Source organism: Roseateles sp. P1_C6 (genome assembly GCF_056406315.1).
In genome coordinates this window covers 164,316-270,005 of sequence record NZ_JBFUAK010000012.1, presented here as the reverse complement: position 1 = coordinate 270,005, position 105,690 = coordinate 164,316, and the positions used below count along the sequence as shown (strand labels likewise).

Sequence of the window (105,690 nt, the reverse complement as noted above, 5' to 3'; positions counted from 1 at the left end):
GGCTTCCTGGCCGAACACCCGGACCTGCGGCTGGAGATCGGCTTCAGCGACCGGCGCCAGGACGTCATCGGCGAGGGGCTGGACATCGCCTTTCGCATCGGTGACCTGCCCGACAGCGCGCTGCGTGCCAAGCCCATCTTTCGCCTGCAGCGTCAGCTGGTCGCGGCCGAATCGCTGCTCGCGCGGCAGGGCCGCCCCGAGCACCCCGGGCAGCTGGCCGACATGCCCTGGATAGGCCTGAGCATGCGCGCCAGCAGCCGGTCCTTCATCAACGCGCAGGGCGAACGCGCGGAAGTCCGCTACACGCCGCGCATCAGCACCGACAGCGTCGAGGCCAGCTACCGGCTGGCCAAGCTGGGGCTGGGCCTGGCCGCGCCGCCGGCCTACCTGTTGCACGCCGACCGGGACGATCCGCCCGTGGCCGTGCTGCCGGGCTGGCGCCTGGACCCGCTGGACGTGCATGCGGTGTGGCCGTCCAACCTGGCCAGCAACGGCATGGCCTACCGGCTCATCAACCGGCTCTACGAGGCGATGACCGAGGTCTAGCGGCCGAGCAGCGGCAGCAGTGCCGACAGCACCAGGCTGGCGCCCATCGCGACGTTGAAGGCCCGCCCACGGGCGGGCGTCGTGAGCCAGCGGGCCACCTGCCGACCGAACACGGCCCACGCGGCCAGGGACAGGTAGCAGACGCCGAAATACACGGCGATGAACAGCTGCAGCACCGCGGGTGTGTCCGGGCGCGCGAACAGCGCCGCGCCGGCGGCGCAGGCGACCCAGGCCTTGGGGTTGAGCCACTGCAGCAGCCAGCCGCGCAGGAACGTGGGCGCGGCGCCGGCCTGGATGCGGTCGCCGACCGGCGCGGTGGCGATCCGGTAGCCCATGTAGACGACGAAGGCCGTGCCCAGGCCGCCCAGCGCGGCCTTCAGCATCGCGTGGCCGTTCATCAGGTCGGCCAGCGCATGGCCCACGAGGGCCAGCAGCGCGGTGAAGCCCAGCGTCGCGCCGGACACGAAGGGCAGCGTGCGCGCGACGCCATGCTGCTGGCCGGCCGCCAGGATGAGCAGGTTGACCGGCCCCGGCGACAGGGACATGGTCAGAGAAACCAGCAGCATGGCAGCGATCACGGCACGACTCGACGTTGTAGCGACCGGCGAGGGCTCGCCCGTCATGCAGTCACCGTAACCAAGGCGTCAGGCGCCGTGAAGCGCAAAACGTCGAAAAGGCGTTTTCGAGGATCTGGGCTTCCCTCGCACGCCCCTGGCTTTGACACTTTGCAGCGGGTTGTTGTCGGGGAGCTGGCGTGTTGAAGAGGTGCAGATGGGTCGCCGGGATCGGCATGAGCGCGGTGCTGCTGGCCTGCGGTGGCGGCGGCGGCGGCGGGGCTGAGCCGGGCCCCAAGCCCGGCGGCGAAAGCCCGCCCGTGGGCGTCGCCGTGCCAGGCCGCTTCATCACCAAGCTCGTCACCGCCGACCGCAGCTGGGTCGCGCTGGCCGAGAAGGCCCAGGACTTCGAGCGCGATGTCGCGCCGGACCGGCAGCTGCTGCTGGCGCCGGACGGCGGACTGACGCCCGGCGTCGCCTACCACCCGCCGGTCGGCTGGTCGCTGATCGACTTCGCGCTGCACCCATCCGGCGAGATCAGCCTCGTGCTGGCCTCCGCCACGCAGTTGCGGCTGGTCCGCTTGCGCCACGGCGGCGAGGTGCTGCGCGACCAGCCCTTCCTCGACCCGCAGGCCGCGACCGACCCCATCATCGACGGCCCGTTCGCGCTGATGGACTCGCAGTCGCTGGTGCCCACCGCGGTCACGCACGACGCGGCAAAGCTGGCCGCGCTGGGGGAGGACGTCGTGCTGGCCTACCGCAGCGGCCGCTTCGCCGTGGTGCTGCACCGCCTGGGCCATGCCGCCGCGACCGGCTTCGTGCCGCGCTGGCGCAGCCTGGCGGAGCCGGGCGTGGAGATCGGCGAGGCGCTGGACACCTCGGCGCTGGAGGGCTTCATGCTCAGCCGCTTCAGCGACGCGGGCCAGCGGCTGTACAGCGTGCTGCACCGCACCGAGGGCCGCGCCGACGTGCAGGGGCTGCGCTGGCTGGGCGACCGCATGGCCGTCGTGGGCCGCGTGCGCACCGTCCGGTCCGCGGACGGCTGGGACGCCTACGTGGCCTTCGTCGCGGACCGCAGCCGCACGCTCAGCCACCAGGTGATCGACGTCGACCAGGGCGAGGTGCTGTTCGACATTGCCAGCCTGGCCGACGGGCAGTTGCTCGCATGCGGCGCGGCGGGCTACACGCAGAACCCGACCGGCGTCAGCATCTCCGAAACGGCCACGCCGCTGCTGATGCGGCTGGATGCCGCCGGCAAGCCAGTGCGGCGCGTGGCCCTGGCCGCCGGCCCGCGGCAGAACCAGCTGCGCAGCCTCGCGGCCTGGCAGGGCGGCTGGCTGATGGCCGGCATGGAGAACGGGCCGGGCACGCACTCCGCGGACGCCGACGCCGGCCTGCTGACGGCCGATGGCCATGTCCGGGAGCGGCGGGACCTGGGGCCGTGAGGCCCGCCGGGCCTAGACCTTGCCCACCGTCCGCTGCACCTCGCGCGCCCAGCGCGGCGCCCACTTCATCAGCGGCTCCATGGCCACCAGCAGCGCGCGCCCCTGGGCGCCGAGCCGGTAGCCGCTGCCCGCGTCGTGCTGAACCAGCAGCGCCTCGCGCAGCTCGGCCAGCCGCTGGTTCAGCACCGACGCCGACAGGTCGCCGCAGGCCGCCTGCAGCGCGCGGAAGTTCAGGCTCGCGTCGTCGGCGCGCAGCTCCCACAAGATGCGCAGCGTCCAGCGGCGCTGGAACAGATCCAGCGCCGCGTTGAGCGCGTCCTTGCCCGAGGCCGGCGCGTCCGCCGCCGCGATGGCGGCCAGGCGTTTTGTCGTCATGCTTTGATTTTAGAAGCAAGTCCAGCTAGAGTCCGCTCACCGCAACGCTTCTGATTTCGAAGCATGAACAACATCCCCACCCCCACCCCTTCACCCTCTCCCCGCATCGCCCCTCAAGCGCTGCCACTGCCGCCCGACCTGGCCCAGCGCATGAACCGGCTGATCCCGCCCGGCTTCCCACCGCCGCAGATCTTCCTGACCGTGGCCCGCCACGGCGAGCTGTTCAAGGAGATGGTCGACAGCGGCTTGCTCGGGCCCACCGGGCTGGCGGACCGCAAACGCCTGGCGCCCGCGCTGCGCGAGGCCGTCATCCTGCGCACCTGCAGCGCGGCGCGCTGCGACTACGAGTTCAACCTGCACGAGCAGACGATCTCGCAGCGCATGGGCCTCTCGGTGGCGCAGATCGCCGACCTGCGCGAGCCGACGCTCGACGCTGCGCTGTGGACGCCCGGGTTGCTCGCCGTGCTGCGTCTGGTCGACGGCCTGGTGCAGCGGCTGGACGTGGACGATGCGACCTGGGCCGACGTACGGCTGCATTGGGACGAGGCGGCGCTGCTGGAGATCACGCAGCTCGTCGGCCACTACACCGGTGTGGCCATGCTGGCCGCGCTGGCGCGGCCGGCCTTCGACCGGTACCGCTAGGCGACGGGCACGCCGATTGCCGGCTGTCGGTGCATCGGGCTGCGTCGTGTTGATCGCGGCCCGCATCAAGGAGCTGTCATGAGTCTTGGCACCATATTGCTTGTCCTGCTGATCCTGCTGCTGGTCGGCGCCATTCCGGCCTGGCCGCACAGCCGCAGCTGGGGCTATGCGCCCACGGGCGGCATCGGCCTGGTCCTGCTGATCGTCATCGTGCTGTTGCTGATGGGCCGCCTGTAGGGGACCCCACCGGCAGGAGGTGCAGGGCGGCACCTGTTGCCGACAATGCGCGCATGGGCAATGGAATGATTGCCAGCCACGCCGGCCAGCGGCAACGCGGCCGGCGTGCTCGCGCGTTGCTGCGGGCACGCAGCACCGACATCGACATCGACATCGACAGCACACGAGAGGCCTGTTCCCGCCATGGACCAAGACGTTGACCCCTCAACCCCGCTCCAGGGCTCATGCCACTGCGGCGCGGTGCGCCTGACGCTCCCCTCGGCCCCGGAGAAGGCCACGCGATGCAATTGCTCGATGTGCCGCCGCCTGGCCGGCCTGTGGGCCTACTACGAGTTCGGCACGGTGAAGGTGGAAGGGCATCCCGAGCACACGGCCGAGTACGTCTGGGGTGACCGGACGCTGCGCACGATCCGCTGTGCCCATTGCGGCTGCGTGACGCACTGGGAGCCGTTGGTTGCGGAGGCGGGCGCCCGGCACGGCGTGAACCTGAACAACTTCGACCCGCGGCTGCTGGCGCCCGTCCAGGTGCGCCGCTTCGATGGCGCGGACACCTGGACCTTCCTGGACTGAAGCCGCGGCCTGCGCCTAGCGCTTCACGGCGGCCTGCAGCTTGCCAACGAACTCGTTCAACGCCGGCCCGTTGTCTATCCAGCGCACCACCGCGACGACGTCGTTCTCCCAGTCGATGTAGATGATGTTCTGGCCGTTGCCGCGGAAGGTCACGCTGCTTTCGGGTGCTGCCGGCAGCGGCTTGCGGCCGGTGTTCAGGAACCAGTTGCAGTAGCCGTACTCGGCATTCGCCGGCCCCGGCGCGCGGGCCTTGGCGATCCAGTCGCGCGACACGAGTTGCCGGCCGGCCCACTGCCCGTTCTGCAGGAACAGGTAGCCGAAACGCGCCATGTCCCAGGCGTCGATGAACATGCCGCCGCCCCAGTGGCCACCGCCGGAGACGGACTGCACGCGCCGGCCGTCCAGCTCGACCCAGCTGTTGTCGTAGCCGTGCCAGCGCCAGCGTGACGACGCGCCGATGGGGTCCATGACTTCCTCGCGCAGCACCTCGGGCAGCGGCCGGCGCCAGACCTGCAGCGCGGCCAGCGCCAGCAGGTTCACGCGCACGTCGTTGTACTTGTAGTGCGTGCCCGGCTCGTACACCGGCCGGTTGGGCCAGTCCTCGGGCATCTTGCCGACGGGGCGGTCGGCCCAGTCGGGCTTGCCCCACAGCGTGCCCTGCCAGTCGCTGGTCTGGCGCAGCAGGTGCTCCCAGGTGATGGGCGCGTTGTGCGGCGCGGTGAACAGGTCGACGTCGGGCGGCATCGCGTCGGCCACGCGCTCGTCGGTGCTGCGGATCAAGCCCTTCTGCCAGGCCAGCCCGACGACCGTGGACAGGAAGGTCTTGGTGATGCTGTGCGACATGTCCACGCGCCGCGTGTCGCCCCATTCGGCCACGACCTTGCCGCGGCGGATGACGACGCCGTTGGCCGCGGCGCGCTCGCGCGTCGGCCCGATCTGGCCGCCGAAATAGGGCTCGGCCTTGCCGAAGGTCTGGGCCAGCGCCAGCGCTTGGTCGCGCGGCGCCGGGTTCTCGTGCGCCCGCGCGTAGGCGACGGCCTCGGCCAGCCGGGCGGGGTCCAGGCCCATCGCGGCTGGCTCGGCGCGCTGCCAGTCGCCGCGCGGCGGGAAGTAGGCCGGCTCGGCGGCGGCGAGCGTCGAGACGAGGGCGGCGAGAAGGACAAGTCGGCGGGGCAGGCGCATCAGGCCATTGTGTCGGGACGAAAAAAAACCGGCTCAACAGAGCCGGTCATCGACAGGGGAGTCGCTGGGTTCAGTAGCGACCACCACCAAAGCCACCCGTGCCGTAGCCGACGTCGGCACGCTTGGTCGCGGTGTAGCCGGCTGCGCCGTAGCCGCTCGATTCCTTGCTGGCTTCGCGGGGGCGGGCCAGGCTGACGACGATGGAGCGGCCATCGACGGTCATGCCGTGCAGCGCGGAAATGGCCGCCTGGGCGACTTCGGCAGAAGCCATCTCCACAAAGCCGAAGCCCTTGGAGGTGCCGGTTTCGCGGTCCATCATGACCTTGGCGGAGGACACGCTGCCGAACTCGGCAAAGTTGCTTTTCAGGCTGGCGTCGGTCACGGAGTAGGGCAGGTTGCCCACATAAATCTTGCTGCTCATGGACGAGCCTTTCTGGGTAGTGGCACACCGCGGGGATGCGGGTGCGGATCTGCGGATCGGACGACCGCAGCGGTGGGTTGCGTGGACAGGATCTGGCGGGACCAGAACGTCAGCACGCAGGCTGGATCGGCATGCAGGCTTGCAGCCAACCTTGGGTGACAGCGAACAACCGAGCTGCCTCGCGTGAGGCAAACGTGGTGTCGAAGCGGAACACGCGGTGTTGCGTGTCGTTGCCCTGGGCCGGGCGAACCGAGAACGAGGCGCGAAAGCGGCCGCAGTCGGTTAGGTGTGTCGCGGGCGAAACGACGTACTGGCCCATGGCAATGGCGTTGTTTGAAATGTTGTTCAGTCAGGGTTGCGGGCGTGAAGGGCCCGGCGGCAATGCCTTCTTGGGTCGGGTGGCCACTGCTCTGCCCGCCAAAAAGTGTGGAAGGTCGCGGACGGCGACCTGAGGAGTCGGTGGGCAGCTTTTGGAAGCTTGTTCACGCGACACTTGGATTATATCTTTTTATTTATATTCGAACGAATCAATATTTCTTTGGGTTTTAATAACCGCCGCCCAGGCGCCGTGACAGCGCGCCGCCGCGCGCCAGCAGAAAGCTGCGCAGCCTTTGCGCATAACCCGACGTGACGGCCTCACGCACCGAAGGCCGGCCTGCGAGCGCCACGCGCCAGGCCTGCACGCGCGGCAGGCCGTCGAACAAGCCCTCGGGCGGGATGACGTCGAAGTAGCGGAACACCGGGCCGAACACCGCGTCGACGAGACCGAAGCGGCGGCCGGCAAACCACGGGCCTTTGCCCAACACCGCTTCGAGCCGCTCGAAGCGACCGCGCAGCGCCGCATACGCCGCGTCCATCGCCGCCTCATCCGCCGCGCTGTACAGCACGGCGATGCCGCTCAGCACCGCCGAGCCGAATTCCATCCAGGCCCGCTCACGCGCCCGCGCCAGCGCGTCCTCGGGATGCAGGCGCGGCGGCTGCGTCTCGTCCAGGTATTCGCAGATGACGGCGGACTCGAACACCGCCTCGCCGCCCACTTGCAGCACCGGCGTCTTGCCCAGCGGCGACAGGCGCAGGAACCAATCGGGCTTGTCGGCCAGATCGACGTCGATGCGCTGGAAGCCCACGCCCTTCTCCGCCAGCACGACGGCCGCGCGTTGCACGTAGGGGCACAGCGCGTGGCTGACCAGCGTCAGGCCGCTCACGCCGCGCCCCAGGTGAAGCGCGCACTGCGGCGCAACGCGCCGGCACCGTCACCCGCCAGCCACAGCACGACGGACATCGCGGCCAGGAATACCGGGTACTCCCAGCCGCCGCCGGCCGCGGTGAAGACCCAGCCGTTGGGCGCATGCACCCAGGCCGCGCCAAGCAGGATGGGCGACAGCGACAGCGCCACCTGGCGCGGGTAGACGCCCAGCAGCAGCAGGGCGCCGCCCAAGGCTTCGGCCGCGAACACGGCGTAGGCCAGCCCGCCCGGCAGGCCCTGGCCGGCAAAGAACTGCGCCGTGCCCGGCAGCGTGAAGACGAACAGCTTGAGCCCGGCATGCGCCAGGTACATCAGGCCCAGGGACAGCCGCAGCAGCAGCAGGCCCAGAGAGGTCGAGGAGGCCATGGGCATCTCCATGAAGTGGTGGACGCAGCCAATGTAGGTAGGCAAGCCACGCCACAAAATACGCAAATCCGTCAACTCAGATTGCAGCCATGCAATACGAACTCGCCCCCGCCGACCTCGCCCTGGTGCTGGCCCTGCACCGCGCCGGCACGCTGGCCGCGGCCGGCGAGCGGCTGGGCGTCAACGCGTCCACGGTGTTCCGCATGCTGCAGCGGCTGGAGCGCGGCCTGGGGCAGGCGCTGTTCGAGCGCGGCCGGCGCGGCTACACCGCCGGCGAGCTGGCGCGCACGCTCGCCGCCCAGGCCGAGCAGGTGGAAGCCGCGCTGGAGGCCGCCCGCGCCGCGGCCCAGGCCCAGCCGGGCCAGGCGGCCGGCACCGTGCGCATCACGACGACGGACACGCTGCTGCACGGCCTGCTGGCGCCGGCACTGGCCGCGTTGCATCAGGCGCAGCCGCGGCTGCAGTTCGAGCTGCACAGCGGCAACGAACTGGCCAGCCTGACGCGGCGCGATGCCGACATCGCCCTGCGCGCCACCGCCAAGCCGCCGCCGCACCTGATCGGCCGGCGCGTCGGCCCCATCCGCGTGGCCGTCTACGCGGCGCGCCACAGCCCCATCCGGCACTGGGACCAGGTCCAAGCCGGCGAGGCCGCCTGGGTGGCGCCCGACGACGGCCTGCCCGAACACCCGTCGGTGCGCTGGCGCCAGAAGCACTTTCCGGCGCAACAGCCGGCCTTCCGCACCGGCAGCGTGCAGACGGTGGCCGAGCTGGTCGCCCAGGGGCTGGGCGTGGGCGTGCTGCCGCTGTTCCTGGCCGAGCCACGCGCCGAGCTGCGCCGGCTGACCGAGCCGCTGGACGGGGCCGAGACCGACCTCTGGCTGCTGACCCACCCGGAGACCCGCCACCTGCAGCGCGTGCACACCGTCTACAGCCACCTGGCCGCGGCACTGACGCTGGATTGACCCCAATCAACCCCTTGACCTTGCCATCATGGGAAGCTTGAGCATCGCCTCATCACTGAATTCGCGAGGCTCGCAATGAACCCCTCCACCACCTTGAACGACATCACGCTGCAGGTCAGCGGCATGAGCTGCGCGTCCTGCGTCGGCCGCGTCGAGAAGGCCTTGCTGAAGGTGCCCGGCGTCACGGCCGCGTCGGTCAACCTGGCGACGGAGCGCGCCCAGGTGCAGGCGCTGGCCAATGTGCCCGCGGCCGCGCTGACGGCGGCGCTGGACAAGGCCGGCTACCCGGCCAGCGCGGTCGCGCCCGCGGGCTCGCCGGCGGCCGTGGCCAACCCGCCCGCCCTGCCCGGCTGGTGGCCCGTCGCGGCGGGGGCCGTCCTGACGCTGCCCCTGGTGACGCCGATGCTGCTGGGCCTGTTCGGCATCGCTTGGATGCTGCCCGGCTGGCTGCAACTGCTGCTGGCCACGCCCGTGCAGTTCGTGCTGGGCGCGCGCTTCTACCGCGCCGGCTGGGGCGCGCTGCGCGCCGGCAGCGGCAACATGGACCTGCTGGTCGCACTGGGCACGTCGGCGGCCTACGGGCTGTCGGTCTACCTGCTGGCGCGCCACCCGGGCCACACGCACCTGTACTTCGAGGCCTCCGCCGCCGTCATCACGCTGGTGTTGCTGGGCAAGTGGCTGGAGCAGCGCGCCAAGCGCCAGACCACCGACGCCATCCGCGCGCTGAACGCGCTGCGGCCTTCGACGGCCCGCGTGGTGGGCACCGACGGCAGCGAGATCGAGGTGCCGGTCTCGGCCGTGGTGGTGGGCGACCTGGTGGCCGTGCGGCCCGGCGACCGCATCCCGGTGGACGGCGAGATCGTCAGCGGCCGCAGCCATGTGGACGAGTCGCTGATCACCGGCGAGAGCCTGCCGGTGGCCAAGGCGCCGGGCGAGCGCGTGACCGGCGGCGCCATCAATGCCGAAGGCGCGCTGACCGTGCGCACGACGGCCATCGGCGCCGAAACGACGCTGGCCCGCATCATCCGAATGGTCGAGTCCGCCCAGGCGGCCAAGGCGCCCATCCAGCGCGTCGTCGACCGTGTCAGCGCCGTCTTCGTGCCGGTGGTGCTGGCCATCGCGGCGCTGACCTTTGTCGGCTGGCTGCTGCAGGGCGCTGGCGCCGAGCAAGCCCTCATCAACGCGGTGGCCGTGCTGGTCATCGCCTGCCCCTGCGCGCTGGGTTTGGCCACGCCGACCACGCTGATGGCCGGCACCGGCGTGGCGGCGCGGCAAGGCATCCTCATCAAGGACGCCGAGGCGCTGGAGCTGGCGCATGCGGTCACCGTCGTCGCCTTCGACAAGACCGGCACGCTGACGGTGGGCCAGCCGTCCATCGCGGCGCTCGTGCCCGCAGCGGGCATGGACCGCGCCGAGCTGCTGCAGCTGGCCGCCGCGCTGCAGCGCGCCAGCAGCCACCCGCTGGCCGTCGCCGTGCTGGCCCAGGCTCAAGCCGAGGGCCTGGCGACGCTGCCGGTCAGCGACGCCCGCGCGCTGCCGGGCCGGGGCGTGGAGGGCCGTGTGCAGGGCCGGCTGCTGTCGCTGGGCAGCGCGCGGCTGGCGCAGGAGCTGGGCGTGAATCAGGCCGGCCTCGGCGACGAAGCGCAGCGGCTGGAGGCCGAGGGCCACACCGTCTCCTGGCTGATGGCCGAGGGCCGCGCCCTGGGCCTGCTGGCCTTTGGCGACCGCGTCAAGGACACGGCCGCGCAGGCCGTCGCGCAGCTGCAGGCGCGCGGCATCCGCACCGTCATGCTGACGGGCGACAGCCGCGGCGCGGCGGCCGGCGTGGCGCGCACGCTGGGCATCACCGAGGTCCATGCGGAGGTGCTGCCCGGCGACAAGGCGGCCCTGGTGCAGCGCTTGCGCGAAGGCGGCGCGGTGGTGGCCTTCGTCGGCGACGGCCTCAACGACGGGCCGGCGCTGGCGGCCGCGTCGGTGGGCTTTGCGATGGCCGGCGGCGCCGACGTCGCCACCGAGGCGGCCGGCGTCACGCTGATGCGCGGCGACCCGCGCCTGGTGGCCGACGCGCTGGACGTGTCGCGGCGCACCTACGCCAAGATCCGCCAGGGCCTGTTCTGGGCCTTTGCCTACAACGTGGTGGGCATCCCGCTCGCCGCGCTGGGGCTGCTGAGCCCCGTCATCGCCGGCGCGGCCATGGCCTTCAGCAGCGTCAGCGTCGTCGCCAACGCGCTGACGCTCAAGCGCTGGCGCGGCGCCGCCACCGAGGTGCGGCCATGAGCGCGCGCCTGAACATCGGCGAGGCCGCGCGCGCGGCGGGCGTGTCGGCCAAGATGGCTCGCCACTACGAAAGCATCGGCCTGTTCGCGCAGCCGGTGCGCACCGACGCCGGCTACCGCACCTACGGCGAGCGCGAGGTCCACACGCTGCGCTTCATCCGCCACTCGCGCGACCTGGGCTTCTCGCTGGAACAGATCCGCGCGCTGCTGGGCCTGTGGCAAGACCGCGCCCGGCCCAGCCGCGACGTGCAGGCGCTGGCGCAGCGGCACCTGGCGGAACTGGACGCCAAGCTGGCCGAACTGCAGGCGATGAAGGCGACGCTGCAGCAGCTGGTGCACAGCTGCCATGGTGACGACCGGCCCGACTGCCCCATCCTCGACACACTGGAAAGCGGCGGCGTTAACAAAGCCTGAGCACATCCGCGCTATCGTTGGCCATCCTCTCATCACAGCGAGCCTCACGATGCGCCTCGTTCTCCTCGCCGCCCTGGCCCTGACCGCCGCCTCGGCCGGCCACGCCGCCTCCTTCGCCTCGTCCGCCGCGGGCGCCGGCTCGGCCTCGTCGGGCAGCGTGTCCGATTCCTTCAAGGCCTCGTCCGGCAGCAGCGCCGGCGATGACCGCCGCGCCGAGGGCCGCTACCGCGTCACCGAGGTCGCCCAGGCCGAGGCCGGCAAGCTGCGCCTGACGCTGGCGCGCGACGGCGCCGCCAATGCGAACGACACGGTCGAGCTGACGTTGCCGCAGCAGGCGCTGGCCGCGCGCGCCGTCAACGTCGGCGACGAGGTGCAGGCCACGCCCCAGCCCTATGGCACCGCCTTCGCGCATGCCGACACCGGACAGGCCTTCTTCCTCGTGCTGGAAGACACCTGGCACCGCGAGCTGGCCGCGCGCGTCGTCAAGCCTTGAGGCGGGCCGCCGTCGCGGCGGCGCTGCTGGCCGCCGCGGGCGCCGCGCAGGCCGGCCTGCCACCGCGCGGCTGCGACCGGGCCATTCCCATCACCGCCACGCAGCAGGACCACCTGCTGCGCTTTGCCGCCGTCATCCGCCAGGCGCTGGCCGCCTCCGGCGCCCAGGCCGCGCTGATCTCCCGCTCGGGCACGGACCTGTCACGCTTCGGCCTGCGCTACTCGCACGCCGGCGTCGCGCTGGCCGACGGCCTGGACACCCCCTGGGCCGTACGCCAGCTGTACTACGCCTGCGCCGAAGGCGCGCCGCGCCTGTTCGACCAGGGCCTGGCCGGCTTCGTGACGGGCAGCGATGACGCCGATGTGGGCTATGTCAGCGTGCTGCTGCTGCCTGCCGAGGCCGCCGCGCCACTGGCCGCCGTGACGCGCGACAACGGCGTGGCGCTGGGGTTGCTGAACGCGCGCTACAGCGCCAACGCCTACCCCTTCAGCACCAGTTACCAGAACTGCAACCAGTGGGTCGCCGAGCTGCTCGCCGCGGCCGCCACCGGCAGCACGGCGCGCGAGGACGCGCAGGCGTGGCTGAAGGCCGAAGGCTATGCGCCCGAGCCCGTGCATGCGTCGGCCTGGCTGCTGCTGGCCGGCCGCTTCGTGCCCTGGCTGCATTTCGACGACCACCCGGAAGCGCAGCTCAATGCCGGCGCCGTGCAGACCAGCCTACCCACCAGCCTGGAGGCCTTCGCGCTGCAGCGCTGGCCCGCGGCGCGGCGCATCGAGTTCTGCCACGGGCCGCAGGGCGTCGTGCAGCGCGGGGGCGGGGTGGCGCTGGCGGCCGGCTGCGTGCCGCAGCAGGGTGACCACGTGACCGCCTTGAACTGAGGCCAGCGCATGCCCGACGCCACCGCCCGCCAGGTCGCCGACTTCATCGCCCGCTACACGCCGCAGATGGCCGACGCCATCACCGCCTGCCGCCGCAAGCTCTGCGCGCGCGTGCCGCGCGGCTTCGAGTTGGTCTACGACAACGACAACGCGCTGGCCATCGGCTATGCCCATGCGGACCAGGCCGCCGCGGCGCTCGTGTCCATCGCCGGCTACCCGCGCTGGGTGACGCTGTTCTTCCTGTACGGCAAGGACTTGCCCGACCCCGAGGGGCTGCTGGAAGGCGAAGGCGCGCGCGTGCGCAGCATGCGGCTGGCGTCGCCCGACGACCTCGACACGCCGGCGGTGCGTCGGCTGCTGGAGCTGGCGTTGGCGCCACATGCCGCAGACTTTGCCGCGGCGCCGCCGCTGAAGACCGTCGTCAAAGCCCAGTCCGCCCAGCAGCGCGTGCGGCGGCCGACCTGATCGCATCACGACTCGACAGAACTGCGGATGCCAGGCGCGCCGCGCTTGCGCACAGTCCGCCCCCACAAGATCACGTTCTGGGGGCTCAGATGGACGAACTGCTGGACCGGGCCGCCGAGGCGGCCCCCGAGATGGACACCGATGGCGCCGAGCTGCGTGGCTCGTCGTTCGACTACCTGACCTGCGCGGGCACCGACCTGGCGGCCAAGGCACAGGCCTTCCACGCCTGGGCGCAGACAAGGCTGGCGCATGGTGTCTTTCCCTACGCCAAGCGCCTGGGCGGGCGGCCCGGCGCAACGGCCGAGCTGACGCTGCTGGACGGCCAGCGCCACGTGGGGCTGAACTTCTCGTCGCAGGAGTACCTGTCGCTGGCCCGCCACCCCAAGGTGTGCGCGGCCGCGCAGGCGGCGATGGAGCGCTACGGCGTGCACAGCGCCGGCTCGACGGCGCTGGCCGGTAATGTCGAGGAGGCCACGGCGCTGGAGGCCGAGCTGGGCGAGTTGCTGCGCATGCCGGAGGTGCTGCTGTTCCCCACCGGCTGGGCCGCGGGCTTCGGCGCGATCAAGGGCCTGGTGCGCGAGGCCGACCACATCGTCATCGACCAGCTGGCCCACAACTGCCTGCACGAGGGCGCCCGGGCGTCCACGCCCAACGTGCACTTGCACCGCCACCTGGACGTCGACCATGTCGAGCGCCTGCTCAAGCGCGTGCGCCAGCGCGACCCGCACAACGGCATCCTGGTCGTCACCGAGGGCTGCTTCTCGATGGACGCCGACTCGCCCGACTTGAAGCGGCTGCAGGCGCTGGCGCGCGACCACGGCGCGCTGCTGATGGTCGACGTGGCCCACGACCTGGGCTGCCTGGGCACGGGCGGCGGCGGCCAGCTGGCGTTGCAAGGCATGCTGGGCCAGGTGGACCTGGTGATGGGCTCGTTCTCCAAGACCTTCGCGTCCAACGGCGGCTTCGTCGCCAGCCATGACCGCGCGATCAAGGAATACCTGCGCTTCTACGCCGCACCCAACACCTTCTCCAACGCGTTGTCGCCAGTGCAGGTGGCCGTCGTGCGGGCCTGCCTTGCCATCGTGCGCTCCAGCGAGGGCGGCGAGCGGCGCGAGCGGCTGATGCGCGCCATCCTCGGGCTGCGCGGCGCGCTGACCGAGCAGGGCATCACCGTGCTGGGCCACCCGTCACCCATCGTGCCGGTCATGCTGGGCCCGGACGCGCTGGCCCGCGTGGCCTGCCGCGAGATGAGCCAGGCCGGGCTGCTGGCCAACCTGGTCGAGTACCCGGCCGTGTCGCTGAACAGCGCGCGGCTGCGCATGCAGGTGATGGCCGACCACACGCCGGCGCTGGCGCAGACGGCGGCGCGCATCGTGGCCGATTCGCTGCAACGGGCAAGGCTTGTGAGCCCCTCGTCCGAGGCGCAACTCGGCCGGTCCACCTAGGGGCCGGCGCTGGGCCCGTCTGTCGCCTCGGATCAGCCGCGCGACGGAATCTTGAGCCCGCGCTGCACGGCCGGCCGCGCGACGAAGGCCTTCAGCACGCGGCCCACTTCCTTGAAGTCGTCGAAGCCCACGAGGTCACCCGCGCCGTAGAAGCCGACCAGGTTGTTGATCCAGGGGAAGGTGGCGATATCAGCAATGCCGTACTCGTCGTTGACCAGCCACTCGCGGCCCTTCAGGTGGCCGTCCAGCACGCCCAGCAGCCGCTTGGATTCGGCCACGTAGCGGTCACGCGGGCGCTTGTCCTCGTAGTCCTTGCCGGCGAACTTGTGGAAGAAGCCGACCTGGCCAAACATCGGCCCCACGCCGCCCATCTGGAACATCAGCCATTGCAGTGCTTCAAAGCGCAGCGCCGTGTCGGTGGGCAGCAGCTGGCCGGTCTTGCTGGCGATGTAGACCAGGATGGCACCGCTCTCGAACAGCGCCAGCGGCTTCCCGCCCGGCCCGTTGGGGTCGATGATGGCCGGGATCTTGTTGTTCGGGTTCAGCGACAGGAACTCGGGGCTGAGCTGGTCGTTGGTGTCGAAGCGCACCAGATGCGGCTCATAGGGCAGGCCGGTCTCCTCCAGCGCGATCGACGCCTTCACCCCGTTGGGCGTGTTCAGCGAATACAGCTGCAGGCGCTCCGGGTGCTGGGCGGGCCATTTCTTCGTGATGGGGAACTGGCTGAGGTCGGTCATGACGAGGTCCGTGGGGCAGGAGCGCGGACTTTAGGCGCGGCCTGCAAGACCTGCTGCCGCCGAGGGTTTCAGCGCGAACGTGACGACCACAGGCGGCGCGCGCCCATCCACAGCGGCGCGAACAGCGCTGACGCGAGGCGGCCCAGTGCAGCGCCTGCAACGAGATGGCGCCCTGCAGCGCATGGCCGGCGCCGAAGGGCGCCAGTGGCTGGATGTCGGGGTGCACGAGGTTGCAAAGCGAATCGACGTCGATGACGACATTGGCCGCGCAGAAGGCAAGGACGCTCACCTGGCGTGGCGCCAGCGCATGCAGCGCGGCGCCGAGGCCGAAGCGCAAGGGTGTGGTGGGCATGCCGGGCAGCTGCGGTTCACCGCACCCCGGCCGGCTTGCGGGTCGCCTGGCAGAACCGGGCCGTGGCGGCTTTGTCGTCGGGCTCGACGCGCGGCTCGAAATCCGCCAGCGCCGCCGTCACGCGTGCATTGCCGCGGTATTTCTGCCTCAGCCGCGCCAGCTCGGCGTCCGTGCCTGGGCAGCTCTGGCAGACCGACCAGTCGATGTCCTTCTGGCGCTCGGCGTCGAACCCGCGTTCGCCACGCCAGTGGTCGCAGGCGCCGCGCAAATCGACGAAGGTCTGCACCTCCTTGGGCAACGGCGCCGGAGCGCTCCAGCAGGTCAACGAGGCCAGAAGAAGAAGCGCGCCGGCTGACCGGGACGTGTTCATGGCCATCAATACCGCTCGACGTGCACCGACGCCCGCGGCCCGGGCTCGTAGGGGTCGGGCCAGTAGTCCGTCACCTTGGCGATGAGTCCGTCGCGCAGGTCGAAGATCGTCAGCCCCGTCATCGCCGGCGCGCTGCTGATGAAGTTGATCTGCGTCAGCACGCTGGCATCGTCGGCGATGCACTTGAGCACCTCCACCCGCCAGGGCTGGGGCCAGGTCGCGTAGAAGTCCACGTAACCCGCCGCGCTGCGGATGCGCTCGCGGCTCTGCGGCGCCTCGTAGACGAAGTCGGCGTGCAGCAGTCGGGCAAGGCCGGCCCAGTCGCGTGCGTTGGCGAGTTGCCAGTGCTGGTGAACGAGGTCGCGCGTGGCATGGCTCATAGGACGGTCCCCAGCTTAGGCGTAGCTGCCTTCGGGGTCCAGGCGGCTGCGCAGTCGCCTGGCCTTGATGTCGCCCCGCGTGCAGAACTTGCACGGGCAAAACGGCCGCTGGCCCTTGGCCTCCGGATAGAACCGCCAACCCACCGGCGGCAGAGGTCGAACGGCGGTGATCTCAGTCGCCCGGATCGAGCGCGGGATGATGACTTCGTAGCCCAGCAGCCGCTGACTGCGCAGCTCGGCCGCGGCGGCGGCAGCGGTACACGGTCGCTTGTCGGCGTTGTAGCGCCCGGTCCAGACCAGCTCGTCGTCGGGCACGCGAAAGTACACGCCCACCGCGCTGCGGTGCCCACGGCGCGCCAGCTCCCTGACCCATTGATGCGTCAGCAGGAAATCGTCGATGACGGGCATCGCGAAGACACCGTATGTCCGCTGCTCGCTCTGCACATCCAGCAGGCGCCGCTTCGGCAAGGACAGGCCCGACCGCAAGATGGCAGCGGCGTCGCGCTCGTCGGCAACATGAACCAGGGTGACCATGGCAATGGATGGGCGAACCAGGCTGCGCACTATGCCAACAAACCACCACCCCCGCAGCGCGCGAAAATGCTCGCCATGACGACCGCCGCTCCCGCCGCCACGCCTCCGTCGCGGCTTGCGCTCTACCTGCAGCTGATCCGCTGGGACCGCCCCGCCGGCTGGCTGCTGTTGCTGTGGCCCACGCTGTCGGCCCTGTGGATCGCCGCCGACGGCTGGCCGGGCTGGCACCTGCTGGCCGTGTTCACGCTGGGCACGGTGCTGATGCGCTCGGCCGGCTGCTGCGTCAACGACGTGGCCGACCGGGAGTTCGACCGCCACGTGCAGCGCACCGCGCAGCGGCCGGTGACGACGGGCGCCGTGTCGGTGAAGGAGGCGCTGCTGCTGGGCGCCGTGCTGTCGCTGGTGTCCTTCGGTCTGGTGCTGACGACCAACCCGCCGGCGGTCCTGCTGAGCTTCGCGGCGCTGGCCGTGGCCATCGCCTACCCGTTCGCCAAACGCGTGCTGGCCATGCCGCAGGCGGTGCTGGGCATCGCCTTCTCGTTCGGCATCCCGATGGCGTTTGCCGCGGCGCTGGGTGGCACGGAGTGGAACCTGCGCTCGGTGCCGCTGTCGGCCTGGGCGCTGCTGCTGGCCAACCTGTTCTGGGTGCTGGCCTACGACACCGAATACGCGATGGTGGACCGTGACGACGACCTGCGCATCGGCGTGCGCTCGTCGGCCATCGCGCTGGGCCGCTGGGATGTCGCCGGCATCATGGTCTTCTACGCCACCTACCTGGCGATGTGGGCGGGCCTGGGGCTGCGCCTGGGGCTGGGGCGCTGGTTCCTGCTGGGCATCGCGGCCGCGGCGGCTCAGGCGCTGTGGCACTATACGCTGATCCGCCGGCGCCATCGCGCGGGCTGCTTCACGGCCTTCCGCGCCAACCACTGGCTGGGTTTCGCGGTGTTTGCCGGCACGGTGGTCGACCTGGCCTTGCGCTGATGGCCAGCAGGCGCCGCATCCTTGCCCTCGGCGCCGCGGCGCTGACACCGGCCTGGGTGCGTGCCGAGCCCGCGGCGCACACGCTGGTGCTGGCCAACGCCGTCTACCCGCCGCTGGTCAATCCGCAGGGCCATGCCAGCGGCGAAGGCATAGACATAGAGATCGCCCGGGAGGCGCTGCGCCGCGGCGGCTTCGACGGCGCCATCGACGTGCAGTACGTGCCATGGAAGCGCGTGCTCTTCATGCTGGAGCACGGCACCGCCCACTTCACGACGACGGCCAACTTCAGCACCGAGCGTGACCGCTTCCTGCGCTGGAGCACGCCCTACCGCGCCGGCGTGAACTACCACTTCTACACCCGCAAAGGCGCGGGCCTGAAGCTGCAGCAGCTCGAAGACCTGCGCGGCCACCGGCTGGCGGTGAGCGCCGGCTTCATCTACCCCAAGGCGGTGCTGGAAATGGCCGCCGGCCAGGTGGAGTACGGCCGCGACGTGGGTGGCGCCGTGCAACTGGTGGAGCGCGGCCGCGCGGAGGTCGCCATCGTCAGCGCGCTGGCCGGCACCTGGGAGATCCGCCAGCTGGGCGTGGCCGAGGCGCTGGAGCGCCAGCCGCTGGAGCACTTCAATGCCGAGCCGTCCTTCATGGCCTTCGCCAAGGTCAGCCCGCGCGGCGCGGCGGCGCTGGCGGCCATGAACGCGGGCCTGGCCAGCATGCAGCGTGACGGCAGCATCACGCGCATCGAGAAGCGCTACGTGCGCTGACGGCGCGCTACATTCCCGGCGGGCGGCGAAGATCGCCAGTCCGATCAATCAGGGAGTTTTGTCGATGTCGAACCCGATCCGCCACCGCGCCGCGTGGGCCTTGCTGCTGTTGACCCTGCTTGCCGCTTGCGGCGGCGGCGGCGGGCGGGCCGGCACACCGGTGCTGGGGGGCTCGTCGTCATCGGGGTCGTCCGGGTCTTCGGGCTCTTCGGGCTCTTCGGGCTCGTCCGGCAGCGGCTCCAGCAGCGGCAGCCTGTCGCCCGACCCGGCCGGCCCGTCGTCCAGCTTCGCGCAGCAATGTGCAGCCACCAACACGCTGGCCGCCAGCAACCTGCGCACGTCCACGCTGGACAGCGAGAAGAAGTGGCTGCGCGCCTACTTCGACGAGGCCTACCTGTGGCGCGACGAGGTGCCGCGCGTGGACCCCAATGGCGCGGGCTACAGCGTGGCCGACACCTACATCGCGATGGACACCTATTTCGAGGCGCTCAAGACGACGCAGCGCACCGACTCGGGCGCGCTGCGCGATCGCTTCAGCTTCACCTACGCGACGGACAAGTGGAAGGCGCTGGTCGAGAACGCCGTCGAGGCTGGCTACGGCATCGAGTGGAAGCTGACCAACACCACGCCGCCGCGGCAGATCCGCATCGCCTACGTGGAGCCGGGCAGCCCGGCCGATCTGGCCGGCCTGGTGCGCGGTGACCAGCTCGTCAGCGCGGACGGCACCAGCGCCGACGTGGCCGACTCGGCCGGCGTGGATGCACTGAACGCGGCAATGTTCCCGGCGGCCATCAACGCGCCGCACAGCTTCGTCTTCACGCGCACCAGCGGCGCGACGGTCACGCGCAGCCTGACGAGCGCGTCGGTGACCAAGACGCCGGTGCCCATTGCCCGCATCGTCACGACACCGCTGGGCACGCGCGCGGGCTACATGCTGTTCAACGACCACATCGCGCCGGCGGAAGGCCAGCTCATCACGGCGATGCAGGGCTTCCAGGCCCAGGGCGTGCGCGAGCTGGTGCTGGACATGCGCTACAACGGCGGCGGCTATCTCTACATCGCCAGCGAGCTGGCCACCATGATCGCCGGGAGCACGCGCACGGCCGGCCAGGCCTTCGAGACGCTGAAGTACAGCGCCAAGCGCAGCGCCGAGAACGAAGTGACGCCGTTCTACACCCAGTCCTGCATGCTGGTCGGCAACAACTGCACCAGCGTGCAGCCACTGCCGGAGCTGAACCTGACGCGTGTCTACGTGCTGGCGCAGTCGGGCACCTGCTCGGCCAGCGAAGCCGTCGTCAACGGCCTGCGCGGCGTGGGCGTGGACGTGGTGCTGATCGGCGGCAAGACCTGCGGCAAGCCCTATGGCTTCACGGCCAAGGACAACTGCGGCATCAGCTACTTCCCCATCGAGTTCGCGGGCGTCAACGCGCAGGGCTTTGGCGACTATGCGGACGGCTTCGAGCCCAGCCTCAGCGGCAGCGCCGGCACGCGCTTCGTCAAGGGCTGCAGCGTGGCCGACGACACCGGCCACGCGCTGGGCGACCCGGCCGAAGCCATGCTGGCCTCGGCGCTGGGCCACGTGGACATCGGCAGCTGCCCCGTGCTGCCGGGTGCAGCGGCCAGCGTCCGCGCGCAGAGCGCGGCATGGGGCGAAGGCGGCGCCGCGTTGACGCTGAAGCGCCACCCGGCACGCAGCAACCGGCTGCTGGTGCCGCGCTGAGCAGCGGGCGGCGGCGCGATTTTCGGGCCGAGCGCCGGGCCGCGCCCAAGCCGTCCCCTAGGAGGACTGGCCAAGGTATTCCTTGGACGAGGGGCTCAAGGGAAGCGGGCCCGGATCGCGTCCATCCAACCCAGCAGCGCCAGCGTCTCGGCGTGCGGCATGCGCGGGCTCTCGGCGAGACCCTGGCGGATGCAGGCCTGGGCCTCGGCGATCTCGCCCTCGAAGCCGTTGATGACGAACGGCGCCTCGGTGCGCGCCACCGGTGCCTTGCGGGTGACCAGCTCCACGCTTTCAGCCTGCCAGAAGTCCACCGGGAAACGCAGCGCGGCCTTGCTGCCCAGCGCCTCGAAGGCGTTCACCGAGGCCCCGTCGAAGCCGCAGCGGAACTGGGACGTGACGCCGCCGGGGAAATGCAGCGTCGCGGTCACGGCCGCGTCCACGCCGGTGGGCGCCATCTTCGCCTGCACGTCGATGGCGACGAGGTCGGGGCAGACGCCGCCGTTCATCTGCTGCAACACCCAGCGCGTCACGGCCAGGTTGTAGATGCCGATGTCCCACAGCGAACCGCCGGCCAGTGCCGGGTTCCACTGCCGGTGCAGCGGGTCGTAGGTCGACGCGAAGCAGAAGCTGGACTGCATCGCGCGCAGCTCGCCGATCGCGTCGTCGCGCAGCATGCGAGCGGCCAGGTCATAGGCGGGCAGGAAGCGCGTCCACAGCGCCTCCATCAGGAACACGCCGCGCTCACGCGCCAGCTCCACCAGCGCCTGGCCTTCGGCCTGCGTCGTCACCAGCGGCTTCTCGCACAGCACCGGCTTGCCGGCCTGCAGCGCCGCGCGGATGTATTCGCCGTGGTTGGAGTGCGGCGTGGCGATGTAGACGGCGTCGACCGAGGCGTCCGATAGCAGGTCGGCCAGGTCGGTCGTCACGCGGGCGGCCTCACCGCCCTGGGGCCACTGAGCGGCATAGGCCTGGCCCTTGGCGGCATCACGCGCGAACACGACCGCGAGGCGGGCGCCGGGCACCGCCGCCAGCGCGCCGGCAAAGCGGTTGGCGATGCCGCCGGGGCCGATGACGCCCCAGCGGAAAGTCGTTGCGTCGTCATGGGCCATGGCTGAGTGCTTTCACGAGGTCGGATTGCGTGAGGATGCCGACGAGCCGGGCCTGCTCGCCAACGATGGGGATGTGGTGGTGGCCGGTGGCCGAGAACAGTGGCACCAGCTCGGCGATGGCGCGCTCGGCGCTGGCCACGCGCACTTGGCGGCTCATGATCTGGCCGACGACCTCGGGCTTGCTGGAGTGCGTCGTCGGCGAAGGCCGCAGCAGCGTCTGCAGCCGCCCGGCCAGGCCCTCGCGCTGCTCCGCCTCGGCGGCGCGCATGAAGTCGGCGCGCGTGACGATGCCGACGATGCGCTGCACGCGGTCCACCACCGGCAGCGCCTTGATGTGGTGTTGCTGCAGCAGCGCCCAGGCCTCGGCCAGCGGCGTGCCGAACTCGGCCGTGATGACGGGCGTGGACATGATGTCCGCGCAGCGCAGGCCGCCCAGGCGGTTGCGGTAGCTCAGCAGCTCGGCCTCGTGCAGCAGGCCGGCGAGGTCGTCGCGCGGCACGTCCAGCACCTGGTTGTAGCGGGCCAGCACGGCGTCCAGCTCGGCATCACCAAAGCGCGGCGGCGCGACGGTCGCGCCCGCGGCTGCCGCGGCGGGCGGCGGCGCATGCTGGGCATGCGGATAGCGGCGGCCGGTGAGGCTGTTGTAGGCCATGCCGGCCAGCACCAGCAGCAGCGAGTTCAGCGCCACGGGCACCAGCGCGAACTGCCAGTCGTGGGTCGCCGTCAGCACCATCAGCAGGCCCGCCGCGCCGCCGGGCGGGTGCAGGCAGCGCAGCGTGAACATCATGCCGATGGCCAGCGCCACGGCGACGGCGGCCAGCGCCAGCGGCGGCAGCGGCAGCCAGTGCATGCAGGCGATGCCGACCAGCGCCGACACCGTGTTGCCGCCGACGACGGCCCACGGCTGGGCCAGCGGGCTGGCGGGCAGCCCGAACACCAGCACGGCGCTGGCGCCCAGCGGCGCGACCAGCCAGGGGCCGGCAGGGCCCATCGTCAAGCGGCTCAGCAGGCCGGCCAGCAGCACGCCCAGGCAGGCGCCCAGCACCACGCGCAGGCGCTCGCGCGCGTCGACATTCAGCGGCGCGGGCCGCAGCGCATGCAGCAAGCCCAAGGCCCGCTCAGACAGGTTGGCAGAGGACATGGTCGGCAAGGGCGCACCGGGGCAACAGGCACCCGGTGCGGGCGCCGATTGTGCGACCGCGCGCGGTACGCGCGGTTTCAGGATCGCGCTACCAGCGCGACCTCAGCCAGCCAGTCCCGGCGATCAGGCCCTGCCGAGCAACCCGCTCATCTGCACCTTCAGCACCTGGGCCTGGGCGCGGCGCTCCTTGGTCGCGGCGCGCTGGTAGGCGACCTCGGCTTTCTCGCGCAGCGCCACGGCGCGCTCCAGCGCCTCCTGGTAGCGCTCCACCGTGTAGGTGTTCTCGGTGCCGATGTAGACGCTGCGCGCCAGCGGCGTATCGCCGAAGCGCGGCAGGGTTACCGCGAAGCTGCAATCACGGACACGACTGCCGGCACGCTGGCGCACGATGGGGCCGGAGATGCCCGACGGCAGGTCGCTCTGCTTCTTGCGGCTTGGCGTGCGGCGCAGCCGCGACGGCGCCGGCAGCGTGGCAATGCGTTTGAGCAGTTCCTTGGTCGCCATCGCCAGCGCGCGCCGCGCGCCGGTGCCGTCCTGGCTGTGGTCCGAGAAGAGCTTGGTGCCGCCATAGCGCAGCTGCCAGCCATGTGTCGACAGATGGTCGATTCTTTGAATGCATTGCGGCACAACAAAGCGCTCGCCGCTGAAGATCACCACGTCTCGCGTGTTCATAACGCCCCCAGTCATCCAGCCCGCCTACGTCTTCGCGCGGTGGGTCTACTAACGCCCCTCTGATACGGACTGAGTTTATGGGGGTTTATGGGCGCGGTGCGAATTTATGACGCCATGAAAACAGTTCCATGAAAACCCGTCAGCTCAGCGACAGCTAGCGGCTTTGCCGCCCGGGACGCTGGCGGGCCAGACCCGGCGCGAACAGCTCCATCACGCGCAATTGCGCGCCGCTGCGGCTGAACACGGAGTTGCGCGACCACAGCATCTGCGGCGACACGGCCTCGCCGGTGGCCAGCTCCCATTGGCGCGCGGCATGCCGGCGCGTGTGGCCATGGCGTGAGAGCCGGCGCGGCTGCAGCTCGCTGCGGCTGATGCGGTGGTCGTCGTAGAGCAGATGCGCCAGTGGCCGCGTGCCCAGGCCTTTCAGGGCCCGCCAGGGGCCGATGGTGGCGCGCTGGTGCACGGCAGAGCGGGCCCAGACCAGCGGCTCGCCGTCGACGCGCAGGATGACCTCGCGCACCACCGTGAGGCCGCGCGGCGGCAGGCCCAGCGCCAGCCGCTCCAGCGCGCGAAACGGCGCCACGCCCTGGCCCAACACCTGCACGTCGAAGCGTTCACCCAGACGGGCCAGGCGGCGGCTCAACGAGCCCGGCGCCCGCAGCCAGTCGCGCAGGCTGTCTCTGGTCGCAATGCCCACTCAGGCGAACTCTTTGCCGAGTTCCGCGGCACGCTGTTGCGCCGCCAACACCGCGCGGTGGATGGCCGCATCGACGGCGTCCGCCTGCAGCGACGTGATGGCCGCATGCGTCGTGCCGCCCTTGCTCGTCACGCGCTCGCGCAGCACGGTGGGCGACTCGTCCGACGCCAGGCCCAGCGCAGCGGCACCGGCGCAGGTCGACAGCGCCAGACGGCGGCCCTGCTCGGGCGTCAGGCCCATGTCCACGGCCGCGGCCATCATGGCCTCGACGAAGAAGAAGAAATAGGCCGGGCCGGAGCCCGACAGCGCCGTCACCGCGTCGAGATCGTCCTCGCGCGCGACCCACAGCGTCTGGCCGGTCGGCGCGAGCAGGCGCTCGACCGTGGCGCGTTCGTCAGCGGACACGGCCGGCCGCGCGAACAGGCCGGCGATGCCCTGGCCGATCAACGCGGGCGTGTTGGGCATGGACCGCACGACGCGCTCAGCGCCGGTGGCATTGACGAGCGCGTCCGAACGGATGCCGGCCATGACGGACAGCTGCAGTGCGCCGCCCACCCAGGCCTTCAGCGGCGCGGCGGCCTCGGCGAACAGCTGCGGCTTGACGGCCCAGACGACGGTGGCGGCATCGGCCAGGCTGGCGTCGCCCGCCGCCAGTGCCGCCACGCCGAACTCGCCGACCAGCTTGCGCCGCTGCGGCTCGAAGGGCTCGACGACACGCAGCTGCGCGGGCGCTAGGCCGGCGCGCAGCAGGCCGCCGATGATGGCGCTGGCCATGTTGCCGCCGCCGATGAAGGCGATCACTTCTGCAGTCATGGGCGGAAGTCTAAGCGCCGCGTTTTGCGCAAGCTGCGGGACACAAATCAGCGACAGGCTGCGGCTATGGTTGCGCATCCGCTACTGCTGACCCGCACCATGACCACGTCGCGTCTCACCGTCGCGCTGCTTCTCAGCCTCGCCCTCGCCGCCTGCCAGACGGTGCCGCCAGCGCCTGCCGTGCAAGCCCCGCCCGGCGTCGTCTACGCAGGCAGCGACGGCAGCAGCCAGGCCAATGCCGTCGTCATCCAGACCGAGCTCAAAGGCAGCGCCGGCGTGAAGTCCGAATACGCCTGGCTGTCGCAGCGCTACCCCGGCTACAAGCGCCGGCTGCAGGCGCTGCTGCACAAGGATGGCAGAAGCTACGACAGGCTCGACATCACCACCGCCGAGGGGCGCGAGCTGTCGGTCTACTTCGATATCACCTCGTTCTTCGGCAAGTTCTGACCATGCGCCGCACCGCCTGCCTGTCCGCCCTGCTGCTCGCACTGACCCTGGCGGGCTGCGCGGGTGATCCCACGCCGCGCCCCTGGGCCGAGACAGCCGCGCGTGAGCTGAACCTGTCGGTCAGCGGCTTCGAGCTGCAGGGCCGGCGCGTGAGCGTCACGCGCAGCAGCGCCGCTGCGGGGCCGCTGCCGGTCGTTGTCTACCTGCCCGGCATCGGCCAGGGCAGCGACGCCGGCCAGCGCTGGGCGGCCGCCTGGGCGCAGGCGGGCTATGCCGTGCTGGCCGTGCAGCCGCTGGAGGACGACGCCGCGGCCTGGCGCTCGGCGCTGGCGCGCACGGGCGAGTTCCGCGCGCTGGGCGAGCTGCACTACGGCGCCGTGATGCGCACCGCCCGCTTGGCCGCGCTGCGCCGACTCGTCGCCGCGCTGCAGGCCCAGCCCACGGCTGCCGGCGTGGCGCTGGACTGGCAGCGCGCGGCCATCGCCGGCTACGAGATCGGCGCGCAGACGGCGCTGGATGTGAGCGCGGACGGCACCGGCTGGCAGCCACGGGCCATCCTGGCCATCAGCCCACCGGCCATGGACGCGCCGCCGGCCACGCCCCCCGCGCTGCTCATCACCAGCGACACCGATGGCGACGCGCTGGGCCTGGTCACGCGCCCGGCCGAGCGCCGCCGCGCCTTCGACACGCTGCGCCCCGGCGCCGGCTGGCTGCTGGCGCTGCCCGTCATGTCGCACGCGGCGCTGTCCGGCACGCTGGCGCCCGAGGGCTGGCATGCGCAGGACCAGCACCGCGGCGGAGGCCCGGGCATGATGGGCGGGCAGCGCGGCGGCATGGGCGGTGGGCAGGGCGGCCAGCACGGCCCGGCCGGCGGCACACCGCGTGGCCCGCGCAGCGGCAGCGCCACCGAGGCGGCGCAGGCCGACCTGGCCGAGGCCATGCAACTGAGCGCCGCCTTCCTGGACGCCAAGTTGCGCGGCGCGGCGATGCCCGCAAGCCCCCTGCTGACGGCGCGCTAGACGCTCCCTCCGCGCGTGCCGAGGCATGCCTACACTCGCGCGCATTCAAATTCCTGGGCGAGCAACTGCATGGGCGCGCCGACCGCCGACCTCGATGAACTGCTGCTGCGCGATGAGCAGCTCAAGGCGCTGGCACTGCCGGTCTGGATCTTGTTCGGGGTGACCGTGGCGGCCGTGGTCGGCATGCTCGGCCACAAGACGACGCTGAGCGTCGTCGGCTGGGTGGGCGGCTGGTTCGTCGGCCCATGGGTCGTCAGCCGCGCGGCGCCGCCGCTGCGCACGCCTGCCCTCGTGAAGTACCCGCTCTTCGTGGGTTGCGCCGTGCCCTTCCTGAGCCTGGCCGCGCCGGTCTATGTGTGGCTGGCCGCGCGCTCGGCCCGTGCCGCTCTGGAGGCTGACATCCGCCAGGCCGAGGTGCGCGAGCGACGCCGCGCGCCCTCGCCTGCGGGTGCTGCCGCCACGCCCCGCACGCCGCGCGCGCCCACGCTGAAGGCCTTGCCCGTGCTCCGCGCCGTCGCCAACGGTGGCTGGGCGGAGGGCGAGGAAATCAAGCTGGAGGTCTCAGGCCTGCCGCCCGGCATGACGGCCACGCCCGAGATGATGCCGCCGACGCGGGGGACGGGCGGCGTGTTCGCCGTGGGCTATCACGTCGATGCCGGGTCGCACTGGACGTCGGTGAGCCGCGACGACTTGCGCGCGGCGGGCCTGAGCCTGAACGCGCTGCACCGCCAGACGCTCTCCAACATGATGAAACTCGTCAAGGGTCAGCCGGGCCTGCGGCTGGTCGACCACCCGCCCTACTACGGGCTGCTGCTGGACGGCGACCACGAGGCCTGTCTCGTGCTGCTGGACGGGCTCTGGGACCACCTGTTCGCCGACAAAACGCCCAACGGCGCCATCGTCGCCATCCCGTCGCGCGACGTGCTCGCTTTCTGCGACGCAAACTCCGCCGAGGGCATCGCGGCCCTGCGCGCAGCCAGCGCGCGCATCGGGCCGGATGCCAAGGGCGCGCTGTTCCAGGGCCTGCTGCGCCGCCGCGACGGGCGCTGGACGGTCATGGAGAGCACTTAGTCGTCCAGCCCCAGGAAGCCACCGCTCTGGTGCGCCCACAGGCGCGCATAGATGCCGTTCTGCGCCAGCAGCTCGGCATGGGAGCCCTGCTCGACGATGCGGCCGGCGTCCATGACGACGAGGCGGTCCAGCGCCGCGATGGTGGACAGCCGGTGGGCGATGGCCACCACCGTCTTGCCTTCCATCAGCGTGTACAGCGACTGCTGGATGGCGGCCTCGACCTCGCTGTCCAGCGCGCTGGTCGCCTCGTCCAGCAGCAGGATGGGTGCGTCCTTCAGCATCACGCGGGCGATGGCGATGCGCTGGCGCTGGCCGCCCGACAGCTTGACGCCGCGCTCGCCCACATGCGCCTCGAAGCCGGTGCGGCCCTTGGGATCGGAGAGCGTCGCGATGAACTCGTCGGCGTGCGCGCGTTCGGCGGCGCGCTCCAGGTCAGAGCGGCTCGCGTCGGGCCGGCCGTAGAGGATGTTGTCGGCCACCGAGCGGTGCAGCAGCGAGGTGTCCTGGGTGACCATGCCGATGTGGCGGCGCAGCGAGTCCTGCGTGACACGGGCGATGTCCTGGCCGTCGATGGTGATGCGGCCACCGTCGGGCGCCAGGTCGTACAGGCGCAGCAACAGGTTCACCAGCGTGCTCTTGCCCGCGCCGCTGCGGCCCACCAGGCCGATCTTCTCGCCGGGCTTGATCGCCAGGTCCAGATGGTCCACGACGACCTTGCCGTTGGGGTAGGCGAAGTGCAGGTTCTCGAAGCGCACCTCACCGCGCGGCACGGTCAGCACGGTGGCGTCGTTCGCGTCGGCAATCGCCTGCGGCTTGGACAGCGTGGCCAGACCGTCCTGCACGGTGCCGATGTGCTCGAACAGCGACGCCATCTCCCACATGACCCAATGCGAGATGCCGTTCAGGCGCATCGCCATCGCAGTGGCCGCGGCGACCGCGCCGACGCCGATGGCCGACACGCCCCACAGCCACAACGCCAGCAGCGCCGTGCTGCCAACCAGCAGCGCCGACAGCAGCGAGTTGACGATCTCGAAGCCCGTCACCAGGCGCATCTGGCCATAGGCCGTCAGCATGAAGTCCTGCATCGCCGCCTTGGCGAAGCTGGCCTCGCGGCGGCCGTGGGCGAACAGCTTGACGGTGGCGATGTTGGTGTACGCGTCGGTGATGCGGCCGGTCATCAGGCTGCGTGCATCGGCCTGCGCCTGGGCCACCTTGCCCAGCCGCGGCACGAAGTAGCGCAGCGCGACCAGGTACAGCGCCAGCCAGGCGGCGAACGGCGCCATCAGCCAGGCATCGAAGCTGGCGACGATGGCCACCAGCGTGCCGAAGTAGACGGCCACGTAGACCAGGATGTCGACGACGATGAGCCACGTGTCGCGCACGGCCAGCGCCGTCTGCATGACCTTGGTGGCGATGCGGCCGGCGAACTCGTCGCCGAAGAAGGCCAGGCTCTGCGCCAGCATGCGGCGGTGGAACAGCCAGCGCAAGCGCATCGGGAAGTTGCCGAACACGCCCTGGTACTTCAGCAGTGCCTGCGCGGCCGCCAGCACGACGCTGACGCCCAGCACGGCCACCAGCGCGACGACCACGGGCTGCGGCCTGGCCCACAGCTCGCCCGGCTTGACGGTGGACAGCCAGTCCACCAGCGACGCCATCAGGCTGAACAGCAACGCCTCGGCCGCCGCGATGCCGGCCGTGAACAGCGTGACCGCCGCGAGATGCGGGCGCACGCCGTCGGCGCAGCGCCACAGGAAGGCGAAGAAGCGCGTCGGCGGCGCGTGGCCGGCGGTCTCGGGATAAGGGTCGACGAGGCGCTCGAAGCGCGCGACCAACGGTTGGAACAGCGAAGCCATCCGGCTAGTTTCGCCGGACAACGTTGCGGGTCACGACATCAGCGCCGCCCGGCCGGCCTGGCGGCGCGCCGGCTCCAGTACTGGAAGGCGTCCTCGTGAACGTCCACGTCCACCTCTGCCACGCGTGCGGTCAGCCGCTCCTGCACGTCTGCCACGGCCTGGTTGTAGACCAGCGGCGCGATCTCTTCGAGGAAGAAGCCCAGCAGCGCGCCGGCCGCGACGTTGCCCACGCGCTCGTCCAGCTCCGCCTCCAGGTAGCGCTGCAGCGAGGCCACGGCCTGCTCGCGTTCGGTGCGCGCCAGTTCGATGGCCATGCGGTTTACTGGCTGGCCGCCGAGGCCACGGCGGGCGGCGGCACCGGCACCGTGACGCCCGGCGACAGCGAGATCTCCTCGACCAGCGTGACGCCGGTGACGAAGTAGCGCGTCTCGCCGAAGCAGGAGCCCGGCAGGCCGACCTTCTCCTCGTAGTGCAGGTTCACGCGCCGGCCCATGACCTTGTTGATGGCCTGCGCCGTGGCCTCGTCGTGCACGGTGAACTGGAACTTCTCGACCGTGCTGGTGCCGGGCAGCGACACCAGCGCCTGCTCGCCCTCCCAGGTCTTGCAGACCCAGCCCTTGCGCGAGAACTTCTGCACCCAGCCGGCGCGCTCGCCGTCGGAATAGCTCCAGCGCCAGGCGAAGGCGAACCAGGCCGCGACGAGCAGCAGCAGTGCGACGACGGACAGGGCGATCTTCAGGCGCATGGCGGTGTGGGTAGAGACGGGGCGCGGCGATTGTGCGTCACACCCCGTGACCAAAGCGTTCGGCCGAGCGCGCCCTGGCCTTGGCGGCCTCGATCTCGCGATTCTTGGGCTCGGCCGTCGTCACCAGCGACGCGATCAACGTGCGCGCCTCGTCGGCGATGGCCGCCACGGCATGGTCGAACGCCGCCGCATTGGCCTGCGACGGCACGTTGAAACCGCTGAGCTTGCGCACGAACTGCAGCGCCGCGTCGCGGATCTCGACCTCGGTGGCGGGGGGCTCGAAATTGAAGAGGGTGCGGATGTTGCGGCACATGGCGGGGCCTTTCTTCACGGCGCGTCGGGATGCCGCTCACGCCAGGCTCGCAGCGCGCGGCGGTAGTCATCATTAGCCAGGTCGTAGAGGTCGAAGATGCAGGGGTCGCAGCCGTTGCCGCAGCAGGCGTCCAGGTCGGGCTCCGGCGGCGGCTGGGGCATGGGGTCGGGGTCGGGCGCTTCAGTCATCACGGCAGATTGTCTTGCCCGTCCCGGCTTTCCGGAGGAATTGTTCCGGGAGCGTCCTAACGAATTGCTAACGCCCGCCAACCTAGCATTGCGCCACCCCAGATCACAAGGAGAACAGCGTGCTGATCGTGACCACGGAAAACCTCGCCGGCCACCGCGTCGTCGAAGTCAAAGGCCAGGTGTTTGGCGTCGTCGTGCGCAGCCGCGGCTTGGCGGGCAACATCCTGGCGGGCCTGCGCTCCATCATCGGCGGCGAGATCACCGAGTACACGCAGCTGCTGGAGGAAGCCCGCCGCCATGCCATCGACCGCATGGTGAAGAACGCCAGCCTGATGGGCGGCAACGCCGTGGTCATGATGCGCTTCGACTCGTCGGAGATGGGCCAGACCATGAGCGAGATCGTCGCCTATGGCACGGCCGTCGTGGTCGAACGGCTGCCGGCCTGAGCCATGCTGCGCACCCTGCTGCTCGTCGTGGCGCTGGCGGTCGGCGTGATCGGCCTGGGCGCTCGCCTGGCCGGCCACCGCGACGCGACGCCGTTCGCCCTCTGGGGCTGCCTGATCGCCGCGGCCGTGCTGGTGGAGCGCTGGCGCTACCGCTCCCGCGCAACGCCGCCGGGTGGCGACTGGCAGCAGACCGAGGAACGCGTCGTCGACCCCGAGTCTGGGCGGACGATGCGGGTGTTCTACAACCCCGGCACCGGCGAACGCCGCTATGAACATGATCCGCAGGGCTGACCCCCCGAGCTACGCCATCAAGGCCGAGATCGCCGACACGCAGGCCGGCGCCTGGATCTTTGCCGCGCAGAAGACGATGTACGACGGCAAGCGCATCGCGGTGGGCGACGTCATCTACGTCTTCGCCAGCGAGAACGAGGGCGGGCCGGGCTTGGTCGCGCGCGGCGTCGTCACGGCGGCCGCAGCCACGCCGCGTCTGCCGGGCGTGGCGCGGCAGACACCGCGCGTCAGCATCGCGGTCAAGCGCAGCGCGCTGGTGAGGCGACGCCTCGGCCGCGCCGAGCTCAAGCCCTTTGCCCACTGGGACGACGGCCGGCCCGAGACCGAGTTGAACTTCAAGTTCTATCGTCAGGCGACGAACAAGATCGTCGGGCTCAGCGACGAAGCCGCCGCCTTCCTGAGCAGCTTCTTCTGACTCAGGCGCTGAGCGCGCGCCGCGCGCGCAGGTGCTGGATGCGCGCCTCCAGCTCGATCAGCTCGCGTTCATGCTCGGCATCCTTGATTGCCTCGATGCGCTCGTGGATGCGGCGCAGCTCCTGCAACGGCGCGGACGCTGCTTGCACATCGGCCGGCTGCCGTTCGGCCATCTCGATCAACAGCCGGGTGATCACGCCCAGCTGATCGCCGTAGCTCGCCACGTCAAAGGCGCGAGCCTCGATGCGCGCATTGCCGGCCTCGGGCTTGATGCCGGCGAAGAACCAGTCCAGGCGCGGCTCGATGTCCTGCGCCACGTCACCGCTGAAGGGCAGGCGCAGCTGCGGCGCCCAGAGCCAGAACCATGGAAACATCTCATCTCTCCCTGCACGCCGGGACAGCAGGCGTGTGGCGGGATGGTGACTCAGCCGTGCTGCAGGAGCAAGGACGCCTCAGTGAACCCCCGCCAGCAACGCCGCATTCCCCCCCGCCGCGGCTGTGTTGACCGTCAGCGTCTGCTCCGCCGTGAAGCGGTAGAGCTGGCGCACGTGGCCGGCGGCGGTGACCAGCGGCAGGATGGCGCCGGGCCGCGGGGCCAGGGCCTGCGCCAGCGTGTGCGCGGCGGCCGGGTCTGACGAGGCCAGCGCCACGCCGGCCAGTTGCGGCGCGGCGAGCAGGCCGGGCAGGGCCGAGTCGGGCAGCAGCGTCAGCGCGCTCGTGGGCAGGCCGGCGCGCAGCAGCGCCTGGCGTGCGCGTTCGTCACCGCCCAGCCAGATGGCGCTGTTGCCGGCCAGCAGCGCGCTGACGACGGCCGCCAGGCCCGCCTCAGCGCGGCCCAGCACGGCGAAGACGCCGCGGGCGTGGTGGCGCAGCGTGTTGCTCTCGCCGGTGGGGCCGGGCAGGGTCAGCTCGGCGAACAGCGTCTGCGCTGCCGTGAACAAGCCGCGCAGCGCCAGCGCCGCGGGCGCGTCCAGCGTGTCGGCCGCGCGGCGCAGCGTGGCGATGCGCTCGGCCAGTGGCGTGTCGCGCCAGGCGGCGTCGGTGCCGACGGCCAGCGCCTCGCTGCGGCCGTCCAGCGCCAGCGGCGGGGCGGGCGCATCGATGTGCGGCTCGGCGCAGAAGCGGCGCAGGTAGTCGGGGCCGCCGGCCTTGGGACCCGTGCCGGACAGGCCTTCGCCACCAAAGGGCTGCACGCCCACGACGGCGCCGATGATGTTGCGGTTCACGTAGACGTTGCCGATGCGTGCCTCGTCGGCCAGGCGCTGGGCGCGGCTGTCGATGCGGGTCTGGATGCCCAGCGTCAGGCCGTAGCCCAGCGCGTTGATGTCCTGGATGACCTCGTCGACGGACCCGTCGAAGCGAACGACATGCAGCACCGGGCCGAAGATCTCCTCGCCCAGGTGCGACACGCGCGGCAGCTCGAAGGCGACGGGGCGGATCTGGCGCGGCATGGCCTGGGCAATCGACGCCTCGGCAATGAGCTGGGCGTCGCGCTTCAGGCGTTCCACATGCTTGCTGATGTTGGCGTGCGCCTCGTCGTCGATGACGGGGCCCACGTCGGTGGCGAGGTCGGCCGGCTGGCCCACGTGCAGCTGCGAAAGCGCCCCGCGCAGCATCTCGACGACGCCGTCGGCGATGCTGGACTGCACGCACAGCAGGCGCAGCGCCGAGCAGCGCTGGCCGGCGGAGCGGAAGGCGCTCTGCACGACGGCGTCGATGACCTGCTCGGGCAGCGCGGTGGAGTCCACCACCATCGCGTTCAGGCCACCGGTCTCGGCGATCAGCGGGATGGGCGAGTTGGGCTTGGCGGCCAGCGCCTTGTTGATGATCTGCGCGACGACGGTGGAGCCGGTGAAGCAGACGCCGGCCGTGTGCGCGTGGGCCACGAGCCCCGCACCGACGGTCTCGCCCGGGCCGTGCAGCAGCGCCAGCGCATCGGCCGGCACGCCGGCCTGGTGCAGCAGCTCGACGAACTTCAGCGCCACGAAGGGGGTCTGTTCGGCCGGCTTGGCGGCAACCGCGTTGCCGGCCACCAGCGCGGCGACGACCTGGCCGGCAAAGATGGCCAGCGGGAAGTTCCACGGGCTGATGCAGACGAACACGCCGCGGCCCTGCATGAGGTCGGGCTCGGCCTCGGCTTGGTCGGCGTAATAGCGCAGGAAGTCCACCGCCTCGCGCACTTCCGCGACGCAGTCGCCCTGGGTCTTGAACGCCTCCTTGACGAGCAGCGCGCAGAACTCGGCCAGGCGCGCGTCGAGCTCGTCGGCGGCGCGGCGCAGGATGGCGGCGCGGGCCGGCACGGGCCGGGCGTTCCAGTCGGTGAAGCCGGTGTGCAGGCGCTGCATCGCGGCGTCCACCTCCGCGGCGGTGGCCTCGGGCACGGCGCGCACCGGCGTGGCCTCCAGCGCGGCCTGCAGCGGCGCGCGCTGGGCCGGGTCGGTCAGGTCGGCGCCGGTGGAATTGGCGCGGCCGCGACCTTGCTCGTCCAGGTAGAGCGCGGGCGGCAGAGGCAGCGCGCTGGCGCTGCGCACGTCCAGCAGCGGCGAGCCCAGCAGCTCGGGCACCTGCACGCTGGGGTCGGCCAGCTGGTGCACGAACGACGAGTTGGCGCCGTTCTCCAGCAGCCGGCGCACCAGGTAGGCCAGCAGGTCGCGGTGCTCGCCCACGGGGGCGTAGACGCGGCAGGGGATGGCGCCGTCCTTCAGCACCTCTCGGTAGACGCCTTCGCCCATGCCGTGCAGGCGCTGCATTTCGAACTTGGCGCCGGTGGCGCGCGCCATCTGCACGATGGCCGCGATCGTGCCGGCGTTGTGGCTGGCGAACTGCGGGTAGATGACGTCGGCATGCTGGATCAGCGCACGGGCGCAGGCCAGATAGCTCACGTCGGTGTGCTGCTTGTGCGTGAACACCGGGTAGTGCGTCAGGCCCAGCTCCTGGGCGCGCTTGATCTCGCCGTCCCAGTAGGCGCCCTTGACCAGCCGAACCATGAAGCGCAGCCCGTGCTTGCGCGCGATGGCCGCGACCTCGTCGACGACGGCCAACGCGCGCGTCTGGTAGGCCTGCACGGCCAGGCCGAAGCCGCGCCACTGCGGGTAGAGGACGGCGATCTTGGCGGCCAGCGTGTCCAGCACGTCCAGCGACAGCTCCAGGCGGTCGACCTCCTCAGCGTCTATGGTCAGGTTGATGTTGGCCTCGGCAGCCAGCTCGATGAGCTGCCACACGCGCGGCAGCAGTTCGGCAAACACGCGGTCGCGCTGCAGCACCTCGTAACGGCTGAACAGCGCGCTGAGCTTGATGGAGATGCCGTCGGAGGCCTCGGGCGAATCGGCCCGCTGGCCAGCCGCGATGGCCTTGATCGCGCCCACGTAGGCGGCCTGGTAGCGGCGCGCGTCGTTCTCGGTGCGGGCGCCTTCGCCCAGCATGTCGTAGCTGAAGCGCAGCTGCTTCTGCGCCTTGCGGGCCGCGTCGGCCTCGCTCATCGCCTCGCCGATGTTGCGGCCCAGCACGAACTGCCGGCCCAGCAGCTGGATGGCGCGCACGGTGGCCGCCACCACGGTCTGCGCGCCCAGGCGCTTGAACAGGCCGCCGTCGTCGTCAGCCCCGGGCAGGAAGCGCTTGGACATGGAGATGGCCGAAGCCGACAGCGCGGCCAGCATCTTGTGCGGGCTGCCTTCACTGGCACCGTCGAAGTCCGCGCGGCCCAGCTGGTCGGCCGTCAGCGCGATGGCCGTGGGGGCGTCCGGCACGCGCAACAGCGCTTCGGCCAGGCGCATCAGCGCCAGGCCCTCGGCGCTGGTGATGGGGTACTCGCGCAGCAGCGACTCCATCGCCCAGAACGGCGCCGGGTTCTTGCGCACCTGTTCCACCCAGGGCGCGGCCATGGCGATGACACCGGGCCAGGCCAGCGCGCCGCCGACGCGCTCGGCCAGCGCCTGCACGACGCCATGTTCAGCCCGGTAGGGGTGCGGCAGGCGGGGCTGTTCGATCGGTGCGGCGAAGGGCGTGGTCATGGCGGCTCCTGGTGAGGATTGGCACTTTATCGACGATGCTCTTGGATTAAATTCCAACGATCGACCAAACAGCCGAGATAAATCCAATGACCGACACCCTCGACAAGATCGACGAGCGCATCCTGCGCGTGCTGCAGGCCGATGGCCGGATTTCCAACCTCAAGCTGGCCGAGACCGTACACCTGTCGCCCACCGCCGTGCTGGAGCGCGTGAAGCGGCTGACGCGCGACGGCTACATCCTGGGCTACGAGGCACGGTTGAACCCGGCCAAGCTGGGCGCGGCCATGCTGGTCTTCATCGAGGTGCACCTGGACCGCACGGTGCAGGACGTGATGGACACCTTCAAGGGCGCCGTCCAGGCCCGGCCCGAGATCCTGGAATGCCACCTGGTGGCCGGCGGCTTCGACTACCTGCTGAAGACGCGGGTGCGCGACATGGGCGCATACCGGGAGTTCATCGGCAGCGTGATCTGGTCGTTGCCCGGGGTGCGGGAGACGAGGACCTATGCGGTCATGGAAGAGGTCAAGGCGACGAATGCGTTGCCGTTCTGAACGGGTGGCGGGCTTGCGGCACCGGACGGATGGGATCAGGCCGCGCTCGGTACGCGAACGATTGACCGCTCGACATCGGCAAAGATGGACTCGCAGGACCCGCAGGAGTAGTCGTGAATGGTGATTTGAATTGCGCTAGCGGTATTGCTAACGACCAACGACAAGACTCTGTAGGAGGCGTTGACGTCATACAAATCTAACGCGGACCTGTAAAGGCCACCATCAGACTGGCCTCTGCACTCAACAATTTCCCAAGTGCTTTCCTCAAGTTCGAAGAAGCTTTCCTCGTGAACTTGTTGCAGGTGGTCAGCCAGCGCCTGAGGCGACACCCTGGGCTCCGCTAGCTCTATCCACTTGACGTAGGCACCTTTTGATCCGTCGGGTGCTTCAACATAGCCATTGGCTGCATCGTCTTCTTGGGATGCCCAGCCATCGGGGAGCTTGAACTCCCAAGGACCGATGTGCGCCGTTTGCATGTTGCTTCACGCCCAGATTTGTGGGGCTTAATGTGTTGTAGCGCGACAGGCAGTGCCGATAACACCTCCCCTTGTGCCATAACCGGCTGCCCGACGCGCATTGCCAGGTGCGTCAGGTGCCGGACCGAGTGCGCGAACGCATGCGCATGATGCATTGCCGCCCTCGCAACAAATAGGCGTACGTGCACTGGACCGATGCCTTCTTCCGCCGGCGTACTAAGGCCGGGTAAACCGGGCGCAAGAGACGCCCGCCCGCCTCGGACAATGCAGTTTTTGAAGACCGCGCGCCCTCCATGATCTGCCGCACCCTGACGCTGGCCCTCTGCCTGCTCACCGCGCTGGCCTCGGTGGCGCTGGCTCAGCCAGTGCCACCCGCCCCGAGCGCGCTGGAGCCGCAATTCGCCACCGTGCCCGTGCCGCGCGACGTGGTGGGCAGCCTGGCCCAGGACCGGCAGGGCCTGATCTGGATAGGCACCAGCGACGGTCTGGCCCGCTTTGACGGCTACCGGCTGCGGCCCATCGAGCGCGAGGGCGCCACGCCCGTGCAGCGCAACCTCGGCTGGGTGCGCTCGCTGGCGGCGGCCGCCGACGGCGGCATGTGGATAGGCACCGAGGTCAACGGCCTGGCGCGCTACGACCCCGCCTTCGACCGCGTGCGCATGCTGGGCAGCGGCAGCGAGCGCCCCACGCCCATCCGCGCGCTGGCCGAGGACGGTGCCGGCCGGGTCTGGGTGGGCACGCTGGGGCAGGGCCTGCTGCGCTACGAACCCAAGACGGGCCGCTTCGGCACCGAGCCGCTGGTCGTCGACGGCCAGCCGGAGCGCCGCGTGCTGGCGCTGGCCGTGGGCCGCGACGGCGCGCTGTGGGTCGGCCACTGGCGCGGCCTGACGCGGCGCGACACGCAGGGCGGCTGGACGGCCGTGGCCCTGCCCGGCGGTGCCGTGGGCATCAGCACGCTGCTGGAGGACCGCGCCGGCCGGCTGTGGTTCGGCACGGTGGACGGCCGCGTGGGCCGCATCGAGGCCGATGGCCAGGCGGGCTGGCTTGCGGCTCATTTCAAGGGCGGCGTGCAGGCGCTGGCTCAAGGGCAGGACGGCACGGTCTGGGCCGGGCTGAACGACGGCATCGCCTGGCTGGACGGCGCCAGCGGCGCGCTGCTGCGTCAGCTGCGCCACAACCCGCACCTGCCCGGCGGCCTGGCCGGCAACGACGTCAACGTGCTGCTGCGCGACCAGACGGGCGCCATGTGGGTGGGTGGCTACGGCGTGGGCCTGCAGCGCCACCACCAGCACCCGGCGCTGGCCGTGCGCGGCCCCGACGCCGACCCGGGCAGCCCGCTGGCCGGCAGCGACCTGCGCGGCCTGCTGCCCCGCCGCGACGGCCTGCTGATGGTGGCCACGCACAGCGGCCCGGTGGCGCTGCTGGACGCGCAGCTGCGCACCGTCGGCCGCTGGCCGCGCGAGGCCGACACGCCGGTGGACAACCTCGCAGAAGGGCCGGACGGCAGCGTCTGGCTGGTGGCCAACGGCCGACTGGAGCGTCGCGAGCCGCGCGGCGCCCGCCTGCTCGCCGGTTGGGCGCTGGAGGGCGGCCGCGCGCACCGATTGCTGGTGTTGCCGAACAGCGAGGGCGGCGAAGTCTGGGTGGGCATGCAGGACGGGCTGTACCGCCTGCCCTCAACCAAGGCTGCGGGCGTGGAGCGCGTGCGCCGTGCCGACGGCGAGCCGCTGYGCGGCGGCGTGCATGCGCTGCGCGTGGAGCCCGGCAGCGGCCGGCTCTGGGTGGGCGCGCTGGCCGGCCTGTTCCGCTGGGACGGCCAGCGGCTGACAGAGGTGCAGGGCGCCCCCGGCGAGGCGCTGGGCTTCCCCGCCGTGCTGGGCCTGCTGCACACGCGCGACGGCGCCCTCTACGTGGACACCGCCGTCAGCGGCCTGCACCGGCTCAAGGACTATGACGCCGAGGGGCGCGCGCGCTTCGAGCGCATCAGCGAGCGCCTGGGCGCACCGGGCCGGCCCTTCGGCGTCAACCTGCACGAAGACGGCCAGGGCCGCGTCTGGAGCCAGCAGTCGGTCTACGACCCGGCCGCTGACCGGCTGGACGAGCTCAGCGGCGCCGAGGGCCCGCCGATGGGCACGCCGCGCTTCTTCGCCGACGCCGCACTGGCCGACGGCCGCCTGCTCTTCTGCGGCAGCCGCGGGCTGCTGGTGGTCGAGCCGCTGGCCTTCACGCCGTCGCGCTACGCGCCGCCGGTGGTCATCAGCAGCCTGCGCCGCGACGGCCAGCTCTTCCACCCCGACCAGGACCTGGCCCAGGGCCTGAAGCTGCCGGCGGGCACGCGCAGCTTCGCCGTCGAGTTCGCCGCGCTGGACTACACCGACCCGGCCAAGCTGCGCTACTCGATGCGACTGGATGGCTGGGACGCCGACTGGACGCCCACCGACGCCAGCGCCCGCTTCGCGAGCTACGGCGGCCTGCAGCCGGGCCGCTACACGCTGGAGGTGCGCGCCACCAACCACCACGGCCTGTGGAGCGACCGGCCGCTGCGGCTGGGCATCGAACTGCTGCCGGCCTGGTGGCAGACGCGCTGGGCCCAGGCCGCCGCGGTGCTGGCGCTGCTGGCCTTCAGCTGGGCGCTGCTGCGCTGGGGCGTCGCGCGGCGCACCGAGCAGCTGGGCCGCCGCGAGGCGGCGCTGCAGGCGCTGGTGGAGCAGCGCACCGCGGAGCTGCGCGAGGCCAGCACCACAGACCCATTGACCGGCCTGCGCAACCGCCGCTACCTGGACTCGCGGGTCACTTCAGACCTGCAGCTGTGCCTGCGCCACTACACGGAGCCGCGCCACCGCAACCCGGACGACGAGGCCGACCTGCTCGTCATGCTGATGGACCTGGACCACTTCAAGCGCATCAACGACCGCCACGGCCATGCCGCGGGCGACCTGGTGCTGATCGAGTTCGCCCGCCGGCTGCGGACGGTGTTCCGCGAGAGCGACGTGCTGGTGCGCTGGGGTGGCGAGGAATTCCTGGCGCTGGCCCGCGGCGGCGCGCGCACCGGCGCGGCCGACCTGGCAGCGCGCTTCACCGCCGCCGTGCGCGAGCAGCCCTTCACGCTGCCCGACGGGCGCACGCTGTGGGTCACCGTCTCCATCGGCTTCGCGGTCTTCCCGCTGGATCCCGAGGCGCCCCGCGCCTGGGGCTGGGACGCCACGCTGAGCCTGGTCGACGCCGCCCTCTATGCCGCCAAGGGCCAGGGCCGCGACAGCTACGTGGGCGTGCTGCGCGCCGACGGCCTGCGGCCCGACGAGCTGGCCCCCGACACCGAGACCTGGATGAAGGAGCCGCGCCTGCAAGTGCGGCGCAGCGAAGTCAAGGCGGCCAGCCCGCTGCCGCACTGACGGCACGGGCGCCGCCCGCCACAACAGCTCAGGCCAGGTGCTGGCCGAAGAAGCGCATGGTCCGGTCCCAGGCCTGCTGGGCCCAGACCGCGTCGTACTGCGTCTTCGCGATGCGGCCCGGCCCCTGCGCGGTCTCGTTGGCGAAGGCGTGATGGGCCAGGTAGCGATGGCCCTCGTAGCGCACGCCAGCCTCCTGCAGCTTGGCCTCCAGGCCGTCCACGCCGGCGATGGGAAAGGATTCGTCCTGCGTGGCCCAGTGGGCCTGCAGCGGGAGCTTGATCTTGCCGGCGTCCACGTACGCCAAGGGCGGCATGCCGTACCAGACCACCGCCGCGTCGGCCTCGGGTGCCATCGTGGCAGCCAGCACGGTCAGCGCGCCGCCCATGCAGTAGCCGGTCACGCCCACCTTGCCGCTGCCGAGCTTCAGGCCCTTCAGGTGCTGCACGGCGCCGCGCACGTCCTGCGATGCCGCGTCGCCGAAGTTCAGCTCTGTCATCAGGTGGCTGGCCTCTTCGGCCTCGACGGTGCTCTTGCCGCGGTACAGGTCGGGCACCAGCGCCGTGAAGCCGGCGCTCGCGAAACGCTGGGCCACGCCGCGGATCTGGTCGTTCAGGCCCCACCATTCCTGGATGACGACGACGGCGCCCAGCGGCTGGGCGGCCTCGGCGAGATAGCCCGACACGGTGGCGCCGTCGGGGCGCTGGAACTGGATCGTCTGGGCCATGCCGGGCTCCTGCAAAAACGGTTGGAGGCCGCAGCCTAACCTGCGCGACACGGGGTTTCCCCCGGGGGGCGAGAATGGCACCCTGGCTGACCGACATCATGAAGATCGAACGCATCGTTTCCACCCGCCTGCCAACGCCCTATGGCGATTTCGCCATCCATGGCTTCCGCGAGACCGAGGGTGGGCAGGAGCATGTCGTGCTGAGCATGGGTGACCTCACCGGCGACGACCCGCCGCTGGTGCGCGTGCATTCGGAATGCATGACCGGCGAGGTGTTCGGTTCGCTGCGCTGCGACTGCCGGCCGCAGCTGCAAGGCGCCATGCAGCGCATCGCCAGCCAGGGCCGCGGCGCCATCGTCTACATGCGCGGCCATGAGGGCCGCGGCATCGGCCTGGTGCAGAAGCTGCGCGCCTACGCCGAGCAGGACGCCGGTGCCGACACGATCGAGGCCAACGCGCAGCTGGGCCTGCCCATCGACGCGCGCCGCTACGACGCCGCCGCCTGCATGCTGCGCGCACTGGGCGTGCACCGCATCCGGCTGCTGACCAACAACCCGCTGAAGATGGCCGCGCTGGCCGAGTTCGGCATCGACGTCGTCGAGCGCGAGGCGTCGCTGACCGAGCCGGGCCCGGACAACGAGCGCTACCTGCGCACCAAGGCCAACGAGATGGGCCACCACGACCTGGGCCATCTGTTCGACCAGGGCTAGGCGGGCTCGACCACCACACGCGGCCAGCGCTCGGCGTAGCGCTTGCTGGCGCAACGCTGGCGATAGGTCTCGACGCTGACCCGCACCGGGTTGCGCCGCACCCGCATCGCGAACAAGTCCTCCAGCCCGTGTGGCGCGATCAGCTGCAGCCGGTCGGCCGCATCCAGCCACACGCCCACCGCCGTCGCCGTCTCGGGCCACGAGGCCACGGCCTCGTGCAGTGAACCCAGCGGCGCGACTGCATGGCCGAAGCAGGCCTCGAACCAACGATGCACGCCGGCCTGGTTCACCACCTCCCAGGGCAGACCCGGGCACAGCGCGGCAAGCCGTGCCTGCAGCGCCCGTTCACGTTCGGCCGACAGGTCGGCTGCGTCGAAGAACGCGAAGTCCACATCGGCCAGCGGCGTGGGCCGGTCGAAGGCGTGCAGCGCGTCCCACACCAGGTTGCGCAGCGCGCCGGCACCCACGCACCACTGCGCCAGCCCGAGCGCACGCCCGGCCCGCAACGCGGCCATGAAGGGCGCCGAACCCGCGACGATGCCGCACAGCCGGCCGTGCAAGTCCGTCATGGGTGCCATCACGGCGTCTTCGGCGCACGCGCGTAGCTCTGCGTCAGCGCCTCCCACGCATGGCCGTCGGGCTCGCGCCAGTAGACGATGCGCCCACCCACCGAGGTGTTGACCTGGAAGTCGTCCGGCCCGACGGGCGTGCTGCGCCAGGCGATGCCCAGCGACTGCAGCCGTGCCAGCAGCGCATCGAACTCGGCCTCGCTGACGCGGAAGGCGTAGTGCTGCAAGGGCACGGGCGCGTCGGCCGCGACCTGGTCGAAGTCCACCGTCAGCTCGTCCGACACATAGACCGCGCTGAACGGCCCCACGGCGGCCTGGGCCGACCAGGGCACGTCGAGGATGGTGGCCAGCCGCTCGGCCGCGGCACGGCGGTCGCGGGCGGGGATCAGCAGGTGGTCGAGGACGATGGGCATGGCAGCTCCTCAGGCCTTGGCGCACTTGGCGACGGTGTCCCAGGTGCGCGTCGTGATGTTCTTGCTGAAGGTCTTCTCCAGCAGATGCATGAAGACCGGCCCCTTCTCGTTGGGCACGTACACACACAGCACCTCGCCGCCGATGCGCTTCAGGATGCTGGCGTCGTGCAGCGTGATCGGCAGCGCCACCTCGTCCACCTTGTCCGGCTCGCGCAGAAAGGTCAGCACGCGCTTGCCGCCGGCCGGCAGCTTGAACTCGGCGAACGGGTCGGCGGCCAGCAGTTGCTGCAGATGCGCGGTCGAGCGCACGACGGTGGCGAAGCCGTAGCCCGCGCCGTCCTGCATGGCCTTCTCGACGCGCTTCTGCAATGCCGCCGCCGATGCGGCGCGCGCAGTGGAGAAGACGACGTTGCCGCTGCTTAGCAGCGTCTTCACGTCGGTGAAGCCGGCGTCCTCCAGGCAGCGCTTGAGTTCCGGCATCTTGCAGTTCATCGGGCTGACGCCGCGCAGCAGGGCAACGTAACGGGGCATGGGTCAGATCCTGAAGAGTTTGCCGGTGGCGGGGAACTGCCCCGACTGCAGCTGATCGTCCGTCAGCGTGGGGCCTTGCCAGATGCGCGCGCGGGCGGCGCCGGTGCCCAGCGCCATCTCACCCAGCGCCCGGATCTCCACTTGCGTCAGCCCGCCCTCGTGTTCCCCCAGCGGATGCATGATCACCTCGGGCGCCGGCATGAACCATGTCCTGCCGGCCAGGCGGCGGATGAAGGCCTTCAGCAGCTGCTCGGCGAGCGTGAAGTCGGACACCAGCGATCTCGGGTGGGCCAGCGGGTTGAACACATTGACGTGCGGCTGCGCGGCATGTGCCCGCGCCTCGGCCCCGACGCCCACGATGTTGAGCTTTTGCCCCGGCACCGACTGGAGCGCGATCTCGGGCACTTCAGCGATGGTGATGCCGGCGCGCGGATCACGAACCGACAGCTGCGCCGGCGAGAGCTGCACGTAGAGGCGGCGGGTGAACCAGTCACGGATGGATGGCATGGCAGGTCAGCGTCTTTCCGGGACCGCAACGATAGCCGGCCGGCGGCACCAGCACGCGTCATGAAGAGCGCATGAACTGCCGCGGCGACTGGCCCAGCTGGCGCCGGAAGGCCGTGCTGAAGGTGCTGGTGGACGCGTAGCCCACGCGCTCGGCGACTGCGGCAATGCCCAGGTCGCCGCGGCGCAGCAAGCCTTTGGCAATCTGCATGCGCCAACGCAGCAGGTACTCCATCGGCGCGACGCCCACCTTGCGCGTGAAGCGGTCGAAGAACGCGGAGCGTGACAGCGCCGCCGCGGCGGCGAGCTGCTCGACGGTCCAGGGCTGCTCGGGCCGGGCATGCATCTGCTGCAGCGCGACGGCCACGCGCTCGTCGCCCAGGCCGCGCAGCAGGCCCGGCGGCGCGCTGCCGGCGGTCGTCGAGCGCATGGCCTCCACCAGCATCAAGGCCACCAGCTGCGCGCGCACGAACTCGCTGCCGGGCTGCTGCTGCTCATGCTCCTCGCCCACCAGGCGCACCAGTTGGGCCAGCCGCGCGGAGCCCTGCACGTGCACCACGCCCGGCAGCAGCGATACCAGCAGGCCGGCGTCTGCCGCATCGAACAGAAAGGCCCCGCCCAGCGACAGCATGTCGGGCTCGCCACCCACGGCGCCATAGCGCACCTCGCCGCTGCCACCGATGCTGTGCGGATCGAGGTGCACAGGCATCGCCGGCTCGCTGCTGGAAATCGTGAACGCCGGTGTGGCCGGCAGCAGCACGAAGTCACCGGCCGCGAAGGTCACGGGCTCGTGGCCGTCCACGGCCAGGCGGCAGTGCCCCGCCAGCATGATGCAGAAGCTGGGCCGGCCGTACTCGGCGAAGCGCACGGCCCAGGCGCCCTTGCCGCTGATGAGGTTGGCGAACACCGCGCGCGGCTGCAGCAGCTGCACCACCTCGGTCAGCGGGTCGCTCATGGGCTGCACGTCGGGTGAAGGGCTCGCGGGTTCATCGGGCCTGGCTCCTCGCGGGTTCGCTGGCCGCATTCTGTGCGGCCGGCGGGTGCGGCGGCGCGTGGACCACGCAGGCCGACGCCAGCAGGCTCAGCAGGACGACGCCGAGGTAGAGCGCGCCGCCCGCCCTCACGGCCGCCCCAGCGCGCGGGCCAGCGCGACGGCGTCCGCGCCGGCGGCGAAGTGAAGCCGCTCGGTCGCGTCGTTCGCGGCCTGCCACACGGCCTGGGCGACATCGGCCTCGGTGGTCACCGCACCCGGGTTGGCGAACGCCGTGAAGATAGGGTCGGCAAAGGGCTGGTAGGCGTCCGGGATCAGGCCTTGCATGCGCTGGCCGCCGTTCTCGGCGAAGCGGGTGCTGGGCCCGTAGCCCGGCTGCACCAGCTTCACGCGGATGCCGAAGGCCGCCAGCTCGGGCGCGACCGAACCGGTCAGCCCCTCCACCGCCGTCTTGCTGGCCGTGTAGACACCCGCGAGCGGGAAGGACGCCAGCGTGGCGCTGGACGTCACGTTGACGATGACGCCCGCACCGCGCTCGCGGAACTGCGGGATGACGGCCTGCATGAGCGCCATGACGCCGAAAGTGTTGGTGTCGAACACTTCGCGCGCCAGCGCCGCCGACATGGCCTCGAACGCGCCCACGACGCCGATGCCGGCGTTGTTGACCAGCACGTCGATGGGACCTGCGGCCCGGACGGCTGCGGCGATGCTTTCGGCGTCGGTCACATCCAGCGCAAGGACGCGCATGCGCTCCGACCGGGGCAGCAGATCGGCGCGCGGCTGGCGCATGGTCGCGACGACCTGCCAGCCCATCGCGTGGAAGTGGCGAGCGGTCGCCAGGCCATATCCGGAAGAGCAGCCGGTGATGAGGACGGTTTTCATGGGGACTCCAGAAAGTGGGTTGCGGTGACTGAACGATAGGCAGCCCGAGCCGGACGGAATACGGGCTTCAGTCCGCACTTGTTTTGCCAAAGTCCACAACCCGCCCAACCGGACGGCTGGCCGGACAGAGCCTCCCGGCCCGTCTACGAAGCGGCGAGACCGCCGCCCGGCTGGACCGTCGCCAGCAGCGCCTGGCGGGTCAGCTCGTCGGTCGGGAACAGATGCTCGACCTTGAGCGACGCCAGCGTGATGTCCAGCGGCGTGCCAAAGCTCGTGAACGCGGAGAAGAAGCTCAGCACCCGCCCGTCCGCCGCGCGCAGGCGCAGCGCCAGCACCGGCAGGCCGCTGGCCTCGACGGCGCCCCAGGGTCGCAGCGTGGGCCGCAACTCGTCCAGCAACGCGCGCAGCCGCGGCAGGTGCTCGGCCTCGCGGCTGGCGCGGGCCCACATCTCGCCGCACAGCTCGGCCTCGTTGACGCACAGCGCACGCAGGCCCTCGGGCGCAAAGATGGCACGCAGCAGGTTCAACGGCTGGCCGAGCATGGCCTCGGCCGGCAGGCCCAGCAGCGAGAGCAGCCGCGCCAGGCCGGCATTGGCCATGACGAGGTTGTATTCACCGTCCAGCACCAGCGCGGGCGTGGGGTCGTGCGCGTGCAGCAGCTGCGCCAGCGCGGCGCGCACGGGCGCCATCTCGGGCGCGTCCAGCGCGCGCTCGGTGTGGGCCGGCGCGTAGCCGGCGGCCAGCAAGGCCTGGTTGCGCTCCTCCAGCGTCGCGCCCAGGGCGTCGAGCAGGGCGATGAGCGTCTCGCGGCCGGCGCGCGAGCGGCCGGTCTCGATGCAGCTGAGGTGGCGTTGCGACACGCCGGTGCGCAGCGACAGCTCCAGCTGGCTGACGCGACGCGACTTGCGCAGGGCGGCGAGGGTGGTCGTCATGCGGCCATTCTGCGGGCGCACCCACGCGGCGGCTATGACCTGCCAGGTCATTGCGGCCATGCGCCCGGCTGCCGACCATGACGCCACCCCAACGCTTCAACCACCCGCAAAGGAGATCACCATGCGAACCGTTCTGATCCTCGCTCTCGCCGCCTTCGGTGCCTTTTCAAGCTACGTGATGTGGGAGGTCGGCTACCTCGGCATCTGGCAGGCGGGCATGAGCAGCCTGGGCGCCTGGCAGGTGCTGCTGGACCTGGTCCTCATGTCCTTCATCGCGCTGGGCTTCATCTGGCGCGATGCCCGGCACACGGGCCGCACGGTCTGGCCGTTCGCGCTGCTGACGGTGGCCGCCGGGTCCTTCGGGCCGCTGCTGTACCTGCTGCTGGCCAAGGCCCCGGCCCCGGGCCGCGCCCGCCAGCAGGCCACGGCCTGAGCAGCCTCAGCGGCCGGGCGCCACGCCGGCAAGTGCGAGTCGCAGGTTCTGCCGAGCCGGCGCCTCCAAGCGCCGGCGCAAGGGCTCGGTGCCGTACAGCACCGGGCGGGCAAGAAAGCCCGCAAGGATGGCGCCTCGCTTCTCGTTGAACAGCGCTGGCGGCACGTGGGCGTACTCACGGCGGATCTGCGCCTCGTACTCGGCGAAGCGAGCCGGCGCCGCGCCCAGGATGGCGAGGTCGATGTCCACGAGCAGCTGCTCATCGGCGGTTTGCGGCGCGACGCTGTGGCGCGTGGCCAGCACCATCGCCTCCACGCGCGCGGCCACATCGGCCGAGGCGCCGGCCGCCAGCAGCGCGGCGCGCGCCCAGTCGGCACTCAATGCCTCGTTGTCATGGCGGTGCACGTCATAGATCGCGTCGTGGAACCACAGCGCGACCTCGATCTCGGCCGGTCGCCGGGCAAGGTGGCGCGCCTCGTCGAACAGCGCCAGGCATTCGGCCAGATGCTGTTGCGCGTGATACGCCCGGTGCGGCTCGGCATAACGGGCCAGCAGCTCGGCATGCAGCGCGTCGCCGCCGCGGGCGCCCAGCGCCTGCCAGGCCCGCTGCCAGCGCGCCGCGTCCATCAGCCCCTGGCCCTCTCTCGATCCTGCAGCGCCCGCCACATGACCTTGCCCGCGCCGCTCTTGGGCAGGGTGTCGACGAACTCGATGAGGGCCGGCACCTTGTAGACGGCCATGTTGGCGCGGCACCAGTCGCGCAGCTGGTCTTCCGTCAACGCTTCATGCCCCGCGCGCCGCACGACGACGGCCTTGACGGTCTCGCCGCGGTAGGCGTCGGGCGCGGAGATGATGCAGGCCTCGGCGATGCCCGGGTGGGCGTGCATCAGGTTCTCGACCTCGGCCGGCCAGACCTTGAAGCCGCTCGCATTGATCATGCGCTTGAGGCGGTCGGTCATGAAGAAATAACCGTCCGCGTCGACGAAGCCGATGTCGCCGGTGCGGAAGAAGCGCCGGCCTTCGAACTCGATGAAGGCGGCGCGCGTCGCGTCCGGGTGACGCCAGTAGCCGTCGAACACCATGGGCCCGCAGACGATGATTTCGCCGGGCTCGCCGACCGGCAGCTCGCGCAGCGTGTCGGGGTCGACGACGCGGGCGTCGCAGCTCAGGTAGGGCACACCCAGGCATTGCTGCTTGGGCGCGTCGTAGGGGTTGCTGTGGCTGGGCGCGGCCGTCTCGGTGAGGCCATAGCCTTCCATGTAGCGCAGGCCATAGCGCTGCCACAGCCGCTCGGCGATGGCCTGCGGCATGGCGGCGCCGCCGCCGCCGATGGTGGCCATGCTGCTCAAGTCGAAGCTGTCCACCTCGGGGCTGGCCAGCAGGTCGATGACCATGGTGGGGATGTTGGTCCAGCGCGTGACGCGGTGCGTGGCGATGAGGCGGGCGGCGTACTCGCGCTGCCAGCGCGGCATCAACACGAGGCTGGCGCCGGCGGCCAGCGTGCCGTGCATGACGACGACCATGCCGGTGATGTGGAACATGGGCACGACGCCCAGCACCACGTCCTCATGACAGACGTTGGCCCACAGGCCGCCGGCAAAGATGTTGTGCTGCAGGCTGCTGTGCTTGTGCATGCAGCCCTTGGGGTTGCCGGTGGTGCCGCTGGTGTAGGGCAGCAGCGCGAGGTCATCGGCGCCGACCTCCAGCGTGGGCGGCGTGGCCGTGCAGGCCAGGGCCTCGGCCCAGCAGGGCGTGCCGGCGGGCAGGGCGATGTCGGCGTTGAGCCAGTCGGCCCAGCTCGGCGGCAGGCCGGCACCATCGCTGCGGCCGTCGGGCAGCACCTCGGCCAAGCGGGTCACGAGCAAGTCCTTGGCCGGCATGCCGGCGGCCAGCCATTCGGCGCTGAGGTCGGCGCTGGTGATGGCGAACACGGCGCCACTGTCCTCGATCAGGTGGCGCAGCTCGGCCGCGCGGTTCATCGGGTTGACGGGCACGACGACGGCGTTGGCGCTGAGGATGGCGTAGTGGGCCACGACCAGCTGCGGGCAGTTCTGCAGGCCCACCAACACACGGTCGCCGCGCTGGATGCCGCGCGCCGCCAGCCAGGCGGCCAGGCGCTGTACCTGGGCGGCCAGCTCGGCATAGGTGGTCGTGTGGCCGAGGAAGACCAACGCCGGCCGCTGCGGAAAGCGGCGCGCGCTGACGAGCAGGTTGTCCGGCAGCGCGGTGGCCGGCGGGCTGATCGCGTGCGGCACGCGCACCGGCCAGAACTTGTGATGTGCTCGCGTCATGACAGGGTCTCCGTTTTCTTCGCGACGACCAGGTAGACGCCGAGCAGCGTCACGCCCATGCCGGCGATGGCTTGTGCGCCCAGTGTCTCGCCGAACAGCAACCACGCCATCACCGAGGTGACAGAGGGCACCAGATACATGGTGCTTGACACGGCCGTCACGCGGCCGTGGCGCAGCATGTAGAACATCAGGCTGATGCCACCCGCCGTCAGCACCAGGATGCTCCAGGCCATGGCGACGAAGACCTGCGCGTTCCATTCGATGCGCATGGGCTCCAGTGCCCAGGCCAGCGGCAGCGTCACCGCCAGCGAGGCCGCGAACTGCACCACCTGGCCGGTGCGCAGGTCGAACTGCGGCACGAAGCGCTTCTGGTACAGCGTGCCGGCCGTGATGGCCAGCAGCGCCATCAGGCACAGCAGCAATGGCGCGCCGTAGCTGCTGCCCAGGTTGAGCTTGTGCCAGATGACGAGGACCACGCCCGCCAGGCCCAGCGCCACGCCCGCCCATTGGCGCGGCGACACGCGCTCGCCGATCAGCGGCGCGAGCGCGGCCACCAGCACCGGCTGCAGGTTGACGATCAACGCCGCGGTGCCGGCCGGCAGGCCTTGCCGGATGGCGACCCAGACACCGCCCAGGTACAGCGCCTGGATGGCGATGCCGGCGAGGGCCAGGTGCAGCATGTCGCGCCGCGTGGGCCAGGGCGCGCGCGCCGCCAGCGCCAGGCCCAGCATCAGCACGACGACACCGGCGTAGCGCCAGCTCAGGAAGGTCAGCGGGTCGGCGTAGGGCGCCGCCAGCTTGGCGACGATGTAGCCGGTGGCCCAGATGAAGATGAACAGCGGCGGTGCGATGCGGTCGAGGGCGGACATCCGGCCATCATGCCTAAGCCCCCAGGACCTTGGCGCTCATCAACCGCACCAGCTCGGCGGGTTCGGGCAGCGGGCCGGGCAGCGGCAGGCCGTCGAAGGCGGCGTCCAGGCTCAGGTGCGACAGGCCATGGGCCAGGCTCCAGCCGGTCAGCGCGATCAGCGGGCCGGACGCGGCATCGAGACGCGTGGCCGCATCCAGCAGCACGCGGAACGACGCCTCGGCCGCACGGTCCAGGCCCGGGTGCTGGCGCCGCGAGGCCAGCACGGGGCCGAACATCAGCCGGAAACGCGCCGGCCGGCGGCGTGCGAACTCGACGTAGGCGGTGGCAATGGCCAGCAGCTGCTCGCGCGCATCGGCCGGGTGGGCATCGACGCCGGCCTGCATGGCCGCGCCCAGCTGCTGGAAGCTGCGCTCGGCCAACGCGGCCAGCAGCTCGGGCAGGCCGGCGAAGTGATGGTAGGGCGCCGCATGCGACACGCCGGCGCCGCGCGCGACGTCGCGCAGGCTCAAGGCCGCGGCGCCGCGCTGGGCCAGCAGCGCCTCGGCGGCGTCCAGCAAGGTCTCGCGCAAATCGCCGTGGTGATAGACGCCGGCCGGCTTGGCACGGGGGCGCGGGGCGCGGTCGGTGGCGGGCTTGGGCATGCGCGGCATCTTGCCACGCGCAAGATCGCGGCTGATACTTGCGCAATCTTGACATCGTCAAGATCAGTCAGCCTCGAGGAGCCGCCATGTACCACGCCATCGTTCGCCGCAAGCTGCTGGCCGCGTTCGCCGACCTGAACGCCGGCCGCTACGACGGCATCCCCGCGCAGTTCGCCGCCGAGCACCGCCACCGCATGGTCGGCAGCCATGCGTTGGGCGGCGAGCGCCGCGACCTGGCCGCGACCACGCGCTGGTACGGCCGGCTGCAGCGGCTGCTGCCGGGGCTGCGCTTCGAGGTGGACGGCATCTGGGTCAGCGGCTGGCCCTGGCGCACGCGCGCCGTGGTCGGCTGGCGCGACCGCTTCCAGCTGCCGGGCGGCGCCGAGGGCAGCAATGTCGGCATGCACGAGTTCGAGCTGCGCTGGGGCCGCGTCAGCGCGCTGACGGTGCACTGCGACACGGCCCGCCTGGCGGGCTACCTGGCCCAGGTGGCGGCGGCCGGTCAGCCCGAGGCGTTGGCAGAACCGATCACGGGTTGAAGCGGTTCGGCGCTGGCACTGGCCATCACGTCGCGCAGGCAGCGCATGCACAGGCAGCGGTCGGGGTAGTGCGCGGCCAGTTCGGCGCGCAACGCATCGGTCAGGCGGATGCCGAAGCAGTCGCAGTGCCCCGCATTGACGCCGCACTCGAAGCCGCCTCCACAGCGCGGGCAGCGGACGTCCAGCAGGGCGCCGCTCATGCGCGCGCCTCGCGCAGTGCGGCGACGCACAGCTGCTCCAGCACGCCCAGGTCCACATCCGCGAGGCGCTTGACGTAGACACAGCCCTTGCCCTGGCGGTGCTTGCCCAGCCGCGCGAGCAAGGCCTCGCACTCGGCGGGGAGGCAGCCGACGTTCAGGTACAGGCTGATGTCGCCCTTGCCGCCCGCGCCGCTGGCAAAGCCGATCTCGAAGATGTCGCCCTCGCGGCCACTGTCGTAGACGTAGTGGTGGTCACCAAAGCCCACCATGCGACCCCACATGCGCGGCGGATGACCGCTGACGCGCTGCATCAACGCCGCGAGCTGCCGGCAGTCCGTCGCGCGCGCCTCGGGCTGGGCATCGAAGTGCGCGTCGACATCGGTGTCGGTCGGGACGGTCTTGTTGGCGGCGGCCATGGCGATTGCGGCAGGCTAGAGCGGCGATTGTGGATCGTCGTCGGGCGGCGGCAGCGGCGTCGCGCGCGCCAGCGCCATCCAGGTTGCGAAGTCGGGCTTGCAGGCGCGCCTGGGCGCCGGGCGGGCGAGTTCGAGATGGCCGGCGTGGCCGATCAGCACGCCGTACTCGGGCGGGATCTCATCGGGCTCGGCGATGCCGGCCTTCAGCACGAACCAGCACTGGCCGCACAGCGCCCGGTAGGCGGCGGACTTGGCCGGGCGGCGCAGCTCGCCCAGCAGGTCGGCGCGGCTGACCTTGATTTCGTGGATGGCCGGTTCGAGGTAGTCCTCCACCGTGCTGTGGCGGATGGAATAGACGTCGGGCATCGCGTTGACCCACAGCATCTTGCCGTCCTCCTGCGGCAGCCCGGCGCGCAGGCTCAGGCCGCGCCAGGCGATGCGGCCGGCGCGCTGCATCTCGATGGCGACGCGCTCGACCAGGGTCTCGTGGGCGTCGCGCATGGCGCGGTTCTTCTGCAGCGACGCGGCCAGTGCGGCGACGCCGGCATCGGTCACGCGCAGGCGTTCACGGCCGTCGGGCTCCTGCAGGCGCTCGACCCAGCCGGCCGCCAGCAGCTCCACCTCGACGAGATCCTGGCTGGGCCAGCCGGCGCTGCGCCACAGCAGGCGCAGGCGCTGCAGGTGGAAGCGGGTGGGCGTGGACATGGCGCCATCTTCGCGCCAGCCGGCCATGAAAAAAGCCCCCGGCCGGTGGGCACGGGGGCTTTTGCGGAGAGCGCCGGAGCTTACGGACGCTCGCGCTTGGGCAGCGCGGTCATGCCCTGGGCCGCCGTGGCGCTGGGCACCGCGAAGAAGGTCCAGACGCTGTTGGCCGGGAAGGCCAGCGTGGCGTTGGTGTAGATGGACGTCGCCGAGGTCGGCACCGTGACGTCAACCTGCGAGGTCGTCGTCGACGAGATGCTGCCGACGGCGGAGACCGCGCCGGGCGCCACGTTGGAGGCCAGGGCGCTGAAGTCCACGTTCAGCGACGAGCTGACGGTGGGCAGCGCGTTGACGAGGCGGATCTTCACGTTGCCGCTGACAGTGGGCAGGCGGTTGTCGTCGCTGATCACGGACATCTTGGGCGCGGCCGCGTCACCCCAGACCAGCAGGGTGTAGTCGCCACCAGCGGCCAGCGTCGGGGGCGTGAAGCTGAAGCTGGCGCCGTTGACGGTGGCGGCCAGCGTGCTGGCGCCCGAGGCGGTGGTCACGTACTCGCTGATCAGCGGGCTGATCGCGGGGCTGCCGAACATGGCTTGGCCGTTGATGGACGAGCCGACGGTGCCGCCGTTGGTCAGCGCGGCGACGGTGCGCACGCGGCTTTGCGTGTTGGCGAAGTTCTTGACCGCGCCCTTCTGCACGAGCGTGATGCCGTTGACCAGCACGCCGCCGTCCGAAGCCGTCAGGACCAGCGTGTTGACGCTGGCCGAATCCAGCGTGATGGCCGGGATGTCCAGGCGCAGGTCGGTGCGCTTGTTGTAGCCGGTCACGCGGACGCGGAAGGTGCCCGAGTTGATCTGGACGTAGCCGCTGCCGGCGCCGCCCTGCAGGTTGGTGGTCAGCGCGGTGGCGGTGTTGATGTCTTCGGTGGCGGTCGTCACATAGACGTCCAGCGCGCCAGCATCCGGGGCCAGGTTCAGCACGATCAGCTTGGCCTTGTTGGCTTCGGGCACCGTCTCGCCTTCCTCCAGCAGCGACGTGCGGATGGCACCGGCGAAGCCGTAGCTGATGTAGGTGTAGTTGGTGCCGCCCTTCAGCGTGGGCGTCGTCGCCGAAATGCTGGTGCCGACACTGCTCTCCAGCACCTTGGTGGCCGTGGCGTTGGTGTCCACGGAGCCGTACTCGCCGGCGGTGGCGTAGGCCACCTTGCTGTTGATGGTCTTGTCGTTGACCGTCAGATCCAGCTGGGCGTAGGAACGCGTGGCATTGAGCAGGCGAACCTGCGTGTTGCTGCCGCCGCCGCCGCCGCCGCCGCAGGCGGTCAGGAATGCAGTGGCCGACAGGCTCAGCGTCAGGACCAGTCGCGTGGCCCAGGGGGTGAATCGCATCGAGAACTCTCCGAAAAAACCAAACCGCCGGGCACCCATTGACAAGTGCGGCCATGAACGCGGACTCGCGATTAGAACCCAAGCCGGAGATCCTGCGATTTCCACCATCTAGCAGCGGGTGAAGAACTGTTGCTGCGCGCTCACCGCTGGGGTGAGGAGAACACTCCAATTTATGCGGCCCCGCGTCGCTAGCATGCGCCGCATGAACTATCCCCACCTCCTCGCCCCCCTGGACCTCGGCTTCACGACGCTGAAGAACCGCGTGCTGATGGGCAGCATGCACACCGGGCTGGAGGACGGCCGCAAGCATTTCGAGCGCATGGCGGTGTTCTTTGCCGAGCGGGCACGCGGTGAGGTGGGGTTGATCGTGACCGGGGGCTTTGCGCCCAACATCGAGGGCTGGGCCAAGCCGTTTGCCGGCACGCTGGCCACCTCGGGCGCGGCGCGGCGCCACAAGATCATCACGGACGCCGTGCATGCCGAGGGCGGCAAGATCGCGCTGCAGATCCTGCACACGGGCCGCTACGGCTACTCGCCGCTGTGCGTGGCGCCGTCGCGCATCCAGAGCCCGATCTCGCCGTTCACGCCGCGCGAGCTGAGCGCGCGAGGCGTCGAACGCCAGATCCGCGCCTTCATCCGCTGCGCCAGGCTGGCCCGCGAGGCCGGCTACGACGGCGTGGAGGTGATGGGCTCCGAGGGTTATTTCATCAACCAGTTCCTCGTCAAGCACACCAACCAGCGCGACGACGACTGGGGCGGCGCTTATGAGAACCGCATGCGGCTGCCGCTGGAGATCCTGGCCCGCATGCGCGAGGCCGTGGGGCCGGACTTCATCATCATCTACCGCCTGTCCATGCTGGACCTGGTGCCCAACGGCAGCAGCTGGGAGGAGGTCGTGGAGCTGGGCCGGCGCGTGGCCCGGGGCGGGGCGACCCTCATCAACACCGGCATCGGCTGGCACGAGGCGCGCATCCCGACCATTGCGACCAGCGTGCCGCGCGCGGGCTTCGCGTGGGTCACCGCAAAACTCCGGGCCCAGCTGCGCGCCGAGGGCATCACGACGCCGCTGATCACCAGCAACCGCATCAACACGCCGGAGGTGGCCGAGGGCGTGCTGGCGGACGGCTCGGCCGACATGGTGTCCATGGCACGGCCGTTTCTGGCCGACTCGGAGTTCGTCAAGAAGGCCCGCCAGGGCAGGGCGGACGAGATCAACACCTGCATTGCCTGTAACCAGGCCTGCCTGGATCACACCTTCGCGCAGAAGATCTCGACTTGCCTCGTGAACCCGCGCGCGGCGTACGAGCAGGAGATCGTGCTGCGTCCTGTGAATGGCGCGAAGAAGCGCATCGCCGTCGTCGGCGCGGGCCCGGCGGGTTTGGCGGCGGCAACGACGCTGGCCGAGCGCGGCCATGCGGTGACGCTGTTCGACGGCGCCCACGAGATCGGCGGTCAGTTCAACATGGCTAGGCGCATCCCCGGCAAGGAGGAGTTCAGCGAGACGCTGCGCTACTTCCGCCGCCGCATCGAGGTCACCGGCGTGGCGCTGCGGCTGAACACGCGCGCCGATGCGGACGCGCTGAAAGGTTTCGACGAGGTGTTGCTGGCCACCGGCGTCAGCGCGCGCGACCCGAAGATCAAGGGCCAGGACGCGGGCATGGCCCGCGGCCAGGTGCTGAGCTACATCGACGTACTGCGGCACGAGAAGCCGGTGGGCGGCCGCGTGGCCATCGTCGGCGCGGGCGGCATCGGCTTTGACGTGGCCGAGTACCTGCTGGAGGCCGGCCACTCGCTGACGCTGGACCCGGCCGCGTGGCGCAAGCACTGGGGCGTGGGCGACCCGAGCGAGGTGCGCGCCGGCCTGCTGCGGCCGGCGCCGGACGCGCCCACGCGTCAGATCACGCTGCTGCAGCGCAAGGCCGGCAAACCCGGCGCGGGCCTGGGCAAGACGACCGGCTGGATCCACCGCGCGGCGCTGAAGATGAAGAACGTCGACATGCTGGCCAGCGTCAACTACGAGCAGATCACGCCCGAGGGCCTGTGGGTCAGCTATGGCGAAAAACGGGCGGACACCCAGCTGATCGAGGCCGACAGCATCGTGCTGTGCGCCGGCCAGGAACCGCTGCGCGAACTGGAGGCGCCGCTGAAGGCCGCCGGTGTCAGCGTGCACCTGATCGGCGGCGCGCTGGAGGCCGGCGAGCTGGATGCGAAGCGGGCCATCCTGCAGGGGACGACGCTGGCAGCACGGCTGTGACCGACGGAGCTTAGGTCCGTCGAGCGGTCGGACGGCCGCAAACTGGCGTACCAGCCCTACTACCGGGCGCGCTGCTGGATCAATTCAGCCCAGTTCATCCGGGCCGCGAGCAGGCGCGACCCGTCGTAGGACAAGTGGCCTTCATCCCGATATACCAGCGTGCCGTCGATCATCGTCACGCAGCTGCGCGCGCTGCACAGAAAATCCGCCAGCCGAATAACGGGAACGCCGCCGCTTTCCATGGCGTCCATCAGCTTCAGGACGGATGCGCGCCGTTTGTGATAAACATCCAGCGGGACCGCACATTCAACTTCACCGCCCAGCGTGATCAGTCCCGTGATGTGGCGCTCCAGGCACGCGCCCACATTGAAGTCGGCCGCCGGCGGGGGCGAGAAAAACACCAGCTTTTTGCCAGTGGCACGAATTTCAGCCGCTGTTCGCTTCAGAGCCGCAGCCGCCCCTTCGATCGAAGCCGGCGTTTCCGTCAATCCGTCGGGAGTTGTTGAAACGTGCGCCCATTCTTCATCGACATACTGGACCAGTGGGCTGGACAGCACCACAACCTCAATATTCTTGTATTCGCGAATGTAGTCGAGAACCGATTGATTGAATTCAATGCATTTTTGCGCCCAGGTCGTGTCGTAGACCGGGCCAGTTCCCGCATTGTTCAGACGCTTGGGCGAGAAATTCAGGAATGGTCCGCAGGCACTGCGTGTTGCCTGGACAATGCCACCCGTTTGGGCTTGACTCACCAACCCGGGGACCAAATGCATTGCGTATGAATCACCCCACACCAGTGTTTTTGGCTGTCCCTTGCTGCTGCATTCAGGTTTCAAGACAAAGGGGGTTGTGTATTCGCATGCACCACCGAATCCTAGATTGACTCGCCGGATTCCTGCGAAGTCCTGCTCCGCTTTGGTGGCCTGCACCGTGACGGGCACGATGGCCATCAACAGGACCGAAACGAGACCCGTCTTCACCAGCAGGGCTGGGGAGTAACGCAATGGCGCCTTGCGCAGCGGATCCTCGATGAAACGATTCAGCCAGTAAGCCAAAACAAGCGATAGGCCAAGCGCTGCGACGCGAAGCGAGGCCGGCAGTTCCGATCCATGTCCCACCCAGGCATGCTTGAGAAAAACGATGATCGGCCAGTGAACCAAGTACAAGGAGTAGGAGATGTCGCCGACGCGCGCAAGCACTTTGGTGGCGAGAGCTCCTTCCAGGCCGTCATGACGTCGCAGGATGACGACGAGTGTTGCGAGACAGATCAGCAATGCTGAGCTTCCGGGATGTCTTCCAATCACAGGAAACATTCCCAGCAGCAACACGCAAGCCAAGCTCGGATAGAACATTGCCCGGATCACCAGAGATCTGCCAATCTGGCGATTCAACAATCCCCCGTCCGTGCGAACGATCAACGCGCCCGCCGAGCCGATCAGTAATTCCCATGCACGTGTCGGCAGCAGATAAAAGGTGGCGACAGGCTTGAAAACCCCACCCAATAGACACAATGCAAAACTGACCAGCAACGCCGCCAATACAGCTTTAAGCCACAGACCGCGCCGCAGCAACAGCAACGCGGCCGGCAGCAACAAGTAATACTGCTCTTCCAGCGAGAGTGACCAAGTATGCAACAGCGGCTTCAAGTCGCTGGCCCCTTCGAAATAGCCCGTCTGCTGCCAGAGCACCATGTTCGCGGTGAAGGTGATGGCGCCAATCACCTGAAGCCCAAAATCCTTGAGGTCCTGCTGATTGAGAAACCACGGGGCACATGAGGCAGTTACCAGTATGGTGACATATGCCGCTGGCAGCAGTCGTTTGGCTCGCCGAAAGTAGAAGTCCGCAAGGCGAAAGTCACCGCGCTCAATACCGGCCGCCACGAGCGACGTGATCAGGTATCCGGATATGACGAAGAACATATCCACACCGAGGTAGCCCGCCGCAACGCCACCTATCTTGACGTGGTAGAAGAGAACCATAAGCACCGCCACGCCGCGCAGTGCCTGGATATCGAGTCGGAGCGTGGGGACGTGCTGCTTATTTGCAGTCATGCTTTCGGATAGCAGCGGTGTGCGGCGACCTAGTGATTCCTGATCCAATCGATGTTACGAGAAGTGCCACACCGCCTCGTGGCCGCTTCTCACGATGCGCGCCGTCCCGTTGGCGAGCTCCATGCAATTGTTCGCTGGGAGATCACGACGAGGCCGGCCCCTTTGGCACACCATCGTGCCTTGCACGCCCCGACTCAGCGCTGGGACAGCTCCCAGAGCTGATACAGCGTGTCGTTGTCCTGCTCCGAAACTTCCAGTCCGGTGGCGAGGTCGAAGCTGGAGTCGTACCAGCCACATATCTCGGGCTTCTTGCCGGCCGTCGTCGCGCCCGGCTTCGTCGGCACGGCCATCGGCAGCTTGGAGTTGGACCAGGGATGCTGTGAAGAGCTGAAGAATTGCATGGCAGGCTCCGGGTTTTGAGGGGTTCGACGTCGTGAAGAACGTCACACCCTCAGCATCGGCGCCGAGTCTTTTTTCGGACATCACCCAGAGGGTGGAGTGAGGGGGGATGCCAAGACGGCACACCCCCCGAACCACCCCCATCCCTCCCCCGAAAGGGGGATGAAAAATGGGGTCGGAGTCGATTTCCGTGGTGTGTGCGGCTGCGCTACGCTGCGGTGTCTTCGCTTCGCGCCCAGCCATGACCGCTTCCGCCACCAGCCCCGTCGACATCGCCGCCAGCCTGACCGAGCTCTGGTCGCCGCGCGTCATCGGTGCCTTCGACGACAACTACGTCAAGGTCGCCAAGGTGCAAGGGACTTTCGGTTGGCACCGCCATCCGGACGAGGACGAGCTCTTCCACATCCTGCGCGGGCGGCTGCGCATCGAGCTGCGGGATGGCCCCGTCTTGTTGGAAACCGGCCAGATGTTCGTCGTGCCCCGAGGCGTGGAGCACTGTCCGGTTGCCGAAGAGGAATGCCTGCTGATGCTGATCGAGCGCAAGACGACGCTGCACAGTGGCGACACGCCGAACGAGAAAACACGCTCCATCGAGGAGCAGCTGGGCGACTAAGACCCCACCCGGCCCAGCTCGCGCCGGGCATCGCCGCCTATCCACCGCGCCGACTTCTCCTTGCGCTCACACAGCCGCTCCGCCACAGTGAGCGCAGGCTCACGTAGCGCCTGACTGCGCTTGCCGATCTGCCGCAGCGCCCAGCTGACGGCCTTCTTGACGAAGTTGCGCTCGTCTTCTGCCGCCGCCTCGACCAGCGGCAGGCAGGCCAGGAAATCGGCGTCGGCCCGGGTCATCTGGTGCACGGCGGCGACAGCCAGCAGCGCGAAGCCGGCGCGCTTTTCAAACTCGGCCTCGCGCGCCGCCCAGCGCGGGATGAGGCCCCAAGCCAGCGGGCTTTTCACGAAGGCGTTGGTGCAAGCCTGGTCACAGACGTCCCAGGCGCGCATGCCGGCCACCCAGTGGTCCATCTGCTCGACGGTCAGCCTGGCCGGGTCGGCCACCATGCCGGCCAGGATCTGCGCATCGGGGATGCCTGTGTCCCACAGCGCCAGCGCCAGTTCGTGGTCGCGCTTGAACTCGCGGGCCAGCGCGCGCAACGTCGGCACGGCCAGGCCCAGGCGGCCGTCACCGGTCAGGCCGAAGCGGGCCATGGCTTCGAGCGCCTCCGGGCGGGCCGCGGCGCGCAGGCGTTGCAGGGCAAGGTCGAGGCGAGGGTGGCTCATGACAGGGGCGCTTGACTTCGAGTGCACTCTAGGCCGTCCAATGGCTGCATGGCACCCCGAGACGACCCTCCCCTGCTGCTGATCGGCGCGCTGGCCGTGCGCTGCGGCAAATCTGTGCACGCCATCCGCTGGTACGAGGCCCAGGGCCTGGTGCCCGGCGTGGCGCGCGACGCCGGCGGCCGGCGGCGCTACCGCGAGCAGCACGTGGCCTGGCTGGCGCTGATGGAGAGGCTGCGCATCACCGGCATGTCCATCGCCGAGATGCGCCGCTACACCGAGCTGGTCACGCAGGGCCGCAAGAGCCTGGCCCAGCGCCGCGACATGCTGGCCGCCCACCGCGCCGACGTGCTGGCGACGATCTCGCGCTGGCAGGAGGCGCTGGCGGCGCTGGACCAGAAGCTGGATTTCTATGACGACTGGATCGCCACCGGTGAGCGCCCGGCCCGCGACCCACTGGATTCATCACTGCACCCCAGGAGACCGACATGAACACCGCCGCAATCGACAACAAGGCCTTGCTGCAATCCATCTACGCCGCGCTGGCCGACGGCGATGGCCGGCCGTTCCGCGACGCGATGGCCGAGGACTTCAGCTGGACCATCGCCGGCCAGTCGGCCTGGTCGCGCCGCTGGAGCGGCCGCGAGGCCGTGCAGCGCGACCTGCTGGCGCCGCTGTTCCAACGCTTCGCGACGCGCTACCGCAATCGCGCGGAGCACTTCGTGGCCGACGGCGACACCGTCGTCGTGCAATGCCGTGGCGAGGTGCAGACGACGGGCGGCGAGGCCTATGACAACCACTACTGCATGGTCTACCGCGTCGCGGACGGACAGTTGAAGTCGGTGACCGAGTACATGGACACCGACCTGGCCTGCCGCGTGCTGGGGGAGCCGCCAGCGGCGTCATAACCTTATGAAGAGGCCGCAGGAGCGACCGAGCACAATTGAGGCTATCGCCGCTGCGAACCCAAGCTTCATGAAACTCCGCCTTCTCGCGCTCACCGCATCCGTCAGTGCGGCCCTCGCGCTGACCCTGGCCGTACCGGCCGCCCACGCCAGCACCGGCCCCGGCGTGTCCTGGCAGGCCGCCGCGGCCGATGCCGACATCGACCGCCACTTCGTGCAGGCCAAGGCCGAGAAGAAGCCCGTGCTGCTGTACTGGGGCGCCAAATGGTGCCCGCCGTGCAACCAGCTGAAGGCCACCCTCTTCAACCGCGCGGACTTCATCGAGCAGAGCAAGGCCTTCGTCGCAGTGGGCATCGACGGTGACGCGCCCGGCGCGCAAAAGCTGGGCACGCGCTTCAAGGTGCGTGGCTACCCGACGATGATTCTGTTCAGCCCCAACGGCCAGGAAATCACCCGCCTGCCCGGCGAGGCCGAGGCGGCCCAGGTCATGAAGGTGTTGCAGCTGGGCCTGTCCAGCGGCCGCCCGGTCAAGGCCGTGCTGGCGGACGCCAAGGCGGGCAAGAAGCTGGGCGCCAACGAGTGGCGGCTGCTGGGCTTCTACGGCTGGGAGACCGATGAGCAGCAACTGCTGCCGGCCGACCAGCGCGCGACCACGCTCGCTCAGCTGGCCAAGGCCAGCGAAGGCGTCGACGCCGAGACCACCACGCGGCTGTGGCTGAAGTCCATCGGCGCGATGGCCGAGGGCAAGGCGGCCGACCCGGCCCAGTTGCCGCGCCTGCGCGCCGTGCTGGCCGACCCGGCGCAGGCGCACGCGCAGATGGACGTGCTGACCAACGAGGCGCCGGACCTGGTCAAGGCCCTCGCCCCGACGCCCGGTGATGCGCGCAATGCGCTGGTCGCCGAGTTCGACGCCGCGCTGAAGCGGCTCAACGAAGACACCACGCTGTCGCGCGCCGACCGACTGAACGCGCTGCAAGGTCGCATCGACCTGGCGCGGCTGGACTCGGCCAAGGACGACCCGCATCCCACCAAGATCCCCGCCGCACTGCTGACCGAGGCGCGTGACCAGTCGAGCAAGGCCAACCGCGAGATCACCGACGGCTACGAGCGCCAGGCCGTCGTCACCGAGGCCGCCCACCTGCTGGGCCGCGCCGGGCTGTGGAAGGAAAGCGATGACTTGCTGAAGTCGGCCCTCGCGCGCAGCCACTCGCCCTATTACCTGATGAGCCAGCTGGGCGGCAACGCCAAGAAGCAGGGCAAGAAGGCCGATGCGCTGCGCTGGTATGAAGAGGCCTTCAACAAGAGCGAGGGCCCGGCCACGCGGCTGCAGTGGGGCTCAAACTATTTCGCCGCGCTGATCGAGATAAGCCCGGAAGACACGCCGCGCATCGAGAAGGCCGCGGCCCAGCTGTTCGCCGAGGCCGAGAAGGACCCCGGTGCCTTCTATGAACGCAGCGAGCGTTCGCTGAAGAAGGTGGGCAGCCTGCTCGCGGGATGGAACCAGAGCCCCACCCAGGCCGCTGCCGTCGGTCGCCTCAAGGCCCAGCTCGATGGCGTCTGCGGCAAGCTGGATGCCGGTGACGCCAAAGCGAAGTCGGCCTGCGATGGGCTGATGAAGCCCGCCGCCAAGAAGGCCTGAGCGCGTGGACGACGGATTGGTGGCCGGCCTGACCGGCAGCACGGCTGCGGCGGTGGCCTCGGCGGATCTCGCCAGCCTGGCGGCCGGGGACGGCACGCACGCTGGCGCCGGGCATGGCGCGTCGACCACCTGCCTGAACTGCGGCACGGCGCTCACGCCGCAGGCGCGGTTCTGCAGCCAGTGCGGCCAGGACACGGCCAATCACCCGCCCTCGCTGTTCGAGTTCGTGCACGAGTTCGTCAGCCACTACATCGCCGTCGAGGGCACGCTGTGGAAGAGCCTGTGGGGCCTGATGGCCAAGCCCGGCTTCCTGACCCGTGAATACCTCGCGGGCCGCAAGCAGCGCTATGTGCTGCCCTTGCGCCTGCTGCTCACGCTGGGCCTGCTGTTCTTCCTGGCGCTGAAGTTCGCGCCCGGGGGCTCCAAGGCCGCCGCGCTGGGCGAATTCTTCGACGACGAGGATGTGGTGGCGAGCGCACCCGCGGCCTCCGCAAAGCAGCGCAAGCCATCCGCGGGCGAGACGGGCGAGACGGGCGAGACGGGGCGGCCCGAGGCGGTGCAGGACCGCGTACACCGCGCCGAGACCCAATGGCGCGCCGACCCCAAGGGCACGGCCAATGCCATCGGCGCCACCATGCTCGGCCTGGCGCCCTATGCAGTGCTGTGCTCGCTGCCCTTCTTCGCCGGCCTGCTCAAGCTGCTGTTCTGGCGCCAGGCGTATGGCGCGCATTTCGTCTTCGCCATGCATCTGCACGCCGCCTGGTACGCCATGCTGCTGCTGGCCGTGCTGCTGCCCTGGGGCGTGGTCGGGTTCGCCGTGTGGGCGTGGTCCGGCATCTATCCGGTGGTGGCGCTCAAGCGGGTGCACGCGGCGGGCTGGTGGACCACGCTGCTGCGCGCCGGCCTGCTGGCCATGCTGCACTGGGTAATCCTGGGCCTGGGCCTGGCCGCCCTGGTCGCGGCCGGCGTGCTGGCAGCAGGCTAGGAATCGGACAGCAGCGGCTCGCGCCGCAGGTCGGCATCCACGTCCATCAGCACGCTGGCCAGTTCCAGCGTGCGCCACAGCCCCTCGGGCATGGCCAGGATGGCCTCGGGGGTGCGTGCCTGGCTGACCCAGGCGCCAATCTCGGCATGCTGCTCATGCGTCAGCAGGCAACGGTCACGCATCTCGTCGAGTGTCTGCACGCACAGCCTTTCATCGCGGCGGGGCCGCTGGTCGCAAGGTCGGGGTCGAACAGGTGCCAGCGGCGCCTGACGCGATTCCAACACAGGCCGCCATTCATCACGCGCCTGAGGCCATTCGCCGCGCCGGGCTGCCGGCCAGCACCGACAGCGTCGCGGCGCATGCGGCGGCCTGGATACTCGCGGCCATTCGATCCCCGGAGCCCTCGCCATGCCCCTTCCCGTCCGGCGCGCCTGTGCGCTCGCCGCCGCCTTGCTGCTCAGCGCGCCGCTGGCCCAGGCGGCCACGCCGCTGACGCCCTGCCGCATCGACGGCATTCCCAACGAGCTGCAATGCGGCAGCCTGCAGCGCCCGCTGGACCCGGCCCGCCCGGACGGCGTCAAGATCGCCGTGCACTACCTCGTCGTGCCGGCGATGGCGCGCAACAAGCAGCCCGACGCGGTGCTGATGCTGGCCGGCGGCCCCGGCCAGAGCGCCATCGGCGTGGCCCAGCGCGTGCTGCCGCGGCTGGCGCGGCTGAACAACCGGCGCGACCTGGTCTTCATCGACCAGCGTGGCACCGGCAAGTCGGCGCCGCTGGACTGCCCGGACGACAGCAAGCTGCCGATCACGGAGCAGCTGGACACCGCCGCGCAGATGCGCCGCCTGGACGCCTGCCGCGCGTCGCTGGAGACCCTGTCCTATGGCCAGGACGGCGGCCTGCGCTTCTTCACGACCACCATCGCCATGCAGGACATGGAGGCCGTGCGCCAGGCGCTGGGCGTACCGCAGTGGAACCTCATCGGCGGCAGCTACGGCACGCGCGCCGCGCTGGAGTACCTGCGCCAGTTTCCAGCCCAGGTGCGCCGCACGGTCATCGACGGCGTCGCGCCGCCGGACATGGTGCTGCCGGTCAGCTTCTCGCCCGACACGCAGGCGGCGCTGGACAAGCTCTTCGACGCCAACGCCAAGACCCACCCCGAGCTGCGCGCCGACTGGACCCGGCTGCTGGCCTCCCTGCCCCGCGCCGTGACCGTGCAGCAGCCCCTGACCGGCGTGCCCGAGACCTTCACGGTGGACCGTGAGCTGCTGCTGCGCGCCGTGCGCCCGCCGCTGTACCAGCCGGCGCTCGCCGCCGCGCTGCCGGCCGCCATCCACGCGGCCGCGGCCGAAGGCCGCTTCGGCGGCCTGTTCGGGCTGACCTCGGCCTTCGGCGGCGGCAAGGGCATGAAGCTGGCGATGGGCATGCACTTCTCGGTCATCTGCGCGGAGGACGTGCCGCGCATCGCCCAGGCCACCGATGCGCCGGGCGCCGACTTCGGCCGCGTCGACGCCGACATGTACGCCCGCGTCTGCAAGACCTGGCCCCGCGGCGACGTGGCGGCGGACTTCTACAAGATCCCGCCCGCGCCCAGCCCCGTGCTGGTCATGAGCGGCGGCGCCGACCCGGCCACACCGGCGCGCCACGGCGAGCGCGTCGCCAAGGCGCTGGCCGTGGGCCATCCCGAGCGGGTGCAGCACCTCGTCGCGCCGGAAGCCGGCCATGGCGTGATGGGCGTGGGCTGCGTGCGCGACCTGTTGTTCCGCTTCATCGATGCCAAGACCGATGCCGCTGCGCTGCCCGACACCTTCATGAAAGACGCCGCCTGCGCGACGCGCATCCCGCGGCCCCCGGCCTTCCGGCCCGTCCAGGGAGGGGCGGCGCAATGATCGAGATCCTAGACGTTCACAAGCAGTTCGTCGCCCAGGCCGGCGGCAGCGTGTTCAAGCGCGGCAGCAAGCGCATCGTGCACGCGGTGCAGGGCGTCAGCGTGGCGGCCGCCAACGGCCGCATCACCGGCCTGCTGGGCGCCAACGGCGCGGGCAAGACGACCACGCTGCGCATGCTGGCGGGCCTGTTCCCGCCGGACGCGGGCCACATCGCCGTGGACGGCATCGCCGTGAAGGACGCGCCGCTGAAGGCCTTGTCGCGCATGGGCATCCTGGGCGACGCGCACGGCCTGTACCCACGGCTGTCGGCGCGCGAGAACATCGTCTACTACGGCCGCCTGCAAGGCATGACCCCGGACGCCGCGAACGCGCGCGCCGAGGAGCTGTCCAGGCTGCTGGAGATGCAGGCCATCCTGGACCGCCGCGCCGATGGCTTCAGCCAGGGCGAGCGCATGAAGACGGCGCTGGCCCGCGCCCTCGTGCACGACCCCGCCAACATCGTGCTGGACGAGCCCACCAACGGCCTGGACGTGCTGGCCACGCGGGCGCTGCGCGAGGCGCTGCGCTGGCTGCGCAGCCCGGAGGGCGGCGGCAAGTGCATCGTCTTCTCGACCCACATCATGCAGGAGGTGGAGCAGCTGTGCGACGAAGTGGTCGTCGTGTCCCACGGCCGCAGCGTGGCGCACGGCAGCGTGCCGGCGCTGCTTGAGCAGGCGGGCGAGACGCGCTTCGAGGACGCCTTTGTGAAGCTTGCATTCCCCGAAGAGGTGGCCGCATGAAACAGGCCTTGATCGTCTTTGTGAAAGAGCTGTCCGACGCGTTGCGCGACCGGCGCACGCTGCTGCGGCTGCTGATCCCTGCGCTGCTCATGGGGCCGCTGCTGTTGATGGCGCTGTCGGGCCTGATCGCGTCGCTGGAGGAGCGTGCCGACCGGCGCGAGATCCTGGCCGTCGGCATCGAGGCCGCGCCAACGCTGAAGAACTTCATCGAACGCCAGACCTACACCATCAAGACCGCCCCGGCCGACTACGAAGCCCAGCTGCGCGCGACCACGCTGCTGGAGCCCGTGCTGGTGGTGCCCAAGGACTTCGAGGCCAAGCTGCTGGCCGGTGAAGCGCCGACGGTGGAGGTCGTCAGCGACAGCGCGAACCAGCGCGCCAACGCCGGCGTGGGGTCCATCAAAGGCCTGCTGTGGGGCTTCAACCGCGAGCGTTCGTCGCTGAACCTGGCGATGCGCGGCGTGTCCATCGAGCTGCTGGAGCCGGTCGACGTGGAGGAGCGCGACCTTGCCAGCGTGCAGGCCCGCGCCGCGCGGCTGACCAGCATCATCCCGATGTTCATCATCATGGCCGTGCTCTACGGCGCGCTCACCGCGGCGCTGGACAGCACCGCCGGCGAACGCGAGCGCGGCTCGCTGGAGCCGCTGCTGATGAACCCGGCACCGCACGGCGCCATCGTGGCCGGCAAATGGGGCGCCGTGGCGCTGCTGAGCATGGCGGTGGCGCTGCTGTCCAGCTTGAGCTTCGTGCCGGCGCAGTGGCTGCTGAAGAGCGACAGCCTGCAGGCGATGTTCCAGTTCGGGCCCGGCGAGGTGCTGGCCTTCTGGCTGCTGCAGATCCCGCTGGCGGCCGGGCTGTCGGCGCTGCTGATGGCACTGGCCATCCGCTCCAAGACCTTCAAGGAAGCGCAGGCCGGCAGCACGCTGGTCATCACGGCCGTGAGCCTGATGCCCATGGTCACGCTGCTCAACCCCGGCGGTGACGCGCCCTGGTACCTGTGGGTGCCGGGCCTGGCGCAGAACACGCTGATGCTGGCCGTGCTGAAGGGCGAGGCGCTGCGCTGGAGCCAGGTCGTGCCAGGCGTCGTCGTCGGCATCGCGCTGACGGCCGTGGCGCTCTTCTATGTCGCCCGCTCGATGCGCGCGGCGGTGGCGCGATGAGGGCCGCCCTTGCCTTGGCCGGCGTCCTGGCCCTGGCCGGCTGCGCCGGCTTCGAGGCCGCGACGCCGCCCGACTACACCGGCCCCACGGCCAACGTGGCCGACCAGGCGCTGCCCGTCAGCAGCCAGATGCTGCACGTGTTCGAGATGCTGCAGGTGGACGGCCGGCGGCTGTCGCCCAGCAGCATCGCCACGCTGCGGGCCAACCAGGGCCGCGGCCTGAACGTGTCGCCGGTGGCGTTGACAAACGAGCTGCCGCTGCGCGCCGCGCGCGTGCGGCTGCAGGTGGCGACGCAGTACGCCGCGCCCATCCTGGCGCTGACCCGGCCGACCTGCCAGGTGCAGGGCGACGTGGCCTTCACGCCCGAGGCAGGCAAGGCCTACCGCGTGGCGGGGCGCATCACGGCCGAGGTGTGCGAGGTCTGGATCGAGGACCTGGCGACACGGCAACCGGTGACCGACAAGGTCAGCGGCAAGGGCACGAAGTCCTAGAGCCGGCGCGCCGCCGCGGCCAGCAGCGCGCGCGAGTACCAGCGGTGAAAGCCCAGCAGCGCATGGAAGACCCAGCTCATGCGCGCCTCGCCGCCGGGCCCGCGGCGGCGCGGCACGACCGCCGAGCCGAACCACAGCGTCGTGCCACCACCCTGGGCCGCCTCGACCTTGAACCAGGAGCGCGTGGCGCCGCTGTCCTCGTGCATCAGCAGCTCGTCATCACCGGCACGCGCCTCCACCGTCCAGGCCGCGAAGCGCTGGCCCTCGCCACGGGCCAATGCCCGCGCCGCCGCATCGCTGGACGGCCGACCGAACAGCGACAGCAACGCCCGCTCCAGCTTGAAGAGCCGCGTCGTGTAGAAGGCCTCGACGAACGCCGGCAGCGTCACGGCGCGCGGCAGCTGCAGCGCGTAGGCATCGGCAAAGGCGCCGCGGGCCTGGGCCAGCCGGGCGAGCAGGCTGTCGGGCGGCGGAGGGGTGTCCAAGGGTGTCATGTCAGTCGCAGGTTGCCTGCCCAGCGTAATGGGCCATCGCCGCGATAGCCGCAAGTGATTGGCCGGCGGCAACGAGAATCAATACCATTTGGCTATTGATCTCCGCGAGCCCATAGACATCATGGCCAAGACCATCAGCTTCGGCGTCCTGCACCTCGGCACCTCGTTCAGCGTGACCTATGCATTGACCGGCAGCCTCAGCGTGGCCGGCGCGGTCACCTTCATCGAGCCGGTGGCCAACACGGTGCTGCACTACTTCTTCGACAAGTACTGGGACCACCCGCGCTTCGAGGCCTGGCGCACGCGGCTGGCCGCGAAGCGCCGGGCGCCGCTCAGTCCGGCTTGAACTTGGCGCGTTCGATGACCGGCTTCCAGCGCTGCTGCTCCTGGGCGATGAAGGCGGCGAACTGGGCCGGCGTGTTGCCGACGGCCTCGGCCGAGTCGGCGCCCAGGCGCTCCTTGGCGCCCGTCGAGCGGATGGCCTTGGCCGCCTCGGTGGCCAGCTTGTCGACCGCGCCGGCGGGCAGCGACGCGGGCGCCAGCAGCCCGTACCACTGCGTCATCTCGAAGCCCGGGAAGCCTTGCTCGGCCACCGTCGCCACGTCGGGCAGCTGGGGCAGGCGCTCCTTGGAGCCGGTGGCGATGCAGCGCAGCTTGCCGGCCTTGATGAACTGCAGGATGGCCGGCGCGCCGACGGCCGCGGCCTCCAGCCGACCGGCCAGCAAGTCAGTCAGCTGCGGCCCGGTGCCGCGGTAGGGCACGTGCAGGATGAAGAGGTTGGCCACCATCTTCAGGTACTCCATGGCCAGATGGCCGGCGCTGCCGTTGCCCGCCGAGCCGTAGTTCAGCTTGCCGGGCCGCTGGCGCGCATAGGCGACGAACTCGCGCAGGTTCTTGACCGGCAGGTCGGGGTGGACGACGTAGAGGCTGGGCACCTTGGCCAGCAGCGTGATGGGGCGGAAGTCCTTGATGGGGTCGTAGGGCAGCTTGTCGAAGATGTAGGGGTTCACGGCCAGCGTGCCGATGTGGCCGAGCACGAGGGTGTGCTGGTCCTCGGCGCGGGCCACCTCGGCCATCGCGACATTGCCGGCGCCGCCGGGCTTGTTCTCGACGTACATGGTCTGGCCCAGCGACTTGGTCAGCTCGGCCGCGACGGTGCGCGCGACGATCTCGCTGCTGCCGCCTGGCGCGAACGGCACCAGCAGGCGGATGGCGCGGTTGGGCCAGGACGTGTCGGCCAGGCTGGGCAGCGCCAAGGCACCGGTGGACAGCAGCAGCAGGCGGCGTTGCAGGTCGGTCATGGCAGCGGGTGAGGAAGTCGGCGTGAACCGACTCTAGCCCGGCGCCGTCTCGCGCTCCATCCAGCCCAACCAGCGCATCGCCTGCTCGCGGCTGTCGCCGCACATCTCCTCATGCGGCGGCAGCGAACCGCAGACGGCCGGGCGCTCCGGCCGGCCGAAGATCTTGCAGCGCAGCTCGTCATCCAGCTGCACGCAGCGCACGCCCGCCGGCTTGCCCTGGGGGTGGCCGGGGATGGGCGAGCTGATCGACGGCGCGATGCAGCAGGCGGCGCAGTGGGGGCGGCATTGCATCGTTGAATTGTCCCTTCGCAGCCGCGCCGAACGGGGTGACTTATCCACAGCCACTTCGTAAAATTCGAGGTTTGCCCGAGCGCTCGCGCGGGCACCGTTCTTTGATCGGACCGAGATGCTCTACCCCAAGGAATTCGATGTCATCGTCGTCGGCGGCGGCCATGCCGGCACCGAGGCTGCGCTCGCCGCTGCCCGCATGGGTGCGCAGACGCTGCTGCTGACCCACAACATCGAGACCCTGGGCCAGATGAGCTGCAACCCCAGCATCGGCGGCATCGGCAAGGGTCACCTGGTCAAGGAAGTCGACGCCCTGGGCGGCGCGATGGCGCTGGCCACGGACGAGGGCGGCATCCAGTTCCGCATCCTGAATGGCAGCAAGGGCCCGGCCGTGCGCGCCACCCGGGCACAAGCCGACCGCATCCTCTACAAGGCCGCCATCCGCCGCATGCTGGAGAACCAGCCCAACCTGCAGCTGTTCCAGCAGGCGGTGGACGACCTGATGGTGGAAGGCGACCGCGTCGTCGGCGCCGTCACGCAGGCCGGCATCCGTTTCCGCGCCCGCGCCGTCGTGTTGACGGCCGGCACCTTCCTGGACGGCCGCATCCACGTCGGCCTGGAGAACTACAGCGCCGGCCGCGCGGGCGACCCGCCGGCGGTGTCGCTGTCGGCACGGCTCAAGGAGCTGAAGCTGCCGCAGGGTCGGCTCAAGACCGGCACGCCACCACGCCTGGATGGCCGCACCATCGACTTCAGCAAGTGCGAGGCACAGCCCGGCGAGCTGGACCCGGTGCCGGTGTTCAGCTTCATGGGCAACGCGGCGATGCACCCGCAGCAGGTGCCCTGCTGGATCACGCACACCAACCTGCGCACGCACGAGATCATCCGCAGCGGCTTCGACCGCAGCCCCATGTTCACCGGCGTCATCGAGGGCGTGGGCCCGCGCTACTGCCCCAGCATCGAGGACAAGGTCAACCGCTTCGCCGACAAGGACTCGCACCAGATCTTCCTGGAGCCCGAGGGCCTGACGACGCACGAGTTCTACCCGAACGGCATCTCCACCTCCCTGCCCTTCGACATCCAGCTCGCCGCCGTGCGCAGCATCCCCGGGCTGGAGAACGCCGACATCCTGCGCCCCGGCTACGCCATCGAGTACGACTACTTCGACCCGCGCGGCCTGAAGGCGTCCTTCGAGACCAAGGTCATCCAGGGCCTGTTCTTCGCCGGCCAGATCAACGGCACGACCGGCTACGAGGAAGCCGCGGCCCAAGGCCTGTTCGCCGGCCTGAACGCCGCGCTGCAGGTGCGCGGCGACGGCGCCTGGACGCCCGCGCGCGACCAGGCCTACCTGGGCGTGCTGGTGGACGACCTCATCACCAAGGGCGTCACCGAGCCCTATCGCATGTTCACCAGCCGCGCCGAGTTCCGGCTGCAACTGCGCGAGGACAACGCGGACGCACGCCTGACCGAAACCGGCCGCCAGCTGGGCCTGGTGGACGACGCCCGCTGGGCGGCCTTCAACCGCAAGCGTGACGCTGTTTCACGTGAAACCGAGAAGCTGAAGAGTACCTGGGTGCACCCCGGCATCCTGCCGGCGGCGGACGCCGAGCGGCTGGTCGGCAAGGCCCTGGAGCGCGAGTACAGCCTGGCCGACCTGCTGCGCCGGCCGGGCGTAGGCTTCGACACCATCGCCGAGGTCGCCGCGATTGCACGGCCCGAGGCGGGTGTTTCACGTGAAACGTTGTCGGCTCAGCTTGGACCAGAGCTGGCCGACCTCGTCGCCGAGCAGGTCGAGATCAGCACCAAATACGCCGGCTACATCAACAAGCAGGTCGATGATGTCGCGCGCGCGGCCCACTTCGAGCACCTGAAGCTGCCCGAAGACCTGGACTACGGCCTCGTCCACGCCCTCTCCTTTGAGGCGCGCCAGAAGCTGAACACCCACCGCCCCGAGACGCTGGGCCAGGCCTCGCGCATCTCCGGCATCACGCCGGCCGCCATCTCGCTGCTGCTGGTGCACCTGAAGAAGGGCAAGTTCAAAGGGTTCACGGCCGAGCCCGAAGCGGCATGAGGGACGCCTTGCTGGACGAGGTCATCCTGTCCCTCTGCCTGCCGCGCTGGCTCAAAGTCGCGCGCGTGATCGGTGACGCTGACCAAGACGCCCGCCTTGCAGGTATCGACACAGAGGACCGGATGGACGCCATCGCAGAGCGCATCGCCGCGCTTGTCGACGACGGCAAGCTGGAGGCAGCCGGTGACCTCGAACAATGGCGCTTTAGCGAAGTTCGACTGCCTGAGGCTTCCACGTGAAAGAACACCTCCAAACCGCCGTCACCGCGCTGGGGCTCGGGCTCTCTGATGCCCAGCTGGACCAGCTGCTGGCCTACCTGGCCCTGCTGCAGAAGTGGAACAAGGTCTACAACCTGACCGCCGTGCGTGACCCGGCGCAGATGCTGAGCCATCACCTGATCGACAGCCTCTCCGTCATCTCGCCGCTGCAGCGCCACGGCGCGCCAGCCCGGTTGATGGACGTGGGCGCCGGCGGCGGCCTGCCGGGCGTGGTCATTGCGATCTGCTGCCCGGGCACCGATGTGAGCTGCGTGGACGCGGTCGCCAAGAAGGCCACCTTTATCCAGCAGGTCGCGGCCGAGCTGAAGCTGCCCAACCTTCACGGCGTGCACAGCCGCGTCGAGCAGCTGGACGTTGAGCCGTTCGGCGTCATCACCTCCCGCGCGTTTGCTTCCCTGGTCGACTTCACCAGCCTGACCCGCCAGCTCCTGGCCAAAGACGGGGTCTGGATGGCCATGAAGGGCCAGCACCCCGCGGACGAGATCGCCGCCCTGCCCGCCGACGTGGACGTGTTTCACGTGGAACAACTGGCCGTCCCGGGCCTGGATGCCCAGCGCTGCATCATCTGGATGAAGCCTCGCTGAGGTCACTTCACGGGTCGCGCCCGAGGGTCGACCCGCCCTGTGCCCGGTACGATGCCGGCAGTCCGAGAACTGGAACCCATGGCCAAGATTTTCTGCATCGCCAACCAGAAGGGCGGCGTCGGCAAGACCACCACCACCGTCAACCTCGCCGCCGGCCTGGCACAGATCGGCCAGCGCGTGCTGGTCGTTGACCTGGACCCCCAGGGCAACGCCACCATGGGTTCGGGCATCGACAAGCGCAAGCTGGACCTGACCGTCTACGACGTGCTGCTGGAGTCCGCGTCCATCGCCGAAGCGCGCGTCAAGGCCGAGAAGTCCGGCTACGACGTGCTGGGCGCCAACCGCGAGCTGGCCGGCGCCGAGGTGGACTTGGTGGCGCTGGAGCGGCGCGAGAAACGCATCAAGACGGCCATCGCCGAGGTCGCCGCCGACTACGACTTCGTGCTGATCGACTGCCCGCCGTCGCTGTCCATGCTGACGCTGAACGGCCTGTGCAGCGCCCACGGCGTCATCGTGCCAATGCAGTGCGAGTACTTCGCACTGGAAGGCCTGACCGACCTGGTCAACACCATCAAGCAGATTCACGCCAACCTGAACCCCGACCTGCAGATCATCGGCCTGCTGCGCGTCATGTTCGACCCGCGCATCACGCTGCAGCAGCAGGTCAGCGACCAGCTCAAGACGCACTTCGGCGACAAGGTCTTCGACACCGTCATCCCGCGCAACGTGCGGCTGGCCGAGGCGCCCAGCTACGGGCTGCCGGGCGTGGTGTTCGACCCCAGCTCCAAGGGGGCCGTGGCGTTTGTGGAGTTCGCCAAGGAGATGGTGAGGCGCATCGAGACGATGCGGTGAATGCCGTCGTGCTGCGTCCCATGCGCGCCACGGATGCCGACACCGTCGCCGCCCTCCACGCCGCCAGCTGGCGCAGCGCCTACCGCGGCATCTTCTCGGATCAATTCCTGGACCATGAGGTCGCCCAGGAGCGCCGGCAGGCCTGGCGCGAACGGCTGCAGGTGAATCCGTCCAGCACCGACTGGGGCGTGGTCGCCGAGGATGGGCACGGCCGCATGGTCGGCTTTGCCTACGTGCTGCCGGAGCACGACGCGGACTGGGGCCACTACATCGACAACCTGCACGTCGCGCCCGACTTCAAGGGTGGAGGCCTGGGCAAGCGGCTGATGCAGGCCGTCGCATCGCAACTGCCGACCGAGCCCCTCCGCCCGCTTCACCTTTGGGTGCTGGACGCCAACGAACCCGCCAAGCGCTTCTATGCCCGCCTGGGTGCCGAGTTCGCCGAACAGCGCATCGACGACTCGCTAGCCGGCGAGCAGCATCGGGTGTGGCGCTGCGTGTGGCGCACCCCGTCCACCCTGCTCGATCATGTCTGAAGCCCTCGCCCTGCGGGCCGAACTCGCCGGCCTCGACGCTAGCGCCCCACCCCAGCAAGCCGACATCGACGGCTGGCTGATCCGCCTGTCACCGGGCAAGGCCAAGCGCTCGCGTTGCATCAATGCTCTGCGCCAGGGCACGCTGCCGTTGGATGACCTGCTCGCCCGCTGCAAGCAGGCCTATGACGCCGCCGGCCTGCCGCTGGCCGTGCGCGTGACGCCCTGGAGCCAGCCGACCGATCTGGACGAACGCCTCGCCGCCAAGGGCTGGGGCACGTTCGATGCGGCCGACGTGATGGTGCTCGAAACGCTGGTGCCCGACCCCGCACCGGTCGCCCTCCAGGCCCTGGACGCCGCCGCCTACGCGGCCACCGTCGGCACGCTGCGCGGCTCGCCAAGCACCGCGATCGCTGCCCATGCCGAGCGCATCGCTAACGCCCCAGTCACCTACCAGGGCTTCGCACTGAACGACGCCGATGGCGCGCTGCTGGCCTGCGGCCAGATGGTCGTCGATGGCGACATCGTGGGCCTGTACGACATCGCCTCCGCGGCCCCTCGCCAGGGCCATGGCGACCGCCTGTGCCGCGCGCTGCTGGCCCTGGCCCACGCGCAGGGCGCGCGCCAGGCCTACCTGCAGGTGGGCAGCGACAACGACGTCGCCCAGCGCCTGTACACGCGCATGGGCTTTGTGTTCGCCTACCGCTACCACTACCGCAGCCCCGAGCACGAGCTGACCTGATTCGCGCCGGCCCGCGTCAGGTTTCGTCACAAATTGCTGGGGCCTGATGCGCCCGCCTCCCACGTTTGCAGGTCGGCCGCGCGACGAGCCGGCGCGTTGGCTGCGTCAACATCGCGCCTCCTCACCACGCCGCCACCCATGACGCTCACCCGCGCCGCGCTCACCCTCCTCGCCCTCCTCGCCTCCCTGGCTCTCGCCACCGCGCACGCCGACGCTCCCAAGGCCGACGTCGCCAAGAGCGCCGACCACCCGGTCCTCAAGCGCTTCACCGGCAGCGTGCTCGTGGGCTACGCGCAGCAGGACTGGGAGCAGCGCAGCTTCCCCGACGCCAGCGGCGTGTCCAAGACGGAGAACGACAAGTTCGCCAAGCCGGTCAGCCTGGAAGGCAAGGTCACGCGGCTGTTCTACCTGGCGCCGCTGGGCAAGAGCCCGCTGGAGGTCTGGCGCAACTACCAGCAGGCGCTGACCGCCGCCGGCTTCAAGACGACCTGGCAATGCGAGAGCGAGGCCCAGGGCTGCACCAAGGCCTATTTCGCACTGGACGGCTACGAGCGCGCCCGCGGCATGCGCTGGGCCGAGGGCGACCTGCCCGCGGCGGGCGGCCAGCACGGCGGCAGTGCCTGGCCGCTGGAGATGTCCATCAGCTACGAGCAGGCGCGCATGACGGTCGGCACGCTGACCAGCGGCGGCCGCACGCTGACGCTGATGCTGTTCACGTCCATGGCCGCCAACGAGCACACCAACCGCGCGGCGACCTACATCGAGATCGTCGAGCCCAAGGCCATGCCCACGGGCCAGGTCACCGTCGACGCCAAGGCCATCGGCCAGGGCCTGCAGGCGGAAGGCAAGGTCGCGCTGTACGGCCTGTTCTTCGACACCGGCAAGACCGACATCAAGACCGAGAGTGCCGCGCAGCTGGACCAGATGGCCGCCGTGCTGAAGGCGCAGCCGGCGCTGAAGGTGCTCATCGTCGGCCATACCGACAACGTCGGCGTCATCGACGCCAACCTCGCGCTCAGCCAGGGCCGCGCGCAGGCGGTGGTGGCGGCGCTCACACAGCGCGGCATCGCCGCCGGCCGGCTGCAGGCTCGCGGCGTCGCCAACTTCGCACCGGTCGCGTCCAACGCCGGCGAGGACGGCCGCGCGAAGAACCGCCGCGTCGAGATGGTCCTGCAATGAACCTCACGAGGAGCCCCATGCGCTTTCGCCCCCTGCTCACGGCCGTCCTGCTGGCCGCCACCGTCGTCACCGCCCAGGCCGAGCGCGGCACCGACGTGCCCGGCGCCGCCGACCACCCGCTGATCAAGCGCTTTGCCGGCTCCTGGCTGGCCGGCCAGCGCGTCTCGGAATGGGACGCCGCCGCCGTGCCGGCCGCGCCCAAGGTCCAGAAGGCCGACAAGTACAAGTTCGAGGAACTGCTCGAACTGGAAGGCAAGGTCACGCAGACCGTCTACATCGCGCCGCGTGGCAAGGCGGCGCTGGAGGTCTGGCGCAACTACCAGCAGGCGCTCAACGCCGCCGGCTTCAAGCCGCGCTTCGTCTGCGAGCGCGAGTGCACCGACCTCTACTTCGCCTGGACCCGCCAGCTGCAGCCCACCAAGGGCTTCGTCTGGGCCAAGGGCGACGTCGACACGCCCACCGGCAGCCGCTACAGCCTGACCTCGGCAATCTCCCACGACGAGGGCCGCATGCTGGTCGGCACGCTGGGCAAGCCGGGCCAGGAGGCCACTGTGCTGCTCTACACCTCGCTGGCGGCCAACGCGACGACCGGCCTGGTCGCCACCTACCTGCAAGTCGTCGAACCCAAGGCCATGGCCACCGGCCAGGTCAGCGTGGACCCGGCGGCGCTGCAGGCGGGCCTCACGGCGGAAGGTCGCGTCACGCTGACCGGCCTGTTCTTCGACACCGGCAAGACCGAGTTGAAGCCCGAGTCCAAGGCGCAGCTGGAGGCAATGGCCGAGCTGCTGAAGAGCCAGCCAGCACTGAAGGCCTGGATCGTCGGGCACACCGACAACGTGGGCGGCTTCGAGGCCAACCAGACGCTGAGCCTGGCACGCGCCCAGGCCGTGGTCACCGCGCTGACGGCGGCACCGTACAAGGTCGATGCCAAGCGGCTGTCACCCAAGGGCCTGGCATCACTGGCGCCGGTGGCCGGCAATGGCGACGACGCGGGTCGGGCGAAGAACCGGCGCGTGGAGCTGGTGGCGCAGTAGTCAGCGCTGCAGCGCCTCGCGCTCAGCCACACTGACGACCTGGGGCTGGGCGATCGGCGTGCCCCCGGGCGCCCCGAAGAACGGATTGACCCGGTAGCTGCCGCTCAGGCGCCGCCAGGCGAGCGCGCCCAGATGCCTCACGAGCGCCGCGCCGAAGCCGATCACCGCGTTCTTCTCGGGTTGGCCGCTGGCGCTCTGCGTGGCCACCCGCATACGCACAGGGCCAAAGACCTCGGCGCGCCGAGCGGCATCAGCGCCCAGGCAACTGTGGACCAGGCCGAGATGGGACTCCCGGTAGTCCCGCGGCGTGTTGCCGATGGGCGTCTTGCAGCAGCTTGCGTACCAGCGCAGCAGGCCCGTGTCCGACAGTGACATGCACGCGAGGCGCTCCGTGCCCTGGCTGAACGACACATTGCCCGGCCGCACCGCCATCACCTCGGTGCCATTCATCGGATCCAGCATCCCTGGCGGCGAGCCCAGGAAGCGCGCGAATGCCTGGCAGTCCCGGCAGTAGCAAACGAGGCGGGTGGCCAAGCCCGGATGCTCGACCTGGCCACGGAGCTCGCCGCAGCGGCACGAGATGGGGTGGGGGCGATTCATCCGCGCCATGCTAGGGCAGCGTCCGGCGTGCCCGATCCTGGAAATGGCAGCAGCGGTGCCGCCCGCGGCCCGCCTAAGCCCCGACCGCCCTCTGCCCCAGCCGCAGCTTGTCCCGCCCCGGCGGCGCGCCGAACAGGCGGCTGTACTCGCGGCTGAACTGCGAGGGGCTGTCGTAGCCGACGCTGTAGCCGATGGCCGCCACGTCGCCCGCGTCCGCCATGATGCGCGCCCGCGCCTCCTGCAGCCGGATCAGCTTCTGGTACTGCAGCGGGCTCATGGTCGTCGCGCCGCGGAAGTGCCGGTGGAAGGACGACTCGCTCATCGCCACCATGTCGGCCAGCTTCGGGATGGAGATGGCTTCGGTGTGGTGGGCGCGGATGAAGCGGATGGCGCGCCCGATCTGCGACAGCCGACTATCGGCCAGGCCGATCTGCCGCACCATCGCGCCCTGCGCGCCGTGCAACAGCCGCCACACCAGCTCGCGCTCCAGCAGCGGGCCCAGCACGGCGGCGTCGCGCGGTGAGTCCTTCAGCCGCAGCATGCGCACGACGGTGTCCAGCAATTCCTCGGGCGCGTCGCTGACGGCAAAGCCCGCCGGCTCGGCCGCGGGCATGTCCGCCGGGTCCATCTCCAGCAGCAGCGACGAGATCGTGGCCGCCTGCAGTGTCAGCTTCGCGGCCAGGTAAGGCCGCTCGGGGCTCGCCTCGATGACGCCGCCGGCGATGGGCAGGTCCACGCCGACGACGAGGAACTGGCCGCCGCGGTACTCGAACACCTCGTCGCCCAGCATCGCGCGCTTGGCGCCCTGGGCGACGACGACGAAAGTCGGCTCCATCACGTGGTGCTGCATGTCCGTGGGGGCTTGCGCCGCCGCCGCGAACACATCGCCCGCGCTGCGGTCGCCCGCGTTGGCGTGGCGCTGGATCAGCGCCTGCAATGTCTCGAGTGAACCCATGCCGTGACCGTACCCGGTGTGCCGGGCCGGCTCAAGGGGACCGCGCGTCGAATGACGGAATCGTGCAAGAGCCTGGCGGTTTTGGGCTATCGGCCCGGGGGCGGGAGCACGGTCCAGCCCGCGTCGTCTTCACGATGGGCGAATCGTGCAATCACACGACCGGAATTGGCTGCTCGATTTCGCCGTCAGCCGATTCAATGCGGGCCTTCGCTCAAGGAGGTCGCATGATGAAGATGACAGGCAACACCATACTCGTCGCCGGCGCCACCCACGGCATCGGTCGCGGCCTGGCCGAACTGCTGTGCCGGCTGGGCAACGAGGTCATCGTCTTCGGCGGCGAGCCCGGCGCCGCCCAGGCCGTGGCCCGCGCCAACCCCGGCATGCATGCCGTCGACCTTGATCTGGCCAACCCGTGGAGCGTGGCCGGCTTCTGCGAGCAGATCGCGGCGACCTGCCCGGGCCTGAACATGCTCGTCACCCTGTCGATCGCCTTCCCGGTGAGGCACCTGCCCGGGCTGCAGGCGTTGCTGGCCGATGACGACACCGACGAGAAGCTGGAAGCCCACCGGCTGGGCCTGCAGCATCTGACGGGCGCGCTGTTGCCCCACCTTCGCAAGCGGGACGGCGGCGCGGTCTTCAACGTTTCCGCCGGGCCGACGCTGGCGCCACCAAATGCACCACGGGGAAGGCCGGTCATCGACGGCGGCATGCCTGCCTGCACGATGTCGGTCAGGAAGCGATGGGCCAGCGCCGCCATCGAAGTGCTGGATGTCGCCCAGCCGTCGCGCACGGAGCGCCAGAGCCCGGTGCGGGCCTCGCAGCCTGGCGGCGTGCCCCGCGCCGAGTTCCTCTCCAGCGTGGCCACGCTGCTCGCCGAAGGCCTGCACGAAGCGGCGGCCCTCTCAAGGTTGCGCGCACTGTGGCCCGTGGCCCAGCCGGCAGCGCGCGTGATGCGGGACAGCGACCTGGTCTCGCAGGCGTACTGACCAGGGCGCGTTCAAGGGGTGGGCGGAAGCGGGCCAAAGCGTTCGGGCCGGCCACGCTCCTGGCGTCGCAGCCGCCTTTCCAGGTCGGCGAGATCCCTGGCTTCGCGCAGCAAGCGCTCGTCGTCGTCCACGCCGCGTTCGTCCCATACGCGCCGCAGCCATGCGCCCCAGCGAGGGACCACGCCCTCGACAGCGGGTCTCGGAATCCAGCGGATGGTGCGCAGCATGGCGGGCTCTTCGTGACGCGATGGGGTCACGATAGGTTCCGCCCACGCCGGCGCAAAGGCACAGCGGATGCTGCTACGCGTGCTGCTGTGTCAGGGCCGCCGCTGACACAGCAGGCGGGGAGCTGTCAGCCCGCCGGCGCGTGGCAGACCGCCTCGATGTTGTGCCCGTCCGGCCCGATGACAAACGCGGCGTAGTAGTTCGCGTGGTACTTGCAGCGCAGCCCTGGTGGGCCGTTGTCCTGGCCGCCCGCCGCCAGCGCTGCGCGATAGAAGGCGTCGACCTGCTCGCGCGTCTGGGCCATGAACGCGAGGTGCAGGTGTGCAGGCTTCTCCTCGGTCTGAAACAGGCACAGCGTGGCCACCTGGCCCTTCACGACAAGCTCGATGCCGTATGACGGCGCGCCTTCCGCGCCGCCCTTGATGCCCAGCGGTTCGAGGGCCTGGAGAAAGAAGGCCTTGCTCGCGGCGTAGTCGCTGACGCCGAATTTGACGTGGTCAAACATCTGCTCTCCTGAAATACGCGGCGCAGCCGCCTACGCCTCGATCGGCGGGTCGGCGGCCTCGACCTCCACGACCTCGATGGACAGTTGGTCACCCACCGACAAGTCCAGACGGCCGCCTTCGAGCCAACTGACATGCCGGCCATCGCGCGAGACCGCCCCGCGAATGAGGCCGCCCAGATGCATCCAGACATGCTGTAACGCGTCGCCCGCCGCGCTCACGCCGGCGACCGAGTTGACGATGGCGTTGAGCACGTGCTCGTCCTGCAGTCCCGCCGTTGCCAGATGTTGCCCGTTGAGGGTGATTCGAAATGCGATCACATGGCCTCCCTGAACCGTTCTGGCGTTGCGTGACGACGCCGTTTCAGCGCAGCCGCCCATCCAGCCAGCTCAGCACGCGCAGATCCTGGAAGTAGTTCGTGTGATGCGTCTCCGCGCTGACGCCCAGATCCTCCCAATGCGGTGCGGCCAGCGTCAGGTCGCCCAGGCGGTTCATGGCGGCGCTGTCGACGACCAGGTCGTTCGGCTGGTCGAAGATCAGGTCGGCGCCGTAGTACATCGCCTGGCCCTTCAGGTGGGTCACGCGCTTCCACACCTTCCACAGCGGCTCGTTGACCTCGCTGGGCATGAAGCTGCCGCCGATGGCGCGCACCTCGGCGCCGGTCGGCAGCGGGTAGAGCTGGGCCAGCTCCAGGTTGTTGCCGACACGCCCCATCGCCAGCAGCCCAGGCACCAGGCCCACGGCCGCGTCGGCCAGCGGCGTGCGGGCGCCCAGCTCCAGCACCTTGCCCAGCACGCAGGCCAGACCGCTGACGCCCAGCGCCAGCGGCTGCAGCCCTGGCGGCGCGACCTTGCCGGCCTTGGACGCGGCCTCGGCCACCGCGTCGGCAAAGCTGGCCAGCGTGTCCAGCGCCTGGCGCAGCTTGTCGGGTGCGGCCAGCGACGTGCCGGCCAGCGGCGCACCGACCAGCAGCGCCTGGCGAGCGCGCAGCTCCGGCGCCATGCGCAGCAGCCAGGAGATGACCAGGCCGCCGCGGCTGTGGCCGACGAAGTCCAGCTCGGCCGGGCAGGTGGCCAGCGCGTCGCGCAGTGCCAAGGCGTTCAGCCACGGCGCGACGCTGAGCGTCGGGTGGTCGAAGGCCAGCACCGCGGCGTAGGTGCCGGTGGTGTCGTTCAGGCGCTCGAACAAGGCCTCGCCATCGGCCGTCGCGGCGAACTCCTTGGCGTACATCGCGCTGGCGCTGAAGGTGCCGTGCACCAGCACCAGCACGCGGCCCTTCAGCGCGGCCAGGAAGCCGGCCGGCAGCGGCGCCCAGGCCTGACCGTCCCAGCGGCGCAGGCCTTGGGTTGGCGCGGCCAGCTCGGCCAGCACCGGGTTCAGGTGGCGGTCCAGCTTGACCAGGCCCGTGGTGACGGCGTTCTCGCCCAGCTCCGGGAAGGCGATGCGCTGCACGGTCTCGCGCGAGTCGGCGCTGAAGGCCCGCCAGCTGCGCCGGCCCTGCACGCCCAGCTGGCGCACCGGTGGCTCGTAGACCCAGCGCAGCAGGCCATCGTCGCGCAGCAGCCGCACGGCGGCGCGGCCGTCGCCGGCCTGCGCGTCGAAGCCGCGGCGGCGGCGCTGCTGGATGGGCGCGCGCGCCGCCTCGCCTCCGGGCGCGGCGACCTCGAGCTGCTCGCCGACCTCGGCCCACAGCGCCTGGCTTGCAGCGCTGCTCATGGCAGGTCCCTCAACAACGGCAACGGTGTGATCTGGCGCTGCCGCGCCGTGATGATGTCCAGCATGGAGTCGTAGTCCGTGCGGTCGCTGAGCGCCTCCACGCCGGCCTCGATGGCCTCGACGAAGCCGCAGTGCTCGGTCAGCCGAACGGTCTCGATGGGCACCAGCTTGCGGTCCAGGATGAGACCGCGCACCTCGTCCCAGCTGGCGCGCCCGGCGTGCCAGGGCACGGCCTGCGCATTGGCGGCCGAGCTGCCGCTGGCGTCCGCCTGCACGGCGCCGCTGTAGTTGCCGGTCATCTGCATGTACTCCTCGCGGAAGGACGGGTGGCGCCACCAGCCCGGCAGCGCATGGCCTTCGAGCAGGAACACGACCGGGTAGATGTCCACCAGCTCCAGGCAGGCCGCGAACAGCAGCGCCAGGTCGATGCAGGTGCCCGCGCGCTCGGCCTGCACGGCCGACGGCATGCGCAGGCGTTGCGAGTCCAGCTGCTTGCTGTAGCTGGGCGGCGGGTTGATGTAGCCCAGCTGCCAGTCGTGCAGCAGCGTCGCCCAGATGGCCTCGACCTGCCGGTCCACGCCGCGCAGCAGCTCCTCGGCGATGCGGCCGCTGGCCGGCACGGCGCTGTCGGGCACGCACTGGTAGCCCTCGAAGCCCGCCGTCGGGTCATCGCGCAGCACGCGGTTGTAGCGCTGCGACTGCGACAGCGCACGCACCACGGCCGGGTCGCGCGGCAGCACGAAGGACGGCAGCCACTGGCCATCGCGGCGGTTGTCGCGCCACTGGTCCACCGGCAGCAGGCGCAGCCGGTGGCTGTCGTGATACAGCAGCTTGTCGCCCTGGCGCACGCGCACCTGGAGACTCGTGTTGATGGCCTCATGCACGCCACGCGCGACGTCGGCCGTCAGCGGCACGTGGATGTCCTTGGTCAGGTTCTCGCGCTCATGGCGCATGACGACACGCCGCTCGTAGCGCGCCTCCTCGTTGCCCATGTGCACGGCCACTTCCACGTCCAGCGGCTCGGCCCGCAGCGGCGCCTCGCAGCTCAGCACGAAGCGGCGGAACAGCGGCTGGGCGTTGTGCAGCACCGCGTAGTTCAGCTCCGGGAACGGCTCGATCTCGCAGCGCACCTCGGCCGAGGCTCGCGCTGGCGTGGCCGGTTCGGCAGCCGCCTCGACCAACTCGCGGGCGCGCGCCTGGTGCAGCGCCTGCGTGCCCGGGTCGACGAACACCGGCCCGTCCAGCCACAGCGTCACGCCCGTCGCATCCACCGACTCCGGCAGCGCCCGCACCTCCTCCCACACGCTGGCAAAGGCCGCGGGCAGGTTGAAGCCGCCGGCGAACAGGTGGCGCAGCAGCTGCGTCAGCGTGTACTCGGCCAGCGAGTCGTCGAAGGCGTCCTGAAAGCCCAGCGCGGCGCGCGACGCGCCCTCGGCGATCAGCATGGGTGCCAGCCGTGCGGCGCTGTTCCACACGTTCAGCGTCGTCAGGTACGGCGGCGTCTCACCGACCGCCACAGCAAACGCCTGGGCCAGCGCCTGGGCATGCACCAGGCGCGGATAGCCCTGCGCGCCGCGCAGCAGCAGGCCGTCCAGCACGCGGCGCGAATCGGCCAGCAAGTCGTCAACCAGCTGCACGCGGCTGGCCGCGCCGGCCTCGTCCGAATCGGGCGCCTCCACCAGCGCCGTCTTGCCGATGACCGTGCCCAGCTCGCGCAGGCCCTGGTGGCTGTCCATGCCCGCAAAGTGCAGCAGATGCGGCGGCCGCGCGGCCAGCTCGGCGGTCAGCTCCTCAAGGCTCGGGTAGTTCAGCACGCGCGGCGCCGGCACGTCGGCCGGCAGCGCCGCGCTCAGGTTCTTCACCTCGGCGTCGACCGTCCAGCGCTCGCACAGCTCGGTCGGCAGCGCGTTGACGATCAGCACGCGCAAGTCCTTCCACGCCGGGAAGACGACGGCGCCGCGCGGCACCGGCTGCCACTCGCCCGCCACCTCGTGCTGCACCTGCAGCTCGCGGATGACCGTCAGCGGCCTCGGCCCCTTGGCCGCGCTGCGGCGCTGCTCGCGCGTGGCCGCGGCCAGCACGTATTCCCACGGGAAGATGCGCCCCTCCCAGCACAGCGCCTCGTGCTGGTAGGGCACGCGCACCACCAGCGTCGAGGCCTCGCCCAGCGCCTGCAGCTGGTCGTCGCTCAGGCCCAGGATCTGCAGCGTCTGGGCGGCGTCGGTCTGATGCTGCTCGCGCACCTTGGCCTCGCGCACCCAGCGCTGGCGGGAGCGCAGCACATAGGTCCAGCGCAGCGCCTGCTGCGCCATGCTCTGGCGCGAGCGAACGTCCACGCTGGCCAGCGGCACGCCCAGCGCGTCGCCCATGGACGCGATGTGCACGCCCTGCAGCAGCCGCTCATGCTCGGGCGGCGGCTTGCTCTTCTGCGCTCTGCCGGATGTGCTCACGGGCAGTCCTCCTGTCGGCCTTCATCAAGACCGCGGAGTATCGCGACGCTGCGCTCCCGCGCAACGCCATGTTTTATGGTCAGACCAAGCCGAGGCTTTCTTCGATGCCCAGGTGCACGTTCATCGACTGCACGGCCGCGCCGCTGGCGCCCTTGCCGAGGTTGTCCAGGCGTGTGACGACCAGCACCTGGGTGTCGGACGCGAACACGAAGATGTCCACGCGGTTGGTGTCGTTGCAGGCCTGCACGTCGAAGAAGCCCGTCTCCAGCGTCGCCGCGTCGCGCAGCGGCTTCACGCTGATGAAGCGCTCGCCGTCGTAGTGCGCGGCCAGCGCCGCCTGGATCTGCTCCGGCGTCGTGCCGGGCTTGAACTGGCTCAGGTGCAGCGGCACGCTGACGGCCAGGCCCTTGTAGAAGGTGCTGACGATGGGCATGAACACCGGCGGGTTGGCCAGCCCGGTGTGGGCCTTCATCTCCGGCAGATGCTTGTGCTTCAGACCCAGGCCGTAGGGCCGCGGCGCCTGCAGGTGCGCGGGCAGCGGCTGCTGCTCGTACTCGGCGATCATGGACTTGCCACCGCCCGAGTAGCCGGTGATGGACGTCGCAGTGACGGCCGCGTCGGCCGGCAGCAGGCCGGCGTCCACCAGCGGGCGCACGCCGAGGATGAAGGCGCTGGAATGGCAGCCCGGGTTGGAGATGCGCTTGCTGGCCTGGATGGCGCCGCGCTGGCCGCGGGCCAGCTCCGGCAGGCCGAAGGCCCAGCCCGGTGCGGTGCGGTGGGCGGTGCTGGCGTCGATGAGGCAGGTGTTGGGGTTGTTGATCATGAACGCCGCCTCGCGCGAGGCCACGTCGGGCAGGCACAGGAAGGCCACGTCCGCCGCGTTCAGCAGCCGCGAACGCTCGGCCGGGTCCTTGCGCTTGTCGGCGTCGATCTTCAACACCTCGATGTCGGACCGCGCCGTGAGGTACTCGTGAATGCGCAGGCCCGTCGTGCCTTCCTGGCCGTCAACAAACACTCGATAAGTCATCGCCACTTCCTTGCTTGGGGGCCCGCCCCCCGGGAAAGTACGAAGCATAGACGGTGCGGAATTACCGCGCCGGGGGTCGGGGCGCCTCACCACGGCGGCTATCCTCGCGCCCGAAAAAAATGAACAGGGAGGTTGATATGTCGTTCCCACGCATGGGCTGGGCGACGGGTTGCGTCGCCATGGCGCTGCTGTGCGGCTGCGCGAGCGCGGTGCGTACCGAGAGCAGCAAGCTCAGCCCGGTCGTCGAACAGCCCGCCAAGGTCATCCGGCTGGAGCGAGAAGCGCTCATCGTGCTGCCGACCGGCTACAAGCGCGGCCTGAAGCCCGACAGCCGTTGGCGTCAGGTGGGCAGCATCGCCCAGGGGCAAGTCTTCCGCCCGTTGGATTCGGTCCTCACCATCGAGGGCCGTCAAGTGCACGAGGCCTACCTCGTGATCTCGGGCGGCAAGCTGGTGGGTTTCTACCTGCCGGGCGAAGCCAACTACGCCGCCCTCGATGCCCCCGTCCCCTTAGCTATCGGAGATACCCTGTGATTCGTCGTTTCGTTCTCGCCAGCGCGCTGGCCGCCACCGCCATCCTTTCCGGCTGCGCGTCCGGCCCGAAGTTTGCCGAAATGTCCAAGACCATCCCGGTCATCAAGGCCGGCGAAGGCCGCGTCTACTTCTTCCGCTCCGACTCGATGTTCGGCGCGGCCATCCAGCCCGACATCCGCCTGAACAACGAAGTCGTGGGTTCGTCCAAGCCGGGTGGCTTCTTCTACGTGGACCGCCCGGCGGGCAGCTTCTCGGCCGCGGCTTCCACCGAAACCGAAAAGACCCTGTCCTTCACGCTGGACGCCGGCGAGACCAAGTACGTGCGCACCTCGCCCAGCATGGGCCTGCTGGTCGGCCGCATCGTGCTGCAGCTCGAGGACGCCGCCAAGGCACAGGCCGAGGTGGAGAAGCTGAGCTACGTGCCCCTGGCCAAAAAGTAAGGCCGCCACGGGGTGGCGCGGCCGTCACGCCGCGCACCCCGATCTAAAGTCAGCGGCAATGAAAACGCCGCGCATCCTCCTCCTCCCCGGCTGGCAAAACTCCGGCCCCGACCACTGGCAAAGCCGCTGGGAGCGCCTGCACGGCGACCAGCGCGTCGAGCAGCACGACTGGGACTGGCCCCGGCGCGGCGACTGGATGGCCCGGCTGGACGAGGTGCTGCTGCAGAACGACGCGCCGGCGCTGCTGGTCGCCCACTCGCTGGGCTGCCAGCTGGTGGCCGCCTGGGCCGAGCATTCGCAGCACACGGGCCGCGTCAAGGGCGCCCTGCTGGTCGCTCCACCCGACACCGAGCGCGATGACATGCCGCCCCAGCTGCACGGCTGGCGCCCCATCCGCCGCCCGCGCCTGCCCTTCCCCAGCATCACCGTCATCAGCAGCGACGACCCTTTTGGCGCGGCCGAGCGCAGCACTCAGATGGCGGCCGACTGGGGCAGCAGCGTCGTCATCGCCGGGCCGCGGGGTCATCTGAATTCCGAATCCGGCCTGGGCGACTGGGCCGAGGGGCGCGCGCTGCTCGACGACCTCACCAAGCGCTGAAGGACAATCCGCGCCCATGGCAACGAAGAAACCCAAAGGCCTCGGCCTCGGCCTGGAAGCCCTGCTGGGCCCCAAAGTCAGTGAGGCACCCGCCACCGACTTGCCCTCAGCGCTGAAGCTCGAACAGCTGCAGGCCGGCAAATACCAGCCGCGCACGCGCATGGACGAGGGCTCGCTGTACGAGCTGGCGGAGAGCATCAAGGCCCAGGGCATCATGCAGCCCATCCTGGTCCGGCCGATCACGCCCAACGGCGGCGTGGCCTACGAGATCATTGCCGGCGAGCGGCGCTTCCGTGCCGCAAAACTTGCCGGCCTGCGCGAGGTGCCGGTGCTGGTGAAGGCGGTGCCCGACGAGTCGGCCGCCGCGATGGCGCTGATCGAGAACATCCAGCGCGAAGACCTCAACCCGCTGGAAGAAGCGCAAGGCCTGAAGCGCCTGACCGACGAGTTCGGCCTGACGCACGAACAGGCGGCGCAGGCCGTCGGGCGTTCGCGCAGCGCGGCCAGCAATCTGCTGCGCCTGTTGAACCTGTCAGCGCCGGTGCAGAACATGCTGATGGCCGGCGACCTGGACATGGGCCATGCCCGCGCGCTGCTGCCGCTGGACGGCGCCACGCAGATCACGACGGCCAGCGAGATCGCCGCCAAGAAGCTCAGCGTGCGCGAAGCCGAGAAGCTGGTCGCCAAGCACCAGGGCGCCGCCCGCCAGGCGCCGCTGCTGCGTGTGAAGAGCGACAAGAGCCGCGACGTGCTGCGGCTGGAAGAAGAGCTGGCCGATGCGCTCGGCGCCACCGTCGAGGTGCGTGTGAAGAAGCGCGGCAAGCGCGGCGGTCAGAGCGGCGAGCTGGCCATCCACTTCGACTCGCTGGACGCGCTGTCCGGCATCCTCGACAAGTTGCGCGCCGGCTGAACCGCGGGGTCGTCCTGCGGCACTCACGCGTGGTGCGCCGGGCGGGTGCCGCGCAATGCGGCGGCGTCTGACAACAGGCCGCGGACAAAGCATCCAACACTAGGGCACGCGGCAAGGGCGCCGCATGGTTTGCACGCTCGGCCCGAGGCGTTTGGCGCAGCTGCTGCGATCGCAACAGTTCTTCACCGGCAGCTTGTCAGCAGCCCGCCACAAGGCCCCCATGTTCGTGTGGTTTGCCCGAAAAGTGCCAGGTCTTGCCTGATCCGCCGGCGTATGCTGGACCGGCACCCTGTCAACGAAAAACGTCGCTTGTTTGTTGGTGGTCGTACGGCGGCTTATTCTTGAGATCAAGCAGCGGTCGGCAGCATCAAGCTGCGGACATGACGAGTGGAGAGTTCTGATGACGCCTTGCAGTTGAGGCGCGATCAGAACCCCCCAGTTCCCTCGGGCACGGATCGTGCTCGCGGCCCCGTGGGTTCAAACCGCAGGAGGTCGGCATGGACGTCATCAGCCATTTTTCCAAGCGCTACGAGCGCAGCAAGGTGGAGGAGCTCTCGCTGGAGGACTACCTCGCCGAGTGCAAGTCAAACCCGCTGGCCTATGCCTCGGCCGCCGAGCGCATGCTGCAGGCCATCGGCGAGCCGCAGATGCTCGACACGCGCAACGACCCGCGCCTCTCGCGGTTGTTCGCCAACAAGACCATCAAGATCTACCCGGCCTTCGCCGAGTTCTACGGCCTGGAAGAAGCCATCGAGCAGGTGGTGTCCTATTTCAGGCACGCGGCCCAAGGGTTGGAAGAGAAGAAGCAGATCCTCTACCTGCTGGGGCCCGTGGGCGGCGGCAAGAGCTCCATCGCCGAGCGCCTCAAGCAGCTGATGGAGCACGTGCCCTTTTATGCGCTGGCCGGCTCGCCGGTGAACGAGTCACCGCTCGGCCTGTTCGACCCCGTCGAAGACGGCCCGCTGCTGGAGCGCGACTACGGCATCCCGCGCCGCTACCTGAACCGCGTGCTCAGCCCCTGGGCCGTCAAGCGCCTGGACGAGTTCGGCGGCGACATCCGCAAGTTCAAGGTCATCAAGCGCTACCCCAGCGTGCTCAAGCAGATCGGCGTGGCCAAGACCGAGCCGGGCGACGAGAACAACCAGGACATCAGCTCGCTGGTCGGCAAGGTCGACATCCGCAAGCTCGAGACCTATGCGCAGGACGACCCCGACGCCTACAGCTACTCCGGCGGCCTGTGCCTGGCCAACCAGGGCCTGCTGGAGTTCGTCGAGATGTTCAAGGCGCCCATCAAGGTGCTGCACCCGCTGCTGACCGCCACGCAGGAAAGCAACTACAAGGGCACCGAGGGCTTCGGCGCGATTCCCTTCGACGGCATCGTGCTGGCGCACAGCAACGAGAGCGAGTGGAAGACCTTCCGCAACAACAAGAACAACGAGGCCTTCCTCGACCGCGTCTACATCGTCAAGGTACCTTACTGCCTGCGCGTCAGCGAGGAGGTCAAGATCTACGAGAAGCTGATCCGCGGCTCGTCGCTGGCCGAGGCCAAGTGCGCCCCCGGCACGCTGAAGATGATGAGCCAGTTCGCCGTGCTCACGCGGCTGAAGGAACCCGAGAACTCGTCGCTGTATTCCAAGATGCAGATCTATGACGGCGAGAACCTGAAGGACACCGACCCGCGCGCCAAGAGCTTCCAGGAGTACCGCGACTACGCCGGCGTCGACGAGGGCATGAGCGGCATCAGCACGCGCTTTGCCTACAAGATCCTTTCCAAGGTCTTCAACTTCGACTCGGCGGAAGTGGCGGCCAACCCCGTGCACCTGATGTATGTGCTGGAGCAGCAGATCGAGCGCGAGCAGTTCCCCAAGGAGCTTGAAGAGAAGTTCGTCGGCTTCATCAAGGAGCAGCTATCGCCGCGCTATGCCGAGTTCATCGGCAAGGAAATCCAGACCGCCTACCTGGAGAGCTACAGCGAATACGGCCAGAACATCTTCGACCGCTACGTGACCTATGCCGACTACTGGATCCAGGACCAGGAGTACCGCGACACCGACACCGGCGAGGTGTTCGACCGCGTGGCGCTGAACGCCGAGCTGGAGAAGATCGAGAAGCCGGCGGGCATCTCCAACCCCAAGGATTTCCGCAACGAGATCGTCAACTTCGTGCTGCGCGCGCGCGCCAACAACGCGGGCAAGAACCCGTTGTGGACCAGCTACGAGAAGCTGCGCACCGTCATCGAGAAGAAGATGTTCTCCAACACCGAGGAGCTGCTGCCCGTCATCAGCTTCAACGCCAAGGCCAGTGCCGAGGACGCCAAGAAGCACGAGAACTTCGTGCAGCGCATGGTGGACAAGGGCTACACGGCCAAGCAGGTGCGGCTGTTGTGCGAGTGGTATTTGCGCGTGAGGAAGTCCAGCTAAGAAAGCAGGTCGCTTGATGTCCCTGCAACAGATCATCGACAGGCGCCTCTCCGGCAAGAACAAGTCGATTGGCAACCGCGAGCGCTTCCTGCGCCGCCACAAGGAGCAGATCCGCGAGGCGGTCAAGCGCGCGGTGGACGGCCGCGGCATCCGCGACATGGAGCGCGGCGAAGACGTGCACATCCCGAAGAAGGACTTGAACGAGCCCGTCTTCGGCCATGGCGACGGCGGCATCCGTGAGGTCGTGCGGCCAGGCAACCAGGAGTATGTGAAGGGCGACCGCATCGCCAAGCCCAAGGGCGGGCAGGGTGGTGGTGGCGGTGGTGGCGAAGCCAGCGACTCCGGCGAGGGTGAGGACGACTTCGTCTTCCACCTGAGCAAGGAAGAGTTCATGCAGGTCTTCTTCGAGGACCTGGCCCTGCCCAACCTCGCCCGCACGACGCTGGCCGACACGCCCGAGTGGCGCAGCCAGCGCGCCGGCTACGTGTCCGACGGCACGCCCACCAACCTGCACGTCGTGCGCTCCATGCGCGGCGCTTTAGGCCGGCGCATTGCGCTGGGCATGGACAAGCGCCGCGAGCTGCACGAGCTGGAAGCCCGCGAAGCCGAGCTGCTGAAGGAAGACCGCCCCGAGACCCCGCGCCTGCTGCTGGAAACGCGCGAGCGCATCCAACACCTGCGCGAGCGCCTGAACGCCATCCCCTTCCTGGACCCTATCGACCTGCGCTTTCGCTCGCGCGTGCGCATCCCGGTCCCGACGACGCGCGCCGTCATGTTCTGCCTGATGGACGTGTCCGGCTCCATGGACGAAGGCCGCAAGGACCTGGCCAAGCGCTTCTTCATCCTGCTGTACCTGTTCCTGACGCGGCACTACGAGAAGATCGACGTCGTCTTCATCCGCCACCACACGCAGGCCCAGGAGGTCGACGAGCAGAACTTCTTCCACGCCACCGAGACCGGCGGCACGGTCGTGTCCAGCGCGCTGGTGCTGATGGAGCAGATCATCAAGGAGCGCTACTCGCCGACCGAATGGAACATCTACGGCGCCCAGGCCAGCGACGGCGACAACTGGCACCACGACAGCGGCCGCTGCCGCGAGCTGCTGGCCGAGAAGCTGCTGCCGTTGTGCCGCTACTTTGCCTACGTGCAGGTGGCCGAGCCCGAGCAGAACCTCTGGGAGGAATACCAGAAGCTTGCCGACGATGCGCGCCACTTCGCGATGCGCAAGGCCGTCGAAGCGTCGGAGATCTATCCGGTCTTCCGTGACCTGTTCAAAAAGGAAGGGGCTTCGGCATGAGGTCCGAGCGCCGGGCCGCTCCCAGGCCGGACCGTATCCCCTCGGGGGATCGGCCGACGGACCCGTTGGACGAGGGGCAAACATGAGCTGTAAAGAGGACCGTCGCCATCCGGAACGCGCCGCCACCCCGCCGCGTGGCACACCCGAGCGCCGCCAGCGCCAGCCGCTGCAGCGCATGAGGCCGCTGGCCCAGCGACCCAGCCAACCGCTGCCGTCTCCCAATGACTGGAGCTTCGAGCTCATCGACGAGTACCACACCGTCATCAAGGACACGGCCGAGCGCTTCGGTCTGGACACCTACGCCAACCAGCTCGAGGTCATCACCGCCGAGCAGATGATGGACGCCTATGCGTCCGTCGGCATGCCGGTCAACTACCGGCACTGGAGCTACGGCAAGGAGTTCATCGCCACCGAGCGCGGCTACAAGCGCGGCCAGATGGGCCTGGCCTACGAGATCGTCATCAACTCCGACCCCTGCATCGCCTACCTGATGGAGGAGAACACGCTGGCGATGCAGGCCCTGGTCATCGCCCACGCCTGCTACGGCCACAACAGCTTCTTCAAGGGCAACTACCTGTTCCGCATGTGGACGGATGCCTCGTCCATCATCGACTACCTGGTCTACGCGAAGAACTACGTCGCCGACTGCGAGGAGCGCTACGGCGTCGATGCCGTCGAGACGCTGCTGGACAGCTGCCACGCGCTGATGAACCACGGCGTCGACCGCTACCGCCGCCCCGCCAAACTGTCGCTGGCCGAAGAGCGTGCCCGCCTGAAGGACCGCGAGCAGCACGCCCAGTCGCAGATCAACGACCTCTGGCGCACGCTGCCCCGCAAGGCCGACCGCCCCGACGAAGCCGCCGAGACCCGCCGCTTCCCCGACGAGCCGCAGGAGAACCTGCTGTACTTCATCGAGAAGAACGCACCGCTGCTGGAGCCCTGGCAGCGCGAGGTCGTGCGCATCGTGCGCAAGATCGCGCAGTACTTCTACCCGCAGCGCCAGACCCAGGTCATGAACGAGGGCTGGGCCACCTTCTGGCATCACCGCCTGCTGAACCAGATGTACGACGACGGCTACCTGTCGGACGGCATGATGATCGAGTGGCTCAAGTCCCACACCAACGTCGTCTACCAGCACCCGGGCGCCAACCTGAACCCGTATGCGCTGGGCTTCGCGATGTACACCGACATCAAGCGCATCTGCGAGAACCCGACGGATGAGGACCGCGACTGGTTCCCCGACATCGCCGGCAGCGACTGGCTGCCCACGCTGGACCACGCGATGCGCAACTTCAAGGACGAGAGCTTCATCGGCCAGTACCTGAGCCCGAAGATCATGCGCGACTTCCGCCTGTTCTCCATCCTCGACGACGAGACCAAGAGCGAGTACGAGATCTCCGCCATCCACGACGAGGTCGGTTACCGCCACCTGCGCCAGGCCTTGTCGCGCCAGTACGACTTGTCCACGCGCGAGCCCAACATCCAGGTCTGGAACGTCAACCTGCGCGGCGACCGGTCCCTCACGTTGCGCCACGTGCAACACCTCAACCGCCCGCTGCACGACAGCGCGCAGGAAGTGCTCAAGCATGTCGGCCGGCTGTGGGGCTTTGGCGTGCAGCTGGAAAGCGTCAACCAGCGTGGCGACGTGACGCGGCGGTGGAACGTGCCGGCCCAGGCCGTGTAGGGGGCGCGGCCTCGCCGTCGCGGCCCTGCTTGCCTGCGCCTCATCGCGCACCGCATTACGCTGCAGCTGGCCGGCCCGAACCAGCGCGGCGCCCTGCTCGTGCCGCCCAAGCCCAAGCGCTAGTTCACGACGCCAGCTTCAGCCCCACGATGCCGGCCACGATCAGCCCCAGGCTCAGCAAGCGGCCGACGCTGGCCAGCTCGCCGAACAGCACGATGCCCAGCGCCGCCGTACCCACCGCGCCCACGCCCACCCAGACCGCATAGGCCGTGCCCACGGGCAGCGTCTTCATCGCCACGCCCAGCAGCCCCACGCTAAGCACCATGGCGCCCACGGTCAGCACCGTGGGCCAGGGGCGGGTGAAGCCTTCGGTGTACTTCAGGCCGATGGCCCAACCGACTTCCAGAAGGCCCGCGATGACGAGCAGCAGCCAAGCCATGGTTTGAATTCTCACTTCTTCTTCAGCAGCCGCTCGAACTTGTCCTGGCGGAAATCCTCCGGCGTCGAATCGAGCGTGTTGAGATACATCAGCAGGCGGTATTCGGACTCGACGGGCTTGCCGTCCACCAGCTGCGGCTCGAACACCCAGCCGTCCAGCGAGGCCTTGGCATAGCGGCGCACGCTGTCCGGCATGCCCGCCTGCGCCACCACGTCGACGGTCTTGCAGCGCCCGTTGATGCCCACCGTGCAGATGCCCAGCACCTGCCCTTCCCAGCCGCCGTTGGCGGCGATGTCGGCCGGGTAGTTGGCCAGCGACTTGTTGAGGGGGATGGGCCCGACCGACAGCCCGTCGACCCGCACGGAGCCGCCGCCGTCGGCATTGGGCGTCACGGTGAACCGCATCTCCACGCCCGACCGCATCGTGACCGGCTTGCCATCCACCACCGGTGGCTGGATCTTGGCCTGCGCCACGCGCGACTTCACGTTCTCCACGAACTTGGCGGGGTACTTGTCCTCGTCCACCACCGTGTACTCGGCCGGCTTGCCGTCCACGCCAAACAACACCCGCGTCCACACCGACACCGGGTAAGGCGCCGTCGCGTCGGCCGCCACGGCCTGCAGTGCCGCCAGGCACAGCGCCGCCACACACATCATCTTCTTCATCGGTACGCTCCCTTTGGCCCGCATTCTCCAGCAGGGTCAAGCGGCCGACGAACTGGTCGCGGCGGCGTTTCGCCGGTTGGGCGCATCGCCAGCATGTCAGGCCGCCACACGCTTGCTGTAAGCCAGGTAGACCTCGTCCCGCTGCCAGCCCAGCGACTCGTAGGCGGCCTGCGCGGTCTTGTTGGTCCGGGCGGTCGTCAGCTCCAGCTTGGCCCGGCCGTTCTCCAGCGCGTGGCGTTCCGCCGCCAGCAGCAGTGCCCGCCCGGCACCCGCGCGCCTGGCCTGCGGCGTCACGAACAGGTCGGACAGCAGGTAGGTGCGCCGGGCCTCGATGGAGCAGAAAACCGGGTAGAGCTGGCAGAAGCCAACGGCTTGCTGGGCATTGTCCAAGGCCAGCAGGATGACGGATTCCGACTTCTCCAAGCGGTCACGGATGAAGCGGCGGGCCGTGACCAGGTCGGGCGCCTGCTCGTAGAACTGCCGGTAGGCGTCGAAGAGCGTGGCGAGGACGTCGAGGTCGGCCAGCGTGGCGGGTCGGGTGCGGGGGGTCGTGCTCATGGGCCGGAGTTTTAGCGCAACAACGCATCCACCAGCGCCAGGCGCCCGACGGGCGTCACCGCCAGCTCCCGCGTCTCGGCAACGCGCTGCAACCAGCCCCTGGCCACCATCGCCTCCAGCCACGCCACCGCCAGCGGCCCGGCGAAGTGATCGCGGCGTTCGGACCAGTCGACGCAGTCGTAGAGCACGCGGCCCGTCAGGGCCACACCCTCTGGCGACAGCGCCGCCAACGCCTCTCGGCCGGCGTCGCTCGGTTCATACCGCCCGTCCGGCGCCGCCGTCACCCAACCCTTGGCCAGCAAGGCCTCGCGCCATTGCACGCCCAGCTCGCCGGCCAGGTGGCCGTAGCAGCTGCGCGCATGCCGCAGCCCGCGCATCTGCGGCTTCTGCCAGCGCTTCACGTCGGCCGCGGGGCCGGCGTCGCGGCCATCGGCGACGCGCAGCAGCGCCTCCAGCGCATGCGCCACGTCGCCGTCCGCCAGGCCGAAGTAGCGGTGCCGCCCCTGCGGCCGCACGCGGGCCAGGCCTTCGTCGACCAGCAGCTTCAGGTGCGCCGACATCGTCGCCGCGCCCACGCCGGCGTGCGTGGCCAGCTCGCCCGCCGTGTGCAGCCGGCCGTCGAGCAGCCGCGCCAGCGTGCGCGCCCGCGTCGGGTCGGCGATCGCGGCGGCGACACGGGCCAGGCGCGGCTCGCCGCTCATCGCGGCACCTGCTCGCGCTCGTTCAGCCCGTAGTCACGCACGACATGGGCGACCCGCAGCCGGTAGTCTTGAAACAGCCCGCCACGTCCCGCGGCCTGCGCCTCACGGTGGCGCTCCATCTCGCGCCAGCCGCGCACCGCGTCCTCGTCGCGCCAGAAGGACAGTGACAGCAGCTTGGTCGGCTCGGTCAGGCTCTGGAATCGCTCCACGGAGATGAAGCCATCCATGCGCTCCAGCAGCGGCTTCAATGCGGCGGCGTGGTCCAGGTAGGCCTGGCGGCCTGGCTCGGTGGGCTGGACTTCGAAGATGACGGCGATCATGGCTGCACATCCTCACAGAAAGTGCGCTCCTCGCGCAGGATGAAGCGCTGCGCCTGCGCGAACGCGAAGTTGGCGCGCGCCTCGGGGTCGGCCTTGAGCCGCGTGCGGTAGTCCTCGTAGGCGGCCAGCGAGTCGAAGCCGACCAGGCCCCAGGCCTCGTAGTTCGTGCCCTCGTGCGGTAGCCAGTAACCCAGCAGCCGGCCGCCCAGGCGCGGAATGATGCGGCCCCAGGCCTGCGCGTATTCGCGGAAGGCCTCGCGCTGGACCGGGTCAAGTTCGTAGCGGATGAAGCAGGTGATGTGGGCCATGGCGGTGCTCCGTGAGTGATGGGATGCCCTCAGCTTGGGCGGCACGGGCACTGCCATGCTTCGCCGTGCAACGAACTGTGTCCCGGCCCCACGGCGGCACGCCGGCCGCTATCCTCGCCGGCGCTCATCGCCCAACCCACGCCGTGCCCCAGCCCGCACCCCACCTCTCGCCAGCGCCCTCACGCTGGACGGACTGGCTGCTCGGCCGCGGGGGCCAGGGACGCGGCGCGGTCAAGCTGACGCTGCTGGCGTTGACGGTGTACGGCCTGTTCGCCTTGAACGTGGCGGTGCAGGTGATGCTGGGCCTGATGCGGCCCGCGCCCGCGCTGTGGCTGTGCGGGGTCAGCCTGGCCGGCATCACGGCCTTCTACCTGCTCGTGCGCAGTGGCCTCAGCCGCCACCTGGGGGCCGACTCGTCGCTGACGCTGTCGCAATCCGTCTTCGGCGCCCTCATCACGGCCTGGGGCTATGCGATCGACCCGCCGCTGCGCGGCGCCATCATCGCCATCATGCTGCTCAACCTGGTCTGGGGCATGTTCGTGCTGTCGCAGCGCCAGGCCTTCGGGCTCTACCTGTTCGGGCTGGCGGCACTGGGCGCGGCGATGGGCTATGGCGCCGTCACCGACCCGGCGCAGTTCCCGCCGGCGGTCGAGGCGCTGCACTTCACGTTCGCGGCCATCCTGATGACGGCGGTGTCGGTGCTGTCGGCCAACATGTCGCGGCTGCGCGCCAAGCTCGGCAAGCGCACCGCCGAGTTGCACGCGGCGCTGGAGCGCATCCAGTACCTGGCCCACCACGACGAACTGACGCGCATCAGCAACCGCCGCCACCTCGGCGAGAGGCTGGCGGCGGAGCAGCTCAACCAGCGCCAGAGCGGCCAGACGATGAGCCTGGTGCTGATCGACATCGACCACTTCAAGGCCGTCAACGACAACCACGGCCATGCGGCGGGCGACGCCGTGCTGCGTCATTTCGCGCTCACGCTGCAGGCCGCGCTGCGCAGCACCGACTTCGCCGGCCGCTGGGGTGGCGAGGAGTTCCTCGTCGTCACGCCGCGGGACAGCGCCGACACGGCGGCGGCCCTGGTCGAGCGCCTGCGCGAGGCCCTGGCCGCCACATCCTTCGACGCCGTCGTGCCCGGCCTGCACATCACCTTCTCGGCCGGCGTGGCCGAGTGCGCACCCGGTGAGGACCTGCACCTGGCCATCGACCGCGCCGACCGTGCGCTCTACAAGGCCAAGCAGGGCGGGCGCGACCGCACGGTCAGCGAGTTCGCGCAGCTATGAGACCCCTCGCCCAGTCTCGGCCCGCAAGAGCGGGCCGCGTCACAGCGGCGCAACGGGGATGCAGAGCTCGCAATCGAACACGCCCGTCCGGTAGTCGAATTTCGACGTGGGCCGATAGTGCTCGAAGCAGGGCCGCGCGTCCAGCTGCAGGCCGCTGGACGGCAGCCACTGGCCCAGCATGGCCGCCCAGGCCGCGCCGATCTCGGCGGCCGTGCCTTCGAAGTCCAGCGCCGCGTAGCGACCGCCGGGCAGCTCGGTGACGAGCGCGCCGCCGTTGGGCACCCAGGCCTCGGGCACGGCCACGCCGGCGTCGTAGCGGCATTGCTCGGGCGGCACGAGGCTGGGGTCGTCGTGGCCGATGCCGAAGCGCGACACCGGGCCCAGGTTCTGCTGCGCCAGCCACGGGTTGAAGGTCTCGGCCCAGAAGCGGCCGAGGGCGGGGCCGAACGGGCCCTGGTAGCGCAGATAGCCCATGCGCACGGGCGGGTGGTCGATGAGGCGGACGTTCACGGGAGTTCCTGAGTCGGGGTTGCGGGTGAAGCCATGCTCCGCCGCCTCCCAGGCGCCGCCCTGATCCAGATTGCTGTCGCCCTGATCGAGATTGCGCCACTGCGTCGGCGAGCAGCCGAAGCGCCCCTTGAATGCGCGCGAGAACGCCTCGGCCGAGCCATAGCCCACGCCCAGCGCAATGCTCAGCACCGTCGAGCCCGGCTGGCCGCGCAGCCGCTGGGCGGCCTTCTCCAGCCGGCGGCGCGCGAGATAGTCACCCAGCGTCTCCCCCATCCAGGCCAGGAACAGCCGGTGGAAGTGGTACGGCGAGAAGTGCGCCACGGCGGCCAGCGCCTCCAGGTCCAGCGGCGCGTCCAGGTGCCGGTCGATGTGGGCCTGCACGCGGTGCATGCGCGCCTCGTACTGGCGGCGGCTGGCGTTGGCGGTCACGGGTCAGCGCCTCACGGCCGCCCGAAGGCGCTGACGCGCCCCGCTGGGAGCGCGCAAAGCGAGCGTGGGGGCCTCATGTCAGGCCCAGGCCTTCACCAGCAGGCGCATCGCGTCGGCGTGCACGGCCGACAAGTCGTCCGTCGAGGCCTTGGCGTCCGACTGCAACGCCACGACGACCCAGGGCGAGCGCCCCCCGGGCGGGAACACCAGCGCCACGTCGTTGACCGCGCCGCGAAAGCCCGTGCCGGTCTTGTCGATGACGCGCCAGTCCGCGCCCGGCACACCGGCGCGCAAGCGCTTCAGCCCCGTCTGCGAGGCCTGCAGGTCGGCCCACAGCCGCGCCTGGTTGGGCCGCGTGAGGCCGCTGCCCAGCAGCAGGTGCTGCAGCGTCTTCGCGAACGCGCGCGGCGTGCTGGTGTCGCGCGCGTCGCCGGGCGCGTTCTCGTTGAGTTCGGTCTCCCAGCGATCCAGGCGCGTGACCTCGTCGCCCTGCTGGCGCAGCCACATCGTCAGGCCGGCCGGCGAGTCGCAGCAGTGGCGCAGCAGCACGTTGGCGCAGGGGTTGTCGCTCTCCACGACGATGCCCTGCACCAGCTCCGCCAGCGTCGCGCGGCCACGGGGCAGGAAGCGGTCGAACGCGGGCGAGTGCGGCACGCGCTCGCTCTTGTGCAGCGCGACCTCGTCGTTCCACTGCCAGCGCCCGCCCTCCACGCCCTGGGCCACACGCGCGGCCAGCAGGATCTTGAAGGTCGACGCGATGGCGAAGCGCTCGTCGGCGCGGTGCGCCAGCGAGCGGCCGGTGGCGGTGTCGACGGCGAAGAAGCCCAGGCGGCCCTGCACGCCGCGCTCCAGCGCGGCGAAGTCGGGTGGCGAGGCGGCGAGGCTGCGGGTGGCCAGGGGCGCGAAGGCCAGGCCGGCAAGGAGGGGGCGGCGTTGCATGCGCCGCATTCTCGTGCGCCGCGGCACGGCACCGGTGCAGGGGCACCAGCATCGCCCGTCTGCAAACTGACTACCCCGTCAGACTTGCGCAACACCGGCGCCGCAACAGCCGGCAGCTCGCATGCTGCGCCGCACAATCGCCGCCGGCCCTGCAGTTGGGGCCGCTTTCCTTTCTGGAGCCGCTGTTTGATGAACGCACCCCGCCTCAGCCTCATGGCCCTCGCCCTGAGCACCGTCCTGCCCGCCCTGGCCCAGGAAGCCCCGGCCAAGGACCGCAGCCAGCTTGAAACCGTGGTCATCACGGCCGAGCGCCGTGCCGAGAACATCAAGGACGTGCCCAACGCCGTCTCCAAGATCAGCGGCGACAAGCTCGACGTGCTGGCCTCCGGCGGCCAGGACCTGCGCTTCCTGTCGGGCCGCGTGCCCAGCCTGAACATCGAGTCCAGCTTCGGGCGCGCCTTCCCGCGCTTCTACATTCGCGGCTACGGCAACACCGACTTCCGCCTGAACGCGTCGCAGCCCGTCAGCGTGGTCGTCGACGACGTGATCCAGGAGAACCCCATCCTGAAGGGCTTCCCCATCTTCGACACCGCCGCGGTGGAAGTGGTGGCCGGCCCGCAGGGCACGCTGTTCGGCCGCAACACGCCGGCCGGCGTCGTCAAGTTCGACTCCGTCAAGCCCAGCCACAAGCAGGACGGCTACGCCAGCGTCACCGTTGGCAACTACGGCACCGTCAACCTCGAAGGCGCGGCCAACCTGCCCTTGAGCGGCGACTGGGCCGCGCGCATCTCCGCGCAGAGCCAGCGCCGCAGCGACTGGGCCAAGAACACGCTGGACGGCCAGCCCACGCCCAAGACCGAGGGCTACCGCGACAACGCCGTGCGCGCGCAAGTGCTGTTCGAGCCGCACAAGCAGTTCAGCGCGCTGGCCAACCTGCACGTGCGCGACCTGGACGGCAGCCCGCGACTGTTCCGCGCCAACATCATCAAGCGCGGCACCAACGACCTGGTCGACGGGTTCGACCGCGAGAAGATGGAGATCGGCGGCGTCAACGAGCAGACGCTGAAGCAGACCGGCGGCAGCCTGCGCCTGAAGTGGTCGCTGCCCGAGATCAACATTTACTCGATCAGCGGCTACGAGAAGGTCAAGCCCTTCTCGCGCGGCGACATCGACGGCGGCCACGCGGCCGTGGGCACCACGCCCGCGGGCCCGGGCTTCATCCCGTTCCAGAGCGAGACGGCCAGCCGCATGGACGGCCACCGCCAGCTGTCGCAGGAAGTGCGCGTCGAGTCCAACGCCACCGGCCCGCTGCGCTGGCAGGCCGGCGTCTACCTGTTCGATGAAAAGTACGTCATCGACAACCTCGACTACGACCCCGCCACGCACGCCGTGCGCAGCGAGATCCTGACCAGCCAGAGCAACAAGGCCTATGCCGGCTTCGGCTCCATCAACTACGACCTGAGCCGCGAGCTGCAGCTGCGCGCCGGCCTGCGCTACACGCACGACAAGAAGAACCTGGTCACCACTGGCACCGTCAACGCCGCCAACGGCACCACGGCCGCCACCAGCGACGGCAAGTGGAGCGGCGACCTGTCGGTCAGCTACAAGCTGGACGCCGACACCAACCTCTACGCCCGCTACGCCAACGGCTTCCGCGCCTCGTCCATCCAGAACGCGTCGGCCTTCGGCCCGCAGTCGCAGGCCGGCCCGGAGAGCATCAACAGCTACGAAGTCGGCTTCAAGAGCGAACTGCTCAAGCGCACGCTGCGCCTGTCGGGCTCGCTGTTCAGCTACACCGTCAAGGACTTGCAGCTGACCGCCGTGGGCGGCAGCGTCAACGCGACGCGCCTGCTCAACGCCAGGAAAGCCACCGGCAACGGCGCCGAGCTGAACCTGGAGGCGCTGATCACGCCCGACCTGACGGTCACCATGGGTGGCTCGCTGAACAACACCAAGCTCAAGGACCCCGGTCTGGGCGTGCCGCCGGGTGGCTCGCTGAAGGTCAACGGCGCCTTCCCGACCGTGCTGGACCCGGTCGTGGGCGGCAACGCGATGGTCGACGGCAACGCGCTGCCCAACGCGCCCAAGTGGACCTACAACCTGACGGCGCGCTGGAGCATCCCGCTGGCCAGCGGCGACGAGGTCTACGTCTACACCGACTGGGCCTACCGCTCCAAGGTCAACTTCTTCCTGTACGAGGCCACCGAGTTCACCGGCAAGGCCCTGACCGAAGGCGGCGTGCGCGTGGGCTACCTGTGGGGCAACGGCAAGTACGAGGCCGCCGGCTTCGTGCGCAACGTGACCAACCAGATCCGCGTGACGGGCGCCATCGACTTCAACAACCTGACCGGGTTCATCAACGACCCGCGCACGTACGGCGTGCAGTTCAAGGCGATGTTCTGAGGAACGCCCGCTGAGGACAGAAACGCCGCCCTCGGGCGGCGTTTTTCATGGCGCCGGGTGACCGGCTCAGGCCGCCTTGACGCGGTGGATGGCGCAGAGCTTGTTGCCATCCGGGTCGCGCACATAGGACAGGTGCATCGGGCCCAGGTTGCTGTCACGCAGGCCGGGGGGTTCCTCGATGGACTGGCCGCCTTGCGCCACTGCCACGTCGTGAAAGGCCTTCACCTGCTCGGCCGATTCGCATTTGAAGGCGATGGTGCCGCCATTGGCATGGCAGGCCGGCTCGCCATTGATGGGCTGGCTCACGCAGAACGTGCCACCTGCATGGCGGTAGAACAGCCGCTGGTGCCCCGAGGCCGCCTGGTTGCGAAAGCCTTCGGGCGCGCCGATCGTGGCGAGCACGGCGTCGTAGAAGCGCTTACTGCGCTCGATGTCGTTGGTGCCCACCATGATGTGGTTGAACATGGGTGTCTCCTCAGGAAGGGGTGCGAAGCGCGGCATTGTGGCCAACCGCGCGGCGAAGCGCTCAGTCGCGCGATCGCAGCCGCATCGCCAAGCCCACCGGCCCCATCGCCAGCTGCAGCAGCTCGCGCGGTGCCTGGCCGTCGGGCGTGTCCACCGCCGTGATGTCGAAATGGCGCAACAGCATGGCGATGGCCAGCTTGATCTCCATCAGCGCCAGATAGCGCCCCGGGCAGATGCGCGGCCCGGCACCGAAGGGCATGGACAGCCGCTTGGCCGCGCCGGCTTGGCGCGCATCGGCCAGCCAGCGCGCGGGGTCGAAGGCCGCGGCGTTGGGCAGGTGGCGCTCGCTGGTGGCGTCGCGCCGCATGACCGCCATGACGATCATGCCCTGGCGGATCTCGACATCGCCCACGCGCGTGTCGTGCAACGCCTGCATGGTGTTGATGGGCGCAACCGGTCGCAGCCGCATGGTCTCGTGCGCGCAGGCCTCGACGAAGTCCAGCGCGGCCAGCTGCGCAAGGTCCGGCAACGTCGCGTCGCCCAGCACGCGGTCCACCTCCGCGCGCGCCTGGGCCAGCGCGTCGGGGTGCTGCCACAGCAGCCAGATCATCCAGGCCAGCGTGTTGGCCGTCGTGTCCTCGCCGGCCAACAGCATGGTCAGCACATTGCCGGCCACCTGGGCATCGTCGATGCCGCTGTCCGGCGCGTCGGCGGCCACCAGCATGGCCTCCAGCAGGTTGCTCGGTTGGTCGTGCAAGGCCGGGTCGGCCGCCAGGCGAGCGCGCGCCTTGGCGATGAAGCCCTGCACCGCGACATCGATCTCGGCCACGCTGTGCGTCAGCGCCCGGTCCTCGGCCGATGGCCACCAGCGCCAGACGGGGAAGGGCGAGAACATGCGCTTGAACAGCATCGGGAAGATGCGGTTCAGGTGCTGCTGGATGACGTCCTCGTCGGACTGCAGCGTGTTGACATCTTCGCCAAAGGCCAGGCCCGCGACGGCGTCCACCGTGTAGCGCATCAGGTCGGCCTGCAGCTCGATACGGCTGCCATCGCGCGCAGCGATCTGCCAGCGGGCGATGAGGCGTTCGGCCACGCGCAGCAGCGACGGGTAGTAGCGCTTCACATGCACCGGGTCGAAGCCGGCCATCACCATGCGGCGCTGGCGCTTCCAGGTCTCGCCGTTCGACGCGAACAGACCCGCGTTCAGCCCCATCTCGCTGCCGACCTGCTCCAGCTTGGCCGTGCGCCGGAAACCGTCCGGCCGGTCGCGCAGCGCCGTGCTGATCAGCTCGTGGTCACCGACGACGACGAGGCGGCGCTTGCCCAGGCGCAGTTTGAAGATCGGCCCATAGGTTTCGCACCAGGCCTCGACCTGCTGGTGCACCCGCGTCGAGTCCAACTGCAGCAGGTTGCCAAACACCGGCACGCCGCGCGGGCCGGGCAGGTCGTCGAAACGGCGCAACGCGCCGGCGGGCGGGGCGGTGGTGGTGTCCATCGGGCCAGTCTAGGAGGCCGGACGGCGGGCCGCACCGTTCAGTTTGTGGAGGCGAAGCGGTGTACCGCCATGCTCGGATGGGCGTTGCCCATCACGGGATCAATCGGCAAGAGACGAAGGCTCATCTTCGTGCGCAAGTCGGGCCGCCGCATCGGGCACTCCCCGCACAGGTTTGACACTTTTCTCATCGGCGTCTTGCCTCGTGTCCGATCTGCCCACCAACCAGGCAACAAGGAGAGCGAGCGGGACTGCAACGAAAGCAATTTCGTCCAGCCACGGCGGGGTGAAGGGCAAGAACATCCTGTAGAGGATGCCCCAGAAGATGGCGACCAAGCAGGCGACCATCAAGGTCAGAAGAACACCCTTCTTTATCCAAACCCCAAGTCGAATCAGCAGATTCACTGCTGAAAGATCTTCCCCGGATTGAGGATGCCCAACGGATCCAGCGCCGCCTTCACCGCCCGCATCAGCGCCACCGCTTCCTCGCCCGTCTCATCCAGCAGGAACCCCTGCTTGTGCAACCCGATGCCATGCTCGCCCGTGCAGGTCCCCTCCAGCGCAATCGCCCGCGCCACCATCTGCGCGCTCAGCCGCTCGGCGGTCGCCAGCTCCTCGGGATCGACCGGGTCCAACAGATAGGCCATGTGGAAGTTGCCGTCGCCCACATGGCCGACGATGAAGTAGGGCAGGCCGGCGGCCTCGACCTCGGCGATGGAGGCCTCGATGTTCTCGGCCAGCCGCGAGATGGGCACGCAGGTGTCCGTCGTCACTGCGCGGCAGCCGGGGCGCATCTGCAGGCCTGACAGATACGCGTGATGGCGCGCCGTCCACAGCCGCGTGCGGGCTTCGGGCGTGGTGGCCCATTCGAAGGCCTCGCCGCCATGGTCGGCCGCCACGTCCTGCACCACCGCCGCGTGCTCGGCCACGCCGGCCTCGCTGCCGTGGAACTCCATCAGCAGCATGGGCGCTTCCTTCAGCCCCAGCTTGTCGTGCGCGTTGACGGCCTTGATCGCGTTGGCATCCAGCAGCTCGCAGCGCGCAATGGGCACGCCGATCTGGATGACCTGCATGGCCGTGCGCACGGCCGCATCGATGCTGGGGAAGAAGCACACCGCCGCCGACACGGCCTCAGGCAGCGGGTGCACCTTCACCGTCAACTCGGTGATGACGCCCAACGTGCCTTCGCTGCCGATGATGAGGCGCGTGAGGTCGTAGCCGGCGCTGCTTTTCTTCGCGCGTGAACCGGTGCGCACGACTTCGCCGTTCGCGGCGACGAAGCGCAGCGCCAGCACGTTCTCGCGCATCGTGCCGTAGCGCACTGCATTCGTGCCGCTGGCGCGCGTGGCGGCCATGCCGCCGAGTGAAGCGTCGGCACCGGGGTCGATGGGGAAGAACAAGCCCTCGTGCTTCAGCGCCTCGTTCAGCGCCTTGCGCGTGACGCCGGGCTGCACGGTCACCGTCAAGTCCTCGGCGTCCACGCGCAGGATGCGGTTCATGCGCGACACGTCCAGGCTGACACCGCCCTGCACGGCCAGCAGATGCCCTTCAAGCGACGAGCCCGCGCCATACGGGATGACCGGCACGCCGTGCGCGGCACACAGCGCAACGACGCGCGCCACTTCGGCCTCGCTCTCGGCAAACACGACGGCCTGCGGCGGCGGCACGTCGAAGACGGATTCGTCGCGGCCGTGCTGCTCACGCACGGCCAACGCGGTCGAGCAACGCTCGGCGAATCCGGCGCGCAGCGCGTCCAGCAAGGCGGGCGGCAACGGTGCGGCAGGGGCGAGGTGGTGTTCGGGCGCGTTCATGGGCGGCTCCGTGGTCGATACAAGATTGTCTTGCAGTGCCTGGGCCGCAGTGACAGCATGTCCCCACAGCGAATCCGGGAGACCTGCATGGACCCCACTCTGACG

At 70.0% G+C, this 105,690-nt stretch carries 123 protein-coding genes (2 of these 123 running past the window's edge); 56 read left to right on the top strand and 67 right to left on the bottom strand.

The window, feature by feature from the left end:
* Nucleotides 1-546, top strand: the 3' portion of a protein-coding gene (locus AC1D29_RS25585; protein WP_477902823.1) for a LysR family transcriptional regulator. The gene continues 342 nt to the left of window position 1, outside the view; 546 of the gene's 888 nt are visible here — the last part of the coding sequence; the start codon falls outside the window, past its left edge; its stop codon occupies nucleotides 544-546.
* On the opposite strand, the gene AC1D29_RS25580 is transcribed toward AC1D29_RS25585, so the two are convergent.
* Nucleotides 543-1,112, bottom strand: a complete 570-nt coding sequence (locus AC1D29_RS25580; protein ID WP_477902821.1) for a LysE family translocator — start codon at nucleotides 1,110-1,112, stop codon at nucleotides 543-545. The genes AC1D29_RS25585 and AC1D29_RS25580 overlap by 4 nt on opposite strands.
* 224 nt (nucleotides 1,113-1,336) lie before the next feature.
* On the opposite strand from AC1D29_RS25580, the gene AC1D29_RS25575 reads away from it, so the two are divergent.
* Entirely contained in the window at nucleotides 1,337-2,545 is a 1,209-nt protein-coding gene (locus AC1D29_RS25575) for a hypothetical protein (RefSeq protein ID WP_477902819.1), read from the top strand.
* Between the two features lie 12 nt (nucleotides 2,546-2,557).
* On the opposite strand, the gene AC1D29_RS25570 is transcribed toward AC1D29_RS25575, so the two are convergent.
* Nucleotides 2,558-2,920 (bottom strand): winged helix-turn-helix transcriptional regulator, encoded by a 363-nt coding sequence (locus tag AC1D29_RS25570; protein ID WP_477902817.1) that lies wholly within the window; start codon nucleotides 2,918-2,920, stop codon nucleotides 2,558-2,560.
* A 63-nt stretch (nucleotides 2,921-2,983) separates the two neighbouring features.
* Between AC1D29_RS25570 and AC1D29_RS25565 the strand changes: the two genes are divergently transcribed.
* From AC1D29_RS25565 to AC1D29_RS25555, 3 genes are all read left to right on the top strand, one after another.
* The gene (locus AC1D29_RS25565; protein WP_477902815.1) at nucleotides 2,984-3,562 is read left to right on the top strand and encodes a carboxymuconolactone decarboxylase family protein; all 579 of its coding nucleotides are present in this window, start codon (nucleotides 2,984-2,986) and stop codon (nucleotides 3,560-3,562) included.
* A gap of 78 nt (nucleotides 3,563-3,640) precedes the next feature.
* Complete coding sequence (locus AC1D29_RS25560) at nucleotides 3,641-3,799, top strand: DUF3309 family protein (RefSeq protein WP_477902813.1); 159 nt, start codon at nucleotides 3,641-3,643, stop codon at nucleotides 3,797-3,799.
* 183 nt (nucleotides 3,800-3,982) lie between these two features.
* Complete coding sequence (locus AC1D29_RS25555) at nucleotides 3,983-4,369, top strand: GFA family protein (protein WP_477902811.1); 387 nt, start codon at nucleotides 3,983-3,985, stop codon at nucleotides 4,367-4,369.
* Nucleotides 4,370-4,384: 15 nt separating this feature from the next.
* Here the strand turns inward: AC1D29_RS25555 and AC1D29_RS25550 are convergent, their stop codons facing one another.
* The 5 genes from AC1D29_RS25550 to AC1D29_RS25530 form a co-directional block, all read right to left on the bottom strand.
* Nucleotides 4,385-5,551 (bottom strand): serine hydrolase domain-containing protein, encoded by a 1,167-nt coding sequence (locus tag AC1D29_RS25550; protein WP_477902809.1) that lies wholly within the window; start codon nucleotides 5,549-5,551, stop codon nucleotides 4,385-4,387.
* A gap of 70 nt (nucleotides 5,552-5,621) precedes the next feature.
* Nucleotides 5,622-5,972, bottom strand: a complete 351-nt coding sequence (locus AC1D29_RS25545; protein WP_477902807.1) for an RNA recognition motif domain-containing protein — start codon at nucleotides 5,970-5,972, stop codon at nucleotides 5,622-5,624.
* Between the two features lie 109 nt (nucleotides 5,973-6,081).
* On the bottom strand, nucleotides 6,082-6,291 hold the full coding sequence (locus AC1D29_RS25540) for a hypothetical protein (protein WP_477902805.1): 210 nt from the start codon (nucleotides 6,289-6,291) through the stop codon (nucleotides 6,082-6,084).
* 226 nt (nucleotides 6,292-6,517) lie between these two features.
* A complete protein-coding gene (locus AC1D29_RS25535; protein WP_477902803.1) occupies nucleotides 6,518-7,177 on the bottom strand; it encodes a glutathione S-transferase family protein in 660 nt (219 codons plus the stop codon).
* Complete coding sequence (locus AC1D29_RS25530; RefSeq protein ID WP_477902801.1) at nucleotides 7,174-7,584, bottom strand: DoxX family membrane protein; 411 nt, start codon at nucleotides 7,582-7,584, stop codon at nucleotides 7,174-7,176. Before AC1D29_RS25530 ends, AC1D29_RS25535 begins: the two co-directional genes overlap by 4 nt.
* 89 nt (nucleotides 7,585-7,673) lie before the next feature.
* Here AC1D29_RS25530 and AC1D29_RS25525 point away from each other — a divergent pair, with 89 nt between their 5' ends.
* The 7 genes from AC1D29_RS25525 (at nucleotide 7,674) to AC1D29_RS25495 (ending at nucleotide 14,517) form a co-directional block, all read left to right on the top strand.
* Entirely contained in the window at nucleotides 7,674-8,546 is an 873-nt protein-coding gene (locus AC1D29_RS25525) for a LysR family transcriptional regulator (RefSeq protein WP_477902799.1), read from the top strand.
* A 75-nt stretch (nucleotides 8,547-8,621) separates the two neighbouring features.
* Complete coding sequence (locus tag AC1D29_RS25520) at nucleotides 8,622-10,823, top strand: heavy metal translocating P-type ATPase (protein ID WP_477902796.1); 2,202 nt, start codon at nucleotides 8,622-8,624, stop codon at nucleotides 10,821-10,823.
* A gap of 8 nt (nucleotides 10,824-10,831) precedes the next feature.
* Nucleotides 10,832-11,236 (top strand): Cu(I)-responsive transcriptional regulator, encoded by a 405-nt coding sequence (gene cueR / locus AC1D29_RS25515; RefSeq protein WP_477902901.1) that lies wholly within the window; start codon nucleotides 10,832-10,834, stop codon nucleotides 11,234-11,236.
* 49 nt (nucleotides 11,237-11,285) lie between these two features.
* Nucleotides 11,286-11,729, top strand: a complete 444-nt coding sequence (locus tag AC1D29_RS25510; RefSeq protein WP_477902794.1) for a hypothetical protein — start codon at nucleotides 11,286-11,288, stop codon at nucleotides 11,727-11,729.
* Nucleotides 11,726-12,607 (top strand): DUF2145 domain-containing protein, encoded by an 882-nt coding sequence (locus tag AC1D29_RS25505; protein ID WP_477902792.1) that lies wholly within the window; start codon nucleotides 11,726-11,728, stop codon nucleotides 12,605-12,607. Before AC1D29_RS25510 ends, AC1D29_RS25505 begins: the two co-directional genes overlap by 4 nt.
* A 9-nt stretch (nucleotides 12,608-12,616) precedes the next feature.
* The gene (locus AC1D29_RS25500) at nucleotides 12,617-13,072 is read left to right on the top strand and encodes a hypothetical protein (protein ID WP_477902790.1); all 456 of its coding nucleotides are present in this window, start codon (nucleotides 12,617-12,619) and stop codon (nucleotides 13,070-13,072) included.
* 89 nt (nucleotides 13,073-13,161) lie between these two features.
* Nucleotides 13,162-14,517 (top strand): aminotransferase class I/II-fold pyridoxal phosphate-dependent enzyme, encoded by a 1,356-nt coding sequence (locus AC1D29_RS25495; protein ID WP_477902788.1) that lies wholly within the window; start codon nucleotides 13,162-13,164, stop codon nucleotides 14,515-14,517.
* Nucleotides 14,518-14,549: 32 nt separating this feature from the next.
* Here the strand turns inward: AC1D29_RS25495 and AC1D29_RS25490 are convergent, their stop codons facing one another.
* From AC1D29_RS25490 to AC1D29_RS25475, 4 genes are all read right to left on the bottom strand, one after another.
* Nucleotides 14,550-15,254 (bottom strand): glutathione S-transferase N-terminal domain-containing protein, encoded by a 705-nt coding sequence (locus AC1D29_RS25490; protein ID WP_477902786.1) that lies wholly within the window; start codon nucleotides 15,252-15,254, stop codon nucleotides 14,550-14,552.
* 368 nt (nucleotides 15,255-15,622) lie between these two features.
* Complete coding sequence (locus tag AC1D29_RS25485; protein WP_477902784.1) at nucleotides 15,623-15,982, bottom strand: hypothetical protein; 360 nt, start codon at nucleotides 15,980-15,982, stop codon at nucleotides 15,623-15,625.
* Nucleotides 15,982-16,356, bottom strand: a complete 375-nt coding sequence (locus AC1D29_RS25480; RefSeq protein ID WP_477902782.1) for a nuclear transport factor 2 family protein — start codon at nucleotides 16,354-16,356, stop codon at nucleotides 15,982-15,984. The genes AC1D29_RS25485 and AC1D29_RS25480 overlap by 1 nt, the downstream gene beginning before the upstream one ends.
* A gap of 15 nt (nucleotides 16,357-16,371) precedes the next feature.
* The gene (locus AC1D29_RS25475) at nucleotides 16,372-16,890 is read right to left on the bottom strand and encodes a hypothetical protein (RefSeq protein ID WP_477902780.1); all 519 of its coding nucleotides are present in this window, start codon (nucleotides 16,888-16,890) and stop codon (nucleotides 16,372-16,374) included.
* Between the two features lie 75 nt (nucleotides 16,891-16,965).
* Here AC1D29_RS25475 and ubiA point away from each other — a divergent pair, with 75 nt between their 5' ends.
* The 3 genes from ubiA (at nucleotide 16,966) to AC1D29_RS25460 (ending at nucleotide 20,352) form a co-directional block, all read left to right on the top strand.
* Entirely contained in the window at nucleotides 16,966-17,871 is a 906-nt protein-coding gene (gene ubiA, locus AC1D29_RS25470) for a 4-hydroxybenzoate octaprenyltransferase (protein WP_477902778.1), read from the top strand.
* Nucleotides 17,871-18,632: a substrate-binding periplasmic protein gene (locus AC1D29_RS25465; protein WP_477902775.1), complete on the top strand. Its 762-nt coding sequence runs from the start codon at nucleotides 17,871-17,873 to the stop codon at nucleotides 18,630-18,632. The genes ubiA and AC1D29_RS25465 overlap by 1 nt, the downstream gene beginning before the upstream one ends.
* 64 nt (nucleotides 18,633-18,696) lie before the next feature.
* Entirely contained in the window at nucleotides 18,697-20,352 is a 1,656-nt protein-coding gene (locus AC1D29_RS25460) for a S41 family peptidase (RefSeq protein ID WP_477902773.1), read from the top strand.
* A 95-nt stretch (nucleotides 20,353-20,447) separates the two neighbouring features.
* Here the strand turns inward: AC1D29_RS25460 and AC1D29_RS25455 are convergent, their stop codons facing one another.
* From AC1D29_RS25455 to proC, 5 genes are all read right to left on the bottom strand, one after another.
* Nucleotides 20,448-21,461: a Gfo/Idh/MocA family protein gene (locus tag AC1D29_RS25455; RefSeq protein ID WP_477902771.1), complete on the bottom strand. Its 1,014-nt coding sequence runs from the start codon at nucleotides 21,459-21,461 to the stop codon at nucleotides 20,448-20,450.
* Nucleotides 21,451-22,602 (bottom strand): HPP family protein, encoded by a 1,152-nt coding sequence (locus tag AC1D29_RS25450; protein WP_477902769.1) that lies wholly within the window; start codon nucleotides 22,600-22,602, stop codon nucleotides 21,451-21,453. The genes AC1D29_RS25455 and AC1D29_RS25450 overlap by 11 nt, the downstream gene beginning before the upstream one ends.
* Before the next feature lie 123 nt (nucleotides 22,603-22,725).
* Nucleotides 22,726-23,274: a hypothetical protein gene (locus AC1D29_RS25445; protein WP_477902767.1), complete on the bottom strand. Its 549-nt coding sequence runs from the start codon at nucleotides 23,272-23,274 to the stop codon at nucleotides 22,726-22,728.
* Between the two features lie 154 nt (nucleotides 23,275-23,428).
* On the bottom strand, nucleotides 23,429-23,971 hold the full coding sequence (locus AC1D29_RS25440) for a chorismate--pyruvate lyase family protein (RefSeq protein ID WP_477902765.1): 543 nt from the start codon (nucleotides 23,969-23,971) through the stop codon (nucleotides 23,429-23,431).
* Nucleotides 23,972-24,784: a pyrroline-5-carboxylate reductase gene (proC, locus tag AC1D29_RS25435; RefSeq protein WP_477902763.1), complete on the bottom strand. Its 813-nt coding sequence runs from the start codon at nucleotides 24,782-24,784 to the stop codon at nucleotides 23,972-23,974. It abuts the gene before it with no gap.
* A gap of 99 nt (nucleotides 24,785-24,883) precedes the next feature.
* Here proC and AC1D29_RS25430 point away from each other — a divergent pair, with 99 nt between their 5' ends.
* The 3 genes from AC1D29_RS25430 (at nucleotide 24,884) to AC1D29_RS25420 (ending at nucleotide 27,321) form a co-directional block, all read left to right on the top strand.
* Nucleotides 24,884-25,231, top strand: coding sequence for a hypothetical protein (locus AC1D29_RS25430; RefSeq protein WP_477902761.1), 348 nt, complete (start codon nucleotides 24,884-24,886; stop codon nucleotides 25,229-25,231).
* 2 nt (nucleotides 25,232-25,233) lie between these two features.
* Entirely contained in the window at nucleotides 25,234-26,250 is a 1,017-nt protein-coding gene (locus AC1D29_RS25425) for an alpha/beta hydrolase (protein WP_477902759.1), read from the top strand.
* A 69-nt stretch (nucleotides 26,251-26,319) separates the two neighbouring features.
* Nucleotides 26,320-27,321 (top strand): DUF1444 domain-containing protein, encoded by a 1,002-nt coding sequence (locus AC1D29_RS25420; RefSeq protein WP_477902757.1) that lies wholly within the window; start codon nucleotides 26,320-26,322, stop codon nucleotides 27,319-27,321.
* On the opposite strand, the gene AC1D29_RS25415 is transcribed toward AC1D29_RS25420, so the two are convergent.
* From AC1D29_RS25415 to AC1D29_RS25395, 5 genes are read right to left on the bottom strand one after another with little or no spacing between them, the layout of a single operon-like run.
* The gene (locus tag AC1D29_RS25415; protein ID WP_477902754.1) at nucleotides 27,318-29,174 is read right to left on the bottom strand and encodes an ABC transporter ATP-binding protein; all 1,857 of its coding nucleotides are present in this window, start codon (nucleotides 29,172-29,174) and stop codon (nucleotides 27,318-27,320) included. The genes AC1D29_RS25420 and AC1D29_RS25415 overlap by 4 nt on opposite strands.
* 38 nt (nucleotides 29,175-29,212) lie before the next feature.
* The gene (locus tag AC1D29_RS25410) at nucleotides 29,213-29,488 is read right to left on the bottom strand and encodes a DUF2164 domain-containing protein (RefSeq protein WP_477902752.1); all 276 of its coding nucleotides are present in this window, start codon (nucleotides 29,486-29,488) and stop codon (nucleotides 29,213-29,215) included.
* Between the two features lie 5 nt (nucleotides 29,489-29,493).
* The gene (locus tag AC1D29_RS25405; RefSeq protein WP_477902750.1) at nucleotides 29,494-29,919 is read right to left on the bottom strand and encodes a hypothetical protein; all 426 of its coding nucleotides are present in this window, start codon (nucleotides 29,917-29,919) and stop codon (nucleotides 29,494-29,496) included.
* Nucleotides 29,920-29,956: 37 nt separating this feature from the next.
* Complete coding sequence (locus AC1D29_RS25400) at nucleotides 29,957-30,232, bottom strand: DUF2277 domain-containing protein (protein ID WP_477902748.1); 276 nt, start codon at nucleotides 30,230-30,232, stop codon at nucleotides 29,957-29,959.
* Between the two features lie 14 nt (nucleotides 30,233-30,246).
* Nucleotides 30,247-30,420: an oxidoreductase-like domain-containing protein gene (locus AC1D29_RS25395; RefSeq protein ID WP_477902746.1), complete on the bottom strand. Its 174-nt coding sequence runs from the start codon at nucleotides 30,418-30,420 to the stop codon at nucleotides 30,247-30,249.
* A 119-nt stretch (nucleotides 30,421-30,539) separates the two neighbouring features.
* Here AC1D29_RS25395 and AC1D29_RS25390 point away from each other — a divergent pair, with 119 nt between their 5' ends.
* From AC1D29_RS25390 to AC1D29_RS25380, 3 genes are read left to right on the top strand one after another with little or no spacing between them, the layout of a single operon-like run.
* A complete protein-coding gene (locus AC1D29_RS25390) occupies nucleotides 30,540-30,866 on the top strand; it encodes a YbjQ family protein (RefSeq protein ID WP_477902744.1) in 327 nt (108 codons plus the stop codon).
* 3 nt (nucleotides 30,867-30,869) lie between these two features.
* The gene (locus tag AC1D29_RS25385; protein WP_477902742.1) at nucleotides 30,870-31,157 is read left to right on the top strand and encodes a hypothetical protein; all 288 of its coding nucleotides are present in this window, start codon (nucleotides 30,870-30,872) and stop codon (nucleotides 31,155-31,157) included.
* Nucleotides 31,141-31,572: a hypothetical protein gene (locus tag AC1D29_RS25380; RefSeq protein ID WP_477902899.1), complete on the top strand. Its 432-nt coding sequence runs from the start codon at nucleotides 31,141-31,143 to the stop codon at nucleotides 31,570-31,572. The genes AC1D29_RS25385 and AC1D29_RS25380 overlap by 17 nt, the downstream gene beginning before the upstream one ends.
* A gap of 1 nt (nucleotide 31,573) precedes the next feature.
* On the opposite strand, the gene AC1D29_RS25375 is transcribed toward AC1D29_RS25380, so the two are convergent.
* A complete protein-coding gene (locus AC1D29_RS25375; protein WP_477902740.1) occupies nucleotides 31,574-31,945 on the bottom strand; it encodes a hypothetical protein in 372 nt (123 codons plus the stop codon).
* Between the two features lie 78 nt (nucleotides 31,946-32,023).
* Nucleotides 32,024-35,581: an L-glutamate gamma-semialdehyde dehydrogenase gene (locus AC1D29_RS25370; RefSeq protein WP_477902738.1), complete on the bottom strand. Its 3,558-nt coding sequence runs from the start codon at nucleotides 35,579-35,581 to the stop codon at nucleotides 32,024-32,026.
* 86 nt (nucleotides 35,582-35,667) lie between these two features.
* On the opposite strand from AC1D29_RS25370, the gene AC1D29_RS25365 reads away from it, so the two are divergent.
* Nucleotides 35,668-36,132 (top strand): Lrp/AsnC ligand binding domain-containing protein, encoded by a 465-nt coding sequence (locus AC1D29_RS25365; protein WP_477902736.1) that lies wholly within the window; start codon nucleotides 35,668-35,670, stop codon nucleotides 36,130-36,132.
* 35 nt (nucleotides 36,133-36,167) lie between these two features.
* Here the strand turns inward: AC1D29_RS25365 and AC1D29_RS25360 are convergent, their stop codons facing one another.
* Nucleotides 36,168-36,608 carry a hypothetical protein gene (locus tag AC1D29_RS25360; RefSeq protein ID WP_477902734.1) on the bottom strand — a complete coding sequence of 147 codons (441 nt, stop codon included), beginning with the start codon at nucleotides 36,606-36,608 and terminating at the stop codon, nucleotides 36,168-36,170.
* Between the two features lie 293 nt (nucleotides 36,609-36,901).
* Here AC1D29_RS25360 and AC1D29_RS25355 point away from each other — a divergent pair, with 293 nt between their 5' ends.
* The gene (locus tag AC1D29_RS25355; protein WP_477902732.1) at nucleotides 36,902-40,000 is read left to right on the top strand and encodes a ligand-binding sensor domain-containing protein; all 3,099 of its coding nucleotides are present in this window, start codon (nucleotides 36,902-36,904) and stop codon (nucleotides 39,998-40,000) included.
* Between the two features lie 28 nt (nucleotides 40,001-40,028).
* On the opposite strand, the gene AC1D29_RS25350 is transcribed toward AC1D29_RS25355, so the two are convergent.
* On the bottom strand, nucleotides 40,029-40,724 hold the full coding sequence (locus tag AC1D29_RS25350; protein ID WP_477902730.1) for a dienelactone hydrolase family protein: 696 nt from the start codon (nucleotides 40,722-40,724) through the stop codon (nucleotides 40,029-40,031).
* A gap of 74 nt (nucleotides 40,725-40,798) precedes the next feature.
* Between AC1D29_RS25350 and ribA the strand changes: the two genes are divergently transcribed.
* Nucleotides 40,799-41,434 carry a GTP cyclohydrolase II gene (gene ribA, locus AC1D29_RS25345; RefSeq protein ID WP_477902728.1) on the top strand — a complete coding sequence of 212 codons (636 nt, stop codon included), beginning with the start codon at nucleotides 40,799-40,801 and terminating at the stop codon, nucleotides 41,432-41,434.
* Here ribA and AC1D29_RS25340 read toward each other — a convergent pair.
* The 7 genes from AC1D29_RS25340 to AC1D29_RS25310 form a co-directional block, all read right to left on the bottom strand.
* Nucleotides 41,431-42,003, bottom strand: a complete 573-nt coding sequence (locus AC1D29_RS25340) for a nucleotidyltransferase family protein (protein WP_477902726.1) — start codon at nucleotides 42,001-42,003, stop codon at nucleotides 41,431-41,433. The genes ribA and AC1D29_RS25340 overlap by 4 nt on opposite strands.
* Before the next feature lie 8 nt (nucleotides 42,004-42,011).
* Nucleotides 42,012-42,416, bottom strand: a complete 405-nt coding sequence (locus AC1D29_RS25335; protein WP_477902724.1) for a VOC family protein — start codon at nucleotides 42,414-42,416, stop codon at nucleotides 42,012-42,014.
* 9 nt (nucleotides 42,417-42,425) lie between these two features.
* Nucleotides 42,426-42,947, bottom strand: a complete 522-nt coding sequence (locus AC1D29_RS25330; protein WP_477902722.1) for a DUF1697 domain-containing protein — start codon at nucleotides 42,945-42,947, stop codon at nucleotides 42,426-42,428.
* A gap of 3 nt (nucleotides 42,948-42,950) precedes the next feature.
* The gene (locus tag AC1D29_RS25325) at nucleotides 42,951-43,454 is read right to left on the bottom strand and encodes a rod shape-determining protein (protein WP_477902720.1); all 504 of its coding nucleotides are present in this window, start codon (nucleotides 43,452-43,454) and stop codon (nucleotides 42,951-42,953) included.
* A gap of 58 nt (nucleotides 43,455-43,512) precedes the next feature.
* Entirely contained in the window at nucleotides 43,513-44,406 is an 894-nt protein-coding gene (locus AC1D29_RS25320; RefSeq protein WP_477902718.1) for an AraC family transcriptional regulator, read from the bottom strand.
* A 165-nt stretch (nucleotides 44,407-44,571) separates the two neighbouring features.
* Entirely contained in the window at nucleotides 44,572-45,324 is a 753-nt protein-coding gene (locus AC1D29_RS25315; RefSeq protein ID WP_477902716.1) for an SDR family oxidoreductase, read from the bottom strand.
* Nucleotides 45,325-45,467: 143 nt separating this feature from the next.
* Nucleotides 45,468-46,256, bottom strand: a complete 789-nt coding sequence (locus AC1D29_RS25310; protein WP_477902715.1) for a helix-turn-helix domain-containing protein — start codon at nucleotides 46,254-46,256, stop codon at nucleotides 45,468-45,470.
* Between the two features lie 121 nt (nucleotides 46,257-46,377).
* Here AC1D29_RS25310 and AC1D29_RS25305 point away from each other — a divergent pair, with 121 nt between their 5' ends.
* The gene (locus tag AC1D29_RS25305; RefSeq protein ID WP_477902714.1) at nucleotides 46,378-46,689 is read left to right on the top strand and encodes a DUF2834 domain-containing protein; all 312 of its coding nucleotides are present in this window, start codon (nucleotides 46,378-46,380) and stop codon (nucleotides 46,687-46,689) included.
* A gap of 6 nt (nucleotides 46,690-46,695) precedes the next feature.
* Here AC1D29_RS25305 and AC1D29_RS25300 read toward each other — a convergent pair whose 3' ends face one another.
* From AC1D29_RS25300 to AC1D29_RS25285, 4 genes are read right to left on the bottom strand one after another with little or no spacing between them, the layout of a single operon-like run.
* On the bottom strand, nucleotides 46,696-47,316 hold the full coding sequence (locus AC1D29_RS25300) for an HD domain-containing protein (protein ID WP_477902713.1): 621 nt from the start codon (nucleotides 47,314-47,316) through the stop codon (nucleotides 46,696-46,698).
* The gene (locus AC1D29_RS25295; protein WP_477902711.1) at nucleotides 47,316-48,980 is read right to left on the bottom strand and encodes a long-chain-fatty-acid--CoA ligase; all 1,665 of its coding nucleotides are present in this window, start codon (nucleotides 48,978-48,980) and stop codon (nucleotides 47,316-47,318) included. The genes AC1D29_RS25300 and AC1D29_RS25295 overlap by 1 nt, the downstream gene beginning before the upstream one ends.
* Nucleotides 48,977-49,849 carry a DMT family transporter gene (locus AC1D29_RS25290; protein WP_477902709.1) on the bottom strand — a complete coding sequence of 291 codons (873 nt, stop codon included), beginning with the start codon at nucleotides 49,847-49,849 and terminating at the stop codon, nucleotides 48,977-48,979. The genes AC1D29_RS25295 and AC1D29_RS25290 overlap by 4 nt, the downstream gene beginning before the upstream one ends.
* A gap of 13 nt (nucleotides 49,850-49,862) precedes the next feature.
* Nucleotides 49,863-50,492, bottom strand: a complete 630-nt coding sequence (locus AC1D29_RS25285) for a TetR/AcrR family transcriptional regulator (RefSeq protein ID WP_477902707.1) — start codon at nucleotides 50,490-50,492, stop codon at nucleotides 49,863-49,865.
* An 86-nt stretch (nucleotides 50,493-50,578) separates the two neighbouring features.
* Between AC1D29_RS25285 and AC1D29_RS25280 the strand changes: the two genes are divergently transcribed.
* Nucleotides 50,579-51,031 (top strand): nuclear transport factor 2 family protein, encoded by a 453-nt coding sequence (locus AC1D29_RS25280; protein WP_477902705.1) that lies wholly within the window; start codon nucleotides 50,579-50,581, stop codon nucleotides 51,029-51,031.
* Here AC1D29_RS25280 and AC1D29_RS25275 read toward each other — a convergent pair.
* The 4 genes from AC1D29_RS25275 to AC1D29_RS25260 form a co-directional block, all read right to left on the bottom strand.
* A complete protein-coding gene (locus AC1D29_RS25275) occupies nucleotides 50,995-51,231 on the bottom strand; it encodes a cysteine-rich CWC family protein (RefSeq protein WP_477902703.1) in 237 nt (78 codons plus the stop codon). The two genes, AC1D29_RS25280 and AC1D29_RS25275, sit on opposite strands and share 37 nt — an antisense overlap.
* Complete coding sequence (locus AC1D29_RS25270; protein WP_477902701.1) at nucleotides 51,228-51,647, bottom strand: DUF1801 domain-containing protein; 420 nt, start codon at nucleotides 51,645-51,647, stop codon at nucleotides 51,228-51,230. Before AC1D29_RS25270 ends, AC1D29_RS25275 begins: the two co-directional genes overlap by 4 nt.
* 15 nt (nucleotides 51,648-51,662) lie before the next feature.
* On the bottom strand, nucleotides 51,663-52,352 hold the full coding sequence (locus tag AC1D29_RS25265; protein ID WP_477902699.1) for a hypothetical protein: 690 nt from the start codon (nucleotides 52,350-52,352) through the stop codon (nucleotides 51,663-51,665).
* Nucleotides 52,353-52,432: 80 nt separating this feature from the next.
* Complete coding sequence (locus tag AC1D29_RS25260; RefSeq protein WP_477902697.1) at nucleotides 52,433-53,734, bottom strand: DUF4397 domain-containing protein; 1,302 nt, start codon at nucleotides 53,732-53,734, stop codon at nucleotides 52,433-52,435.
* 193 nt (nucleotides 53,735-53,927) lie between these two features.
* On the opposite strand from AC1D29_RS25260, the gene AC1D29_RS25255 reads away from it, so the two are divergent.
* Nucleotides 53,928-55,988, top strand: coding sequence for an oxidoreductase (locus AC1D29_RS25255; protein ID WP_477902695.1), 2,061 nt, complete (start codon nucleotides 53,928-53,930; stop codon nucleotides 55,986-55,988).
* A gap of 59 nt (nucleotides 55,989-56,047) precedes the next feature.
* Here AC1D29_RS25255 and AC1D29_RS25250 read toward each other — a convergent pair whose 3' ends face one another.
* Both AC1D29_RS25250 and AC1D29_RS25245 read right to left on the bottom strand, forming a co-directional pair.
* A complete protein-coding gene (locus AC1D29_RS25250) occupies nucleotides 56,048-58,039 on the bottom strand; it encodes an acyltransferase family protein (RefSeq protein ID WP_477902693.1) in 1,992 nt (663 codons plus the stop codon).
* Between the two features lie 194 nt (nucleotides 58,040-58,233).
* On the bottom strand, nucleotides 58,234-58,440 hold the full coding sequence (locus AC1D29_RS25245; RefSeq protein ID WP_477902691.1) for a hypothetical protein: 207 nt from the start codon (nucleotides 58,438-58,440) through the stop codon (nucleotides 58,234-58,236).
* Between the two features lie 239 nt (nucleotides 58,441-58,679).
* Here AC1D29_RS25245 and AC1D29_RS25240 point away from each other — a divergent pair, with 239 nt between their 5' ends.
* On the top strand, nucleotides 58,680-59,051 hold the full coding sequence (locus AC1D29_RS25240; protein WP_477902689.1) for a cupin domain-containing protein: 372 nt from the start codon (nucleotides 58,680-58,682) through the stop codon (nucleotides 59,049-59,051).
* Here the strand turns inward: AC1D29_RS25240 and AC1D29_RS25235 are convergent.
* On the bottom strand, nucleotides 59,048-59,716 hold the full coding sequence (locus tag AC1D29_RS25235; RefSeq protein ID WP_477902687.1) for a DNA alkylation repair protein: 669 nt from the start codon (nucleotides 59,714-59,716) through the stop codon (nucleotides 59,048-59,050). The genes AC1D29_RS25240 and AC1D29_RS25235 overlap by 4 nt on opposite strands.
* A gap of 48 nt (nucleotides 59,717-59,764) precedes the next feature.
* Between AC1D29_RS25235 and AC1D29_RS25230 the strand changes: the two genes are divergently transcribed.
* The 4 genes from AC1D29_RS25230 to AC1D29_RS25215 all read left to right on the top strand — a co-directional run bounded on the left by AC1D29_RS25230 (nucleotide 59,765) and on the right by AC1D29_RS25215 (nucleotide 63,242).
* Complete coding sequence (locus tag AC1D29_RS25230) at nucleotides 59,765-60,205, top strand: MerR family transcriptional regulator (RefSeq protein WP_477902685.1); 441 nt, start codon at nucleotides 59,765-59,767, stop codon at nucleotides 60,203-60,205.
* Nucleotides 60,202-60,621, top strand: a complete 420-nt coding sequence (locus AC1D29_RS25225) for a nuclear transport factor 2 family protein (protein ID WP_477902683.1) — start codon at nucleotides 60,202-60,204, stop codon at nucleotides 60,619-60,621. The genes AC1D29_RS25230 and AC1D29_RS25225 overlap by 4 nt, the downstream gene beginning before the upstream one ends.
* A 67-nt stretch (nucleotides 60,622-60,688) precedes the next feature.
* A complete protein-coding gene (locus AC1D29_RS25220; RefSeq protein ID WP_477902681.1) occupies nucleotides 60,689-62,257 on the top strand; it encodes a thioredoxin family protein in 1,569 nt (522 codons plus the stop codon).
* A 4-nt stretch (nucleotides 62,258-62,261) separates the two neighbouring features.
* Nucleotides 62,262-63,242 carry a DUF3667 domain-containing protein gene (locus AC1D29_RS25215; protein ID WP_477902679.1) on the top strand — a complete coding sequence of 327 codons (981 nt, stop codon included), beginning with the start codon at nucleotides 62,262-62,264 and terminating at the stop codon, nucleotides 63,240-63,242.
* Here AC1D29_RS25215 and AC1D29_RS25210 read toward each other — a convergent pair.
* Complete coding sequence (locus AC1D29_RS25210) at nucleotides 63,239-63,442, bottom strand: hypothetical protein (RefSeq protein WP_477902677.1); 204 nt, start codon at nucleotides 63,440-63,442, stop codon at nucleotides 63,239-63,241. The two genes, AC1D29_RS25215 and AC1D29_RS25210, sit on opposite strands and share 4 nt — an antisense overlap.
* 208 nt (nucleotides 63,443-63,650) lie before the next feature.
* Here AC1D29_RS25210 and AC1D29_RS25205 point away from each other — a divergent pair, with 208 nt between their 5' ends.
* Genes AC1D29_RS25205 through AC1D29_RS25190 form a run of 4 tightly spaced genes read left to right on the top strand, consistent with a single transcriptional unit; the run spans nucleotide 63,651 to nucleotide 67,559 of the window.
* Nucleotides 63,651-65,129, top strand: coding sequence for an alpha/beta hydrolase (locus tag AC1D29_RS25205; protein ID WP_477902675.1), 1,479 nt, complete (start codon nucleotides 63,651-63,653; stop codon nucleotides 65,127-65,129).
* Complete coding sequence (locus tag AC1D29_RS25200) at nucleotides 65,126-65,908, top strand: ABC transporter ATP-binding protein (protein WP_477902673.1); 783 nt, start codon at nucleotides 65,126-65,128, stop codon at nucleotides 65,906-65,908. Before AC1D29_RS25205 ends, AC1D29_RS25200 begins: the two co-directional genes overlap by 4 nt.
* Nucleotides 65,905-67,068 (top strand): ABC transporter permease, encoded by a 1,164-nt coding sequence (locus AC1D29_RS25195; RefSeq protein ID WP_477902671.1) that lies wholly within the window; start codon nucleotides 65,905-65,907, stop codon nucleotides 67,066-67,068. Before AC1D29_RS25200 ends, AC1D29_RS25195 begins: the two co-directional genes overlap by 4 nt.
* On the top strand, nucleotides 67,065-67,559 hold the full coding sequence (locus AC1D29_RS25190; protein ID WP_477902669.1) for a hypothetical protein: 495 nt from the start codon (nucleotides 67,065-67,067) through the stop codon (nucleotides 67,557-67,559). The genes AC1D29_RS25195 and AC1D29_RS25190 overlap by 4 nt, the downstream gene beginning before the upstream one ends.
* Here AC1D29_RS25190 and AC1D29_RS25185 read toward each other — a convergent pair.
* On the bottom strand, nucleotides 67,556-68,044 hold the full coding sequence (locus tag AC1D29_RS25185; protein ID WP_477902667.1) for a hypothetical protein: 489 nt from the start codon (nucleotides 68,042-68,044) through the stop codon (nucleotides 67,556-67,558). The genes AC1D29_RS25190 and AC1D29_RS25185 overlap by 4 nt on opposite strands.
* Before the next feature lie 130 nt (nucleotides 68,045-68,174).
* On the opposite strand from AC1D29_RS25185, the gene AC1D29_RS25180 reads away from it, so the two are divergent.
* Nucleotides 68,175-68,399 (top strand): DUF2061 domain-containing protein, encoded by a 225-nt coding sequence (locus AC1D29_RS25180; protein WP_477902665.1) that lies wholly within the window; start codon nucleotides 68,175-68,177, stop codon nucleotides 68,397-68,399.
* On the opposite strand, the gene AC1D29_RS25175 is transcribed toward AC1D29_RS25180, so the two are convergent.
* Nucleotides 68,386-69,354, bottom strand: coding sequence for a Bug family tripartite tricarboxylate transporter substrate binding protein (locus tag AC1D29_RS25175; RefSeq protein ID WP_477902663.1), 969 nt, complete (start codon nucleotides 69,352-69,354; stop codon nucleotides 68,386-68,388). The two genes, AC1D29_RS25180 and AC1D29_RS25175, sit on opposite strands and share 14 nt — an antisense overlap.
* A gap of 33 nt (nucleotides 69,355-69,387) precedes the next feature.
* Entirely contained in the window at nucleotides 69,388-69,645 is a 258-nt protein-coding gene (locus tag AC1D29_RS25170) for a YkgJ family cysteine cluster protein (RefSeq protein ID WP_477902661.1), read from the bottom strand.
* 115 nt (nucleotides 69,646-69,760) lie between these two features.
* Between AC1D29_RS25170 and mnmG the strand changes: the two genes are divergently transcribed.
* From mnmG to AC1D29_RS25130, 8 genes are all read left to right on the top strand, one after another.
* Entirely contained in the window at nucleotides 69,761-71,713 is a 1,953-nt protein-coding gene (mnmG, locus tag AC1D29_RS25165) for a tRNA uridine-5-carboxymethylaminomethyl(34) synthesis enzyme MnmG (RefSeq protein ID WP_477902659.1), read from the top strand.
* Between the two features lie 8 nt (nucleotides 71,714-71,721).
* A complete protein-coding gene (locus tag AC1D29_RS25160) occupies nucleotides 71,722-71,952 on the top strand; it encodes a DUF3658 domain-containing protein (RefSeq protein ID WP_477902657.1) in 231 nt (76 codons plus the stop codon).
* Entirely contained in the window at nucleotides 71,949-72,575 is a 627-nt protein-coding gene (gene rsmG / locus AC1D29_RS25155) for a 16S rRNA (guanine(527)-N(7))-methyltransferase RsmG (protein WP_477902655.1), read from the top strand. Before AC1D29_RS25160 ends, rsmG begins: the two co-directional genes overlap by 4 nt.
* Before the next feature lie 78 nt (nucleotides 72,576-72,653).
* The gene (locus tag AC1D29_RS25150) at nucleotides 72,654-73,427 is read left to right on the top strand and encodes a ParA family protein (protein ID WP_477902653.1); all 774 of its coding nucleotides are present in this window, start codon (nucleotides 72,654-72,656) and stop codon (nucleotides 73,425-73,427) included.
* Nucleotides 73,424-73,963: an N-acetyltransferase family protein gene (locus tag AC1D29_RS25145; protein WP_477902651.1), complete on the top strand. Its 540-nt coding sequence runs from the start codon at nucleotides 73,424-73,426 to the stop codon at nucleotides 73,961-73,963. Before AC1D29_RS25150 ends, AC1D29_RS25145 begins: the two co-directional genes overlap by 4 nt.
* The gene (locus AC1D29_RS25140; RefSeq protein ID WP_477902649.1) at nucleotides 73,956-74,702 is read left to right on the top strand and encodes a GNAT family N-acetyltransferase; all 747 of its coding nucleotides are present in this window, start codon (nucleotides 73,956-73,958) and stop codon (nucleotides 74,700-74,702) included. Before AC1D29_RS25145 ends, AC1D29_RS25140 begins: the two co-directional genes overlap by 8 nt.
* 138 nt (nucleotides 74,703-74,840) lie before the next feature.
* Nucleotides 74,841-75,881, top strand: coding sequence for an OmpA family protein (locus AC1D29_RS25135; protein WP_477902647.1), 1,041 nt, complete (start codon nucleotides 74,841-74,843; stop codon nucleotides 75,879-75,881).
* A 17-nt stretch (nucleotides 75,882-75,898) separates the two neighbouring features.
* Entirely contained in the window at nucleotides 75,899-76,915 is a 1,017-nt protein-coding gene (locus AC1D29_RS25130) for an OmpA family protein (protein WP_477902645.1), read from the top strand.
* Here AC1D29_RS25130 and AC1D29_RS25125 read toward each other — a convergent pair whose 3' ends face one another.
* Nucleotides 76,916-77,515 carry a DUF6151 family protein gene (locus tag AC1D29_RS25125; RefSeq protein WP_477902643.1) on the bottom strand — a complete coding sequence of 200 codons (600 nt, stop codon included), beginning with the start codon at nucleotides 77,513-77,515 and terminating at the stop codon, nucleotides 76,916-76,918.
* 73 nt (nucleotides 77,516-77,588) lie between these two features.
* Entirely contained in the window at nucleotides 77,589-78,470 is an 882-nt protein-coding gene (locus AC1D29_RS25120; RefSeq protein ID WP_477902641.1) for an AraC family transcriptional regulator, read from the bottom strand.
* Nucleotides 78,471-78,694: 224 nt separating this feature from the next.
* Between AC1D29_RS25120 and AC1D29_RS25115 the strand changes: the two genes are divergently transcribed.
* Nucleotides 78,695-79,456, top strand: a complete 762-nt coding sequence (locus tag AC1D29_RS25115; protein ID WP_477902639.1) for an SDR family NAD(P)-dependent oxidoreductase — start codon at nucleotides 78,695-78,697, stop codon at nucleotides 79,454-79,456.
* Between the two features lie 11 nt (nucleotides 79,457-79,467).
* Here the strand turns inward: AC1D29_RS25115 and AC1D29_RS25110 are convergent, their stop codons facing one another.
* The 6 genes from AC1D29_RS25110 to argC form a co-directional block, all read right to left on the bottom strand.
* On the bottom strand, nucleotides 79,468-79,683 hold the full coding sequence (locus tag AC1D29_RS25110; protein ID WP_477902637.1) for a hypothetical protein: 216 nt from the start codon (nucleotides 79,681-79,683) through the stop codon (nucleotides 79,468-79,470).
* A 125-nt stretch (nucleotides 79,684-79,808) separates the two neighbouring features.
* Nucleotides 79,809-80,186 (bottom strand): VOC family protein, encoded by a 378-nt coding sequence (locus tag AC1D29_RS25105; RefSeq protein WP_477902635.1) that lies wholly within the window; start codon nucleotides 80,184-80,186, stop codon nucleotides 79,809-79,811.
* Nucleotides 80,187-80,216: 30 nt separating this feature from the next.
* Nucleotides 80,217-80,504, bottom strand: a complete 288-nt coding sequence (locus tag AC1D29_RS25100) for a hypothetical protein (protein WP_477902633.1) — start codon at nucleotides 80,502-80,504, stop codon at nucleotides 80,217-80,219.
* A gap of 43 nt (nucleotides 80,505-80,547) precedes the next feature.
* A complete protein-coding gene (locus AC1D29_RS25095; RefSeq protein WP_477902631.1) occupies nucleotides 80,548-81,900 on the bottom strand; it encodes an esterase/lipase family protein in 1,353 nt (450 codons plus the stop codon).
* Nucleotides 81,897-84,350: a hypothetical protein gene (locus tag AC1D29_RS25090; protein ID WP_477902629.1), complete on the bottom strand. Its 2,454-nt coding sequence runs from the start codon at nucleotides 84,348-84,350 to the stop codon at nucleotides 81,897-81,899. Before AC1D29_RS25090 ends, AC1D29_RS25095 begins: the two co-directional genes overlap by 4 nt.
* 79 nt (nucleotides 84,351-84,429) lie before the next feature.
* Nucleotides 84,430-85,377, bottom strand: coding sequence for an N-acetyl-gamma-glutamyl-phosphate reductase (gene argC / locus AC1D29_RS25085; protein WP_477902627.1), 948 nt, complete (start codon nucleotides 85,375-85,377; stop codon nucleotides 84,430-84,432).
* Between the two features lie 137 nt (nucleotides 85,378-85,514).
* Here argC and AC1D29_RS25080 point away from each other — a divergent pair, with 137 nt between their 5' ends.
* The 7 genes from AC1D29_RS25080 to AC1D29_RS25050 all read left to right on the top strand — a co-directional run bounded on the left by AC1D29_RS25080 (nucleotide 85,515) and on the right by AC1D29_RS25050 (nucleotide 93,259).
* Entirely contained in the window at nucleotides 85,515-85,910 is a 396-nt protein-coding gene (locus AC1D29_RS25080) for a hypothetical protein (RefSeq protein WP_477902625.1), read from the top strand.
* On the top strand, nucleotides 85,907-86,350 hold the full coding sequence (locus AC1D29_RS25075; RefSeq protein ID WP_477902623.1) for a DUF2846 domain-containing protein: 444 nt from the start codon (nucleotides 85,907-85,909) through the stop codon (nucleotides 86,348-86,350). Before AC1D29_RS25080 ends, AC1D29_RS25075 begins: the two co-directional genes overlap by 4 nt.
* Nucleotides 86,351-86,408: 58 nt before the next feature.
* Entirely contained in the window at nucleotides 86,409-86,948 is a 540-nt protein-coding gene (locus AC1D29_RS25070) for an RBBP9/YdeN family alpha/beta hydrolase (protein WP_477902621.1), read from the top strand.
* 16 nt (nucleotides 86,949-86,964) lie between these two features.
* Nucleotides 86,965-87,858 (top strand): ParB/RepB/Spo0J family partition protein, encoded by an 894-nt coding sequence (locus AC1D29_RS25065; RefSeq protein ID WP_477902619.1) that lies wholly within the window; start codon nucleotides 86,965-86,967, stop codon nucleotides 87,856-87,858.
* A gap of 497 nt (nucleotides 87,859-88,355) precedes the next feature.
* Complete coding sequence (locus tag AC1D29_RS25060; RefSeq protein ID WP_477902617.1) at nucleotides 88,356-90,278, top strand: PrkA family serine protein kinase; 1,923 nt, start codon at nucleotides 88,356-88,358, stop codon at nucleotides 90,276-90,278.
* Between the two features lie 16 nt (nucleotides 90,279-90,294).
* The gene (locus AC1D29_RS25055; RefSeq protein WP_477902615.1) at nucleotides 90,295-91,575 is read left to right on the top strand and encodes a YeaH/YhbH family protein; all 1,281 of its coding nucleotides are present in this window, start codon (nucleotides 90,295-90,297) and stop codon (nucleotides 91,573-91,575) included.
* A gap of 175 nt (nucleotides 91,576-91,750) precedes the next feature.
* Nucleotides 91,751-93,259 carry a SpoVR family protein gene (locus AC1D29_RS25050; RefSeq protein WP_477902897.1) on the top strand — a complete coding sequence of 503 codons (1,509 nt, stop codon included), beginning with the start codon at nucleotides 91,751-91,753 and terminating at the stop codon, nucleotides 93,257-93,259.
* A gap of 124 nt (nucleotides 93,260-93,383) precedes the next feature.
* Here the strand turns inward: AC1D29_RS25050 and sugE are convergent, their stop codons facing one another.
* The 6 genes from sugE to AC1D29_RS25020 all read right to left on the bottom strand — a co-directional run bounded on the left by sugE (nucleotide 93,384) and on the right by AC1D29_RS25020 (nucleotide 96,250).
* Nucleotides 93,384-93,698, bottom strand: coding sequence for a quaternary ammonium compound efflux SMR transporter SugE (gene sugE, locus AC1D29_RS25045; protein ID WP_477902613.1), 315 nt, complete (start codon nucleotides 93,696-93,698; stop codon nucleotides 93,384-93,386).
* A gap of 11 nt (nucleotides 93,699-93,709) precedes the next feature.
* Nucleotides 93,710-94,363 (bottom strand): energy transducer TonB, encoded by a 654-nt coding sequence (locus AC1D29_RS25040; RefSeq protein ID WP_477902611.1) that lies wholly within the window; start codon nucleotides 94,361-94,363, stop codon nucleotides 93,710-93,712.
* A 96-nt stretch (nucleotides 94,364-94,459) separates the two neighbouring features.
* Nucleotides 94,460-94,921: an N-acetyltransferase family protein gene (locus tag AC1D29_RS25035; protein ID WP_477902609.1), complete on the bottom strand. Its 462-nt coding sequence runs from the start codon at nucleotides 94,919-94,921 to the stop codon at nucleotides 94,460-94,462.
* Between the two features lie 11 nt (nucleotides 94,922-94,932).
* Nucleotides 94,933-95,622 carry an ArsR/SmtB family transcription factor gene (locus AC1D29_RS25030; protein ID WP_477902607.1) on the bottom strand — a complete coding sequence of 230 codons (690 nt, stop codon included), beginning with the start codon at nucleotides 95,620-95,622 and terminating at the stop codon, nucleotides 94,933-94,935.
* Nucleotides 95,619-95,942, bottom strand: a complete 324-nt coding sequence (locus AC1D29_RS25025; RefSeq protein ID WP_477902605.1) for an antibiotic biosynthesis monooxygenase family protein — start codon at nucleotides 95,940-95,942, stop codon at nucleotides 95,619-95,621. Before AC1D29_RS25025 ends, AC1D29_RS25030 begins: the two co-directional genes overlap by 4 nt.
* Nucleotides 95,939-96,250 carry an NIPSNAP family protein gene (locus AC1D29_RS25020; protein WP_477902603.1) on the bottom strand — a complete coding sequence of 104 codons (312 nt, stop codon included), beginning with the start codon at nucleotides 96,248-96,250 and terminating at the stop codon, nucleotides 95,939-95,941. The genes AC1D29_RS25025 and AC1D29_RS25020 overlap by 4 nt, the downstream gene beginning before the upstream one ends.
* A gap of 143 nt (nucleotides 96,251-96,393) precedes the next feature.
* On the opposite strand from AC1D29_RS25020, the gene AC1D29_RS25015 reads away from it, so the two are divergent.
* Entirely contained in the window at nucleotides 96,394-97,536 is a 1,143-nt protein-coding gene (locus AC1D29_RS25015) for a GGDEF domain-containing protein (protein WP_477902601.1), read from the top strand.
* 39 nt (nucleotides 97,537-97,575) lie between these two features.
* Here the strand turns inward: AC1D29_RS25015 and AC1D29_RS25010 are convergent, their stop codons facing one another.
* Together AC1D29_RS25010 and bla are read right to left on the bottom strand one after the other, a co-directional pair.
* Nucleotides 97,576-98,475: an AraC family transcriptional regulator gene (locus AC1D29_RS25010; RefSeq protein ID WP_477902598.1), complete on the bottom strand. Its 900-nt coding sequence runs from the start codon at nucleotides 98,473-98,475 to the stop codon at nucleotides 97,576-97,578.
* Nucleotides 98,476-98,553: 78 nt separating this feature from the next.
* The gene (bla, locus tag AC1D29_RS25005) at nucleotides 98,554-99,414 is read right to left on the bottom strand and encodes a class A beta-lactamase (RefSeq protein ID WP_477902596.1); all 861 of its coding nucleotides are present in this window, start codon (nucleotides 99,412-99,414) and stop codon (nucleotides 98,554-98,556) included.
* A gap of 189 nt (nucleotides 99,415-99,603) precedes the next feature.
* Here bla and AC1D29_RS25000 point away from each other — a divergent pair, with 189 nt between their 5' ends.
* Nucleotides 99,604-101,817 (top strand): TonB-dependent receptor, encoded by a 2,214-nt coding sequence (locus AC1D29_RS25000; protein WP_477902594.1) that lies wholly within the window; start codon nucleotides 99,604-99,606, stop codon nucleotides 101,815-101,817.
* Between the two features lie 66 nt (nucleotides 101,818-101,883).
* Here the strand turns inward: AC1D29_RS25000 and AC1D29_RS24995 are convergent, their stop codons facing one another.
* The 4 genes from AC1D29_RS24995 to AC1D29_RS24980 all read right to left on the bottom strand — a co-directional run bounded on the left by AC1D29_RS24995 (nucleotide 101,884) and on the right by AC1D29_RS24980 (nucleotide 105,585).
* A complete protein-coding gene (locus AC1D29_RS24995; RefSeq protein WP_477902592.1) occupies nucleotides 101,884-102,282 on the bottom strand; it encodes a VOC family protein in 399 nt (132 codons plus the stop codon).
* A 61-nt stretch (nucleotides 102,283-102,343) separates the two neighbouring features.
* On the bottom strand, nucleotides 102,344-103,777 hold the full coding sequence (locus AC1D29_RS24990; protein ID WP_477902590.1) for a cytochrome P450: 1,434 nt from the start codon (nucleotides 103,775-103,777) through the stop codon (nucleotides 102,344-102,346).
* 99 nt (nucleotides 103,778-103,876) lie between these two features.
* Nucleotides 103,877-104,179 (bottom strand): hypothetical protein, encoded by a 303-nt coding sequence (locus tag AC1D29_RS24985; RefSeq protein ID WP_477902588.1) that lies wholly within the window; start codon nucleotides 104,177-104,179, stop codon nucleotides 103,877-103,879.
* Nucleotides 104,176-105,585 (bottom strand): FAD-binding oxidoreductase, encoded by a 1,410-nt coding sequence (locus AC1D29_RS24980; protein ID WP_477902586.1) that lies wholly within the window; start codon nucleotides 105,583-105,585, stop codon nucleotides 104,176-104,178. Before AC1D29_RS24980 ends, AC1D29_RS24985 begins: the two co-directional genes overlap by 4 nt.
* An 87-nt stretch (nucleotides 105,586-105,672) precedes the next feature.
* On the opposite strand from AC1D29_RS24980, the gene AC1D29_RS24975 reads away from it, so the two are divergent.
* Nucleotides 105,673-105,690, top strand: partial view of a hypothetical protein gene (locus AC1D29_RS24975; RefSeq protein ID WP_477902584.1) — the beginning only. 210 nt of this gene lie beyond the right edge of the window; 18 of the gene's 228 nt are visible here — the first part of the coding sequence; its start codon is at nucleotides 105,673-105,675; the stop codon falls past the right edge of the window.

Bases quoted from the DNA above. Each gene is read 5' to 3' on its own strand.
- AC1D29_RS25580 (WP_477902821.1), bottom strand. From the start codon at position 1,112: ATGCTGCTGGTTTCTCTGACCATGTCCCTGTCGCCGGGGCCGGTCAAC.
- AC1D29_RS25575 (WP_477902819.1), top strand. From the start codon at position 1,337: ATGAGCGCGGTGCTGCTGGCCTGCGGTGGCGGCGGCGGCGGCGGGGCT.
- AC1D29_RS25570 (WP_477902817.1), bottom strand. From the start codon at position 2,920: ATGACGACAAAACGCCTGGCCGCCATCGCGGCGGCGGACGCGCCGGCC.
- AC1D29_RS25565 (WP_477902815.1), top strand. From the start codon at position 2,984: ATGAACAACATCCCCACCCCCACCCCTTCACCCTCTCCCCGCATCGCC.
- AC1D29_RS25560 (WP_477902813.1), top strand. From the start codon at position 3,641: ATGAGTCTTGGCACCATATTGCTTGTCCTGCTGATCCTGCTGCTGGTC.
- AC1D29_RS25555 (WP_477902811.1), top strand. From the start codon at position 3,983: ATGGACCAAGACGTTGACCCCTCAACCCCGCTCCAGGGCTCATGCCAC.
- AC1D29_RS25550 (WP_477902809.1), bottom strand. From the start codon at position 5,551: ATGCGCCTGCCCCGCCGACTTGTCCTTCTCGCCGCCCTCGTCTCGACG.
- AC1D29_RS25545 (WP_477902807.1), bottom strand. From the start codon at position 5,972: ATGAGCAGCAAGATTTATGTGGGCAACCTGCCCTACTCCGTGACCGAC.
- AC1D29_RS25540 (WP_477902805.1), bottom strand. From the start codon at position 6,291: ATGGGCCAGTACGTCGTTTCGCCCGCGACACACCTAACCGACTGCGGC.
- AC1D29_RS25530 (WP_477902801.1), bottom strand. From the start codon at position 7,584: ATGGCCTCCTCGACCTCTCTGGGCCTGCTGCTGCTGCGGCTGTCCCTG.
- AC1D29_RS25525 (WP_477902799.1), top strand. From the start codon at position 7,674: ATGCAATACGAACTCGCCCCCGCCGACCTCGCCCTGGTGCTGGCCCTG.
- AC1D29_RS25520 (WP_477902796.1), top strand. From the start codon at position 8,622: ATGAACCCCTCCACCACCTTGAACGACATCACGCTGCAGGTCAGCGGC.
- AC1D29_RS25510 (WP_477902794.1), top strand. From the start codon at position 11,286: ATGCGCCTCGTTCTCCTCGCCGCCCTGGCCCTGACCGCCGCCTCGGCC.
- AC1D29_RS25500 (WP_477902790.1), top strand. From the start codon at position 12,617: ATGCCCGACGCCACCGCCCGCCAGGTCGCCGACTTCATCGCCCGCTAC.
- AC1D29_RS25495 (WP_477902788.1), top strand. From the start codon at position 13,162: ATGGACGAACTGCTGGACCGGGCCGCCGAGGCGGCCCCCGAGATGGAC.
- AC1D29_RS25490 (WP_477902786.1), bottom strand. From the start codon at position 15,254: ATGACCGACCTCAGCCAGTTCCCCATCACGAAGAAATGGCCCGCCCAG.
- AC1D29_RS25485 (WP_477902784.1), bottom strand. From the start codon at position 15,982: ATGGCCATGAACACGTCCCGGTCAGCCGGCGCGCTTCTTCTTCTGGCC.
- AC1D29_RS25480 (WP_477902782.1), bottom strand. From the start codon at position 16,356: ATGAGCCATGCCACGCGCGACCTCGTTCACCAGCACTGGCAACTCGCC.
- AC1D29_RS25475 (WP_477902780.1), bottom strand. From the start codon at position 16,890: ATGGTCACCCTGGTTCATGTTGCCGACGAGCGCGACGCCGCTGCCATC.
- ubiA (WP_477902778.1), top strand. From the start codon at position 16,966: ATGACGACCGCCGCTCCCGCCGCCACGCCTCCGTCGCGGCTTGCGCTC.
- AC1D29_RS25465 (WP_477902775.1), top strand. From the start codon at position 17,871: ATGGCCAGCAGGCGCCGCATCCTTGCCCTCGGCGCCGCGGCGCTGACA.
- AC1D29_RS25460 (WP_477902773.1), top strand. From the start codon at position 18,697: ATGTCGAACCCGATCCGCCACCGCGCCGCGTGGGCCTTGCTGCTGTTG.
- AC1D29_RS25455 (WP_477902771.1), bottom strand. From the start codon at position 21,461: ATGGCCCATGACGACGCAACGACTTTCCGCTGGGGCGTCATCGGCCCC.
- AC1D29_RS25450 (WP_477902769.1), bottom strand. From the start codon at position 22,602: ATGTCCTCTGCCAACCTGTCTGAGCGGGCCTTGGGCTTGCTGCATGCG.
- AC1D29_RS25445 (WP_477902767.1), bottom strand. From the start codon at position 23,274: ATGAACACGCGAGACGTGGTGATCTTCAGCGGCGAGCGCTTTGTTGTG.
- proC (WP_477902763.1), bottom strand. From the start codon at position 24,784: ATGACTGCAGAAGTGATCGCCTTCATCGGCGGCGGCAACATGGCCAGC.
- AC1D29_RS25430 (WP_477902761.1), top strand. From the start codon at position 24,884: ATGACCACGTCGCGTCTCACCGTCGCGCTGCTTCTCAGCCTCGCCCTC.
- AC1D29_RS25425 (WP_477902759.1), top strand. From the start codon at position 25,234: ATGCGCCGCACCGCCTGCCTGTCCGCCCTGCTGCTCGCACTGACCCTG.
- AC1D29_RS25420 (WP_477902757.1), top strand. From the start codon at position 26,320: ATGGGCGCGCCGACCGCCGACCTCGATGAACTGCTGCTGCGCGATGAG.
- AC1D29_RS25415 (WP_477902754.1), bottom strand. From the start codon at position 29,174: ATGGCTTCGCTGTTCCAACCGTTGGTCGCGCGCTTCGAGCGCCTCGTC.
- AC1D29_RS25410 (WP_477902752.1), bottom strand. From the start codon at position 29,488: ATGGCCATCGAACTGGCGCGCACCGAACGCGAGCAGGCCGTGGCCTCG.
- AC1D29_RS25405 (WP_477902750.1), bottom strand. From the start codon at position 29,919: ATGCGCCTGAAGATCGCCCTGTCCGTCGTCGCACTGCTGCTGCTCGTC.
- AC1D29_RS25400 (WP_477902748.1), bottom strand. From the start codon at position 30,232: ATGTGCCGCAACATCCGCACCCTCTTCAATTTCGAGCCCCCCGCCACC.
- AC1D29_RS25395 (WP_477902746.1), bottom strand. From the start codon at position 30,420: ATGACTGAAGCGCCCGACCCCGACCCCATGCCCCAGCCGCCGCCGGAG.
- AC1D29_RS25385 (WP_477902742.1), top strand. From the start codon at position 30,870: ATGCTGCGCACCCTGCTGCTCGTCGTGGCGCTGGCGGTCGGCGTGATC.
- AC1D29_RS25380 (WP_477902899.1), top strand. From the start codon at position 31,141: ATGATCCGCAGGGCTGACCCCCCGAGCTACGCCATCAAGGCCGAGATC.
- AC1D29_RS25375 (WP_477902740.1), bottom strand. From the start codon at position 31,945: ATGTTTCCATGGTTCTGGCTCTGGGCGCCGCAGCTGCGCCTGCCCTTC.
- AC1D29_RS25370 (WP_477902738.1), bottom strand. From the start codon at position 35,581: ATGACCACGCCCTTCGCCGCACCGATCGAACAGCCCCGCCTGCCGCAC.
- AC1D29_RS25365 (WP_477902736.1), top strand. From the start codon at position 35,668: ATGACCGACACCCTCGACAAGATCGACGAGCGCATCCTGCGCGTGCTG.
- AC1D29_RS25360 (WP_477902734.1), bottom strand. From the start codon at position 36,608: ATGCAAACGGCGCACATCGGTCCTTGGGAGTTCAAGCTCCCCGATGGC.
- AC1D29_RS25350 (WP_477902730.1), bottom strand. From the start codon at position 40,724: ATGGCCCAGACGATCCAGTTCCAGCGCCCCGACGGCGCCACCGTGTCG.
- ribA (WP_477902728.1), top strand. From the start codon at position 40,799: ATGGCACCCTGGCTGACCGACATCATGAAGATCGAACGCATCGTTTCC.
- AC1D29_RS25340 (WP_477902726.1), bottom strand. From the start codon at position 42,003: ATGACGGACTTGCACGGCCGGCTGTGCGGCATCGTCGCGGGTTCGGCG.
- AC1D29_RS25335 (WP_477902724.1), bottom strand. From the start codon at position 42,416: ATGCCCATCGTCCTCGACCACCTGCTGATCCCCGCCCGCGACCGCCGT.
- AC1D29_RS25330 (WP_477902722.1), bottom strand. From the start codon at position 42,947: ATGCCCCGTTACGTTGCCCTGCTGCGCGGCGTCAGCCCGATGAACTGC.
- AC1D29_RS25325 (WP_477902720.1), bottom strand. From the start codon at position 43,454: ATGCCATCCATCCGTGACTGGTTCACCCGCCGCCTCTACGTGCAGCTC.
- AC1D29_RS25320 (WP_477902718.1), bottom strand. From the start codon at position 44,406: ATGAGCGACCCGCTGACCGAGGTGGTGCAGCTGCTGCAGCCGCGCGCG.
- AC1D29_RS25315 (WP_477902716.1), bottom strand. From the start codon at position 45,324: ATGAAAACCGTCCTCATCACCGGCTGCTCTTCCGGATATGGCCTGGCG.
- AC1D29_RS25310 (WP_477902715.1), bottom strand. From the start codon at position 46,256: ATGACGACCACCCTCGCCGCCCTGCGCAAGTCGCGTCGCGTCAGCCAG.
- AC1D29_RS25305 (WP_477902714.1), top strand. From the start codon at position 46,378: ATGCGAACCGTTCTGATCCTCGCTCTCGCCGCCTTCGGTGCCTTTTCA.
- AC1D29_RS25300 (WP_477902713.1), bottom strand. From the start codon at position 47,316: ATGGACGCGGCGCGCTGGCAGCGGGCCTGGCAGGCGCTGGGCGCCCGC.
- AC1D29_RS25295 (WP_477902711.1), bottom strand. From the start codon at position 48,980: ATGACGCGAGCACATCACAAGTTCTGGCCGGTGCGCGTGCCGCACGCG.
- AC1D29_RS25290 (WP_477902709.1), bottom strand. From the start codon at position 49,849: ATGTCCGCCCTCGACCGCATCGCACCGCCGCTGTTCATCTTCATCTGG.
- AC1D29_RS25285 (WP_477902707.1), bottom strand. From the start codon at position 50,492: ATGCCCAAGCCCGCCACCGACCGCGCCCCGCGCCCCCGTGCCAAGCCG.
- AC1D29_RS25280 (WP_477902705.1), top strand. From the start codon at position 50,579: ATGTACCACGCCATCGTTCGCCGCAAGCTGCTGGCCGCGTTCGCCGAC.
- AC1D29_RS25275 (WP_477902703.1), bottom strand. From the start codon at position 51,231: ATGAGCGGCGCCCTGCTGGACGTCCGCTGCCCGCGCTGTGGAGGCGGC.
- AC1D29_RS25270 (WP_477902701.1), bottom strand. From the start codon at position 51,647: ATGGCCGCCGCCAACAAGACCGTCCCGACCGACACCGATGTCGACGCG.
- AC1D29_RS25265 (WP_477902699.1), bottom strand. From the start codon at position 52,352: ATGTCCACGCCCACCCGCTTCCACCTGCAGCGCCTGCGCCTGCTGTGG.
- AC1D29_RS25260 (WP_477902697.1), bottom strand. From the start codon at position 53,734: ATGCGATTCACCCCCTGGGCCACGCGACTGGTCCTGACGCTGAGCCTG.
- AC1D29_RS25255 (WP_477902695.1), top strand. From the start codon at position 53,928: ATGCGCCGCATGAACTATCCCCACCTCCTCGCCCCCCTGGACCTCGGC.
- AC1D29_RS25250 (WP_477902693.1), bottom strand. From the start codon at position 58,039: ATGACTGCAAATAAGCAGCACGTCCCCACGCTCCGACTCGATATCCAG.
- AC1D29_RS25245 (WP_477902691.1), bottom strand. From the start codon at position 58,440: ATGCAATTCTTCAGCTCTTCACAGCATCCCTGGTCCAACTCCAAGCTG.
- AC1D29_RS25240 (WP_477902689.1), top strand. From the start codon at position 58,680: ATGACCGCTTCCGCCACCAGCCCCGTCGACATCGCCGCCAGCCTGACC.
- AC1D29_RS25235 (WP_477902687.1), bottom strand. From the start codon at position 59,716: ATGAGCCACCCTCGCCTCGACCTTGCCCTGCAACGCCTGCGCGCCGCG.
- AC1D29_RS25230 (WP_477902685.1), top strand. From the start codon at position 59,765: ATGGCACCCCGAGACGACCCTCCCCTGCTGCTGATCGGCGCGCTGGCC.
- AC1D29_RS25225 (WP_477902683.1), top strand. From the start codon at position 60,202: ATGAACACCGCCGCAATCGACAACAAGGCCTTGCTGCAATCCATCTAC.
- AC1D29_RS25220 (WP_477902681.1), top strand. From the start codon at position 60,689: ATGAAACTCCGCCTTCTCGCGCTCACCGCATCCGTCAGTGCGGCCCTC.
- AC1D29_RS25205 (WP_477902675.1), top strand. From the start codon at position 63,651: ATGCCCCTTCCCGTCCGGCGCGCCTGTGCGCTCGCCGCCGCCTTGCTG.
- AC1D29_RS25200 (WP_477902673.1), top strand. From the start codon at position 65,126: ATGATCGAGATCCTAGACGTTCACAAGCAGTTCGTCGCCCAGGCCGGC.
- AC1D29_RS25195 (WP_477902671.1), top strand. From the start codon at position 65,905: ATGAAACAGGCCTTGATCGTCTTTGTGAAAGAGCTGTCCGACGCGTTG.
- AC1D29_RS25190 (WP_477902669.1), top strand. From the start codon at position 67,065: ATGAGGGCCGCCCTTGCCTTGGCCGGCGTCCTGGCCCTGGCCGGCTGC.
- AC1D29_RS25180 (WP_477902665.1), top strand. From the start codon at position 68,175: ATGGCCAAGACCATCAGCTTCGGCGTCCTGCACCTCGGCACCTCGTTC.
- AC1D29_RS25175 (WP_477902663.1), bottom strand. From the start codon at position 69,354: ATGACCGACCTGCAACGCCGCCTGCTGCTGCTGTCCACCGGTGCCTTG.
- AC1D29_RS25170 (WP_477902661.1), bottom strand. From the start codon at position 69,645: ATGCAATGCCGCCCCCACTGCGCCGCCTGCTGCATCGCGCCGTCGATC.
- mnmG (WP_477902659.1), top strand. From the start codon at position 69,761: ATGCTCTACCCCAAGGAATTCGATGTCATCGTCGTCGGCGGCGGCCAT.
- AC1D29_RS25150 (WP_477902653.1), top strand. From the start codon at position 72,654: ATGGCCAAGATTTTCTGCATCGCCAACCAGAAGGGCGGCGTCGGCAAG.
- AC1D29_RS25140 (WP_477902649.1), top strand. From the start codon at position 73,956: ATGTCTGAAGCCCTCGCCCTGCGGGCCGAACTCGCCGGCCTCGACGCT.
- AC1D29_RS25135 (WP_477902647.1), top strand. From the start codon at position 74,841: ATGACGCTCACCCGCGCCGCGCTCACCCTCCTCGCCCTCCTCGCCTCC.
- AC1D29_RS25130 (WP_477902645.1), top strand. From the start codon at position 75,899: ATGCGCTTTCGCCCCCTGCTCACGGCCGTCCTGCTGGCCGCCACCGTC.
- AC1D29_RS25125 (WP_477902643.1), bottom strand. From the start codon at position 77,515: ATGAATCGCCCCCACCCCATCTCGTGCCGCTGCGGCGAGCTCCGTGGC.
- AC1D29_RS25120 (WP_477902641.1), bottom strand. From the start codon at position 78,470: ATGGGTTCACTCGAGACATTGCAGGCGCTGATCCAGCGCCACGCCAAC.
- AC1D29_RS25115 (WP_477902639.1), top strand. From the start codon at position 78,695: ATGATGAAGATGACAGGCAACACCATACTCGTCGCCGGCGCCACCCAC.
- AC1D29_RS25110 (WP_477902637.1), bottom strand. From the start codon at position 79,683: ATGCTGCGCACCATCCGCTGGATTCCGAGACCCGCTGTCGAGGGCGTG.
- AC1D29_RS25105 (WP_477902635.1), bottom strand. From the start codon at position 80,186: ATGTTTGACCACGTCAAATTCGGCGTCAGCGACTACGCCGCGAGCAAG.
- AC1D29_RS25095 (WP_477902631.1), bottom strand. From the start codon at position 81,900: ATGAGCAGCGCTGCAAGCCAGGCGCTGTGGGCCGAGGTCGGCGAGCAG.
- argC (WP_477902627.1), bottom strand. From the start codon at position 85,377: ATGACTTATCGAGTGTTTGTTGACGGCCAGGAAGGCACGACGGGCCTG.
- AC1D29_RS25080 (WP_477902625.1), top strand. From the start codon at position 85,515: ATGTCGTTCCCACGCATGGGCTGGGCGACGGGTTGCGTCGCCATGGCG.
- AC1D29_RS25070 (WP_477902621.1), top strand. From the start codon at position 86,409: ATGAAAACGCCGCGCATCCTCCTCCTCCCCGGCTGGCAAAACTCCGGC.
- AC1D29_RS25065 (WP_477902619.1), top strand. From the start codon at position 86,965: ATGGCAACGAAGAAACCCAAAGGCCTCGGCCTCGGCCTGGAAGCCCTG.
- AC1D29_RS25060 (WP_477902617.1), top strand. From the start codon at position 88,356: ATGGACGTCATCAGCCATTTTTCCAAGCGCTACGAGCGCAGCAAGGTG.
- AC1D29_RS25055 (WP_477902615.1), top strand. From the start codon at position 90,295: ATGTCCCTGCAACAGATCATCGACAGGCGCCTCTCCGGCAAGAACAAG.
- AC1D29_RS25050 (WP_477902897.1), top strand. From the start codon at position 91,751: ATGAGGCCGCTGGCCCAGCGACCCAGCCAACCGCTGCCGTCTCCCAAT.
- sugE (WP_477902613.1), bottom strand. From the start codon at position 93,698: ATGGCTTGGCTGCTGCTCGTCATCGCGGGCCTTCTGGAAGTCGGTTGG.
- AC1D29_RS25040 (WP_477902611.1), bottom strand. From the start codon at position 94,363: ATGAAGAAGATGATGTGTGTGGCGGCGCTGTGCCTGGCGGCACTGCAG.
- AC1D29_RS25035 (WP_477902609.1), bottom strand. From the start codon at position 94,921: ATGAGCACGACCCCCCGCACCCGACCCGCCACGCTGGCCGACCTCGAC.
- AC1D29_RS25030 (WP_477902607.1), bottom strand. From the start codon at position 95,622: ATGAGCGGCGAGCCGCGCCTGGCCCGTGTCGCCGCCGCGATCGCCGAC.
- AC1D29_RS25025 (WP_477902605.1), bottom strand. From the start codon at position 95,942: ATGATCGCCGTCATCTTCGAAGTCCAGCCCACCGAGCCAGGCCGCCAG.
- AC1D29_RS25020 (WP_477902603.1), bottom strand. From the start codon at position 96,250: ATGGCCCACATCACCTGCTTCATCCGCTACGAACTTGACCCGGTCCAG.
- bla (WP_477902596.1), bottom strand. From the start codon at position 99,414: ATGCAACGCCGCCCCCTCCTTGCCGGCCTGGCCTTCGCGCCCCTGGCC.
- AC1D29_RS25000 (WP_477902594.1), top strand. From the start codon at position 99,604: ATGAACGCACCCCGCCTCAGCCTCATGGCCCTCGCCCTGAGCACCGTC.
- AC1D29_RS24995 (WP_477902592.1), bottom strand. From the start codon at position 102,282: ATGTTCAACCACATCATGGTGGGCACCAACGACATCGAGCGCAGTAAG.
- AC1D29_RS24990 (WP_477902590.1), bottom strand. From the start codon at position 103,777: ATGGACACCACCACCGCCCCGCCCGCCGGCGCGTTGCGCCGTTTCGAC.
- AC1D29_RS24980 (WP_477902586.1), bottom strand. From the start codon at position 105,585: ATGAACGCGCCCGAACACCACCTCGCCCCTGCCGCACCGTTGCCGCCC.